The organism is Pseudomonas sp. AC463, from assembly GCF_979253585.1.
The window spans coordinates 1-111,794 of record NZ_CEEDDZ010000020.1 but is presented as its reverse complement, the minus strand read 5'-3'; the positions used below and the strand labels follow the sequence as shown (position 1 = coordinate 111,794).

At 60.4% G+C, this 111,794-nt stretch carries 102 protein-coding genes, 2 tRNA genes, 2 pseudogenes and 1 riboswitch; of the genes and pseudogenes, 59 read left to right on the top strand and 47 right to left on the bottom strand.

Translation table 11 applies throughout. The annotated features are described in order from the left end of the window. Positions 1-181: 181 nt before the first annotated feature. The 3 genes from AC0IYH_RS23260 (at position 182) to AC0IYH_RS23250 (ending at position 4,580) form a co-directional block, all read left to right on the top strand. Positions 182-688 carry a sigma-70 family RNA polymerase sigma factor gene (locus AC0IYH_RS23260; RefSeq protein ID WP_471836430.1) on the top strand — a complete coding sequence of 169 codons (507 nt, stop codon included), beginning with the start codon at positions 182-184 and terminating at the stop codon, positions 686-688. Then, positions 685-1,650, top strand: coding sequence for a FecR domain-containing protein (locus AC0IYH_RS23255; RefSeq protein ID WP_471836428.1), 966 nt, complete (start codon positions 685-687; stop codon positions 1,648-1,650). The genes AC0IYH_RS23260 and AC0IYH_RS23255 overlap by 4 nt, the downstream gene beginning before the upstream one ends. Positions 1,651-1,745: 95 nt before the next feature. Continuing rightward, complete coding sequence (locus AC0IYH_RS23250) at positions 1,746-4,580, top strand: TonB-dependent receptor (protein WP_471836426.1); 2,835 nt, start codon at positions 1,746-1,748, stop codon at positions 4,578-4,580. A 60-nt stretch (positions 4,581-4,640) separates the two neighbouring features. Here the strand turns inward: AC0IYH_RS23250 and AC0IYH_RS23245 are convergent. Continuing rightward, positions 4,641-6,502 (bottom strand): annotated as a pseudogene (locus tag AC0IYH_RS23245) (DUF3857 domain-containing transglutaminase family protein). Between the two features lie 442 nt (positions 6,503-6,944). On the opposite strand from AC0IYH_RS23245, the gene AC0IYH_RS23240 reads away from it, so the two are divergent. The 4 genes from AC0IYH_RS23240 to AC0IYH_RS23225 all read left to right on the top strand — a co-directional run bounded on the left by AC0IYH_RS23240 (position 6,945) and on the right by AC0IYH_RS23225 (position 11,851). Continuing rightward, positions 6,945-7,466 carry a fimbrial protein gene (locus AC0IYH_RS23240; protein ID WP_471836425.1) on the top strand — a complete coding sequence of 174 codons (522 nt, stop codon included), beginning with the start codon at positions 6,945-6,947 and terminating at the stop codon, positions 7,464-7,466. Between the two features lie 67 nt (positions 7,467-7,533). Next, positions 7,534-8,214 (top strand): fimbrial biogenesis chaperone, encoded by a 681-nt coding sequence (locus AC0IYH_RS23235; protein ID WP_471836423.1) that lies wholly within the window; start codon positions 7,534-7,536, stop codon positions 8,212-8,214. Positions 8,215-8,323: 109 nt separating this feature from the next. Then, complete coding sequence (locus AC0IYH_RS23230) at positions 8,324-10,879, top strand: fimbria/pilus outer membrane usher protein (protein WP_471836421.1); 2,556 nt, start codon at positions 8,324-8,326, stop codon at positions 10,877-10,879. A 9-nt stretch (positions 10,880-10,888) separates the two neighbouring features. Continuing rightward, the gene (locus AC0IYH_RS23225) at positions 10,889-11,851 is read left to right on the top strand and encodes a fimbrial protein (protein ID WP_471836419.1); all 963 of its coding nucleotides are present in this window, start codon (positions 10,889-10,891) and stop codon (positions 11,849-11,851) included. A 32-nt stretch (positions 11,852-11,883) separates the two neighbouring features. Here AC0IYH_RS23225 and AC0IYH_RS23220 read toward each other — a convergent pair whose 3' ends face one another. Together AC0IYH_RS23220 and AC0IYH_RS23215 are read right to left on the bottom strand one after the other, a co-directional pair. Further along, on the bottom strand, positions 11,884-12,525 hold the full coding sequence (locus AC0IYH_RS23220; RefSeq protein WP_116626317.1) for a 4-carboxy-4-hydroxy-2-oxoadipate aldolase/oxaloacetate decarboxylase: 642 nt from the start codon (positions 12,523-12,525) through the stop codon (positions 11,884-11,886). Positions 12,526-12,554: 29 nt separating this feature from the next. Further along, the gene (locus AC0IYH_RS23215) at positions 12,555-13,424 is read right to left on the bottom strand and encodes an NAD(P)-dependent oxidoreductase (RefSeq protein ID WP_471836417.1); all 870 of its coding nucleotides are present in this window, start codon (positions 13,422-13,424) and stop codon (positions 12,555-12,557) included. Between the two features lie 172 nt (positions 13,425-13,596). Here AC0IYH_RS23215 and AC0IYH_RS23210 point away from each other — a divergent pair, with 172 nt between their 5' ends. From AC0IYH_RS23210 to AC0IYH_RS23185, 6 genes are all read left to right on the top strand, one after another. Continuing rightward, positions 13,597-14,250, top strand: a complete 654-nt coding sequence (locus AC0IYH_RS23210) for a GntR family transcriptional regulator (protein WP_116626319.1) — start codon at positions 13,597-13,599, stop codon at positions 14,248-14,250. A gap of 187 nt (positions 14,251-14,437) precedes the next feature. Next, complete coding sequence (locus AC0IYH_RS23205; protein WP_116626320.1) at positions 14,438-15,763, top strand: MFS transporter; 1,326 nt, start codon at positions 14,438-14,440, stop codon at positions 15,761-15,763. A gap of 99 nt (positions 15,764-15,862) precedes the next feature. Next, positions 15,863-16,915: a hypothetical protein gene (locus tag AC0IYH_RS23200; protein ID WP_471836415.1), complete on the top strand. Its 1,053-nt coding sequence runs from the start codon at positions 15,863-15,865 to the stop codon at positions 16,913-16,915. 46 nt (positions 16,916-16,961) lie between these two features. Next, a complete protein-coding gene (locus AC0IYH_RS23195) occupies positions 16,962-19,997 on the top strand; it encodes a porin (RefSeq protein WP_471836413.1) in 3,036 nt (1,011 codons plus the stop codon). A gap of 10 nt (positions 19,998-20,007) precedes the next feature. Then, the gene (locus AC0IYH_RS23190) at positions 20,008-22,896 is read left to right on the top strand and encodes a two-partner secretion domain-containing protein (protein WP_471836412.1); all 2,889 of its coding nucleotides are present in this window, start codon (positions 20,008-20,010) and stop codon (positions 22,894-22,896) included. Next, on the top strand, positions 22,893-24,743 hold the full coding sequence (locus AC0IYH_RS23185) for a peptide transporter (RefSeq protein WP_471836410.1): 1,851 nt from the start codon (positions 22,893-22,895) through the stop codon (positions 24,741-24,743). Before AC0IYH_RS23190 ends, AC0IYH_RS23185 begins: the two co-directional genes overlap by 4 nt. On the opposite strand, the gene AC0IYH_RS23180 is transcribed toward AC0IYH_RS23185, so the two are convergent. The 3 genes from AC0IYH_RS23180 to AC0IYH_RS23170 all read right to left on the bottom strand — a co-directional run bounded on the left by AC0IYH_RS23180 (position 24,718) and on the right by AC0IYH_RS23170 (position 28,668). Next, a complete protein-coding gene (locus AC0IYH_RS23180; RefSeq protein ID WP_471836409.1) occupies positions 24,718-27,123 on the bottom strand; it encodes a TonB-dependent siderophore receptor in 2,406 nt (801 codons plus the stop codon). The genes AC0IYH_RS23185 and AC0IYH_RS23180 overlap by 26 nt on opposite strands. 76 nt (positions 27,124-27,199) lie before the next feature. Further along, positions 27,200-28,150 (bottom strand): FecR family protein, encoded by a 951-nt coding sequence (locus AC0IYH_RS23175; protein WP_471836407.1) that lies wholly within the window; start codon positions 28,148-28,150, stop codon positions 27,200-27,202. Then, positions 28,147-28,668: a sigma-70 family RNA polymerase sigma factor gene (locus tag AC0IYH_RS23170; protein WP_471836405.1), complete on the bottom strand. Its 522-nt coding sequence runs from the start codon at positions 28,666-28,668 to the stop codon at positions 28,147-28,149. Before AC0IYH_RS23170 ends, AC0IYH_RS23175 begins: the two co-directional genes overlap by 4 nt. A gap of 154 nt (positions 28,669-28,822) precedes the next feature. Here AC0IYH_RS23170 and AC0IYH_RS23165 point away from each other — a divergent pair. Further along, positions 28,823-28,933: pseudogene (locus AC0IYH_RS23165) on the top strand (LysR family transcriptional regulator); the annotation flags it as partial. Positions 28,934-29,099: 166 nt separating this feature from the next. Here the strand turns inward: AC0IYH_RS23165 and phnX are convergent. The 5 genes from phnX to AC0IYH_RS23140 all read right to left on the bottom strand — a co-directional run bounded on the left by phnX (position 29,100) and on the right by AC0IYH_RS23140 (position 34,142). Continuing rightward, on the bottom strand, positions 29,100-29,927 hold the full coding sequence (gene phnX / locus AC0IYH_RS23160) for a phosphonoacetaldehyde hydrolase (protein ID WP_116626330.1): 828 nt from the start codon (positions 29,925-29,927) through the stop codon (positions 29,100-29,102). Between the two features lie 76 nt (positions 29,928-30,003). Then, positions 30,004-30,876 carry a LysR substrate-binding domain-containing protein gene (locus AC0IYH_RS23155; protein ID WP_116626331.1) on the bottom strand — a complete coding sequence of 291 codons (873 nt, stop codon included), beginning with the start codon at positions 30,874-30,876 and terminating at the stop codon, positions 30,004-30,006. A 20-nt stretch (positions 30,877-30,896) separates the two neighbouring features. Then, complete coding sequence (locus AC0IYH_RS23150; protein ID WP_116626332.1) at positions 30,897-32,192, bottom strand: MFS transporter; 1,296 nt, start codon at positions 32,190-32,192, stop codon at positions 30,897-30,899. Positions 32,193-32,293: 101 nt separating this feature from the next. Continuing rightward, positions 32,294-33,385: an iron-containing alcohol dehydrogenase PsrA gene (gene psrA / locus AC0IYH_RS23145; RefSeq protein ID WP_122773481.1), complete on the bottom strand. Its 1,092-nt coding sequence runs from the start codon at positions 33,383-33,385 to the stop codon at positions 32,294-32,296. 112 nt (positions 33,386-33,497) lie between these two features. Beyond that, positions 33,498-34,142 carry a TetR/AcrR family transcriptional regulator gene (locus AC0IYH_RS23140; protein WP_471836403.1) on the bottom strand — a complete coding sequence of 215 codons (645 nt, stop codon included), beginning with the start codon at positions 34,140-34,142 and terminating at the stop codon, positions 33,498-33,500. Positions 34,143-34,262: 120 nt separating this feature from the next. Here AC0IYH_RS23140 and AC0IYH_RS23135 point away from each other — a divergent pair, with 120 nt between their 5' ends. Then, on the top strand, positions 34,263-35,480 hold the full coding sequence (locus AC0IYH_RS23135) for an MFS transporter (protein ID WP_471836401.1): 1,218 nt from the start codon (positions 34,263-34,265) through the stop codon (positions 35,478-35,480). A gap of 32 nt (positions 35,481-35,512) precedes the next feature. Here AC0IYH_RS23135 and AC0IYH_RS23130 read toward each other — a convergent pair whose 3' ends face one another. Continuing rightward, positions 35,513-36,574 (bottom strand): SDR family oxidoreductase, encoded by a 1,062-nt coding sequence (locus AC0IYH_RS23130; RefSeq protein WP_122773427.1) that lies wholly within the window; start codon positions 36,572-36,574, stop codon positions 35,513-35,515. 156 nt (positions 36,575-36,730) lie between these two features. Between AC0IYH_RS23130 and AC0IYH_RS23125 the strand changes: the two genes are divergently transcribed. The 4 genes from AC0IYH_RS23125 (at position 36,731) to AC0IYH_RS23110 (ending at position 40,469) form a co-directional block, all read left to right on the top strand. Then, on the top strand, positions 36,731-37,528 hold the full coding sequence (locus AC0IYH_RS23125; protein WP_471836399.1) for a DNA/RNA non-specific endonuclease: 798 nt from the start codon (positions 36,731-36,733) through the stop codon (positions 37,526-37,528). A gap of 89 nt (positions 37,529-37,617) precedes the next feature. Continuing rightward, the gene (locus AC0IYH_RS23120) at positions 37,618-38,829 is read left to right on the top strand and encodes a YeeE/YedE family protein (protein ID WP_471836397.1); all 1,212 of its coding nucleotides are present in this window, start codon (positions 37,618-37,620) and stop codon (positions 38,827-38,829) included. A 109-nt stretch (positions 38,830-38,938) separates the two neighbouring features. After that, a complete protein-coding gene (locus AC0IYH_RS23115; protein WP_471836395.1) occupies positions 38,939-39,481 on the top strand; it encodes an isochorismatase family protein in 543 nt (180 codons plus the stop codon). 4 nt (positions 39,482-39,485) lie between these two features. Then, the gene (locus AC0IYH_RS23110) at positions 39,486-40,469 is read left to right on the top strand and encodes a GlxA family transcriptional regulator (RefSeq protein WP_471836393.1); all 984 of its coding nucleotides are present in this window, start codon (positions 39,486-39,488) and stop codon (positions 40,467-40,469) included. Here AC0IYH_RS23110 and AC0IYH_RS23105 read toward each other — a convergent pair. The 3 genes from AC0IYH_RS23105 to cynR all read right to left on the bottom strand — a co-directional run bounded on the left by AC0IYH_RS23105 (position 40,440) and on the right by cynR (position 42,909). After that, positions 40,440-40,607: a DUF2986 domain-containing protein gene (locus tag AC0IYH_RS23105; RefSeq protein WP_116626340.1), complete on the bottom strand. Its 168-nt coding sequence runs from the start codon at positions 40,605-40,607 to the stop codon at positions 40,440-40,442. The two genes, AC0IYH_RS23110 and AC0IYH_RS23105, sit on opposite strands and share 30 nt — an antisense overlap. A gap of 58 nt (positions 40,608-40,665) precedes the next feature. Continuing rightward, on the bottom strand, positions 40,666-41,892 hold the full coding sequence (locus tag AC0IYH_RS23100) for an MFS transporter (RefSeq protein WP_471836391.1): 1,227 nt from the start codon (positions 41,890-41,892) through the stop codon (positions 40,666-40,668). Positions 41,893-42,012: 120 nt separating this feature from the next. Then, the gene (gene cynR / locus AC0IYH_RS23095; protein ID WP_471836389.1) at positions 42,013-42,909 is read right to left on the bottom strand and encodes a transcriptional regulator CynR; all 897 of its coding nucleotides are present in this window, start codon (positions 42,907-42,909) and stop codon (positions 42,013-42,015) included. 112 nt (positions 42,910-43,021) lie between these two features. On the opposite strand from cynR, the gene AC0IYH_RS23090 reads away from it, so the two are divergent. Further along, the gene (locus AC0IYH_RS23090) at positions 43,022-43,663 is read left to right on the top strand and encodes a carbonic anhydrase (RefSeq protein ID WP_471836387.1); all 642 of its coding nucleotides are present in this window, start codon (positions 43,022-43,024) and stop codon (positions 43,661-43,663) included. A 31-nt stretch (positions 43,664-43,694) separates the two neighbouring features. Beyond that, a complete protein-coding gene (cynS, locus tag AC0IYH_RS23085) occupies positions 43,695-44,165 on the top strand; it encodes a cyanase (protein ID WP_471836385.1) in 471 nt (156 codons plus the stop codon). A gap of 70 nt (positions 44,166-44,235) precedes the next feature. On the opposite strand, the gene AC0IYH_RS23080 is transcribed toward cynS, so the two are convergent. Both AC0IYH_RS23080 and AC0IYH_RS23075 read right to left on the bottom strand, forming a co-directional pair. After that, a complete protein-coding gene (locus AC0IYH_RS23080) occupies positions 44,236-44,562 on the bottom strand; it encodes an arsenate reductase/protein-tyrosine-phosphatase family protein (RefSeq protein ID WP_116626344.1) in 327 nt (108 codons plus the stop codon). A gap of 84 nt (positions 44,563-44,646) precedes the next feature. Next, the gene (locus tag AC0IYH_RS23075) at positions 44,647-45,687 is read right to left on the bottom strand and encodes an alpha/beta hydrolase family protein (protein WP_471836383.1); all 1,041 of its coding nucleotides are present in this window, start codon (positions 45,685-45,687) and stop codon (positions 44,647-44,649) included. Between the two features lie 122 nt (positions 45,688-45,809). Here AC0IYH_RS23075 and AC0IYH_RS23070 point away from each other — a divergent pair, with 122 nt between their 5' ends. The 3 genes from AC0IYH_RS23070 to AC0IYH_RS23060 all read left to right on the top strand — a co-directional run bounded on the left by AC0IYH_RS23070 (position 45,810) and on the right by AC0IYH_RS23060 (position 48,786). Beyond that, positions 45,810-46,718, top strand: coding sequence for an alpha/beta fold hydrolase (locus tag AC0IYH_RS23070; RefSeq protein WP_471836381.1), 909 nt, complete (start codon positions 45,810-45,812; stop codon positions 46,716-46,718). Positions 46,719-47,006: 288 nt separating this feature from the next. Next, a complete protein-coding gene (locus AC0IYH_RS23065; protein ID WP_471836379.1) occupies positions 47,007-47,396 on the top strand; it encodes a hypothetical protein in 390 nt (129 codons plus the stop codon). 493 nt (positions 47,397-47,889) lie between these two features. Further along, the gene (locus AC0IYH_RS23060) at positions 47,890-48,786 is read left to right on the top strand and encodes an HNH endonuclease (RefSeq protein ID WP_471836378.1); all 897 of its coding nucleotides are present in this window, start codon (positions 47,890-47,892) and stop codon (positions 48,784-48,786) included. A gap of 689 nt (positions 48,787-49,475) precedes the next feature. Here the strand turns inward: AC0IYH_RS23060 and AC0IYH_RS23055 are convergent. The 4 genes from AC0IYH_RS23055 to AC0IYH_RS23040 all read right to left on the bottom strand — a co-directional run bounded on the left by AC0IYH_RS23055 (position 49,476) and on the right by AC0IYH_RS23040 (position 56,317). Continuing rightward, positions 49,476-49,850, bottom strand: coding sequence for a hypothetical protein (locus AC0IYH_RS23055; RefSeq protein WP_471836376.1), 375 nt, complete (start codon positions 49,848-49,850; stop codon positions 49,476-49,478). A gap of 678 nt (positions 49,851-50,528) precedes the next feature. Next, positions 50,529-51,077: a hypothetical protein gene (locus AC0IYH_RS23050; RefSeq protein ID WP_471836374.1), complete on the bottom strand. Its 549-nt coding sequence runs from the start codon at positions 51,075-51,077 to the stop codon at positions 50,529-50,531. Positions 51,078-51,509: 432 nt separating this feature from the next. Beyond that, entirely contained in the window at positions 51,510-53,957 is a 2,448-nt protein-coding gene (locus AC0IYH_RS23045; protein WP_471836372.1) for an SIR2 family protein, read from the bottom strand. Positions 53,958-55,360: 1,403 nt separating this feature from the next. Next, positions 55,361-56,317, bottom strand: a complete 957-nt coding sequence (locus tag AC0IYH_RS23040; protein ID WP_471836370.1) for a LysR family transcriptional regulator — start codon at positions 56,315-56,317, stop codon at positions 55,361-55,363. A gap of 138 nt (positions 56,318-56,455) precedes the next feature. On the opposite strand from AC0IYH_RS23040, the gene AC0IYH_RS23035 reads away from it, so the two are divergent. Continuing rightward, positions 56,456-57,514 (top strand): SDR family oxidoreductase, encoded by a 1,059-nt coding sequence (locus AC0IYH_RS23035; protein WP_471836369.1) that lies wholly within the window; start codon positions 56,456-56,458, stop codon positions 57,512-57,514. A gap of 210 nt (positions 57,515-57,724) precedes the next feature. Here AC0IYH_RS23035 and AC0IYH_RS23030 read toward each other — a convergent pair whose 3' ends face one another. The 4 genes from AC0IYH_RS23030 to AC0IYH_RS23015 form a co-directional block, all read right to left on the bottom strand. Next, on the bottom strand, positions 57,725-58,087 hold the full coding sequence (locus AC0IYH_RS23030; RefSeq protein WP_074848336.1) for a CPCC family cysteine-rich protein: 363 nt from the start codon (positions 58,085-58,087) through the stop codon (positions 57,725-57,727). A gap of 186 nt (positions 58,088-58,273) precedes the next feature. Further along, positions 58,274-58,534 (bottom strand): hypothetical protein, encoded by a 261-nt coding sequence (locus AC0IYH_RS23025; RefSeq protein ID WP_024649507.1) that lies wholly within the window; start codon positions 58,532-58,534, stop codon positions 58,274-58,276. 218 nt (positions 58,535-58,752) lie between these two features. Beyond that, positions 58,753-59,073, bottom strand: coding sequence for a DUF6124 family protein (locus AC0IYH_RS23020; protein WP_471836367.1), 321 nt, complete (start codon positions 59,071-59,073; stop codon positions 58,753-58,755). A 345-nt stretch (positions 59,074-59,418) separates the two neighbouring features. Next, positions 59,419-59,916 carry a hypothetical protein gene (locus AC0IYH_RS23015; RefSeq protein WP_122773412.1) on the bottom strand — a complete coding sequence of 166 codons (498 nt, stop codon included), beginning with the start codon at positions 59,914-59,916 and terminating at the stop codon, positions 59,419-59,421. A 155-nt stretch (positions 59,917-60,071) separates the two neighbouring features. Here AC0IYH_RS23015 and msrA point away from each other — a divergent pair, with 155 nt between their 5' ends. Further along, positions 60,072-60,578: a peptide-methionine (S)-S-oxide reductase MsrA gene (gene msrA, locus AC0IYH_RS23010; RefSeq protein WP_471836365.1), complete on the top strand. Its 507-nt coding sequence runs from the start codon at positions 60,072-60,074 to the stop codon at positions 60,576-60,578. Between the two features lie 48 nt (positions 60,579-60,626). Here the strand turns inward: msrA and AC0IYH_RS23005 are convergent, their stop codons facing one another. The 3 genes from AC0IYH_RS23005 to AC0IYH_RS22995 all read right to left on the bottom strand — a co-directional run bounded on the left by AC0IYH_RS23005 (position 60,627) and on the right by AC0IYH_RS22995 (position 63,864). Continuing rightward, positions 60,627-62,648 (bottom strand): FIST N-terminal domain-containing protein, encoded by a 2,022-nt coding sequence (locus tag AC0IYH_RS23005; protein ID WP_471836363.1) that lies wholly within the window; start codon positions 62,646-62,648, stop codon positions 60,627-60,629. Between the two features lie 156 nt (positions 62,649-62,804). After that, positions 62,805-63,215, bottom strand: coding sequence for a fosfomycin resistance glutathione transferase (gene fos / locus AC0IYH_RS23000; protein ID WP_471836362.1), 411 nt, complete (start codon positions 63,213-63,215; stop codon positions 62,805-62,807). A 130-nt stretch (positions 63,216-63,345) separates the two neighbouring features. Then, positions 63,346-63,864: a hypothetical protein gene (locus AC0IYH_RS22995; RefSeq protein WP_122773408.1), complete on the bottom strand. Its 519-nt coding sequence runs from the start codon at positions 63,862-63,864 to the stop codon at positions 63,346-63,348. 363 nt (positions 63,865-64,227) lie between these two features. Here AC0IYH_RS22995 and AC0IYH_RS22990 point away from each other — a divergent pair, with 363 nt between their 5' ends. Then, a complete protein-coding gene (locus AC0IYH_RS22990; RefSeq protein WP_471836360.1) occupies positions 64,228-64,470 on the top strand; it encodes a hypothetical protein in 243 nt (80 codons plus the stop codon). A 14-nt stretch (positions 64,471-64,484) separates the two neighbouring features. Here AC0IYH_RS22990 and AC0IYH_RS22985 read toward each other — a convergent pair whose 3' ends face one another. The 5 genes from AC0IYH_RS22985 to AC0IYH_RS22965 all read right to left on the bottom strand — a co-directional run bounded on the left by AC0IYH_RS22985 (position 64,485) and on the right by AC0IYH_RS22965 (position 68,146). After that, the gene (locus tag AC0IYH_RS22985) at positions 64,485-64,961 is read right to left on the bottom strand and encodes a hypothetical protein (protein WP_471836358.1); all 477 of its coding nucleotides are present in this window, start codon (positions 64,959-64,961) and stop codon (positions 64,485-64,487) included. 65 nt (positions 64,962-65,026) lie between these two features. Beyond that, a complete protein-coding gene (locus AC0IYH_RS22980) occupies positions 65,027-66,277 on the bottom strand; it encodes a flavin-containing monooxygenase (RefSeq protein ID WP_471836356.1) in 1,251 nt (416 codons plus the stop codon). A 20-nt stretch (positions 66,278-66,297) separates the two neighbouring features. Next, the gene (locus AC0IYH_RS22975) at positions 66,298-66,744 is read right to left on the bottom strand and encodes a type II 3-dehydroquinate dehydratase (protein WP_471836354.1); all 447 of its coding nucleotides are present in this window, start codon (positions 66,742-66,744) and stop codon (positions 66,298-66,300) included. Further along, entirely contained in the window at positions 66,741-67,727 is a 987-nt protein-coding gene (locus AC0IYH_RS22970) for an NAD(P)H-quinone oxidoreductase (protein ID WP_471836352.1), read from the bottom strand. The genes AC0IYH_RS22975 and AC0IYH_RS22970 overlap by 4 nt, the downstream gene beginning before the upstream one ends. Then, complete coding sequence (locus tag AC0IYH_RS22965) at positions 67,724-68,146, bottom strand: RidA family protein (protein ID WP_024076555.1); 423 nt, start codon at positions 68,144-68,146, stop codon at positions 67,724-67,726. Before AC0IYH_RS22965 ends, AC0IYH_RS22970 begins: the two co-directional genes overlap by 4 nt. A 183-nt stretch (positions 68,147-68,329) precedes the next feature. On the opposite strand from AC0IYH_RS22965, the gene AC0IYH_RS22960 reads away from it, so the two are divergent. The 7 genes from AC0IYH_RS22960 to argE all read left to right on the top strand — a co-directional run bounded on the left by AC0IYH_RS22960 (position 68,330) and on the right by argE (position 75,498). Beyond that, positions 68,330-69,304: a LysR family transcriptional regulator gene (locus AC0IYH_RS22960; RefSeq protein WP_116626360.1), complete on the top strand. Its 975-nt coding sequence runs from the start codon at positions 68,330-68,332 to the stop codon at positions 69,302-69,304. A gap of 300 nt (positions 69,305-69,604) precedes the next feature. Further along, on the top strand, positions 69,605-71,122 hold the full coding sequence (locus AC0IYH_RS22955; protein WP_471836349.1) for an amino acid ABC transporter permease/ATP-binding protein: 1,518 nt from the start codon (positions 69,605-69,607) through the stop codon (positions 71,120-71,122). Between the two features lie 27 nt (positions 71,123-71,149). Next, positions 71,150-72,022 carry a phytanoyl-CoA dioxygenase family protein gene (locus tag AC0IYH_RS22950; RefSeq protein WP_471836347.1) on the top strand — a complete coding sequence of 291 codons (873 nt, stop codon included), beginning with the start codon at positions 71,150-71,152 and terminating at the stop codon, positions 72,020-72,022. Positions 72,023-72,050: 28 nt separating this feature from the next. Beyond that, entirely contained in the window at positions 72,051-72,881 is an 831-nt protein-coding gene (locus AC0IYH_RS22945; protein WP_122773479.1) for an ABC transporter substrate-binding protein, read from the top strand. A 52-nt stretch (positions 72,882-72,933) separates the two neighbouring features. Next, complete coding sequence (locus AC0IYH_RS22940) at positions 72,934-73,665, top strand: class II aldolase and adducin N-terminal domain-containing protein (RefSeq protein ID WP_116626363.1); 732 nt, start codon at positions 72,934-72,936, stop codon at positions 73,663-73,665. A 10-nt stretch (positions 73,666-73,675) separates the two neighbouring features. Then, a complete protein-coding gene (locus AC0IYH_RS22935; RefSeq protein ID WP_471836346.1) occupies positions 73,676-74,350 on the top strand; it encodes a DUF1028 domain-containing protein in 675 nt (224 codons plus the stop codon). Continuing rightward, entirely contained in the window at positions 74,347-75,498 is a 1,152-nt protein-coding gene (argE, locus tag AC0IYH_RS22930; protein ID WP_471836345.1) for an acetylornithine deacetylase, read from the top strand. Before AC0IYH_RS22935 ends, argE begins: the two co-directional genes overlap by 4 nt. 66 nt (positions 75,499-75,564) lie before the next feature. Here the strand turns inward: argE and AC0IYH_RS22925 are convergent, their stop codons facing one another. Next, positions 75,565-76,806: an acyl-CoA dehydrogenase family protein gene (locus AC0IYH_RS22925; protein ID WP_116626366.1), complete on the bottom strand. Its 1,242-nt coding sequence runs from the start codon at positions 76,804-76,806 to the stop codon at positions 75,565-75,567. A 241-nt stretch (positions 76,807-77,047) separates the two neighbouring features. Between AC0IYH_RS22925 and AC0IYH_RS22920 the strand changes: the two genes are divergently transcribed. The 3 genes from AC0IYH_RS22920 to AC0IYH_RS22910 all read left to right on the top strand — a co-directional run bounded on the left by AC0IYH_RS22920 (position 77,048) and on the right by AC0IYH_RS22910 (position 78,783). After that, positions 77,048-77,962 carry an ABC transporter substrate-binding protein gene (locus tag AC0IYH_RS22920; RefSeq protein ID WP_116626367.1) on the top strand — a complete coding sequence of 305 codons (915 nt, stop codon included), beginning with the start codon at positions 77,048-77,050 and terminating at the stop codon, positions 77,960-77,962. 139 nt (positions 77,963-78,101) lie between these two features. Then, on the top strand, positions 78,102-78,404 hold the full coding sequence (locus AC0IYH_RS22915; RefSeq protein WP_116626368.1) for a type II toxin-antitoxin system RelE/ParE family toxin: 303 nt from the start codon (positions 78,102-78,104) through the stop codon (positions 78,402-78,404). A 1-nt stretch (position 78,405) separates the two neighbouring features. Beyond that, the gene (locus AC0IYH_RS22910) at positions 78,406-78,783 is read left to right on the top strand and encodes an addiction module antidote protein (RefSeq protein ID WP_116626369.1); all 378 of its coding nucleotides are present in this window, start codon (positions 78,406-78,408) and stop codon (positions 78,781-78,783) included. A 58-nt stretch (positions 78,784-78,841) separates the two neighbouring features. Here the strand turns inward: AC0IYH_RS22910 and gudD are convergent, their stop codons facing one another. Together gudD and AC0IYH_RS22900 are read right to left on the bottom strand one after the other, a co-directional pair. Then, positions 78,842-80,167, bottom strand: coding sequence for a glucarate dehydratase (gene gudD, locus AC0IYH_RS22905; RefSeq protein ID WP_471836343.1), 1,326 nt, complete (start codon positions 80,165-80,167; stop codon positions 78,842-78,844). A gap of 19 nt (positions 80,168-80,186) precedes the next feature. Next, positions 80,187-81,548 carry an MFS transporter gene (locus tag AC0IYH_RS22900; protein WP_122773397.1) on the bottom strand — a complete coding sequence of 454 codons (1,362 nt, stop codon included), beginning with the start codon at positions 81,546-81,548 and terminating at the stop codon, positions 80,187-80,189. A gap of 349 nt (positions 81,549-81,897) precedes the next feature. Between AC0IYH_RS22900 and AC0IYH_RS22895 the strand changes: the two genes are divergently transcribed. The 4 genes from AC0IYH_RS22895 (at position 81,898) to AC0IYH_RS22880 (ending at position 85,919) form a co-directional block, all read left to right on the top strand. Further along, positions 81,898-82,608: a FadR/GntR family transcriptional regulator gene (locus tag AC0IYH_RS22895; protein WP_122773396.1), complete on the top strand. Its 711-nt coding sequence runs from the start codon at positions 81,898-81,900 to the stop codon at positions 82,606-82,608. A 4-nt stretch (positions 82,609-82,612) separates the two neighbouring features. Beyond that, positions 82,613-83,308: a tRNA (adenine(22)-N(1))-methyltransferase gene (locus AC0IYH_RS22890; RefSeq protein ID WP_471836341.1), complete on the top strand. Its 696-nt coding sequence runs from the start codon at positions 82,613-82,615 to the stop codon at positions 83,306-83,308. A 39-nt stretch (positions 83,309-83,347) separates the two neighbouring features. Then, the gene (locus AC0IYH_RS22885) at positions 83,348-83,638 is read left to right on the top strand and encodes a DUF3144 domain-containing protein (protein ID WP_116626374.1); all 291 of its coding nucleotides are present in this window, start codon (positions 83,348-83,350) and stop codon (positions 83,636-83,638) included. A 223-nt stretch (positions 83,639-83,861) separates the two neighbouring features. Then, positions 83,862-85,919 (top strand): methyl-accepting chemotaxis protein, encoded by a 2,058-nt coding sequence (locus AC0IYH_RS22880; protein WP_471836340.1) that lies wholly within the window; start codon positions 83,862-83,864, stop codon positions 85,917-85,919. Positions 85,920-86,007: 88 nt separating this feature from the next. Here AC0IYH_RS22880 and AC0IYH_RS22875 read toward each other — a convergent pair whose 3' ends face one another. From AC0IYH_RS22875 to AC0IYH_RS22860, 4 genes are all read right to left on the bottom strand, one after another. Next, entirely contained in the window at positions 86,008-87,129 is a 1,122-nt protein-coding gene (locus AC0IYH_RS22875; RefSeq protein WP_471836338.1) for a lactonase family protein, read from the bottom strand. 129 nt (positions 87,130-87,258) lie between these two features. Next, positions 87,259-87,885 (bottom strand): glutathione S-transferase family protein, encoded by a 627-nt coding sequence (locus AC0IYH_RS22870; RefSeq protein ID WP_471836336.1) that lies wholly within the window; start codon positions 87,883-87,885, stop codon positions 87,259-87,261. A 64-nt stretch (positions 87,886-87,949) separates the two neighbouring features. Continuing rightward, entirely contained in the window at positions 87,950-89,212 is a 1,263-nt protein-coding gene (locus AC0IYH_RS22865; RefSeq protein WP_116626378.1) for a hypothetical protein, read from the bottom strand. Between the two features lie 86 nt (positions 89,213-89,298). Beyond that, positions 89,299-89,907 carry a LysE family translocator gene (locus AC0IYH_RS22860; protein ID WP_471836335.1) on the bottom strand — a complete coding sequence of 203 codons (609 nt, stop codon included), beginning with the start codon at positions 89,905-89,907 and terminating at the stop codon, positions 89,299-89,301. Between the two features lie 113 nt (positions 89,908-90,020). Between AC0IYH_RS22860 and AC0IYH_RS22855 the strand changes: the two genes are divergently transcribed. The 4 genes from AC0IYH_RS22855 (at position 90,021) to AC0IYH_RS22840 (ending at position 94,414) form a co-directional block, all read left to right on the top strand. Continuing rightward, the gene (locus tag AC0IYH_RS22855; RefSeq protein WP_471836334.1) at positions 90,021-90,884 is read left to right on the top strand and encodes a LysR family transcriptional regulator; all 864 of its coding nucleotides are present in this window, start codon (positions 90,021-90,023) and stop codon (positions 90,882-90,884) included. Positions 90,885-91,022: 138 nt separating this feature from the next. Continuing rightward, entirely contained in the window at positions 91,023-92,870 is a 1,848-nt protein-coding gene (locus AC0IYH_RS22850; protein ID WP_471836332.1) for an ATP-binding protein, read from the top strand. A 250-nt stretch (positions 92,871-93,120) separates the two neighbouring features. Beyond that, a complete protein-coding gene (locus AC0IYH_RS22845) occupies positions 93,121-94,023 on the top strand; it encodes an endonuclease/exonuclease/phosphatase family protein (protein ID WP_471836331.1) in 903 nt (300 codons plus the stop codon). After that, a complete protein-coding gene (locus AC0IYH_RS22840; RefSeq protein ID WP_471836329.1) occupies positions 94,016-94,414 on the top strand; it encodes a hypothetical protein in 399 nt (132 codons plus the stop codon). The genes AC0IYH_RS22845 and AC0IYH_RS22840 overlap by 8 nt, the downstream gene beginning before the upstream one ends. A 385-nt stretch (positions 94,415-94,799) precedes the next feature. Here the strand turns inward: AC0IYH_RS22840 and AC0IYH_RS22835 are convergent, their stop codons facing one another. Then, positions 94,800-95,042 (bottom strand): DUF6124 family protein, encoded by a 243-nt coding sequence (locus AC0IYH_RS22835; RefSeq protein ID WP_471836328.1) that lies wholly within the window; start codon positions 95,040-95,042, stop codon positions 94,800-94,802. 504 nt (positions 95,043-95,546) lie between these two features. On the opposite strand from AC0IYH_RS22835, the gene AC0IYH_RS22830 reads away from it, so the two are divergent. The 8 genes from AC0IYH_RS22830 (at position 95,547) to AC0IYH_RS22795 (ending at position 99,694) form a co-directional block, all read left to right on the top strand. After that, a complete protein-coding gene (locus AC0IYH_RS22830; RefSeq protein ID WP_078738169.1) occupies positions 95,547-95,780 on the top strand; it encodes a hypothetical protein in 234 nt (77 codons plus the stop codon). A gap of 73 nt (positions 95,781-95,853) precedes the next feature. Continuing rightward, positions 95,854-96,153 (top strand): 7(1) septoil knot domain-containing protein, encoded by a 300-nt coding sequence (locus tag AC0IYH_RS22825; RefSeq protein WP_471836326.1) that lies wholly within the window; start codon positions 95,854-95,856, stop codon positions 96,151-96,153. Between the two features lie 22 nt (positions 96,154-96,175). Further along, on the top strand, positions 96,176-96,739 hold the full coding sequence (locus tag AC0IYH_RS22820) for a nucleotidyltransferase family protein (protein ID WP_471836324.1): 564 nt from the start codon (positions 96,176-96,178) through the stop codon (positions 96,737-96,739). A gap of 67 nt (positions 96,740-96,806) precedes the next feature. After that, on the top strand, positions 96,807-97,247 hold the full coding sequence (gene tspO / locus AC0IYH_RS22815; RefSeq protein WP_471836322.1) for a tryptophan-rich sensory protein TspO: 441 nt from the start codon (positions 96,807-96,809) through the stop codon (positions 97,245-97,247). Continuing rightward, entirely contained in the window at positions 97,247-98,191 is a 945-nt protein-coding gene (locus AC0IYH_RS22810; protein ID WP_471836320.1) for an alpha/beta hydrolase, read from the top strand. The genes tspO and AC0IYH_RS22810 overlap by 1 nt, the downstream gene beginning before the upstream one ends. Positions 98,192-98,223: 32 nt before the next feature. Beyond that, positions 98,224-98,763, top strand: a complete 540-nt coding sequence (locus tag AC0IYH_RS22805) for a hypothetical protein (RefSeq protein ID WP_471836318.1) — start codon at positions 98,224-98,226, stop codon at positions 98,761-98,763. Then, positions 98,760-99,209, top strand: coding sequence for a GNAT family N-acetyltransferase (locus AC0IYH_RS22800; RefSeq protein ID WP_122773387.1), 450 nt, complete (start codon positions 98,760-98,762; stop codon positions 99,207-99,209). The genes AC0IYH_RS22805 and AC0IYH_RS22800 overlap by 4 nt, the downstream gene beginning before the upstream one ends. Continuing rightward, positions 99,206-99,694, top strand: a complete 489-nt coding sequence (locus tag AC0IYH_RS22795) for a GNAT family N-acetyltransferase (protein ID WP_471836317.1) — start codon at positions 99,206-99,208, stop codon at positions 99,692-99,694. The genes AC0IYH_RS22800 and AC0IYH_RS22795 overlap by 4 nt, the downstream gene beginning before the upstream one ends. Positions 99,695-99,745: 51 nt before the next feature. Here AC0IYH_RS22795 and AC0IYH_RS22790 read toward each other — a convergent pair whose 3' ends face one another. The 3 genes from AC0IYH_RS22790 to AC0IYH_RS22780 are packed head-to-tail and all read right to left on the bottom strand — an operon-like array spanning position 99,746 to position 102,518. Further along, positions 99,746-100,510, bottom strand: a complete 765-nt coding sequence (locus AC0IYH_RS22790) for an ABC transporter ATP-binding protein (RefSeq protein ID WP_471836316.1) — start codon at positions 100,508-100,510, stop codon at positions 99,746-99,748. Next, a complete protein-coding gene (locus AC0IYH_RS22785; protein ID WP_471836315.1) occupies positions 100,507-101,511 on the bottom strand; it encodes a FecCD family ABC transporter permease in 1,005 nt (334 codons plus the stop codon). The genes AC0IYH_RS22790 and AC0IYH_RS22785 overlap by 4 nt, the downstream gene beginning before the upstream one ends. Next, positions 101,508-102,518, bottom strand: coding sequence for an ABC transporter substrate-binding protein (locus tag AC0IYH_RS22780; protein WP_471836313.1), 1,011 nt, complete (start codon positions 102,516-102,518; stop codon positions 101,508-101,510). Before AC0IYH_RS22780 ends, AC0IYH_RS22785 begins: the two co-directional genes overlap by 4 nt. Before the next feature lie 115 nt (positions 102,519-102,633). Beyond that, positions 102,634-102,827, bottom strand: a riboswitch (cobalamin riboswitch). Positions 102,828-102,931: 104 nt separating this feature from the next. Between AC0IYH_RS22780 and AC0IYH_RS22775 the strand changes: the two genes are divergently transcribed. Further along, positions 102,932-103,375 carry a hypothetical protein gene (locus AC0IYH_RS22775; protein WP_116626391.1) on the top strand — a complete coding sequence of 148 codons (444 nt, stop codon included), beginning with the start codon at positions 102,932-102,934 and terminating at the stop codon, positions 103,373-103,375. 80 nt (positions 103,376-103,455) lie between these two features. Here AC0IYH_RS22775 and AC0IYH_RS22770 read toward each other — a convergent pair whose 3' ends face one another. Continuing rightward, a complete protein-coding gene (locus AC0IYH_RS22770) occupies positions 103,456-104,847 on the bottom strand; it encodes an aldehyde dehydrogenase family protein (protein WP_471836311.1) in 1,392 nt (463 codons plus the stop codon). Between the two features lie 103 nt (positions 104,848-104,950). Between AC0IYH_RS22770 and ptrR the strand changes: the two genes are divergently transcribed. After that, positions 104,951-105,823, top strand: a complete 873-nt coding sequence (ptrR, locus tag AC0IYH_RS22765; protein WP_116626393.1) for a putrescine utilization regulator PtrR — start codon at positions 104,951-104,953, stop codon at positions 105,821-105,823. Here the strand turns inward: ptrR and AC0IYH_RS22760 are convergent. Together AC0IYH_RS22760 and AC0IYH_RS22755 are read right to left on the bottom strand one after the other, a co-directional pair. Beyond that, positions 105,820-106,029 carry a hypothetical protein gene (locus tag AC0IYH_RS22760; protein WP_116626394.1) on the bottom strand — a complete coding sequence of 70 codons (210 nt, stop codon included), beginning with the start codon at positions 106,027-106,029 and terminating at the stop codon, positions 105,820-105,822. The two genes, ptrR and AC0IYH_RS22760, sit on opposite strands and share 4 nt — an antisense overlap. Positions 106,030-106,180: 151 nt before the next feature. Next, the gene (locus AC0IYH_RS22755; RefSeq protein WP_116626395.1) at positions 106,181-107,377 is read right to left on the bottom strand and encodes an amino acid aminotransferase; all 1,197 of its coding nucleotides are present in this window, start codon (positions 107,375-107,377) and stop codon (positions 106,181-106,183) included. Positions 107,378-107,721: 344 nt separating this feature from the next. Between AC0IYH_RS22755 and uvrB the strand changes: the two genes are divergently transcribed. The 4 genes from uvrB to AC0IYH_RS22735 all read left to right on the top strand — a co-directional run bounded on the left by uvrB (position 107,722) and on the right by AC0IYH_RS22735 (position 111,794). After that, entirely contained in the window at positions 107,722-109,737 is a 2,016-nt protein-coding gene (gene uvrB / locus AC0IYH_RS22750) for an excinuclease ABC subunit UvrB (RefSeq protein WP_116626396.1), read from the top strand. 198 nt (positions 109,738-109,935) lie between these two features. Beyond that, positions 109,936-111,417 carry a glutamate--tRNA ligase gene (gltX, locus tag AC0IYH_RS22745; protein ID WP_471836309.1) on the top strand — a complete coding sequence of 494 codons (1,482 nt, stop codon included), beginning with the start codon at positions 109,936-109,938 and terminating at the stop codon, positions 111,415-111,417. A gap of 147 nt (positions 111,418-111,564) precedes the next feature. Then, positions 111,565-111,640 (top strand) — tRNA-Ala (locus AC0IYH_RS22740). A 78-nt stretch (positions 111,641-111,718) separates the two neighbouring features. After that, positions 111,719-111,794, top strand: a tRNA-Glu gene (locus tag AC0IYH_RS22735).

Here is a 111,794-nt window from a genome sequence, read left to right as displayed (position 1 = left end):
GAAATACAAAACGCCCGATGCGGTGCATCGGGCGTTTTGAGACTGAAACAGGTGTAAACCTATTTCAGGACTAGACACTTGGATTTGGTTGGCGCTGAAACAATGTTCCCGAGTCAGCCCCTGTACAACGCGTATTCCTCACCCCTAAGATGAGAAGCATTATCATTAACGCGGATCTCTTATGCACGACCACAGCATCGCATCGCCCGTGGCCAGGTTGTATGCCAATCACCATGGCTGGCTTCGCAACTGGTTGCATCGGCGATTGGGGCACAGTGCCGATGCCGAAGACCTGGCCCATGACACCTTTATCCGCGTGTTGCGCACCAAGGAAAACGTGTGCGAACTGCGCCAGCCCATGGCATTCCTTGCCACTATTGCCAATGGTTTGCTGATCAATCGCTGGCGTCGCCAGGTGATCGAGCGGGCTTATCTGGAGGCGCTGGCGGCGCGGCCGATGGCCGAGGAGCCTTCGCCGGAAGAGCGGTACTTGATGGTCGAGACGCTGTTGCAGCTGGATTTGCTGCTGGTGGGGTTGTCGCCGCGGGTGCGGCAGATTTTCTTTTTATCCCAGCTTGATGGGCTGACCTACCCACAGATCGCCGCACGCTTTAGCCTGACGGTGGCTCAGGTGCAGCGTGCGATGGGCAAGGCGTTCAGTGTCTGCTACGCGAGCCGGTTTGAATGAGTGGCGCCGCTATCGACCCCCAGGTGCGTGACAGTGCTATCGAGTGGCTGGTGCGTTCGCAGTCTGGGCTGATGAACGCGGTGGACCTTGAGGCTTTGGCGCTTTGGCGCCAGGCCAGCGAGGCGCATGAGCACGCGTGGCAGCGTGTCAGCAGCTTGCCGTTGATGCTTCAGCCGGGCGCCAATCTGTTAGCCGATGTTACTGCACGCCGGGCGTTGCAGTCGGCCGGCGTCGACCCGGAGCGTCGTCGACACTTACTCAAGTGCCTGCTTGCGCTGGGGTTGCTGGGCGGTATTGGCTGGCAGGGTGCGGACTCCACGCTGGTACGCTCGGCGTTGGCGAGTTATCGCACCCGCGTCGGCGAGCGACGGCACTGGGGCCTGGCGGACGGTAGTTCGTTGTGGTTGAACACCGCGAGTGCGGTCAATCTCGACATTGATGCAGGGCAACGCAGCCTGCAGTTGGTCGAGGGCGAGCTGGCCCTGGATACCCCGCCTGGTTCCGCAGCGTTGCAACTGCTGACCCCCTACGCAACGCTGTACAGCCAAGGCGCCAACCTGCTGGTGCGCCATGATCGCCACGCCACCCGTGTCACGGTCCTGCGCGGGCTGGTGCAGGTGAGTGCGCGGCGTCAGCCTGCACCGATACCCTTGCAGGCCGGTTGGCAAATGATGATCGGCGCGCGTGGAGCAGAGCGTTCGAGCCCTGTGGATCTTGTGCTGGCCCAGGCCTGGATACGCGGCATCCTGCCCGCAGAGCGCATGCGCCTGGATCAATTGCTGGCTGAACTCTCACGCTATCGCCCGGGCTTTCTGCGCTGCAGTGAAGCGGTGGCGGGCTTGCGGGTGACCGGCAGTTTTCAGCTGGATGACACCAATGCGGCGTTGGCCTTGATCGCCAGGACGCTGCCGGTGCGTATCGAACGCCGGACCCCTTACTGGGTGACGGTGGTGCCCGCGTGAAGTTTTTTTTCACCGACGCGAGAGTTTTTTCGTTCTGGCTTGGCTTTTAGGTATTGCCCGTCTGTACAGGTGGGTTTGATCCCCAGGAGCCTTGCATGATTTACCCCGCTCGTGTCTTGCGTACCCACACCTTCAGTCTGCTGTTCCTCAGTTTCCAGGCGCTTTGGGGCGAGGTGGTTTTTGCCGCCGACGAGCGCCCCTATAGCATCGACGCCGGCCCACTGGATCAAGTGTTATCGCGCTTTGGTGCACAGGCCGGAATCAGCATGGCGGGCAGTTCGCTGCTGACCGCCGGCAAGAGCAGTCAGGGCCTGCAGGGCGATTTTAATACCGAGTCAGGCCTGACCCGGTTGCTCTCGGGAACAGGCCTGGACTATCGGCGCCAGGCAGACGGCGGCTATGTGTTGCACCTGCGTAACGAGGCCGTCCTTTTGCCGACGCAACAGGTGACGGGCGAAGACGTTAATGCGGCACAGGTGTATCGTGCGCCGCGTTCCTCGGTGTATATCTCCGGCGAAGAGATGCAGCGTTTTGGCGTGATCTCGGTGGGCGATGTGCTGAAAGGGCAGCCCGGCGTGCAGGTCGGTGACAGTCGCAATGGCGGCGGCCTGGACGTGAACATCCGCGGCATCCAGGGCCAGAGCCGGGTGGCGGTCACGGTGGACGGCTCGCAGCAGGCACTCGACGTCTATCGCGGTTACGCCGGCACCCAGCAGCGCAGTTATGTCGACCCGGACCTGATCAGCGACATCAGCATCGACAAGGGCCCCAGCCTGACCTCCAGTGCGATCGGCGGTACGGTGAAGATGCGTACCCTTAACGTCGACGACATCCTCAAGGACGGCCAGAACCTGGGGCTACGCCTCAAGGGTGACCTGTGGAACAACGGCGTTGCACCTGCCTCCCGAGACCCTCAGTCCGAAACGCAAAGCCTGTACTCGCAGCCGCACCAGAGCCGAGGCGGATTGTTGGGTTCGCAGGCCGAGTCCGGCAGTGCCGCGTTCGCCTATTCCCATGAATTTTTCGACGTGGTTGCGGCCTATGCCAAGCGCAACCAGGGCAACTATTTCGCCGGCAAAAAGGGCCAGGATCGCTACCGTATCTACGACAGTGAGGGCGATGAGCAGAACAGCGTGGCGACGACCTACAACGCCGGGGAAGAGGTGCTTAATTCCTCGTCCAGGACCGAGTCATTTCTGCTCAAGACCACCCTGCGCCCGGCGGACGGCCATACGTTCGACCTGGGTTATCGCCGCTATGACGGGCATATCGGTGAGGTCATGCCGTCGGATATTTTCCGCACCGGCACTGGCGGGATTTACCAGTACCCCTTGGGCCGCACCACAATCGACACCTATACCGTGCGTTACAACTACCTGCCTGCGGGCAACCCGCTGGTGGACCTGACCGCCGACCTGTGGATGACCGATGCACAAACCAGTCAGATCACCTCGGTCAGAGCGCCGGCGTCCCAGGCGTATCGCTCGGACCGTGCCTGGAGTCGCCAGGCGGACCAACGCATTGGCGGGGGCCTGGCCAACACCTCGCGCTGGCGTACCGGCTACGGCGACTTGAAGCTGGACCTGGGCAGCGCGTTCCAGCTCGAAGAGTTGCGCCCGCAAAAAGGTGTGGTCACCAACCAGCACGATATCAATGCAAACCGTATGTTGCGCGAAGGCTCGCGGCAGGAGTTCAGCTTCAATGGCAAGTTGGAATACATGCCGGTGGAGACCCTCACCTTATGGGGTGGCGGCCGCTACACCTACTATCGCAGCCAGGATCACATCGCCAGGGCGACAGCCCGTTGGGAGGAGCGCGACCTGCGCTACCTGCGGGTCTACAACGCGAATAAATCCGGCAACATGCTGTGGTTCCCGGACCAGAATGGCGAGTACACAAACACCACTGATCCGCGGCTGAACAACGGCATCGTTTTCCAGGACACCAACTATCCCTTTGAGGGCGTCAACTTCAACGACTTCGGCGCGGTGTCTTCAACCGTCTATGCGCCCCAGGTGGGGGAGGTGGTCACCGGTTACGACTATTCCGGCAAACAGAGTGACAGCGGTGGCGCCTTTTCCCCGGCCTTTGGCATCAATATCGAAGTGCTTCCAGACACCTTCGTGTATGCCTCCTATACCCAGGGTGTGCGCATGCCTTCGCTGTTTGAAACCAGCCAGGGGGTATTGCAAACCCGGCCCGGCAAGGGCCTGAAACCCGAACGGTCGAGCAACTGGGAGGTCGGCGCCAGCACGTTGGGCAAGGGGTTGCTGGTGGATAACGACTCGGCGGCGATCAAGCTCGCCTACTTCAACAACACTATCAAGAACTACGTCACCCGCTACTACGACCCGAGCCCGGACCTGATGGGCCTGATGCGCTTCAGCAACACCGACAGCTACAAGACCAGCGGCCTGGAGCTGCAGGCCCACTACGATGCCGGTCGGGTGTTCGCCGACCTGTCGTCCACCTATTACTTGAAAACCGAAACCTGCGATGCGGCATTTGCTGCCAAGCTGCGGGCGGCGAGTAACCCGTACCAGGATCTGAGCGGGACCCCAAACTGCACACCCGGCAGCTTCATGGGTTCCTACACCAATACACAAAACCCGCCACGGTTCGCAGGTAACTTGACCACTGGCCTGCGTTTCTTCGACCAGAGCCTGACACTGGGTACGCGTGTTACCTACACCTCCGGTCCGACTGTCACGATTGACAAGCCCTGGCAGATCGGCGCCACCACACCGCAATTGAATTACCGCGAAGTGGCGCTGGTTGATCTGTTCCTGAACTACAAGTTGCAGGAACACGCCAGCCTCAATGTATCGCTGCAGAACCTGACCGACCGCTATTTCCTGGACCCGCTGGCGCAGAGTTTCATGCCGGCACCCGGGCGCACGCTGCGGGTGGGCATGCAGGCGAAGTTCTAAGCGAGCTTGTTCAGCAAGGGTCCTCGCGCGTGTTGCGCGTGTCGCGCGAGGACCGAAGGCTTACCGCGTTTGTACGATGATCTGGCTTTTCAGGTCGTTCACCATGGCTTCAATCGCCGGCTTCATGGCCTCGAAGTCCTGCGGGCGGCACAGGATGTCTGCTTTGGCAAAACCATAGTGGCGGGTGATCAGCACTGTATTGGCTTTCTTCATATAGGTCGCCCGATAGTCAAAGCCGGCTTCTTTGAGGGTCACGGCCTTGGGCAGCGACAGGATTTTTATCTTCGCGGGGAATTCCACGCGCGCGCTCTCTGAAATCTCACCCGACATGCAGGTAAAGGCTTGAGTGCGTTCCTTTTCGCTCATGAAGGTAAACACGTTCTGCGCGATGCCGCCGGCCAGGCTGGTGAAGGTGGGCATACCAGTGGGGCCGGGCAGGTTTACCAGGTTATCGGTATGGCCTTTGATCGTGGATTTGAAGGTATTGGCGGTGCCTTCCAGTGAATCGGTTTCGAGCGTGCCGCTGCCGGATTGCCCGTACATGCTGAGAATTTTCTCGGTAAGCTGATCACGGTCTGCCGGCTGCATGGCCTTGAACACGAAGCGGTTGAATTCCGCCCCCCAACCTTCCACGGTGGAGTCGTGGGTAAAGTCGGCGCCACCTTTGGCGTTGACCTTGAACAACATTGTGGTGTCGACCTTGCCCTGTTGATGTGCGGGGATATGGCCCAGTTCTCCGGTCTGGGTCAGCACGGTCGGTTTGTTCAGCTCCGGAATCGGCAGGTAGCCCGCAGCGATGGGGGTGGCGGTCGAGTCCAGGTACAGGTTCAGGCTGGGCACGTAGGTGATCGCGTGGTTGAGCACCCCCAATGTCGGTACCTTCGGCAACACGTAGGCGTCACCGAGGTTGATCAGGGCGGGGGAGCTTTCGATGCTCACCGCCTTCAGCAGCGCTTCGAGCAGCGCGACATGGTCCTTGCAGTCGCCATAACGGTTGTCCAGCACTGACTGGGCTGCGTGCGGCACCACGCCGCCCGCGCCGACATACACCGCGACGTAGCGAATGTTCCTGCGCACCCAGTCACTCAGCACCAGGGCTTTGCTGTGCGGGGTATCAAGGTTGGCCGTGAGTTCCTTGGCCAGTTTGGCAATCGCGGGCGTCACTTCAACCTGGGCACGGTTGGCGTAGGCTTTGGCAAATTGCTTGTAGTCGGTGAAGGTCGACACGGCCAGCAATTGCCCGTAATCCGTGTAGGCGACGGAGCCGTTTTCCACGCGGTTTTTCTCCGCTGGCTCCAGGTCCCAACGATAGAGCGTACGCCCGTTGGCGGTGGTGGGGGCAGATGCCTTGAAGCCCCGGAGGTCGGCATTCAGCCGCATGCTGGCGGGCATGTCGTAGGTGAGGCGGACCTGTTCATGCTGGTAGAAATCCGGCGAGAACAGGTCTTCGAACTGCCCGGGAAACAGGGCGGTATTGCGATGGCGCTGTAGTGCAAGACCATGCGGTCGCCTACTTCCAGCTCCGGAAATATCACCACCTTGACCCGCGAGTCCTGGAACATCGGTGCTTCGACGGACGCCATTTCCTGCTGTTCCTTGATCTGGGCCGCAGCTACTGCCACCTTGCGTCCATCGGGTTTCAGGGTGTACGCATCGACGATATCCAGGTTTTCCAGGGTGCGGTTAAAGCTGACTGAGCGCTGGGCATTGGGTTTGATTGCGCGTTCTTCATTGACCCGCAACACCTGTTGGACATCCAGCACGAAGCTGCCGTCGGTATTCACTACGTAGGCCTGGATGTGTTTTTCGTGGGTCAGGGAGAGGTCGGTGTAATCGGCTTTGGCCTGCTCGGTAAACAACCCGCAGAGGATGGCAGCCAGCGCGCCGAACCGGCGTACCAGGGAGGGGGTAAAACCTTGCATAAAGATCCTTATGTGCGAGGGCGCGCGTCGCGAGGGGCTGGGCGCGCTTTCTGGAGAGATCGCTTAATGCGAAGCATTACTATATAGCGCAGCTCGGTGCGCCTGCTGACTTATCCAGTCGACACTATCTGTTGGACGATTCCGTGTTACTCACTGGGCGCCTGGCAGGCGTGTTGGCCTGATCAAATCAAACTATTCAGGATTGAAGGAAAAGACCTACGGAAACATACGACGTTTCGACGTTGGTATTTTTTGAAAAAGACTCGAATATCCTCCCCGCTCTCACTACCCATCAGGGCAAGCCTGAAGAACAAACAACATTGACTGAAACAACGCCGCCCTTAGTTGCGCGAGTTATACACATTCGCCTGCGCCAACAGTAGCGCTGCTTAAACGGTTACCTATAAGCCTGCTTAATTTGACTTACTTAAGGATCATGCGTGTGAACAAGAACGCAATGCTATTCATGTTATTGGCGTGCTCGGCATTTACCGCTGTCAGCCATGCGGCAGATGGGACCATCAATTTTACCGGCACTATTACTGATGTCGCGTGCATCGTTACTCCCGCTACCGCCAACCAGACCGTCACGATGGGCACTGTCAGTGCGTGCGCCCTGGCCAATGTGGGCGATACGGCTGCGCCGAGCAGATTCGATATCGTGCTGACCCATTGCCCGGCGACTGCTACCCGCGCGATGGTGAAGTTCGATGGCCCGGCAGATGCCAATAACAGCAGCTTGCTCGCGCTGACCAATTCTGCCGGCAAAGCGAACGGTGTCGCGGTAGGTATTTATGAGGGAGATGCAAATACGTTGATCGCGGTGGGGTCCCCGTCCGCGAGTAGAACGCTTTCGGCTACCGCAGATACCACGTTCAACTTCTTTGCCAAGTATGTGGCTACTGGCCCGGTGGTCCCCGGCTCGGCCAATGCTGTCAGTGACTTCACCGTTATCTATAACTAACCGCCGAATGGGGGGGCATTGAGAGGCTTCAATGCCCTGCCTGTTTAATGTGGGGGAGAGCAATGGCATGCGTTGGCTGAACTACGTTTTAACCACCAGCCTGCTGGCGGGCTCGGTGCACATGGCGGTGGCGGGCGTGATTGTGGGAGGCACGCGGGTGGTCTATGACGGTTCAAGGAAAGAGGCCGCCATCTCGGTAAAAAATAGCGAGAAGACCAGGCCGTACCTTATTCAGTCCTGGGTGGAGGACGCAGCACAACCGTTGGCCGGCAAAGCCCCGTTCATCATGACGCCACCGTTGTTCCGGTTGGATGCGGAGCAGGAGAATGTGTTGCGCATCATCAGAACCGGCGGTGAGTTTGCACAGGACAGGGAATCGGTGTTCTGGGTGAACATAAAATCGATTCCTGCCTCCGAACAAACCGAAGACAACCAGTTGCTGATTTCCGTGAAAAGCCGAATAAAACTTTTTTATCGGCCTGCCGGTATATCGGGAGACGTCGCCGATGCTTATCGCGCTTTAGTGTTTAAACGTCAGGGTAATCAGTTGCACGTCAACAATCCCACGGCGTATCACATTTCATTCTTTCGCGTGAGTGTTGGAAATAAGGATATTGATGATGCCGGTATGGTCGCACCCAAGAGCAACCTTGCCTGGGCCCTGCCCGAGGGTGCAAATGGGCCGGTCAGTTGGCAGGCCATCAATGACTATGGCGGTATTACTGCCGCTGCCCACGCGGATCTCTGATTAAGGCTGTGCGTCCGCCTTGAATAACACGTGTTGCGTTAGACCTTAGGCCCACTACCGATGCGTTCAGGTGGAGGCGTTGTGTCGCCTGAGTGTCGGGATATTCTTGATGAGCCCTATTAAAAGAACCGCCGTGCGCCTGGGTGTAATGCCTGGGTGTGGTCATATTAAAGTTCTGATGGTCATGATGGGCGTCAGCCTATTGTCGACTAACGCGATGGCGCGGGAGTACTTCAATGCCAACGCGTTGGAAATAAACACTGACGATCAGGCCTTGGTCAATCTTGATGTTTTTTCCAGTTCGGGAGGGCAATTGCCTGGCCGTTATACAGTGGATATCTATTTAAACGACAGTTTGTTTTCCCGCCGCGATATTGATTTTGTAAGGGTGGATAGCCAACTACAGCCCGAACTCGACTTGCCATTGTTGGAGGAAATGGGCGTCAGGCTTGAGGCGTTCCCGGCCTTGCAGCAACTGCCGCAGCCAGCTGCCATCACTGATCTGCAGACCTATATCACGGATGCCGCCAGCCGTTTCCATTTTAACCGGCGACGCCTGGATATCAGCATTCCCCAAGCGGCACTTACCCAGGAAGCCCGTGGGAATATCGACCCGGGCTTGTGGGACCAAGGCCTTCCCGCCGCCTTGCTCGACTACAGTTTCAGCGGCGCGAACACCGCTCGGGATGACCGCTCGGGTAGCGCTGACAACTACTACCTGAACCTGCGCAGCGGGTTGAATCTGGGGGCATGGCGCCTGCGTAACTACTCGACCTATACCCAGGGCGATGGCAACCCGAAATGGGCCAGCATCAACACCTACCTCCAGCGCGATGTGCAGGCGTTGAAGAGCCAGTTGGTCGTGGGAGATAGCTTCACGCCAGGCGATGTCTTCGCCAGCGTGCCGTTCAAAGGTGTGCAACTGGCCTCTGATGACACTATGTACCCTGACAGCCTGCGCGGGTTTGCGCCTGTGGTGAGAGGCATCGCCCGCAGCAGTGCGCAGGTGACGGTGCGACAGAACGGTTACATCATCTATCAGACGTATGTGCCGGCGGGTGCATTCGAGATTACCGACCTGTACCCCACCTCATCCAGCGGGGATATGGACGTCACCATCACCGAGGCGGATGGCAGCGAGCGCCGTTTCATCCAGCCGTTCTCTGCAGTGCCGGTAATGGTGCGAGAAGGGCGGGTGAAATACGCCCTTGTGGCGGGGCAATACCGTTCAACGGCCAGCCATAGCAATACCCCGGCGTTTACCCAGGGCACGCTGATCTATGGTTTGCCCCGGGACACCACACTGTATGGCGGTGTGCTGGCCTCTGCGGATTACTCGGCAGCGTCCCTGGGGCTTGGCCATGGGTTTGGCGAATGGGGCTCGCTGTCCATGGACGTCAGCCAGGCGCGTACCGAGTTGCGCGATGGGGCGCGGTACAGCGGCCAGTCGGTGCGGATCCAGTACGCCAAGGACATCGCCGCCACCCAAACCACCTTTACGTTGGCGGGCTACCGTTATTCGACCCAGGGCTATTACGATTTTCAGGAGGCCAACGAAATCGCCCCAGGCAACTTCAATGACTGGCGGCGCCTGTACAACCGACGCAGTCGGGCACAGCTCAATATCAATCAGGCATTGGGCGGGTACGGCAACTTCTATATCAATGGCTATCAGCAGGATTACTGGCAGCAAGCGGGTTATGAGCGCAGTTTGGCGACGGGTTATAACCTGAGCCATAACGGCGTTACTTATGGCCTGAGTTACGTCTACACGCAGACGCCTGCCGATAACGCGCGTCATCGCACTGACCAGCAACTGGCCGTCACTGTTCAAATCGCCTTGGGCGGTTCGATGCGCAATAGCTGGGCCCACTACAACGTGACGGCTGACGCACAGGGCAAGGCTTCGCAGGATGTGGGGTTCAGTGGTACGGCACTGGCCGACGATAACCTGGTCTACAGCGTCAGCCAGGGATACGCCAACCTAGGGCGCGGCCACAGCGGTAATGCACAGGCCACCTATAAGGGCACCTACGGGGAAACGTCGCTGGGCTACAACTATGGCGAGAAATCCCGGCAACTGAACTATGGCGCGCAGGGCGGGATTGTCGCGCACCCCTTTGGCGTCACGTTTTCCCAGACTCAGGGTGAAACCATGGCGTTGGTGCGGGCCCCTGGCGCCGAGGGGGTGAAGGTGCGCAACCACAGTGGGGTCAATACCGACTGGCGCGGTTATGCGGTGGTGCCGTTTATCAGTACCTATCGACGAAACAGCGTCGCGCTGGAGAGCGAAACCCTGGCCGATGACATCGACATTGAAACCAATACCAAAACCGTCATTCCGACACGGGGCGCCCTGGTGCTGGCTGACTTCCAGACGCGATTCGGCAGCCGGGTGTTGATGACACTTGAGTACCAGGGCCGGCCCGTAGCCTTTGGCGCAACCGCGACGCTGATGCAGGACGCGAGCACGTTTACCAGCAGCGGCCTGGTCGGGCTGGAAGGCGAGGTCTACCTGAGTGGGATGCCCGAGCAGGGCGACGTAAAGGTTCAGTGGGGTGAGCGGGCTGATCAGCAGTGCATGGCCCGCTTCATCGTGCCTGCCGCGATTGAGGCGACGGATGCTTTTTCAACGATTCGTACGTTATCGGCTACGTGCCGATAAGGAGTGTTTATGGAATGCATCGCTACGAGGGTGAGGCTGTTCAGCTTTTCCTGTGCGGTAGGGGTTCTGGCGGTGCTGTCGGACAATGCCCTGGCCAATTGTTATTTCACCAATGGCCCGACGTCGGCGCTGACGCGTACGGTGAGTTTCGGAACGGTGAGTGTTCAACGAGACGCCCCGGTCGGGACGGTACTGGCATCGGCCAACACCGGCGCCTATAACGGCGGGGTTGCTCATTATGGCTGCAGTGTCCCCTTCACCCATCGTTATCACATGGAGATGTTCAGCACGGTCAGCAGTTATGGCAATGGCGTGTATAACACCAACATAGCCGGGGTCGGCGTACGGGTGCGTAACTACGCGAACAGGAACTTGCCGTTTGATACCCCGTATGGAGGAAATATCATTGTCTTGATCCCCGATATTCGCGTGCAGCTGATAAAAACCAGGCCCGGTGCGGTCGGGGCCGGTGTTCTGACCAACGGGCGCTTGATCTCTGGCAGCATCGTTAATCAGTTTTACGGTGCCTACGCCAGCCTGGCTGGTGTCAACACCATCGTCCCCGTGGCGTGCTCCGTCACCAATGCCGCTATCCCCGTGTCCATGGGCAATGTGCCGCGCAGCCTGTTCAACGGCCCCGGCAGCATGGGGGCCGCGGTCAACTTTTCCATCCCGCTCAACTGCGATGCCAACACCCGGGTCGGCCTCACCCTGGAGGGTACGGCGCACCGTTCTGGCATCGGCGGAGTGCTGGCACTGAATACCTCTTCCTCCGCAGTTGCCACCGGCCTGGGTGTACGGCTTTTTTACAACAATGCGCCGGTCGCTCTCAGAACACGCATCAACGTGGGCACCGTGGCCAGTAACGGCCCGTACGCTATCCCGTTGATGGCGCGTTACTACCAGACCGATTCTGCGGTCACTGCGGGTGAGGCCAACAGCACCGCGACGTTTACCCTGACCTACAACTGACGCAGGCCCATGCAGCCGCTACCGGGGTGGCTTCAACGCATCCCGAACTTCTCCAGCGTCGGCGCCAACCCCAGCAAATCAACCGTACTTTTACCCGCCTCGAGCCCCGCACGAATCCCGTCTTCCTTATCCTCGCGGCTGCGACTCAGGCGAATCACTTCCTCGACGCGCGCCTGCTCCACCACCACCAGGCCGTCGCGGTCGCCGACGATGATATCGCCCGGGTTGATGTGCACGCCGCCAATCACGATGGGCACGTTAACCTTGCCCGGCTGGCACTTGTTGGTGCCCTTGATGCTCAGGCCGCGAGAGAAGGTCGGGAAGCCCATGTCGATGATCGCATTGGCGTCGCGCACGGCACCGTTCATCACCAGGCCGACGATCCCGAGTTTCTGCGAAGCCAGGGTCAGCAGGTCGCCCCACGGGCCGGCTTCCATAAAGCCCTTGGCGTCGACTACCAGCACATCACCAGGCTTGGCTTTGGTCAAGGCGTAGTGGATGGCAAGGTTGTCGTCGGGGCGGCAGTCCACGGTCAGGGCCGGGCCGGCCAGGCGCAGGCTCGGGTCGACCGGGCGCAGGCCGCTGTCCAGTGCGCCGGTCTGGCCCTGGGCTTCGTGGATGGTGGCGGTGCCCAGTTGTTTGAGGGTGTCGAGTTGGTCTTGGGTGATAGGCATGGTCGTGTCCGTTTTTATTGGCGTGGGGTTCAAGCGCTGGGGGTGTGGCGGCCAAGCCAGTCCAGTGCCTGGGCGAGGCTTGGTTTTTCTTCGGTGATCGGTTCCAGGGCGAGGCCTGCGCTGCTGTGGCTGAAGCGCTGGCGCACGCCGCCGAGCACACTGCTGGCAATGCCCAGCGAGGCCAGCTGGCGCTCGGCTTCTTCGACTTCATGCAAGCGCCGCGTGGCATGCACCACGTGGGTCGATACGAGCATTTCGAGGAAGGCGGGCAGGGGCGCCTCGTCGATATCCGCGAGCACTTCATAGAGCGCCGGGCGCAGTTGCTGGCGCTCGGCACCCAGCAGTACTTCCACGGCCAGCGCTTCCACGCCTTTGGTGAATACGCTGCGCAGGATTTTCAGCGTGATGGCATCGCCGGGTTGGCTGTCGGGCAGGGCGCGTGCACGGGCGCCGGCGGTGTTCAGCAATGCCACCAAGGCACTCGCCTTGGCGCCGGCGCACAGCAGCGGGGTAAGTTCGCGCAGGTAGGCAATGGCGCCCATGATTGCGACGTCCACGTAATCCACCTGTTGCTGCGCGGCCTCGCTTCCGGCGATACGTTTGCGCTCGGGCGCAGCAGTGGTGAGGTCGGCGAATAGCACGCCGGGCCTGAGGTGCGCCAGGCATTCGCGGGTCACGTCCAGGGACTGGGTGCCCACCACGCAACTCAGCACACAATCCGACTCGGCCAGCCACGGGCCAATGGAGGTGTGAATCTGCACGCCCAGCTCGTCCGCCAGGCGTTGCGCCGCCGGGGCAATGCGCTGCTCGCAGAACAGCAGTTGCACCGTGGTGGTGTTGGCCAGGGTCTGGGCATAGCAACGGCCCACTTCGCCGAGCCCTACGATTGTTATTTTCATGTCGCCTCCGGTTTCAGGTGGCAATACAATTAAAATACAATTTGAGTGATTGCAAACGATTTCTGTACAAAGTGCCTGAGTGGCACGCTGTCATTGGCGCGTCGCAGGCCTCAGAATCCAGCGCGAGTACCCCGGGGCAGCGTCCTGACAACCATCGACACAGAAGGCAAGCATGGCCAACGATCTCATCTACGAAACCTTGCGCAACCGCATCATCGCCGGCCAGTACGAGCCCGGCACACAGCTCAAGGAAGAACCGCTGGGCAAGGAGTTCGGCCTGAGCCGCACGCCGGTCAGGGCGTCGCTGAAGAAGCTGGTGGATGACGGGCTGGCGGTGATCGAGGCGAACCGTGGGGTGTTCGTGGCCGGCTGGACCCAATGGGACCTGGAAGAAATGTTCAGCTTTCGCGAGCTGCTCGAACCGCATGCCGCCATGCTCGCGGCCCAGCGCGCGACCCCGCAGGACGTGGTCGAGCTGCACAGCATCAACGCGCAGATGGCCGCCGCCATTGCCGGCAAAGGCCCCGACGTGACCCTGCGCGTGCAAGAGGCCAACCGTGCGTTCCATGCCCAGGTGCTGGAGACCGCCCGCTCGCAGCGGCTCAAGTCGATGCTCGCCACCTTGATCGACATGCCGGTGATCACCCGTTCGTTTTTCCTCTACCGCCCGGCCGACCTCGAACGCAGCCTGCAGCAGCACCTGGACATCACCTACGCCATCGAGCAGAACGACGGCGAGTTGGCCCGCCACGCCATGCAAACCCATATCCGCATGGCCTACCTGCGCTTTATGGCGCGGCGCAGTGAATCGCCCGTCCGTCGATAAAAAAATACAAAACTAAAACAATATGCGTTAGAGTCGGCGCCACGATACCGGGCAATGACTCCTGCCTGACCTTCGCAAGGACCCGTCGCAACACCTGACGTGAGGCTTTCACAAAAGCCTCAGCGGGAGCCTGCCCCCCGGATTCGGCACACACGGCACATTCCAATAATAAAATCAGGTATCCCGTATGAGTACTCAGGGCTCCACCACTGAAAAACCGTCGCGTTTTCGCTGGGTCGTCGCAGGGTTGTTCTTCCTTGTGTACACCGTGGCGTCGGCCGACCGCGCCAACCTGGGCGTGGCCTTGCCGTTTATCCGCGAGGAATACCCGATGACCAACGCCGAAGCTGGCGCGTTATTGAGCGTGTTCCTGCTGGCCTACGCCTTGGCGCAGATTCCCTCGGGCTTTGCCTCCAGCCGTTTCGGGGTGCGCAAGATTTTCTCGTTTTCGATGATTGCCACCTCGGTGTTCACCGCGCTGATGGGCACCGTCAATTCGGTGCTGGCCTTGAAGATCTATCGTTTTGCCCTCGGTGTTGCCGAAGGCCCGTTGCCGATTGGCATCGCCTCGACGATCAACCAATGGTTCCCGGCGAAAGAGAAGGGCACCGCCACCGGGATTTTCCTGGCAGCGGTCAAGTTCGGCCCGGTGATCGTGCCGCCGCTGTGTGTGGCGATTGTGGCGATGTGGGGCTGGCGCGAAATTTTCTACATCTTCGCCGTGCCAGGGATTCTGCTGTCCATCGCCTGGTACTTCCTGGTGGCCAACCAGCCGGCGCAAAGCCGCTTTGTAAACGCGGGTGAGCTGGCGCATATCACCGATGAAACCAACAACGTCATCACTCAGAAAACCGAAGGCGCCCAACGCCACTTCAAGCGCCTGGACCGCTTTATCCGCGTGCGGCAGGTAGCGCCCATCGCCACCAGCCGTGGCCTGTTCAAGTCCTGGAACGTGGTGGGTTGCGCCCTAAGCTACAGCTTCCAGGTGGGCATCACCATGGTGCTGTTGTCGTGGATCCCCACCTACCTGATGACGGTCAAGCAGTTCTCGATCATGAACATGGGCTTTGTCTCCGCGGCGCCCTGGGTGGGCGCGATCTGCGGCAACCTGCTTGGCGGGATCCTGTCCGACCGCGTGCTGGGCAAGCGCCGCAAGCCGGGGATGATGCTCTCGGCGCTGGCCACGGTGGGCACCATGTACGCGCTGATCAACTCGCCGAATGACCCGACCCTGTATGCCGCGTTGTTGTTTCTGACCGGCACGCTGATCAGCATCGGTTACTCGTCCTACATGGTTTACCCGATGGGCCTGGCCACCAAGAAGACCTTTCCGATTGCCAGTTCCATCGTCAACATGGGCGGGCAGTTGGGCGGCGCGGCGGCGCCGTTCCTGGTGGGTTTGCTGCTCGACAGTTACGGTTGGTCCCAAGTGTTCCTGTTTATGGCCATTGGTTCGTTCGCCAGTTTCCTGGTGTTGCTGACCATTGCCGAGCCGGTGCCGGTCAGCCAATGACCTGCATATTTTTAAAGTATCCAAACCCCGTTATTTAGATATTTTTCATAGGTGGACAGCACTGGTAGGCTCGTAAAAAAACAAGAGAAGTGCCCGGTCATGTTCATAAGCCTGTCCACCAAACCCTTCACCACACTCCTGGCCACGTTGGCGCTGATGGGCACCATGACCAGTTGCGCCAAGGTCGACGTACACAGCGAAGGCGTGGGCAAGCCCGACGTCGACGCACGCCAGGTGCTGCGCCTGGGCCACGACGGGAATGCCTACCCGTTCCTGGTCTACGCCAACGCCGATCTGTACAACCCGCCCAGTTCCATCGAACGCGCCGTGGTGATCCTGCATGGCGTGCAGCGTGACGGCGACCAGTACTTCAACACCGGCCGCACGTTGCTCGGCAATGCGCAGCTGCAAAATACCCTGTTGCTGGCGCCGAACTTCCTCACCCCCACCGACTCGGGCATCAGCGACGACATGCCGCTATGGCCGCGTGACAAATGGATGCACGGCATCGAATCGCAATACGGCCACAAGGGCATCCCGGCCTTCCAGGTGCTGGATGACCTGGTTGCCTACCTGTCCGACCGCCAGCGCTACCCGGCGCTCAAGGAGATCGTGATGGTCAGCCACTCGGCCGGCGCGCAATTGATGCAGCGCTACGCCGTGGTGAATGACCTCGACGGCGGCCTCAAGGCCCACGGCCTGAGCATTCGTTATGTGGTCGCGAGCCCGTCCAGCTATGTGTACTTCGAGGAAAGCCGCTTGCAAGACGGCGTGTTCAAGCCGGTGGTGACCGTCATGTGCCCCAGCTACAGCCGCTACCGCTACGGCCTCGACGGCGCCCCCGCGTACCTGTTGAAGCAGCACCTCACCAGCCGCCAGGTGTTTGCCCGCTATGCCGCGCGGGATATCACCTACCTGGTCGGCGCCCAGGACAACAACCCCACCAGTCGCGTGCTCGACAGCTCCTGCGGCGCCGGTTACCAGGGCGCCACGCGGCTCGAACGCCAGTTGAACTACGTGAGCTACGAGCAGTTCCTGTCCGGCCAATGGCAGATTCCGCTGCGTCACCCCCAGCACACCATCCCGGGGATCGGCCACAACGCCGCGCGCCTGCTGGGTGATAAAGCGGTGGCGCGCATGCTCTTTCCCTAAGCCAACACCCTGCGCTGCGTCTCGATAAAAACAATAAGAGAACTGTATGAGCCCAAACCTCCCCACCACCCGGGCGCCCCGCGCCTGGGGGCCTGGCGCGTTGTCGCTGCTGGCCGTTGCCTTGCTTGCTGCCCACGCCCAGGCCCAGGCCGACACGCTGCCGTCGTCCGGCACGCTGTTCGACAACAGCCGCTCGGTGCTGCGCCCCACGGATAACGTGCAACCGGCAGCGCCCGGCAGTGTGCGTATCGAAAGCCAGAGCGACGAGCCCGCGCGCCAGGCCAGCACCTCGACCCTGCAATTGCAGGTGAAGCGTTTTGTGCTCACGGGCAACCGCAAACTCACCGACGCCCAGCTGCAAGCTGTGCTGCAACCCTATGTGGGCAAGACCCTCGGCCTCGACGGCCTGCGCGATGCGGCGGCGCAGGTCACGGCGTTGTACCGGGCGCGCGGTTACCTGGTGGCGCGTGCGTACCTGCCGGCCCAGGACATCCAGAACGGCCAGGTCAGCGTGGGCATTTCCGAAGGCATCATCGGCCAGGTCAGCACCTTGCCGGACGCCAATGTGCGCCTGCGCCCCGGCGTGCAGCAGCAGTTCGTCAACGCGCTGGCGGCGGGCACCATCATTCGCGAGCAAGACCTGGAGCGCGTGCTGCTGCGCCTGTCTGACATCACCGGGGTGTCTGTGCACGCCATCCTGCGCCCGTCGCAGCAACCCGGCGCCGCCGACATTGTGCTCAAGCTCAGCGAAATGACCGCCTGGACCGCCCGCGCCGCCATCGACAACTACGGCAACTACTACACTGGCGCCAACCGCCTCACCTCCAGCGTCAGCCTCAACGATGCATTGGGCCTTGGCGACAGCTTTACCGTCACCTCGCAGAACACCTTCGAAGGCCTGGACATCAAGGGTGTCGGCTATCAGCAGCCGTTGGGCGCCAGCGGTATTTCGGTGGGCGCCAACTACGCCGAGCTGGAATACAGCATCGGCAAGAACCTCAAGGGCCTGAATGCCGGCGGCACCGCCGAGGTCTCCTCGGTTTTTATCAACAGCGCCTTGCTGCGTTCGCGTGACAGCAATATCAGCTTCAACCTGGCCGAAGACCACCGGCGTTTCGAGGATTCGGCGGGCGGTTTTACCGTGAACAAATCCGCGGTGTTGCGCAGCGCCACGCTGTACGGCAACTGGCGCGATGACTGGCAGGGCAACAACGCCTGGAGCCTGGCGTACGGCATCGGCGACCTGGACAAAAACACCCCCGCCGATGCCGCGCTGGATGCACTCACCGCCAATGCCGCCGGGCGCTACAAAAAGGCCAATGTGAATTTCAGCCGCTTGCAGTACCTGGGCAACGGCTATTCATTGTTCGGTTCTTTGACCGGCCAGTGGGCCGACAAGAACCTCGACGCCTCAGAAAAACTCAGCCTCGGCGGCCCCAATGGCGTGCGCGCCTACCCGGTCGGAGAAGTGGCCGGCGACGAAGGCCTGCTGGGCCGTCTGGAGCTGCGCAAATACCTGGGCCGCGTCCACGGCGCGATTGCCGAGGGTACGCTGTTTGCCGATGCGGGCAAGGTCAAGGTCAACAAGCAGCCGTGGGACGCCAGTGAAAACACCCTCACGCGCTACGGCTACGGCGTGGGCCTGAATCTCTATCACCGCGACCTGGTGATGAACACCAGCCTGGCCTTTTCGCCGGGCGCCGACCCCACCAGCGACGACCGCGCGGCCAAGCGCCTGTGGTTCTCGATCTCCGGTTCGCCCCAGGCGTTTGCCGGGCTGGCCAGCGATATCGGCTCCAAGGGCGAAGACTTCGAAGTGGCCGAAACCGATACGGTGTTCTACGGCAATATCGGCATCGTCCCCGAATACGTCGACCGGCGCGGCGCCACGCCCAACGGGCCCAACGACCAGAGCCGCCTGGGCAACCCCAACGGGCGCAACATGGCGAGCTTCTGGCGCGCCCGCGACAACGTCTCGGCCATCGGCGTGCACGGCGGCTACGGCCTGACCGAGGACTGGAAACTGCTGTGGCAACTCGAATACGGCATCTCGATGAACTACACCGAGAGCAGCGATGAGTCGGTGGTCAAATCCGCCTCCCCGAGCACCAAGTTGCGCAACACCGGCGCGGCGTTCAACAACACCGATTACGGCACGCTGCTGTATGGCGTGTGGGACATGCCGATGAAAGAGGCGACCACCAGCCTCGACCCGTTCAATGGCAAGACCAGCGCTGCGTACTTCAACATCATCGGCTCGCCGGGCTTCAGCGCCGGCTTATCGACCAACGTCAACGGCCCGCAAAGCTACAACGACACGTCGGTGAATGGCGATGCCGCCTTCAACCGCCGCCAGGCCGGGGTGGTGCAGTACTGGACGCCGGAATGGAACGGCCTGCAACTCAAACTGGCCTATTCGAACAACGGCCTGAGCGCCGCCAGCGATGTGGACAAGGGCTACATCTACGGCAGTAGCCTGGTCTGGAACTACCGCGGCTTCACCGCCGTGGTGGCCGCCGAGCGGCATATCAACTACTTCGGCATCACCAACCTGAGCCGCAACGCACGGGGGGTGGGCAGTACCACCCATGTCACCGATGGCACCACGTCGGATGATTTCAGCTTCCGTTATGGCCTGGCCTACACCTTCGGCAACACCACGCTGTCGGCGATTGCCGATGACCTGTCGTACTCCGAAGACGGCGTGATCAATAACAGCACCACCTCCAGTGACCTCTCCGAATACCGCCGCCGCGCCTACCTGCTCGGCGTATCCCACAAGATCGGCGCGTGGCGCTTGAAGGCCAGCTACGGCAAGGCCCTCAAGGGCTCGTGCGAGATGATCCGCGCCACCCCGATCGACTGCGACACCCACGGCATGGGCGCGACGCAATACGCCATCGGCGCCAACTACAAGCTGACCAAGAACATCGACGTGTTCAGCCAGTACGTACTGCTGAAAAACAATTCCCTGGCCAACTACAACTTCGCCCTCACCGGCGTGTATGCGGCCACGGGCTACTCGCCGGGCGTGGGCACCACCATCAGCGCCATCGGCACTGGCATCAACTATTCATTCTGAGGAGCAGGCCATGAGCACATCATCGATTCACACCGCGCTGCCTGTACTCAAACCCCTGAGTTTTGCCGTGCTCTGCGCCCTCTACGGCCTGGTGCCGCTGCCCGCCATGGCGCTGGACAACAACGCCTTGCCCACCAACGGCCAGGTGGTCGCCGGCAGCGGCAGCATCAGCAGCAACGGCAACGTGCTCACCGTAAACCAGGGCAGCGACCGCCTGATCGCCACCTGGGACACGTTCAATATCGGCAAGAATGCCCAGGTCAATTTCCTCCAGCCCGGCGCCTCTTCGGTGGCGCTCAACCGCGTGACCGGCAGCGACGGCTCGCAGATCCTCGGGCACCTGAATGCCAACGGCCAGGTGTTCTTGATCAACCCGCAGGGCGTGCTGTTTGGTGCCGGCTCCATGGTGGATGTGGGCGGGCTGGTCGCCAGTTCGTTGAACATCTCCAACAGCGATTTCATGGCCGGCAAACACGTATTCGCCGGGCAGGGCGGCGGTGCGGTGGTCAACCAGGGCACGATCAGCACGCGGGACGGCGGCAGCGTGGCGCTGCTCGGCAGCCAGGTGCGCAACGAGGGCACGGTGGTCGCGCGGCTCGGCTCGGTGGTGCTCGGCGGTGGTGAAAAAATCACCCTGGATTTCACCGGCGACGGCCTGATCAATGTCGAGGTGAATGACCCGGCCATCGGCGCCAGTGTGATCAACCGTGGGCTGCTCAGCGCCAATGGCGGCGCGGTGACCATGACCGCCCGCGACTCCCAGGCCATGCTCGGCAACGTGGTCAACAACGAGGGCGTGATCGAGGCGCGCAGCCTGCAGCAGCGCAACGGCCGCATCATCCTCGATGGCGGCGACAGTGGCGTGGTGGTCAACAGCGGCGTGCTCGACGTGTCGGGCAAGCAGACCGGTGAGCGCGGCGGCAACGTGACCATGACCGGGCAGTACGTGGGCCTGTTCGACAGCGGGCGCATCGACGCCGACGGTGACCTCGGCGGCGGCACGGTATTGATGGGCGGCGACTACCAAGGCAGCGGCAACCTGCACCAGGCCGACAGCACCTTCATGGGCAGCGATGCTCGCATCAGCGCGAATGCCTTGAGCAGCGGTGACGGCGGCAAAGTGATCCTGTGGTCCAAAGACAACACCCAGTTCTATGGCGATATCAGCGTGCGCGGCGCCGGCAGGCAGGGGCGCGGCGGGCTGGTGGAAACCTCCGGGCATGCGCTGGATATCGCCGGCATCGTCGACCTCCGCGCGGTGTCGGGGCAGGGCGGCACGTGGCTGATCGACCCGTTCAACATCAATATCACCAACGGCGCCAGCACCGGCACGTCCAGCAGTTCGCCATTCACGCCGAATGCCGGGGCCAGTTCCAACTTGAGTTCGGCGACCCTCAACGCGTCGCTGTCCGAGGGCGCGAATATTCTGGTGACCACCTCCAACGGCGCCGGCACCTCGGGAGACATCAACGTGCTGTCCAACGTCAAGGGCGTGGGCAACGCGACCCTGACCTTGCAGGCCCACCGCAATATCGTGATGACCAACACCAGCATCAGCAATGGCACCGGCAAGACGCTGAACGTGTCGCTGGTGTCCAACTTCAACAACAGCGGCAATGGCTCGGTGGCCCTGAGCAACGCGAGCATCAGCACCAACGGCGGCAACCTCACCCTCAGCGGCGCGGTGGACCCGGCAACGTCCTGGGCCAGCACCAACGTCAGCAATGGCGTGGGCATTTCGTTGACCAATGGCACGCGCCTGAGCACCAGCGGTGGCGATATCACCTTGCGTGGCGCCACTTCCTCAAGCCTGGCCGCAGGCTCCACCGCTACCGCCATCAATATCAGCCGCAGCACCCTGGACGCCGGTGGCGGCAACATCAGCATCACCGCCGTGCAGGCCAGCAGCACTGGCAGCGGCGACGCCTTTGTGCTCACCGGCGCCAGCAACATTATCACCTCGGGCGCGGGCTCCATCACGGTGGACAGCACCAACCTGGGCAGCGGCAATGGCACACGAATCTTCAGCACCAGCAACACCATCGCGGCCACCGGCAGCGGAAATGTCACCGTGCGCGGCCGTGCGGTTTCCGGCAGCGGCGTGCTGGTGTGTTCGACGGCGGCGACCTCCACCCAAACCCTTAGCGTGGGCAGCGGCACCTTGACCCTCCAGGGCTCGGCCGACTCGGGCCGCGGCGTGTTCCTCGCGGCGTCCACCACGGGGGTGGTGACCCTCAGCGCGGGCGCCGGCGGCGATATTTTCATCGATGGCCGCAGCGCCGGCGACTCGGGTACGGTGGTCAACTCCACCGGCACCGGCTCGGTGATCAACCTCACCACCCAGGACGGTGACCTGACCTTGAGCGGCACGTCTGGCCCAGCCTCCGGCGCGCCGGGCCTGAGCCTGCGCAGCGGCGCATCGGGGGCGGGCAATGGGGTGAATATTCTCTCCAACAGCGGCGATATCCGCCTGGCGGGCACCGCGCAGGGCTCGGGGGCCGGCGTGTCGTTCAACGCCACCAATGCGCGCGGTTTCAACAACGTGATGACCGGCGGCAGCGGCAACCTCACCGTCACCGCACGCAGTGCCGGCGGCGCCGCGTTGAGCTTCGACAACGGCACCAACACCCTGCAAGTGGTGGACGGCACCTTGCGCCTGGACCTCGATACGCCGACCGGCAATTACCTCAACGGCGCAGCGTCGATCACCGCCGCCGGCAATGGCGCGGTGTTGATCAGTCGCGGTGGGTTGATCCACAACAGCTTGCTTGAAACCAGCACCGAACCCACCCGCCAATACCAGCAAAGCCAGGCGGTCGGCGGCGCCTGGAGCCAGCCGCTCAAAGTGCGCAGCACCGACGCCAACGCGGTGCAGATCGACGTGGAGCGGCCGCTATGAGCGAGCCACGCTTTTCCCTCGAGGCCTTCGAATACCTGTGCTACACCCGCGACCACGAAGGTGGCGCCCGTGAACTGGTGCGCCTACTGCAATTGATCGACCGCAACTACGGCAAATTGTCCGAGCAGTTCTCCCTGAGTGTGTCGCCAGCGATTACCCCGGGCGAGCTGGAAAGCCATGTGCTCACGCGCCTGACCTGCGCGATCACCGCGCTGTTTTCCGATCCTGGTTTCAGCCTCAGCCCCGGTGGTTTTGGCCAGTTGATCAACCTGCAACGCTGGCTGTCGTCGCTGTTCGCCGCCAGTGCGTTTATCAACTGCGACCACATCCTGCGCGCGCTGAACCTGCTCGGCCCGGACGGCAGTGACTACCGCCTCAGTGAGCAGAACCTGGTGAAATTCTGCCTGCTCTACTCGCCCGAATCCCAGTTGCCGCTGGATGTGGATGTGCTGTGGGCGCAGAACCCCAGCATGGCGGCGGCGTTGTTCATGGCGCTGATGTCGCCGCGTTTTCTCGGCACCCCGGCCGCGCACTCCAAGCGCGAGGCCTTGCTGGCCTGGCTGCCGGGGCGCCTGGAGCAACTGGACAGCCTGGACGCGCTGCCGCTGAACGTGCTGCATGACGTGTACATGCATTGCAGTTACGCCGACCTGCCCGAGCGTCACCGCATCAAGGCGTCGATCAATGTGCTGATCGAACGCAAACTGGCCAGCGTCAACCTCCACAGCGTGCCCGCAGGCGTTGCGCCGCCGCGCAGCAAGCCGCTGATGCTGGTGTTGCTGGAATGGTTCTCCGGCGGGCATTCGATCTACCGCACCCACTCGCTGACGCTGCAGGCGGCACGCCGGGATTTTCACGTGGTGGCCATGGGGTACGCGGCCAACGTGGATGCCCTTGGGCGCGAGGTGTTCGATGAGTTTATCGAGTTGTCCGAGCCCGATGACCTGTTCGCCTGCTTGCGCCAGATCGGCGCGCTGGCCACCTCACGTCAGCCCGAGGTGTTCTACATGCCCAGCGTCGGCATGTTCCAGATCACGATGTTTGCCAGCAACCTGCGTTTTGCGCCGTTGCAGGTGGCGGCGTTGGGGCACCCGGCGACCACGGCGTCGCGGCATATCGACCTGATCAGTGTGGAAGAGGATTTTGTTGGCGACCCGGCTTGCTTCACCGAGTGCCTGTTGAAACTGCCCGCCAATGGGCAGCCGTATCGGCCGTCGGCAATTGCCGTGGACCTGCCCCGCGTCACGCGTGAGGACGCGGGCTGGGTCAATATCGCCGTGGCCGCGACCACGATGAAACTCAACCCCACCTTCCTGCGCGCCTGCCAGGCGATTGCCGTGCGCACCTTGCACAGCCACGGCAAGCGCGTGCGCTTTCACTTTTTGGTGGGGCAGGCCCAAGGGTTGCTGTTCCCGCAACTGGTGCGTTTGATCGAGCGCTACGTGGGCGACGCCACCGTATACCCGCACCAGCCCTACGCCGATTACATGGCCACGCTGAACCGCTGCGACCTGTTCCTCAGCCCGTTCCCGTTCGGCAACACCAACGGCATTATCGACGCGCTCACCGTGGGCCTGCCGGGCGTGTGCAAGACCGGCCCGCAGGTGTTCGAGCATATTGACGAAGGGCTGTTCCGCCGCGTGGGGCTGCCGGAGTGGAGCATTGCGCAAACCCATGAGCAGTATGTGCAAGCCGCCACGCGCATGGCCGGGGATTTTGCCGAGCGCAGCCGGTGGTATCGGCACCTGGAAAGCAGTGCGCCGTTGGAGGTGTTGTTCCGGGGTGAGCCTCACTCATTGAGTGAGGCGTTGTTGGCCAGCCTTACCAGCGATAGGTCAACGAACTGACCAACTGACGCTCATCGCCATAACGGCAAATCGCGAATTCGCAGTAGGTGTAGCGTTTGTTGGTGACGTTATTGGCGTTGAGCGCGACTTCCCAGTGCGGGTCGATCTCGTAGCTGGCGCGGGCGTCGTACAGGGTGTAGGCGGGCATTGACGACGGTACGCCCGAGGCCTGGGTGGTGCCCTTGTAGCGGGCGCCGCCGCCGATGCGCAGTTGCGGAATGCCCAATGCGGCCAGGCGGTAATCAGCCCAGAGGGCGGCCTGGTGGTAGGGGGTGTCTTCGCTGCGTTGGCCGATTTCGCTGGCCGTGTTGCTTTTGGTGATGCGCGCATCGATGTAGGCGTAGGACGCAATCAGGCTGAGGTTGGGCGTGACTTCGGTCTTGGCTTCCAGCTCGAAACCACGGGAGCGTACCTCGCCGGTTTGCACGAATTCGGTGCTGTCGGTCGGGTCCGGGGTGAGCACGTTTTTCTGCTCAAGCTGGTACACCGCCGCGCTCAACAGCGTGGCGCTGCCTTCGGGCTGGTAGCGGATGCCGACCTCATACTGTTTGCCCTGAGTGGGGACAAAGGCTTGCCCATCTTTGGTGGCGCCGGCGGCGGGGAAGAAGGACTCGCTATAGCTTACGTAGGGCGCCAGGCCGTTGTCGGCCTTGTACACCAGGCCCGCGCGCCAGGTGGTGGCCGAGTCGTTCTGGCCGGTGGTCTTGCCGTCGCGGAAGGTTTGGGTGTCCAGGTTGGCCCAGTCATGGCGGCCGCCTAACAATACGATCCAGTGTTCATCGAACTTGATCTGGTCCTGGAAATAGATGCCCTTTTGCAGGGTATCGACCTGCGAGCCACGGTCGGTGGCGGGGTTTGTATTGACCACCACCGGCTGGCCATATTGGTAGGTCGCCAGGTTCAGCGACGGCGCATTGCCGCGAAAGTTATGCGAGTCGTAGCTGGTGTCATAGCCATCGAAGCCCAGCAGGAAGGTGTGCTGCCAGTCGCCGAACTGCCATTTGCTTTCGATATTGGTGTCGCTGGCCAGGCCCCGCGAGCGCTCTTCGCGGTCGCTGTATTGGCGGCGCAGGATGCCGCCGCTGAGCGCCGTGCCGATGCCGGCGGTGTTCACTTGCAGGTAGCGCCACGTCACGTTCGACTGGTAGTAACGCAGCTTATTGCTGATGCGCGTGTGCTCATCGAAGCGGTGCTCGAACTCATAGCCCAGCGCCGACATCTCGCCGTTCATTTCGTCGTAGTCCGGCTCGCCGATAAAGTCGTGGCGGCCGATCTGGAACCGGCCGCTGCCCACGCCCTTGGTCAGTTGGTAGGGCAGCGGTGCGGAGAAGCCGGTTTCGGTCTTCTGGTAGAACGACAGCAGGGTCAGCGAGGTGTCGTCGTCGGGCCGCCAGGTAAGGGCCGGGGCCACGTAGACCTTGTCGTTGTTGATATGGTCGGCGGCGGTGTCGCTCTTGCGGTCGAGCAGGGTCAGGCGGTAGCTCAAGGTGTCGCTGTCGCCCACCGGGCCGGTGAAGTCGGCGGACAGCTGCTTGCGGTTGTTCTGCCCGGCTTGCAGGTTGACCTCATGGTAAGGCGTCTGGCTCGGGCGTTTGCTCACGGTGTTGATCAAGCCGCCCGGCGAGAGTTGGCCATACAGCACCGACGCCGCGCCGCGAATCACCTCGGCGCGTTCCAGGCCATAGGGTTCCTGCACACCGTCATACGAGTTGTTCTGCAGGCGCAGGCCGTCGCGCAACGAGCCGCCGGTGGCGGATTCCACATCGAAACCACGAATGCGGAAGCGGTCCGAGGTGCGGTTGAAACTGGTGGGCTGGCTGGTGAAACCCGGGGTCAGGTCGAGGGTCTGCGAGAGGGTTTCCGATTGGCGATCGCGGATCTCGTCGCTGGTGACCACCGACAGCGATTGCGGGGTTTCGATGATCGGTGTGTCGGTCTTGGTCGCGCTGAGGTTGCGCGTGGCCACGTAGCCCTTGACGTGCTCGGTGCTGCTTTCTTCGAGCCGGCCGGTGATGGCGGTGGGGCCCAGTTCCAGCGAGCCGCTGGTGTTGGCCGGCAACAGCACGTAGCCATTGGCACCTTGCACCGCCTGCAAGCCGCTGCCGCTGAGCAATTGGGCGAAGCCCTGGGCCACCGCGAAGTCACCTTGCAGGCCGGCGGTATTCAGGCCGGCGACGGTCTTGCTGTCGAACAGCAGCGCCACGTGGGCCTGCTGGGCGAACAGGTTGAGTGCCGGGCCCAGTGGGCCGGCGGCGATTGCGTAGCGCGCCGCCTCTTGCGCCGCCACCGGGCTGCTGAAAGCCAGGCTCAGCGCAGCCAGGCTGGCCAGGTTGATCGCCAGGGCGAGGGGTAAGGGAGAACGCTTGAAGTGGCGCGGCATGGAAGAATTTCCTGTTATTTGAGGTGCTTTCTTCCTTGACGGGGCAGTGGCAAAAAGCGGAACCCGGGCCGCGAAACTATTTTTCCTGGCGTTCGATCTGCAACCACAACGGGCTGTACGCGCGGATACGCACCGGCAGGCCGTCGGCGATCAATTGCAGGGCGCGACGCGGGTTATCCAGCGGCAACACGGCAGACACACGCAGGTCGGCCAACTGTTGGCGGTCGAACTGCACATGGCCGCCGTATTGGCGCGCGAGTTCGTCGAGCACTTCCGGCAGGGGGCGGTCCTGCACCACCAATTGATGGTGTTTCCAGGCGTCGTTGGTGGCGCGTGGGTCGATCCTGCCTAGCAGCTTTACCGCGCTCGGGGTGATGCGCGCCTGCTGCCCGGCGCTGACCTGCACGTCATCATGTTGGCTGGCGTCGGTGGCGGCGACGCTGGATTCGAGCATGCTCAGCAGCGTGCCCGGCGCCTCGCGCTTGACCGTAAAGCGCGTGCCGAGGGCGCGCATCTGGCCGTCGTCGGTGACCACCGTAAACGGCCGCGTCGCGTCGTGGGCCACTTGCACCAGGATCTCGCCGCGCAGCAAACGCACCTGGCGCTGCTGGCCGTTGAAGTTCAGGTCCACGGCGCTGTTGCCGCTGAGGGTCAGTTGCGAGCCGTCTTCCAGCTTGAGCTGCTGCCACTGCGCCGGGGCGGTGCGCTGGTCGGCCAGCCAGTAGTTCGGTGGGTAGGCCCGCAATGCCAGGGCCACCGGCAACGCCACCAGCAAACCCAGCAGCACGCGGCCAGCCGGGTTGCGCCGGCGTACCCGCGCGGCTTCCAGTGCAGCCTGCACCGGGGCCTGCTGCGGGCGCAGGGCCTGCAAGCGCCCGACAAACCCCTGCAAGCGCTCAAAGGCCGCGCCATGCTGCGGGTCGGCGGCCTTCCAGCGCTCGAATTGCTGCTGCTCGCGCTCGCTGAGGTTGCCTTCATTGAGGCGGATCACCCAGTTGGCGGCCTGCTGGTCGAGGTCGTTGCTCATACGTCCAGCGCGTGGTTGCAGTGCATCAGCGCATTCATCAGGTGCTTGCGCACCATGCGCTCGGAAATCCCCAGGCGGCTGGCGATCTCGCTTTGGCGCAGGCCTTCGAGGAAGTACAGCAGGAACGCCTGCCGCGCATTCAGGGCCAGGCCGTCGAGCACGAAGGCGATCTGTTCGAGTGCTTCAAGGGTGACGAGGATCTGTTCCGGCGACTGCTGGTATTGCTCCATCATCTCGATGGTCAGCGCCAGCTCTCGCAGGTAGGCGTCTTCCAGCTGGCGGCGGCGCGCGCGGTCGATGATCAGGTGGCGCGCGGTGGTGGTGAGGAAGGCCCGGGGCTCACGCATGCCGCCGAGGGCATCGCGGGAGGTGAGAATTCGCATGAACGTATCGTGGGAAAGGTCCGCCGCATTCTGTGGGCAGCCAAGCTTTTTGCGCAGCCAGCCGAACAGCCAGCCATGGTGCTCGGTGTAGAGCGCCTGGACAGCCTGGTTCAAGGGGAGGTTGCTGGCCGACATGCTGGGATACGTCTGCGGATAAGAATTATTCGCAAGATTAGCGGTGTGCCATCAGCGAAAGCAAGCGCGGCCAGCAGCGGCGGCTGTATTTATGTGATCAGGGCTGATAAACAGGTGGTGTAACCCTTCAAATCGCCATTCGGTGTAATCAATCATGAAGCGCCATTTCGAAGATTTGCAGCTGGGCAGCATCGAGCTGTTCTGCCGGGCTGCCGAATCCAGCAGCTTCACCGCCGCCGCGCAGGTGGCCGGTGTGACCTCGGCCAAGCATGGCGCAGGTGTTGCTGCCGTTTGGCGGGAGCTCGCGGCCGTTTACCTTGCTGTATCTCCATGGGTGCTACGTGCCGCATCGGGTGCGGGCGTTTGTGGATTTTTTGCTGGCGAGTCGGGACGAATGGGGCACGCCCTCGCGATAGGCGTGCCCCCTGCGGTCAGACGCCCTGGGGTGTTTCCCCACGTAGCAGGCGGGCATTGATGTCTTCGATCACCGCGGGCAGATCAACGATCGTATCGATCAGGTAATGCGGGCGTGCACCTTCGAACAGTTGGCCGATGCGCGTGCGCTCCTGTGCGAGCTGTTGCGCCGGCATTGCCTTGAACTGCTCATAGGTCAGGCCCAGTGCGTTGCCCGAGCAGGTCAGTGCGACTGTCCACATGCCGGCGCTGCGGCCTTCGAGAATACCGGGCCAGGTGTCGTCCACCTTGACGCAGGCTGCGACATCGCTGATGCCCAACGCGATCACGTTGGCCAACGCCTGTGCTGGGTACGGGCGGCCGTTGGGCACTTCATCGGTCGCCACTACGTGGTCGGCGACGTAGCCGTTTTGGCGCGCCAGCTCCACGACTTTGGCCATTACCACGGCCGGGTAGCCGGAGCACGAACCGATTTTCAGGCCCTGGTTGCGCAAGGCTGCAATCGCGTCCAGGGCGCCTGGGATCACTGCCGAATGCAGCGCAATCTTTTCGATTTGCAGCGGCATGAAGCGTTCATACAGTGCGGTGACGTCTTCGTCGGTGGGCAGGCGAGCAAACACGGCGCGGTAGCGTTCGGCAATTTGCGGCTGGTTGCACAGGGTGCGGATATGGTCCCACTTGCCCATGCCCATGGGGCCGCGCGCTTCTTCCAGCGACACCGCCACGCCGAACTCGGCAAAGGCCTCAACAAAAATCTGGGTGGGGGCAAATGAGCCGAAATCCACAACGGTGCCGGCCCAGTCCAGGACGACGGCTTGCAGTTGAGTCGGTTGTTGGTAGTTCATGGTCAATCTCCAATGGCGGGTACAGGGAGGCCGTCCCTTTCGGCGGCGAAAGGTAGGCGTGAAAAACAGCAGTGGGTCAGGCGCTTGGAGCAGGGCTTGAATCAAACAACTCAGCGATCATCGGACGGTTGCGCCGTATGCCCAGGCAACACAGGTGGTAGTCGATGGAAAACGGGTGGTTCACAAAGGTGATGGGTGTGGTGCCCGGGGTTTCGGCATATTCCACGGCCGAGACAAAGCCGATGCCGATGCCCTTGGCGATGGCGTGCACGATGGCTTCACGGCTGTTGAGTTGCATCACGCAATTGAGTGTTATACCCAGGTGTTTGCAGCGCTCTTCCACCAGTTGGCGAGTGCGTGAGCTTTTCTCGCGCATGACCCATTTCTCCTGGTTGATCTGCTCCACATGCACCTCTTTCTGGCTGGCCCAGGGATGGTCATCGCGCACTACGGCAATGATCGGGTAACGGTGGTACAGCTGCGTGTCGAAGCGCTGGTCGAATTCGGACAGCGCCAGGATCGCCACATCGATATCAAAATTGAACAGCCGGTCCAGGGTTTCCTTTTCGGGGGAAAACGAAGTCTCCAGCTCGATATCCGGATGGCGCTGCATCAGTTCGTACGTCAGGTTCATCGCAATCGGCGGCGACACCGCGCCCAGGCGCAGCATCCCCAACTTGCGTTGCTTGAAACTCTGCAACAGTTGCACGGCTTCATCCTCTTGCCCGAACAGGCCTTGGGTAATCGCATACAGCTGGTGGCCGGCCGCGCTTATTTCGATAAAGCGCCCGCGGCGGTGAAACAGCTCCACCGAGAACTGCTTTTCCAGCGCATTCACCTGTTCGCTGATCGTCGGCTGGCCAACACTCAGGAACTCGGCGGCGAGGGTGAAACTGCCGGTTTTCGCCACCGCATGAAACGAACGCAGCCACTTGTGGTACTGGTACATGCAAAGGTCCTGTGCCGGGTTCAGCGTCTGATGAACAGGGCGACCGCCGCACTGCTCAGGCAGGCAGTCGTCACCACGATAAAGATCAGTGACGTGTTGCCGGTACTGTCGAGCATACTGCCGATCAGCGGTTCCGCCAGCCCGGCAAACAGGTAGGACGAGAAATTCATCACGCCGGTCGCGGTGCCGGCACGCTTGGCGCCGACCAGGTCCGGGCACAGGGCCCAGAAACTCGACGCCGGCCCATAAACAAAGAAACCGCACAGGAACAACGCCACCAGGCCGATCGCACTGTGGGGCGGCAGGCTCCACATCCACAGGCTGGTGGCGGCGCCGAGGACCATGTACAGCATGATCGCCAGGTAACGTTTGGAACCGAACAGTTTGTCTGAGACCCAGCCGTTGCTCAGGGCTCCTACGGCCATGCCGACGGGGAGGGCCACGGTGATCCATTTGGGGTCGACCAGGCTGTCGCCGCTTTTCCAGTTGGCGCCCAGAAAGTGCACCGGCACCCAGACAATCAAGCCGTAGCGGGCCGCGTTCTGGAAACCGAGCGAGACTGCGGCAATGATCAGCCGTGCATTCTTCAGCACCGCTTTGTAGCGCTGCATTGAAGTTTCGACTTCGCCGTGCGCCACTTCATGGTTCTTGTCTTCGGCATTTGCCACGCCGGTATCGGCCAGGGCTTCGAAGCCCATGTCCTGTGGGCGCTCGCGGGCTACCAGGTAAAAGATAATCCCGCCGGCGAGCATCAGCAGCACGGGCAAGCGGAAGATCCAGCGCCACTCCAGGTGCATCACCTCAAGGACCACGATCGAGGTCACGTACGAAAGGACGGAAGCGCACCCTGCGGCGAACACATACAAACCGTAGACCTTGCCGCGTTCGCCGGCGCTCCACCAGTTGGAAATCAGCCGGCTGCCCGGCGCCCATCCCAGTGCCTGGAAATACCCGTTGATGCCCCACGGCAGGATCAGCGCCGCGAAGTTACCGGCAAAACTGGTCACCCAATTGGCCGCGCAGGACAGCACCGCCCCAGCAGTCATGATGCGCCGACCGCCGAATTTATCCGCCAGGTTGCCGTTGATGGCTTGGCCAATGGCGTAGGCCCACAGCATGGCCGCCGATGCCCAGCCAAGGTGTTCCTTGGTAAAGCCGAACTCGGCCTGGATGCCGGGGATGGCGAAGCCGAAGGTTTGTCGGCCGGTGTAGAAAAACAGGTAGCAGAACATCGCCGCCAGCAGCATGCGCCACTGGGCGACGCGAAAGGATGCGGTTTGCACGGTAAGGCCAGGCAAGGCTTGGGCACGGTTCATGATCTTTTCCTTTTTATTGTTCGGTCCCGTCGATGGGCATCGGCGGGTGCACTCTTGCGAGGGTGCGGCAGGAAATCGTCGCGGTGGCACAGCGGCATGTTTCAGGGCGCGTGGGCACCGATGAAGTTTTTGCCGCGCGCACCCTGCAGGGCGAAGGTGATCATGGCTTCGGCCTTGGTGGCCGTTACACCGTAGTCGGCAAACTCAGTTTTCACCTCCAGGCTGTGCAGGAAGTCACGCAGCCTGGCTTGGGCCTGCTGCAGGTCGCTGCCGAAAATGCGCTGCAAGGTGCGGTCGCGTGCAGGATGGCGGCCCCAGGCCAGGCCCAGTACCAGCGGCAACGTGAACGAGCAGGCGATGCCATGGGGCAGGCCGTAGTGCAGGGTCATTTCGTAGGAGATGGAGTGGGCTAGGGCGGTCTTGGTGTTGGAGAACGCCAATCCGGCTTTAAGCGCCGCCAACGCCATACGCGAGCGCAGCTCTGGGTTGGACAGGTCGCGACGCAGCGGCGGCAGGCATTCGAGGATGTCTTCGATGGCCGAGATCGCGAAGGTGTCCGAGATCGGGTTGGCGTTGATGTTCCACACCGATTCCAGCGCATGAGACAAGGCGTCCAGCCCGGTGGAAACGGTAACGCCGCCGGGCACGGTCAGCATCAACTGCGGGTCGATGATCGCCACCGACGGCCAGGTGCATTCCAGGTGCAGCGAGTATTTCTTCAGGTTCGCCGAATCCCAGAGGGTGGCCCATGGCGTGACTTCACTGCCGGTGCCAGCCGTGGTGGGGGCGGCAATCAGCACCTTGCTGCGTGCCGGAATAAAAGGTTTGCCTGTGGCCAGCAAGGCCAGCAACTCATCGAAACGGCCCGACTCGGTGCCGACGATCAGCGCCTTGGCGGTGTCGATTGCGCTGCCCCCGCCCACTGCAATCACCGCGTCGCAGTCGCCGGCGGCCTGCCAGAACCGCTCATAGGTGTCGCGCAGTTGCGCCACGTCCGGGTTGGGTTGCACGTCTTCAATCACGTACACCAGGCGGTCGCCGAGCAGGTCCTGGATGCGTTCCACCAGCCCCAGGCCCCGGGCTTCGGGAAACGTCACCAGAGCCACGGTCTGGCCTTGGGTGATGTCGGCCAGCTCGAGCAGGCTACCCCAGCCGAAACGTGTGTCTACGGGGTTGTGAAATCGGGCAGTCATGGCGAGTCCTTTGTTTTTGTTGTTGGAAGTGGCCCCATAGTCGGCGCGCTTCAACAAAGGCTCAAATCGATAATTCGCAGGCATGCATTGGCTGAGCCGATAACAGCCCGGCTCAAATGTGCCGGGTGTGGGCGCCGGGGGCGACGGTCGAAGCGCTGATGTCCCAGACCAGCAGCAACTGGCTGATCGCCGCATCGAGGGTGGCCTGGGGCACGCCATCGCGGGCGAGTAGCGAAACCCCCTGCAAAAAGCTGTCGAACACGCTCGCCATCACCGCCGGCTGCGTCTGCGGCGGCAACTGGCCCAGCCGCACTGCGCGCTCCACACACGCGACGATCCCGGCTCGCGTACGCAGCCGCGATTGCGTCAAGCCGTCCGCCACCCGCGCATTCTCCGGGCTTGGCGCGCTCATCACGCCCAGCGCGACCATGCAGCCCTTGGGGTGCCCGTCTTCACACTGCATGCGGGTCGACTGGCGCAACGCGGTTTCGATGGCCTGACGCGGTGGCAGGCTGTCGTCCCACAGGCATTCGGTGACTTGGGCGTAGGTCGCCAGGTAGCGCTGCACACATTCATCGAACAGCGCCTCCTTGGAGCCGAATGCCGCGTAGAAACTCGGCGCGGAGATGCCGCCGCCCAAGCCGGCCTTGAGCTGGGCCAGGGACGTGGCGTCGTAGCCGTGCTGCCAGAACAGGTGCAAGGCCTGGTCTACCGCTTGGTCGCGGTCGAAATTACGGGGGCGGCCCATTTGTGCCATGGCTGATCTCCTGTGAAAACGAGATAGATACTAGTCGATACATAAGTCGTTGACAACGCGTGCTGCTTGCCTGCAACATTTGTATCGATCAGTACTTAAGTCTTGCCCAAGGAGTTTCCCGTGACCCCCTCACTCACTTTATCGGCCTCATCCGAGCGCCTGCCCATCGGCGCCTTGCTGGCGCTGGCCATGACCGGTTTTATCTGCATCGTTACCGAAACCCTGCCCGCCGGCCTGTTGCCGCTGATCAGCGACGGCCTGGCGATTTCGCCGTCGATGGCCGGGCAGATGGTCACCGCTTACGCGCTGGGCTCGGTGCTGGCGGTGATCCCCATGACGATCGCCACCCGTGGCTGGCGCCGGCGCAATGTGTTGCTGCTGACCATCGTTGGCTTTCTGCTGTTCAACTCGATCACGGCGTTGTCGTCGCACTATGGCGTAACCCTGGTGGCGCGGTTTTTTGCCGGTGTGGCTGCGGGGTTGGCCTGGAGCCTGCTGGCCGGTTACGCGCGGCGCATGGTTGCACCGCATCAACAGGGCAAGGCGCTGGCGTTGGCGATGGTCGGCACGCCGATTGCGCTGTCGTTGGGCGTGCCGCTGGGCACCTGGCTCGGCGGGCTGGTCGGTTGGCGCACCACCTTTGGCTTGATGTCGGCCGTGAGTCTGGTGCTGATTGCCTGGGTGCTGGTGAAAGTCCCGGACTACGCGCCGCAGCCCGCGCATCAACGCTTGTCACTGCGCAGCGTGTTGACCACCCCCGGGGTGCGCCCGGTGCTGGCGGTGGTGGTCAGCTGGATGCTGGCCCACAACATTCTCTATACCTACATCGCCCCGTTCGTGGCGCCGGCCGGCCTGGCCGAGCGTGTGGACCTGGTGTTGCTGGTGTTCGGGGTTGCGGCGTTGGCAGGCATCTGGATGACGGCCAAGCTGGTCGAGCCGTTGTTGCGTAACACCGTGCTGGTCAGCCTGGTGGCGTTTGCCGCCGTGAGCGTGGTGTTTGGCGTGCTCGGCAAGGTGCCGCAGGTGATCTACCTCGGCGTGGCGGTCTGGGGCCTGACCTTCGGCGGCGCCGCGACCCTGCTGCAAACCGCCCTGGCCGACGCGGCGGGCGAGGGCGCGGATGTGGCGTTGTCGCTGAACGTGGTGGCGTGGAACTGCGCAATCGCCGGCAGCGGCGTGGTGGGCGGGGTGTTGCTGGATAGTTGGGGGGTGGCGGCGTTTCCCTGGGCGATGCTCGGGTTGGTGGGTGTGGCGTTAGTGATTGCCTGGAGTGCGCGTGCCCATGCCTTCAAACCCGGCCCGCGAGGGTCTGAAAAACCCGCCGCGAGCGGCCATTAAACCGGCTTTTGTGGCGAGGGCGGCCAGCAGCATCAAGGGATCAGGCGTGTAGCCCGCAACTGATCGAACACATCGAAAAATGCCTGGTCGCTAGCCTGGTAGGCGGTGAAACCCAGCGCCCGGCTCTTGGACATGTCGGTGACTACCTCGATGGGCCGCCCCAGGTCGGCGTCCGTGTGCCAGGGCGAAACCAGTCGTTTTATGTCGGCTTCTTTCAGCGCGTGCTGCGCGGTGAGCTGGCTCCATGCGGCCTGATCGTCGGCCATCTGGGTTTCAAGCGGCGCAGGCGTGGCCGGGAAGTCCGCCGGCGTGAGGTCGAAGTACGCGGCGATCCGGCCCCACATCCAGTTCCAGCGGAACACGTCGCCATTGGTGATATTGAACGCCTGGTTGGCCGCAGCCGGTGTGGTGGCGGCCCACAATTGTTGCTTGGCCAGTTGCCGCGCATCGGTCATGTCAGTGAGGCTGTCCCACTGCACACGCGAGCCCGGGAACACAAACGGGCGGCCGGTGTGCTTGCAGATACTGGCGTAGACGGCCAGGGTGGTCGCCATGTTCATCGCATTGCCCACGGCCACGCCGGTGACGGTATGCGGGCGGTGCACGCTCCAGGTGAAGCCATCCTTTTGCGCGGCGGCGAACACTTCGTCTTCCTGGGCGTAGTAGAAGTTTTCCACATCCAGGCGACCTTGATCTTCGCGGAACGGCGTTTTCGGCAGGCTGCCCTTGCCGTAGTTTTCGAACGGGCCGAGGTAGTGCTTCAAACCGGTGACCAGCGCTACGTGCTGCACGCTGCCGGCCGGGCGCACGGCGTCGAGTACATTGCGCACCATCGCGGCGTTCACGCGGATATTTTCGGCTTCGGTGGCCTGGCGCGACCAGGTGGTGATGAACACGTGGGTGGGTTTCAGCTCGGCCAAAGCCTGTTTCAAGGACGCGGGGTCCTGGAGGTCGGCGGCCACCGGGATCACCCCCGGCACCTGCGACGGTTGACGGGAAAGCGCGGCGACCTGCCAGCTGTTGTCGAGCAGTAACTGGGTGATGGCGCTGCCAACGATGCCGCTGGCGCCGACGACTAATGCGGTTTGGGTCATAAAGTTCTCCCGAGGATGTAGGTTTCTGAGACCTCAGATGTAGGAGAGTTCAACCTTATCCCTGCGCGTCGCGGCACCAAACAGGCTTATCAGGGTCCATACGCCCCGCACGATCATTCGCGCTTGTCTGTTTACCCTCACCATAAGATCTAAAGCATGTACCTACGCACTATTGCAGTCGGGCTGTCCGCCCTTGTTTTGCTTCCCACCGCCGTCGACGCCCGCAGCCTGGCAAACCCTTATACCCCCACGCAGCAACGCGCCTCGTTTGACGGCTGCGCTGAACTCTTCCCCGCCAGAACCCCGATCAACATCGCCACCGTGCCGGCCAACATGAAACCCCTGGCCCTGTGTTCCGACACCTTTGCGGTGCTGTACTCGCAAGCCAGCAAGACCCCGCTGGTGGTGGTCGAGCGTCTGAACGCCGCGCAATTGCGGGATGCCAAAGGCGAGGAGCGCACCAACCAGTTCTACCCCGACCCACGCATTCCCAAGGCGGGGCGCGCCGAGTTGAACGACTACCGCAGCCAGCACCCGGCCGTGGACCGTGGCCACCAGGCCCCGGCTGCTGACGCGCCGAACGCCCACGCCATGGCGCAGTCTTTTGCGCTGTCGAACATGGTGCCGCAAGACCCCACCAACAACCGCAAGATCTGGAGCAAGGTCGAGGCCGATGTGCGCAAATTCGCCGTACGCGCCGGCGGCGATGTGTACGTGTTTACCGGCCCGCTGTTTGATGCGGGCCACGCCACCATCGGCGACAATCAGGTGTGGGTGCCGACGCGCCTGTTCAAGCTGGTATACGACGCCTCGTCGCAGCGCGCCTGGGCCTACGTGCTGCCCAACGCCGAAACCCGTATCCAGAAACCGATGGACTACGACACCTTTGTGAAAACCACCGGGCTCAAGTTGCTGGGCAAACTTCCGGTGTCGGGGTCGGTGGGGCGCAGCTGATCTTGCGGTGGGCGGGCCCGATCGTTGCCCTCTGGGTTTATACTCGCGGCCCTCGCAATCAACCTTCTTCAAACGAACCGGGATACCCCATGAGCACCTCTTTGCCTATCGCCCCCGCGCGCAAGCCCGTCGCGCCGCTGGTGGCTTTTATTATCCTGGTGCTTGGCGCCCTGTTCCTGCACAACAGCGTCGGTTCGCGCCAAGTGCTGTTGCTGATAGTCGGCGCCGCGCTGGGCTTGACCCTCTACCACGCCGCCTTCGGTTTCACCTCGGCCTGGCGGGTGTTTATCAAGGATCGGCGCGGCGCCGGCCTGCGTGCGCAGATGGTCATGCTGGCGGTGGCGGTGCTGCTGTTTTTCCCGGCGCTGGGGGCGGGCACGCTGTTCGGGCAGCCGGTGGTCGGGCTGGTCGCGCCAGCCGGGGTGTCGGTGGTGTTTGGGGCGTTTATTTTCGGCATCGGCATGCAGTTGGGCGGCGGGTGTGCGTCGGGCACGCTGTTCACCGTGGGCGGCGGCAATGCGCGCATGCTGGTGACGCTGTTGTTCTTTATCTGCGGTTCGCTGATCGCCACGCACCACGTTGACTGGTGGTTTGCACTGCCGGCATTCCCGGCGGTGTCCATCGTCAAGAGCTTCGGCGTGGTGCCGGCGTTGCTCCTGAGCCTGGCGGTGTTCGGCCTGATCGCCGCCGTCACCGTGCGTTTGGAGAAGGGCCGTCACGGCCAGCTCGAAGCCGGCGTGACCAGCGAGCACCAAGGCCTGCGCCGTTTCCTGCGCGGCCCGTGGCCGTTGGTATGGGGCGCGATTGGCCTGGCGCTGCTCAACTACGCCACCCTGGCGCTGGCCGGGCGCCCGTGGGGCATCACCTCGGCGTTCGCCTTGTGGGGCGCCAAAGTCGCCAGCGGCCTGGGTGTGGATGTGGCCAGCTGGGCATTCTGGCAGATGCCCGGCAATGCCAAGGCGCTGGCTGCGCCGGTGTGGGAAGACATCACCAGCGTCATGGACATCGGCATCGTCCTCGGTGCGCTGCTGGCCGCCGGCCTGGCCGGGCGTTTTGCGCCGAGCCTTAACATACCCGCGCGCTCGCTGGTGGCGGCGGTGATCGGTGGCCTGTTGCTGGGTTATGGCTCGCGCCTGGCCTACGGCTGCAATATCGGCGCGTACTTCAGCGGCATCGCCTCGGGCAGCCTGCATGGCTGGGTGTGGCTGGTGGCGGCGTTTATCGGCAACAGCGTGGGCGTGCGTTTGCGGCCGTTTTTCTTTGCCGGCGAGCGGCCGCAGGTGGCGTTGAGCGGTTGCTGAACCTGTCCGAATCCGTCCTCAAGTGGTCCGGGGTGAGCCTGTTGCTCAACTGCCTGGCGGCCTAGCATGGCTTGCATCGACCCTTTAGATGCAAGCCACAGGAGCTGTCATGAGCCGCAAAGCCCTTATCGTCATCGATGCCCAACAGTCATTCCGTCATTCCACCTACTGGTCCGAAACTGACCTGCCGGCGTACCTGGAAAAACAACAGGCGCTGATCGATGGGTGTGTTCAGCAGGGCATCCCGGTGATACAAGTCTTCCACGTTGAAGACCAGGGGCACTTCTCGTTGGCCTCGGGCAACGTCAGCACCTTGAGCGAATTGTCGATTAACCCCGAGCTGATCATTCACAAGCGCTTCCACAGCGCCTTCGCCGGCACGCCCCTGGCCGCCCGGCTCACGGAGATGGGCGTGACCCAACTGATCGTCAGCGGCATCCGCACCGAGCAGTGCTGCGAAACCACCACGCGGCAGGCGGCAGACAGCGGTTTCAGCGTGGATTTCGTCAGCGAGGCCACGCTGACCTTTGCCATGACCCTCGGGCGCACGGGTAGAGTCTTCACCGCGGCCGAGATTCGCGAGCGTACCGAACTGGTGCTGGATGAGCGCTTTGCGCGCATCGTTACGGTCGCCCAGGCGTTGGCGGCGTGAACCCGTGAGCCTGCCGGTATTGTTCGTGCTGCTGCCCAACGCGCTGATGCTGGACCTGGCCGGCCCCGCCGAAGTGTTGCGCCTTGCGGCCCAAGTCGACGACCCGGCGGCTATCGCGTTTGACTTGCAGTACGTCAGCCCGGTGGCGGCGCTGCAAACGTCCATCGGCTTGCCGCTGAACGGGTTGGCGCCACTGCCCGAAATCCTCAAGCCCGGCAGCCTGGTGGTGTTGGTGGGCTCCACGTCGAAGGCGACAAAGGCCCAGCGCCAGGCCTTCCAATCGGCCAGCGACAGGCTCACCGAGTGGCTGCAAAACGTATTCGCGCCCTCCGGCGAACGGCTGGTGTGCGTGTGTGCGGGGGCTTTGAGTGCGGCCAGGGCCGGCCTGTTGGATGGGCGTCAGTGCACCACTCACCATGCGTTGTGCGCGACCTTGCAAGCCATTGCGCCCAAGGCCCGAGTGTTGGAAAACCGCCTGTACGTCACCGACGGCCCGGTCAGTTGCAGCGCAGGCGTCACGGCGGGCATCGACCTGATGCTGCAGCTGGTCGCCGAACTGGCCGGGCCACGGCTGGCCTGCGCCGTGGCGCGGGATATGGTGGTGTACATGCGCCGCAGCGGCGCCGACCCGCAGCTGTCGCCCTGGATCACTGGGCGCAATCACCTGCATCCGGCGGTGCATCGGGTGCAGGATGCAATCGCTGCCGCCCCCTGCGAAGCCTGGAGCGTGACCCGCATGGCGAGCCTGGCGTGCACCAGTAGCCGCCACTTGGCGCGCTTGTTCCATGAACACGTGGGGATCAGCCCGCTCGATTACCTGCACCAACTGCGGTTGACCGTAGCCCGTGAGTTACTCGGTGAGTCGACGTTGGATATGGAAACCGTGGCTGAACGCGCAGGCTTCGGCTCGGCGCGGCACCTGCGGCGGATCTGGGGCAAGTACGAGGCGGGGACGCCTTCAGCCAGCCGTGTCGGCGTCGTGGGTTGAGGCCTGGTCCGCCTCGGCGTCGAGCTTGGCGCGGTCGGCTTTGCTGATGTATTTGTCTTTGCTTTTCGGCGCCAATTTGGCGCTGGCTTTCTTGGCTTTGGCCTTGAAGAGCTGTTGAAGTTTTTTCTGGCGGTTCATGGTTGCTTACCTGGGGAGTGCAGGCGCGAATCATACCAGCTCGCGCCCGCTCAGAGCTCTAGCCCGGCTGCGCCGCCAAGCTGTTACTCACGTTGCGCCCCAGCACCAGCACCGTCACAAACCCGCAGCCGACCAGGGCTGTGGCCAGGCTCAGCAGCACTGCGCTGCCCATCTGGTCGACGATCTGCCCGCCGAAGAACGAGCCCAGCGCAATAATCACCTGGAACAGCGCGACAAACAGCGGCATGCCGCGCTCGACATCCTTGGGCGCCACCACAAACATCCAGATGCTCGCGCAGGCCGGGAACGCGCCGAAGGCAAAGCCCCAAAGTGCGATCAGCATCGCCGCGCCGGTCATGCCGGTGGCGAAGTGCGGGAACAGCGCGGTGCTGGTGCCGATCATCAAGGCCACCAGCAGCAGGGTGTGACGCACGCTGCGGTTGGCGGCGAAACCGGCGAACACGTTGCCCATCACCCCGGCCACGCCATACAGCAACAGCAGCGAGCCAATGGTCGGGCCATCGAAACCGGAGCTGTTTTTGAAGAACGGCGCCACATAGGTGTACGCCGCAAAGTGCGCGAGGCCGATCAACAACACCGCGATCAAGCCGACCCGCGCCTGTGGGTTGATAAACAACGCCGGCAGGTCACTGACGCGAATCGCTTTTTCCGGCTTGAGCTGCGGCAGCAAAAACACCTGGGCCAGCAGCACCGGCACGCCCACCAGCGCAGTGACCAGGAAGGTCATGCGCCAGCCCATCAAACCACTGAGCCAGGTGCCGACGGGCACGCCGAGTACGGTGGCCAGGGTCACGCCCATCATGATGATCGAGGTGGCCTTCGCGACGCCCACCCCCTTTGGCGCAAGGCGCCCGCTGAGGGCAATGGCCGTGGCCCAGAAACCGCCGATGCTGATGCCGAGCAATACGCGCCCGAACAACAACAGGTTGAAGTCGCTGGCGTAGGCCACCACGGCGTTGGCGATGATCATGATCAGCGTCAGGCCGATCAGCAGGTAACGACGGTCCATGGCACCAATGAACACCGACAGCAACGGGGCGGCGAGGGCGGCCATGATGCCCGGCAGGGTCACCATCAGGCCGGCGTGGCCGGCGCTGATGCCGAGGTCGCTGGCGACGTCGTTGAGCACCCCCACCGGCAGGAATTCGCTGGTTACCAGGGCGAAGGCACCCACGGCCACCGAAAGGATCGCCAACCACTGCTGTTTGACGCTTTGTTGATTATGTTCAGGGCGGCCGCTGGAGGCCTGGCTGACACTTGGCATGTGTTGGATTCCACGAGGAATGCCGCCGCAACAACAGGCAGCAAGGAAGAAAGGGGAGGCGATTATAGGAAGCGGGTTGGCAGACGCTATAGGCCGGCGGTTCGATAGTAATCATCAGTGCTATCGATGTGACGGGCCCAACGTTGCGCCGACTTCCCTCGCCACCTCAATAAACACCCGCGCCGCCGCCGACCGGTAAGCCCCTTGGCGCTGCATCAACACCGCCGTGCGCTGCAAGCGCTGCGGCCCCAGCTCAATCGCCACTAATTCCGGGTGCGCCTGGGCAATGGCGGCGGGCAGCAGCGTCGACAAGGTGGTCCTGCGCACCACCTCCAGCAGCGCGCCGATCACATTGGCCTCCATCACCACGTGCGGGCGGATGCCGTGCTGGTTGCAGTAGCGATCAATCTGCTCGCGGGTGGCGAACTCGCGGCTCAGCAGAATCAGCGACTCGGCGTTCAGCGCCTGCAGCCCAATGGCTGGCTCCGCAGCCAGTGGATGCTGTCGTCCGACCACCAGCGCCAGGGTTTCCACCAGCAGCGGCGTGGCGTCGATGTCCTGGGCGTGGGCCTGGTCAAACGCGATGCCCACGTCCAGTTCGTCGGCCAGCAACTGCTGCTCCATGTGTTCCTGGGCGAGTTCGCGCACGTTCAGCGTGATGTTCGGATAACGATGATGAAAGGCTTCAACCAGCGGCCCGACCAGGTAGGTGGTGAAGGTCGGCGTGACGGCGATGCGTAAGGCGCCGCGGCTCAAATCCGCCACGTCATGAATCGCACGTTGACCTTCCTGCAATGCCTGCGCAGCCCGCAGTGCATAACGTAGGTAAACCTCACCGGCATCGGTCAGGCAGGTCTTGCGCCCGGAGCGATCGAACAACTGCGCGCCCAGGCTCTCCTCCAACTGCCGCACTTGCTGCGACAGCGCCGGCTGCGACACATGCAGAGCCGCCGCCGCCTTGGTGAAACCCTGGTGTTGCGCCACGGCGAGAAAGTACTGGATATGTCGTGCAAGCATGTCGGCAGCCATAAGGTTATCTGATGGGGTTGATCATATATCAGACTTTTACCTTATCAAGCGGGCTGCGTAACCTTGGCTCCATCGCATCGCGATTCAAAGGAGCCACCCCATGCAAGACATCATCGACGGTTTTCTCAAGTTCCAGCGCAACGCCTTTCCCGAGCGTGCCGGCCTGTTCAAAGACCTGGCCAACCAGCAGAGCCCAAGGGCGCTGTTCATCTCCTGCTCCGACAGCCGCCTGGTGCCGGAACTGGTGACGCAGCGCGAGCCCGGCGACCTGTTCGTGATCCGCAACGCCGGCAACATTGTGCCGTCCTACGGGCCGGAGCCGGGCGGGGTGTCGGCCTCGGTGGAGTATGCGGTGGCGGCCTTGCAGGTGAGTGACATCGTGATCTGCGGCCATTCCGATTGCGGCGCCATGACCGCCATCGCCAGCTGCACATGCCTGGACCACATGCCCGCCGTGGCCGGCTGGCTGCGCTACGCCGACTCCGGCCGCGTGGTCAACGAGGCCCGCCAGCATGCGAGCCCGCAGGCCAAGGTCGCCTCAATGGTGCGCGAAAACGTGATTGCGCAATTGGCCAACATCCAGACCCACCCCTCGGTGCGCCTGGCCCTCGAAGAAAAACGCGTGGCGCTGCACGGCTGGGTGTACGACATCGAAAGTGGTTGCATCGAAGCCTTCGATGGCCGCACCGGAAAATTCGTAGCCCTGGCCAGTCACCCTAGCGTACGCGCCGTTTCGCACTAACCCCGGTACTTTTACCCACGGAGATAACCCCATGATCCAGTCCCAAATCAGCCAAACCTCACGCCTGGCCCTGACCGACATCATCCTGTTGGCCAAGGCCCGCAAAGACCTGTCCTTCGCCCAGATCACCGAAGGCACCGGCCTGTCCGAAGCCTTCGTCACCGCCGCCTTGCTCGGCCAACACCCACTGCCGGCCAACGCCGCCCAAGCCGTCGCCGACACCCTGGGCCTCGACGCCGACGCCGTGGCCTTGCTGCAAACCATCCCCCTGCGCGGCAGCCTCGGCAACGGCGTGCCGACCGACCCGACCATTTACAGGTTCTACGAAATGCTGCAGGTGTACGGCACCACCCTCAAAGCACTGGTGCACGAAAAGTTTGGCGACGGCATCATCAGCGCGATCAACTTCAAACTGGATATCAAAAAGGTGGAAGACTCGGAAGGCGGCTCGCGTGCGGTAATCACCCTGGATGGCAAGTATTTGCCGACCAAGCCGTTTTGATTGAGCGGTAAAAAGGCCCGGCGCTGTGAGGCGGCCGGGCCTTGTAGATAGACGCGTCAGTGTTTGACGCCTACGGGTTCAGGTAGGGCGCAACGCTGTCTTCGAGCACCATCACCAGTTCAGGGTCCATGTAGCGATAGTCATCCGGAATATCCAGACAGTGCAGCGGCTTGTGCTCAAGCAACCGCGCGAACTCTCCCTTCAGGCGGTGGAGGTGTTTATGTTCCATGACGAAAATGACATCCGCCCAGCGAATATCCGCAGCTCCAATGGTTCTACGCGCATTCGGGCTGGTGCCTGCTGAGCGCGCATTGAAGCCAGGGCGACGGCGCCAAATGGCTTCTGCGGTAGGGCTGCGCCATTGGTTGCGGCTGCAGATAAAGAGAAGGTTCGTCACGTTCTAACTGCATCCTATACGGTGCATTTTTGGGATATTCATCATTTATGCATCGTATTCGATACGTTTTGGCGTGGCGTTTTTTTAATCACGAGCTGTCCTTCCCAGAAACCCGGTGATCAATCCAATCACCTGCTGCTGAATCTCCCCCCGTTGCCGTGCACCCTCGCCATCCCGGCAAATCATGCCATCGCCCGGCGAACTCTCTTCAATCAACGCCACCGCCCCCGGTTTGCAGATCGACATAAAGCTGAAGTGGGTCGCGTCAGGGATTTCCACATACTGCGTCGAGGCCTTGGGCAGGCGCTTGACCATATGGGCCGACTCCAACTGCGGGTCCATGTCCTGCGTGTACACACCCCCTGCAATCACCAGCGCCGGCACCGGCAGCGCGGCCAGGCTGGCGTCGGTGAAGCCGCGCGACAGGCCCAGGTCCAAGGCCACGATGGCGGTTACGCGTTTGTCGCTCAAGTCCGTTGCCAGCTTGGCCTTGCCTTCGGGCGTGGCGGCCGGGTTCATCTCGTTGTAGCCGATGCAACCGCCGAGCTTGGGGTGCACGCTGCAGTCCTGGGCGAAGTGGTCCGGGTCGAAGCGCGCACCGCCGATTTCCAGCACGGTCCAGCCGCCGAGGGAATGGCCAATCGCAGCAATCCGCTGGCTCGCCACCGCGCCAAACAGCTTGGGCTGCGCGAGCACCGCGTCGATGGCGCGGCTCAAGTCGGCCGGCCGCTGCCATAACTGCGCGGCGGCTTGCGGGTTGCGGTCCTTGGTCGTAGTGCCCGGATGGTTGACCGCCGCCACGATAAAACCCTGATGCGCCAACGCACTCGCCAGCCACGCCTGCTTGCCCCAATTGCCGCCGTAACCGTGAGACACCACCACCAGCGGATGCTCGCCACTGGCCGCCGGCGCATTGCGCACGGCGAGCGCGCCGACGAACACCGCGTTGTCGGCGATCAGCTCAGGCTTGGCGCTGGTGGCGGTGGGGTACCAGACGGTCAGCTCCAGCGGGCGGCTATTTTTCGCGTCAGGCAGGGTGCTGCTCTGGAAGCCGATGGGGCTTTCGGCGGCGAAGGCGGGGGTGGTCAGGCACAGCAGAAACAGGGCGCGGAGAGCGGTTTTCATTGTTGTTATCGTCCTTGATTTTGGTCGCGCATGATTACCTGAAATCCGGTGGCTGAACATCCCCCGCCGAATCCATAAAACCGGTCTACGCTCCACCCACCAAACTCCCTGGAGACGCCGCGATGATCCGAGCCCTGCTGCTTGCTGCCCTGCTTGCCACCGCGAGCGTCCCGGCCCACGCCGACGTAACGCCATTCCCCGCGTCGTTCCAAACCAAAGACATCGCGGTAGACGGCGCCACCCTCCACGTGCGCGTCGGCGGCAAAGGCCCCGCCGTGGTGTTGCTGCACGGCTTCGGCGACACCGGCGACATGTGGGCACCCCTGGCTGCCGACCTGGCCAAGGACCACACCGTCGTCGTACCCGACCTGCGCGGCCTCGGCCTGTCGTCCATTCCCCAAGGCGGCTACGACAAGAAAACCCAGGCCGGCGACGTACGCGGCGTACTGGCCGCGCTGGGCATCGAACACGCCGTGGTCGTCGGCCACGACATCGGCACCATGGTCGCCTTTGCCTACGCCTCCCGCTACCCGCAACTGACCGACCGACTCATCGTAATGGACGCCCCCATACCCGGCATCCCACCCTGGAACGACATCGTTCGCTCACCCATGCTCTGGCACTTCGACTTCGGCGGCCCCGACGCCGAACGCCTGGTAGCCGGCCGCGAACGCATCTACCTCGACCGCTTCTGGAACGAATTCGCCGGCGACCCCAGCAAAGTCGACGAAGGCACCCGCCAGCACTACGCCAAACTGTATGCCCGGCCAGGCAGCATGCGGGCGGCGTTTGCGCAGTTCAGGAGTATTCGCCAGGACGCGGTGGACAATGAGGCGTCGATGAAAACCAAGCTGACCATGCCGGTGCTGGCGATTGGGGGGGAGAAGTCGTTTGGGGGGAATGAGGCGATTGTGATGCGGAATGCGGCGGATGATGTGACGGAGTTGGTGGTGCCGGGGGCGGGGCATTGGTTGATGGAGGAGGCGCCGGGGGAGGTGATTGGGGCGGTTAGGGGGTTTGTTGTGCGGTGAGGGGGATGGTTAATTGCCGGTCTGCTTTCGGCCAGAAGCAGTCACTGGACAGGCATGTTGTCAGTCGCTAATACTTTGCGGCTTGGATGAAGCCAACAAATATTTTGCCTGCATGAATCCCTCACATGTGGTAGGCAATGGTAACGGTGTACGTGTACGGAATTTAGAAGACGGTAGGCGAGCTCTTATTCGCCCCAATAGCAGCAACGGTCGGCCAACCATAGAAATACAACGACCTGACGGAAAAATAGCCGGTTATAAGTTACACTAAGACAAAAGGATGCTGACATGAATATACAAATATTCCATCCATGGAGTGCATTAGGCGTGCCTGCTTTAGGTAGAGTAATCTTCGAACGAATCACCTATGACAGCGGCATGCGCGTTCATCTTAAAGAGTCAGGAAGTTCAGGTAGAAGACTTTATTTAGACTTCATTCAACTTCCCACCTCAATACGCATAGCAAACGAGAGCATGAGGCTGGTTTCGTTGCAGCTGATTCCCAGTGAAATCGAAACCTCATTCTTTTTAGTCGAGAATTCAGATTTTTTAGCGTGGCTGCATAATGATTCACTTGATATCTATAAAGATGATCCGATTTTTCATTTGGCAATTGTCACAGATGAGTGGATAGACATTATTTGCAATGAAAAACCAGTGCTTGTGATTGAGGGCTGATAAGTTTTAGAGGCCCAGGCTGAATGAGATTGACGGGGCGACCTGCATTCTTGATGCAGAAGCTGGCAGGGTGGCACAATGGCCGAGATCGACAGAGTGATAATGTCTGACAGACTACCGGCCTACCGCCTTGGGAGTCAGTCATGCGTGCCTCGTGCCGTAAAGGCAGAAAACGGCCAATAGAAGACGTTCATAAAGATGGATCTACTACTCCTTCCATACGGTAAATTTCACCTATGGGGACCAACCCGGTTGTTTCAGCTCCCGGCTTCACGCTAATCTCAACGTTTGGTTAATCCACCACGCAAAAGAGACTTGCCGCTATGGCACATAACTGCCGTAACTTCGCATGCAGCGCCCCCCTATACATCGAGCGCCACAAAAAAAGTCAATGACTGCCTGAACGGTGATTAAAATCGTTATTCTGGCTAGCAGCACGTTTCACGCACCACAGTCTGCTTATTAGCAATAAACTTAAATACCAAGGACATTTATGCCGATACTATTTTGCAATATTGGTTGGATGGAGCGCTACGACGGCATTGATGGTGACTCGATCCAGCGCGGCGGCTCGTACAATAATGATTCGATTGGGCATGAGGTCTGTAACTTCACCAATGCAAATGGAAAAATCTATGGGTACGTCCAGCCTACCGGCCGCATTAATATCGAAAAATTGGGTGCCAAAAAGGGCGAAGAATTTGTAGATGGCGTTACTGTTATATGGACTGCCGGCCCCGAAAGTGGTGGCACAGCAGTGGTGGGCTGGTACACCAACGCCACTGTTTATCGCGAACTTCAGCGGATTAGCAAGCCACCAAAAATCCACAAAAAAAATGGAATAAAAGTCTATCGAATTTCAGCATCTGCGAGTGATGTCAGGCTACTGCCTACTTACGAACGCGAGTTCATGATCCCACGCGCGGTGAAAGGAGGCATTGGTCAAAGCAATATCTGGTACGCAGACAAACCGGAAAGCGCAGAGTTAGTCGATAAGGTCCTTCTCCTAGTTGAGCGTGACTCTCGGCCCGATAGATTGCCAGACGTGGATGCGGAAGCATTTGGATCAGAGGGGAACCCTCGATTAGTTTCACATTTCCGCCGTGAGAGAAACAGCACTATCGTCAAAAAGAAGAGAGCTACGGTTTTTGCCGAAACTGGCGCACTTTGCTGTGAGGTTTGTGGTTTCAACTTTGAGGAGGTATACGGAAAACATGGTGAAAAATTCTGCGAAGTCCACCACCTCACCCCTCTACACAAGGCAGATCGTAATACTGAAACAAAGCTTTTCGATCTGGCAGTAGTTTGCTCTAACTGCCACCGAATCATTCACAGAATGACCCCCATGCCAACTATAAGCGAATTAAAGAAGCTGGTTTTTCATAACTGAACAAATAAGAATGCGCATGACGGCTCATCAACAGCACGAACATTCCGTGCATTAGGCGTGAAACGACAACCAAAATGACTAAATATACACAGCCAGAAAAGAACAGAGATCCATAAAAAACCTGCAGAAATATTTCGTGATCATTGGGAAGAAAGCAAGGTTGGAAGCTATAGAGAGCACATTGTTCCATGTGTCCTCATCCATGACCAAAGCATAAAAATGTATCAAGAAGGCAAGATGATCTAAGATGTGGAAATATGATTGAGAGGCATCTTGCTATTGTTCTGATTTCAGAAGAAGAAAGAAATCGGCTGGATAAACAGCGCAGCTGGAAAATGTTTTACCCAGGGGCGCGGAAAGTCTCGAATATATTTTAGTGCCGCCAGCTTTGCACTTCCTCAATTTTCGACCGCATGAGAGAAACTATAACTCTCGCCTCAAGGCTTAGAGTTACGCTAAGCGTGTCAAAGGTGTTCGAGGGCGACACCGATATATTTATCTATGATGAGAAAAATTTGAGCACGATAGACGTGGAACAGGAGGCCAAAAATGCATAAAAAAGTAAACTTTAAACATATTTATGTGTGTATCGGATAGACAGTTGCAATTAATTAAAGTTGAAAAAAAAGCCCGTCACAGGGCTTTTTAGTGCTGCGCAGCAACTTATCAAGTCATTTAGAGTGTATTTCTCAAGCGTAAAAGTATCCAACTGTAAATACAAAGATCAATAGCGCGCGAAATATAGCTATTGCCGCTTTGATTTTAGTACGTACAATTTTTACTTCTGCCTTATCATCCGGGAGGCTGTTAAACATTTCGCCATAGATTGTAAGGCTTACTGTGAAAGCAGCAATGGACACGGCGTAAAGCGCCTTACCATCCGGGCCTCCATTTTTAAAGGCACCAATACCGCAAACAAGAGCACCAGCCCAGAAAACCGTAGTTGCGAGTATCGGTATCATCTCTGAGGCTGCGGGCTTGTGTTTATCAATAAACCAGAACACGTACCCTACGAATGCAGGAAGGAACAAGTACAGAAAAACAGTGAAAGCAGCAAAGTTCATTTATTTGTCCTTAACCAAAATTAATCCATTCGGATTTTATTAACTTGACCGAGTTAATTTGCTCGACATATTTTCCCATACGCCCATAGAAAGCACAACACACTAAAAGATCAAACAAAAAAATTACCGTTCAGGAGCGTCATGATTTGTAAGATTACGATGCAATTGTGGTTTGTCTTTTTTGAGTCATGCATGACTTAGGGCAACCAATGATCATGAGCTCTGAAATTTGGACAGTTATTGCGCTGAAACTCTGTCAAGACCCTCCTAGGCGACATCCCAACGGTAAGACCAAGTATTTCTGTGCCCATTATTCCGACTTTATTGATTGTTTGAGTCGGGGGGCTTGGTGTGCGCGCTGAGGGTTGTATCGCGCACTCAACCGACAGAGCTACTAGTAAAGCAGAAACAGCCTTGGCTGGCTGTTTGCGTCAGAAATGATCTGAATTAGGGCATCATTGTTAAAGGCTTGGTCATTTATTTTTCGCTCGACCGCTTGGTGACCGGCAGCTTCTGGCCGTTAGCTGTCAGTCGCGAGGCGCAAGCAAGCGCAGCGACAAAGGGTTTACGCGAGATAGTCGCGGATAGAGAGTTCAAGCTGTTCTAGTGGCCGCGCCCATTATTCTTTCAACTTTTCTCTTACATAGAATGAGCTGTTGAAGTTTTAAATGGAGCCCATTACTCGGGCACTACGTAACCTCTGCCCCCGATTTCCCAGCGAAGCCAAAGCCCTTGCCTACCTTCATCTCCGTCTCTGTCGAGATAATGTATTTGGAAGTCTAGTGTCTCCCAGTGATCATGCGGACTTAAGTCGACCCTGAAATCTCTATTGCGCTGTCTCAATATGTCGCCGAGATAGATTTTTTTTGGCAGACACTCCCCAGAGACTTCGACATTGTAAGCACTGCCTCCTTGATTAGTTATTTTGAATTGGGCAAACTGCGAAACGCCGCGTGTACCACCATAAGATGTGCATTCAATTTTTATTATAGGTTTGGTTAACTTGTTTTTTGTTGGTGCAGATACATGTGGCGGTGACGGCTCGTTCGGTTGTGTGTGTTTTTTCCTCATGTTGCTTATGAGTCTTACGATAGTGTTTTTCTTTATCCAAGCAAAAACGCCGGCAATTACCAGAAACAATAGCTTAATGACTTCCGTTCCCGCACCACTGAATAAGGTTTCAAAGTTTTCCCTCAGGATTTCTATTAGCTGGTTTAGATTTTCCATTGCTTATTCTTGGCTTAGGTGATCTTTGGATGATGGCTTTGGGAGCTTTGTCGCGCTTTATATTCATGTGAGTCACGGGGTAACATGCATCGATTTAATCATGTTAACGTTCTGGCTTTTTCAAGTTTTACTTGTTCCTTTTCTGCGTTAAAGCGAAGTGTACTGCCCCCCGACAAGCTTGTTCAAGTGGCGCTAAGCGCGGAGCTACTGAAAGCTTTTTTCTCGCCAATTTCTGCCTTTCGTGAAGGGCAGCTTTGGGTCGGCAGCGGCCTGTCGCGAATGGCTGCCACAATCTGTTGGGGCCGATACCGAATTGATCCACGTGCCTACACAAGACTGCACCATAAACCCTGCCCAGGTAATGTTTTCGAGGAATAAGGCTGGGTCAGTGACATCTCAGCATCTGGGTTAATTCGGCGTCAGAGCCAACACTCACTCGTCTACTGCTGGTAATTCCTCGGACTCCCCGGCGGGGCTATAATCGTATCCAGATATCTTTCTTTGGTATTGAATGATAATACTGGTTATATCTGGATCACCAACACGCTCTTCCGCAAGCTTCAACCTATCCATCGCGTCGTCGAATGCAGACATATCTTTACCTCGTCTAAAAATTTCAACACCAACATCACAATATGTGCGCAAAAAATCTTTGTTATCTTTATACCTATCTATAGCATTAGCTGCATAGGCCCTGGCTTTTTCAAGGATTGCAATTCTATCCTCATCTAAAATGCCAGGGGTTCGCTCTGCGCGAGCTAACAAAAGCATGATTTTAAAGCGGTGAACTGGGCCATCTGCTTTAAAATCATTTTCAAAAAGACGTATTTCTGTATCTGCCTTTTCAATCTCATTTATATCGATAAGGTTTCGAATCAACCTATGGCGCGGTACTCTTTCACCCGGCGCTTTTGAGATCATTTTTCTTAGAAGTTTATTCCTCACATGCTTGTCTGCAATTCTACCAATTCCTTTTTCATAACCACATAACTGGCGGATGGTACGAATTTCAACATCGTAGGTCGGAACGATGCCATCTATGACACGCTCAAACAGACTTATATACTCTTTAACATCAGGCATTTTATATTGAGCTATAATGTCAGTAATTACTGGATGCCGTCCTTTCCACCCGTAAGTTCCGTCTTTACTGCTTATAGTGAACTCATGAATAATGTCAACCAAGTTCTCTAAAGATGCAGTGACTTGGCCGGCGGGAATTCCTAGTAGTCGCATAACTAGCTGGCGATGAACTATGATGCCTGAACTTTCCATTGCAGCGACTAAACGGTATATTTCTTGATGGTTTTCGTTTAGTGATGCGAACTCTCTCAGCACAATGTCGTCGAATTTATCCGAAGCAAAAATATTTTTCAAACATACGAATGTATCTGACTCACAACGAACGGTTAATCTACGCTTTCTTTCCGACCTTGAAAATCCAGAAAAGCTGTTCTCTACGAGAGGTTTAAGGTCTGAGTTTGTATCTACTAAAGTTAGTAAGTCCTCTACTTCTGTCGGGTCGAGTCCTTTTAGAATATTCTGGGAAGCATATTTAAAAAAATTAGGGGTTTTGACTCTCGGATTCCATAGGTTTCTAGATGAAATCAGTAATATTTTCAGGTTCTGTATGTTGTCAGCCACCAACAGATCAATCAGAGAGCTGATATCGCCTAGATGCTTATGAGCATCATCAACTAACAACACCCCAGTCTTGTTTTTTCCTTTAAGATAATTAGCGACCGCCCTCCAAGCGGAGGGGAGCAACGTATGCTCGGCTTTATGTTCCCACGCATAGATGGAAAGCTGGGACTTCATGTATAAAACTTGCTTGGCCAGTGTGGACTTACCTGTCCCACTAGCGCCCAGGACGATTGTTATAAACTTTTCATTACTTTCCAGTTGAGGCATAAGAAGATCGGTAAGAGTTCGTCGGAAAGTTAAATTTGCCGCAATGTCCGCATACGAAGCTGGCCAACCATTAAACATGGAGCTAGCATCTTTAATGCTACTGGTAATATCATGCGCAACATCCCTGGTTACGGGGCGCAGCATCGAGAATACATCAAGCGGGTCATCATTGATCTTGTTTGTTATAGCTTCACTTTTGGTGTTCCTCTGGAGTTCGACAAAAAAATCGTCAAGACTACCAAATGAAACCCTAACACCGCGCCGCTCATGCAGTAGGGCACGGTTTTCGTCTGGAGTATACAAGATTAAATTGATTGTAGCTGGCATATGGCTTTTTGCATTAATGTCTAATGACTTAGATATCAAATCTTTAATATGAGCATCTGCCAATGAGTACCCTATAATGACTAAGTCAGTCCCCGCCAAATCCATTTTCAGCGAGTCATACAGGTACTCCCTATACTCCATGGTTAGATCGTAGTCATTTTCAGAAATAATGATGCGGCTATGAACGCCATCGACCTCGTCTTTCTCTATGCTTCCATGCAACTTAAATAACTTAGTAGCTTCAGGAATACGTTGAGTTGTGAAGTCAAAATTTGAAGAAATTACTGATAGTGGCTGGTCGCGCCTAGCATAAGACTGCTCGATCAATGAGTCATAGTTTGTGGTGTAGATGTTTCGCCAGCCGTAAAGTGGTAGATTTAATAAACTACCTGTTGGAACAAGCTTCTCAAAAGATTTTCTCAACGTCTTAATCATTTCACGACGACAATCTTTCTGCTCAGCCAAGCTCGCAACTTCGCTCAGTGAATATCCATGGGAATTTATGTCGAACCGTTCGGAGATGCGATCGATTAACAGCTTTACAGATGGTGCGCCGGAAGGAAGCGATGAGCCAGCTCCGAAAAAAAGGACTGTGTTTTCTGGTTTTATTCTTCTGGCCAATTCGGCTAACGGGATACTCATCACAAATCCTTATGCGTATGTAATGGCAATTTAATACCGCTTGCCGTAGCTTTTGTCTACCCGGTTGAGGAACGAAAGGAAGAAAATCTAGAAGTGACAGTGAAGTCGGGGTCAGGCCGCCGTTGTTTAAATGTTTTCTGGCCTCGATTTTTCTTTCCTTTGATTATCGAGAGAACTGATTCATCTGCTGCAAAACGTTGAGTCTGAATCGTTCCTACGCCCTTGACGCCTCCAGCCGTCAAGGAAAAGCTGCTAACCCTGCGTAACTGTCCGCTTTTGGCCGATCTCTGCCTGTCGCGAGGGCCGAAATCGACTCAGAGCGGATGCTCAGACATTCAAACCAAACGAGTAGATAATCGACTGCTATTCCAGCCATTTCAAGTGCGTATGAACAACGAACTTTCCCAGGGCGAATCTACCGGCAGCAGTACAGCATATAACCTTGCGCAGGCCCACGGTGCCCGCCCCCTGTCCGTTTATGGCTATCATCAAACGGTAGAACTGTGCGGTCGCGTGGCCTGCGGCTGGCTGTTCCGCTACAGGATCATTTGCAGCTTGGACATCCCAGCGCATGACCAAGAGTCATTCGCTGGCGCTGTAGGTTGCTTGGTTGCTGACGACGGAGAGATAGGTGATCTCTCAGGTCCGATGTACATGGACATGCTTCCTATGCTGGCATAGCTCTCGGGACCACCTTGACCGAACTCTGCCGTTCACTATGGGCGGGAGTCGGCCAAGAGCGGGCGTTAAATCACGACAATCGGCAAGAACGACCTTCCCTATAGAAAAGAGGCGATCCGCGAATTGTCAGACACCGCATAGGCTTGAGATTGGAGCTGGTGGCATAGCCTGGAAAGCGACGCTAAAAACTCACCGTAGGCTGATTCACACCAGGCACTGCCATATCTGAGAGTCAGGTGTATGGAAGTGACTGGGTCTCCGCTCAGAACTGACTCAAAGACGTAATAATCACCCATGGCAAATGCACCTTGAGCACATCCCGGGAATACTAAATCCAGAGAAGTGCTGACAGAGGCGGTAAGCCCAATATCCTCCACACTCTCTACGTCAGCCAAGTCGTTTATGCCCAGGTCTGTAGGTCTCAAAATGATAATGTCGAAACTCATGCGACGCTCTATTTCTCTAATGTCCGAAAGGCACTTTATCATTGATTTTGCACCAAATATTTAACCTTCAGGTACTTATCCATCCATCTAACCGTCAGAAAAAGGTAAGTGTAGGTAATACTGCCGACCGTCCACTTTGGGTCGATAGCAGCGCTTCATTACAGGCTACTACCGACCCATTGCAGCCAGTCGTGACGGGAAAAAACGACCCATTGCGGACTAAGCGGCGCTCCAGTGAGCATATGTGGCCAGGTGGGCATTTACGAAACACCTGTTTTACCAAGCATCGTCCATCCGCTTTTCATCAGGCTCCTGACTATGTTCCAGCCTTTTGAGTTGTACGTTCGCGACCAAATAATCGAGAAAAACACGAACCCGTAACGGCATCTGCGTGCCTTGGCCGAGAAATACCGCATGGACGGGATCAATGTCTCCAGGGTTGAAGGCTTGCAGTATCGGCAAAAGTTTTCCTGATTCAATGTCGTCAACCACTTGGAATTCATCGAGACGAGCCAAACCTACTCCTGCCAGCGCTAACTGGCGAAGAGCCTCACCGTCACTCGCCGTCACGTTACCCACTGGCGAGACAATCCATTGCGAGCCATTCACGATGAAAGGCCAGCCTTTCAGTGTGCGTGTGTATCCGAAGTCCAAGCGGTTATGGCGGGTCAAGTCTTCTGGCACGGTCGGCAGGCCATGGCGCTCAAGATACTGGGGAGCTGCGACGACGACCATCCGTGTTTCGCCGAGCTTTCTCGCCACCAGGCGCGAACTTTCCAGCGGGCCGTGACGGATCGCAACGTCGGTGCGCTCCTCAATCAGATTCACCACTTGATCCGTCAGTACGATATCCAGCTCTATACCTGTGTAGCGCGAGAGGAATTCGGGGATCAGGGGTAATAAAACTCCTCGGGCAAAAGGCACACTGGCACTTACCCTGAGACGCCCCCGTGGATCGCCCTGTCCGGAGGTGCTGCGTTCAGCATCCTCCACATCCGCAAGAATTCTGACGCATTGTTCATAGAACGAATGGCCTTCCGGCGTGGGCGTCAGTCGCCGCGTCGTTCGGTTCAGCAAGCGTGCCTGAAGGCGAGTCTCCAGGCGGGATAACAACTTGCTGACCGCCGAGGGTGTCATGCGGAAGTCCCGCGCCGCCAACGAAAAATTGCCGAGTTCTATCACTCGGACGAACACTTCCATCTCTGCCAGACGGTTGATATCCCAGCGCGCCATTGTGAATTTATGTCATATAAGCCATTCGTGATGGCAGTCTATATCACAGATCAGCCCGTGGGCATCATCTCTCTCAACCCCGTGCACAAGGTACGGAAGGAGAAATGAAATGATCAGAATTCGAAATGGGGATGCAGCATGAACCCTACTCCAGCAAATCCAAAAGTCGCGCTTGTTGTCGGCGCGAACGGCATCATCGGCCATGCCGTGGCAGAGGAACTCAAGCGCGAAGGCTGGCGGGTCAGGGCGCTGGATCGCCGAACTGTCGTGGGCACCGAGACGATACTGGCGGATCTCACGGATGCCGATGCCGTGGCCATCGCGGTGAACGCTGCCCGAGACACGACTCATGTTTTTTACGCGGCCTTCAGTCCTGATCCGGATCTGGCGATGGAAGCAAGTCGCAATGCCAGCATGCTGGCCAACGTGCTGGATGGACTTGAGCAGGCGAATTCCGCTCTTCAGCGCGTGGTCATCTATCAGGGTTTCAAAATTTACGGCTCTCACCTCGGCGCGAAGGTTCGCACGCCCGCACTGGAGAGCGATGCGGGGCATATGCCACCGAACCTGTACCTTGCACAGGAAGCCCAGCTTAGAAAGCGTGCCGAACACAGCCGCTGGGATTACGTGGCGCTGCGTCCCGATCTGGTGGTCGGGGATATCTACGGCAACACGATGAATATTGCGCTGGTCATCGGCGTTTTCACTGAGCTGTCCCGTGCGCTGGATATCCCGTTGCGATTTCCCGGCACCGATAAAGCCTACGGTCAGCTGCTGCAATTCACCGATGCCGGGTTACTGGCACGGGCCAGTGTCTGGGCTGCACTCTGCGAGTCAGCTGGTGGAGAGGCTTTCAACGTCGCCAACGGCGATATTTTCCGCTGGGAGCGTATGTGGCAAGACACGGCCAAATATTTCGGGATGGAAACGGCGTCTCCGGTTCCGTTGACGCTTGCACGCCACATGCCTGACAAGGCCACGCTGTGGCGGGAAATCGCCGAACGCCACAATTTGATCCAGCCTGATCTGAGCAAGTTGGTCGGCTGGGGATTCGGTGATTTCATCTTTCACACCGAGACGGACATCATCTCGGATACGAACAAAATCTACCGGTACGGATTTACTGAAAGGGTCGACTCGAAAGCTTCGCTATTCGATGCGCTGGATAGCCTCAAGAAGCAGCGAGTGCTTCCGTAGAGAGATCAGTAGTCGTTTGGATTGCCGCTGGTTTACGCAATCTCGCCAGCGGCAATGCTGCGCTTGAGAAACGCAGCAAAGACAAAGTCTCTACTGACCGCTATTGGCCGAAAGCTGACTTTTGCGAAGGGCAGCTTTCGGCCAAAAGCGGACCTTCGGATTAGACCCGCTTCCGGCCACAAGCGGAAAATTCTGTTGGGTCTCGTAAATTCAGACCTTAACGTCGTTCGTTCCATTCACTAACCAATAGGCTTCTGACTCAAAGCGAACGGCGATGGTGTGCCAGTGCTTGACGGTCTTAAGTACGTTAGCAGCCTCAAGATCATTGGCGTCTAACGGTCGCCATCCGAGCCCTCGTCGAAATCCCCCCGCAAGCCGAACAGTTATTGGGTATTCGTTTAAGAGGCTCATCTGAGCGTCAGCGAGGGAAATGGAATTTGCGCCTCCCTCTGACGTTGGATTGGCTAACTGGACGGCGTCATCTTCCCAGCCACAAAGGGGGCAGATATCGTACGAGCCGTACTCGCATTCCAAGGTTACGAAACCGCAGCAAGGGCATGGTAGATCACGCATACGACATCACCTGATTTAATGGTCTACCGGTATCGGTCAAGTGCCGTTTTACTCGGGTCGAAAATTGTAAGACCTACTTGCCGATGGTCAAGGTCCGCGTTGGGTCGATAGCAGCGCTTCATTACAGGCTACTACCGACCCTATGCTGACTGTGGCGACAGGTGGAAGTCGGCCCCGAACAGACATTCAAGAGGGGACATCATTGGGATAGCTACGAAGCACCTCATAGGTCAATCCAGCCTCAAAATATGAGGCTCTCCATTCGAGAGATCCTGCATGTGACTCGCACAGCAAGCGAGCGATACATCCAGCTTCACCCATTGAAATCTCTTCCACTTCCGCGATATCTCCAGGAGCCGCCTCCCGGGAGTTCAACCAATCAGAGAGCACTACCTTTGCTTGGTCAACATCGATCAGCTTTATGATGTCGCCTTTGGAAAGTGTCATGACGTCTCGCCTAAACTTGTGCCGGTATCTGGTTTGTAAACGCGCTTGGAGATTTGCGAAAGGGCTGCTTTTGGCCGAAAGCAGCCTTTCAGAATATTTCATATTGGCCATTAGTCGTCTGGCCCTGCTCCAACGCTAGTCGCCGAGTCGTCAGAAAAAAACTGTGACGACTCGGCGATTTTTTCCTTGGTAGTAAGGGTTGAAAACTCAACCGCAAGCTAAATTTCCTCCCGCTCCATCAACCGATCCATCAACAAAACCCCCAACTCACTCAACTGGTGAATTGCCAACACCACATCCCGCTGTTTCCCCGTCAAATCCTCCGAAAGGTCGAGCAGCAGCGCGGTAACCGAGGAAAAGGTTTCGTATCCGTTGGTAATCAAGGTTTCGTTACTGGCATCAGCGGCAACGCTGAACAGCACCGGTGGTGGCAGCGGTGGGGAGGTTTCTGGGTTGAGGTAGTGATCGATTGCGCGATGCGCGGCCTGGGTGAGTTTCAGGTCTGGTTCGTTTGGAGGGTTTGGCGTGACTTTGAACATGATGTAATTCCCGAATAGGGCCGACACCTTTTCGCTACTACACAAAATGGGTGGCAGCTGTACGCAGGTTAGTAGACCGGGGAATTACACAAAGCCGGCGCACCCGAAGGCGCCCTACGCACAGCCACCATCAGGCACAGACAAGAACGTCTGATAGATGAAGCTTATGCACTAAATGTAATTGACCCTCAGGCTACTAAACCCGATCACTGAACTGTCAGCGACCGAACAACCTTAGAGACCCCCACTCAAGCGCACAAGCCGGCGGATTCTGACGCAACTTTAGGCAACTGGGCAAGGCGCTGAAGCCTGCTGTAGGACATGTCCCCGGTCCCTGTAAGCCAATCACCCTGGTGTGTGCGCAGCCTCGGTAAGCTGCAACGCCGCCAGTGCTTTGAGCTTGTTATGCGGCCCTTTAAACAGCACGCCGTCATTCACTGTCGTCAGCGTGATCCGCTCCGAGTCGCAGCGGTGAAACGGGGTGAACATGCGTTTTTTCGGGTAGTACACGCCAGGCTGTGCCTCGGCGTACTTCACCGCAGCCATTGCGCTGCGCAATGCCTCAGGGCTGAGGTGACCGGCCACGCGCCACTCGGCCAGCGCAGCTTCACGGTACATGCTGAAGGCCATGCCGATGGACGCACCCAGGGTGCCGCTGCACAGCAGATTGGTCTTGAAGGTATCGGTGATGCCAAGGGCGTACCCAACAAACAGCACGACGCTCATCACCACAATGAAGGTGAGCAGGGTTTCCAGCAGCCCCAAGGCCTTGTAAGGGTCAACGGCAAGTTGCTGCTTGAGCGTCAGTCGGGTGATATCAGCGTGGGTGTTAAGCGGGTTCAAGCGTTACCCCTCCTGGGTGATGGTGTCCTGGTCGAGCGCGGGTGGCATTTTACTCATGCGGTGATGGCCACGCCCGGTTTTTTCCTCGCTGTAACTTGGTATTGGCCAACAGGGCCCCATAACTACCCTGTACCCATTGCGCGGAAACACACACCATGACCAACCAAACCGAAACCGCGATCCTCGCCGGCGGCTGCTTCTGGGGCATGCAGGACCTGTTGCGGCGCTACCCCGGCGTGCTGGGCACGCGCGTCGGCTACACCGGCGGTGATGTGCCGAATGCCACGTATCGCAACCATGGCAACCATGCCGAAGCGATTGAGATCGTGTTTGACCCTGCGGTGATTTCCTACCGGCAGATTCTTGAATTCTTTTTCCAGATCCATGACCCGAGTACGCCGAATCGGCAGGGCAATGATTTGGGGCCCAGCTATCGTTCGGCGATTTATTACTTGAGCGAGCAGCAGCGCGACGTTGCCGAAGACACGGCGGCGGATGTGGATGCGTCCAAGTTGTGGCCGGGCAGGGTGGTTACGGAGATTGAGCCGGCCCGTGAGTTTTGGGAGGCGGAGCCGGAGCATCAGGATTACCTGGAGCGGATTCCGAATGGGTATACCTGCCACTTCATTCGGCCGAACTGGAAGCTGCCGAAGCGGGCTTGAGGCTGACGGCGCGCCAACGCAAGGGTTGGGCGCCGTTCGCCGTGTTGCCTACGCGTGGGTCAGCCCGGTCAAGGTGTCGGCAATCGTCTTGGTGCGCTGCGCCGTGCCCTCGGTCTCACGGCTGGAGGCCTCCAGCGCATCGAGCATTTCGCGCAGCGCGCCGACGCCGGTGGACTGGTCCTCGATCTGCTGCGCCACGCGCTGAATTTCGCTGGAGAGCAGGTCGATATCCACACCGATTTCTGCGGCGTTCTTGCGGGTGATCTCGGCCAGTTTGCGCACCTCATCCGCCACCACCGCAAAGCCCCGGCCCAGGTCGCCGGCTCGCGCTGCTTCAATGGCGGCGTTGAGTGCCAGCAGGTTGGTTTGCCCGGCGATCTGCTGGATCACTTGCACAATCGACTGGATACGCAAACTCGAACCGGCCAGCGTGCGCGCGCCCTCCACCGCGTCGCCGGCCTGGCTCGACAGCCCTTCCACCGTGGCCCCGGCCTGGGCAGACACGCTGTTCTGCCGGTCGATGGTGCCCACCAGGTCATCCATCGAGGCATGCAACTCACCGGAGTAGTGCTTGAGTTGCGCCGCGATTGCTTCCTGTTGATGCTCGGCCTGGGCCAGCACCTGGCCCAGGTCTGCCAGGCCCTCGAACACCGGCAGGATGTTGCGGTCCAGCCCGCGGGTATTGAGGGTGGTGCTGAAGTCGTTGTTTTTGAACGCGGCAATTTGCTTGACCACCACGTGGTTCAACCCCGCCAGTTTCTTTACCTGGCGTCGTAGGAAAAATGCCTTGAATTCGCCGTAGTGGGCGATGAAATTGTCCACGTATTCGTCGCTGAAATTCGCGCCCTTGGCCACCCGAAAAAAGAAAATCGCCGTGAGTGTCTGGTTGAGGTTCAAGCCCAGAATCTCCCCGAAGGTCGAAAAGCCTGCCAGCGGCACGTCGCCAAACGTGCCGGCCATGCTGCCCAGCTCGGCGCCGTTGTTCAGCCGCCGCAAAATGCAGTCGTTCAGAATGCCCGCCACCGGCTGGCCGCCCTTGCCCCGCAAGAACTGCTGGTAGTCCAGGCGCGTGGCCTCACGCAACGGCGTGCGCCGCACCATCACCAGCTCCTCGCCGGGCGCCACGTCGCAAAACAACTGCACAATCTGTTGCTCATAGTCGATACGCGCGATGGAACGCACAAACAACTCACTGCCCACCCGAATGGCAAACGAGTAATCGGCGAGCTTCGCCTCCAAGGCCTGGGGCGTGCAATTGAACGCATCACACAGCGCTTGCACCATGCTCTTGATATTGCCGGCGCTGTCGATCACCTGGTCAATCGTGCGGTCTTCCACCGAGGCGGTCAGCACGCTGAAGGTCAAATCCGCCGGCTTGAAGTTCTGGCTTTTGAACACCCCGAACCGCACCTGCGCTGCGGTTTTCAAGAACACAATTTGCGCATGGTTCTGATAGCTGCGCTGGCCGTCATGAATCAAGGTCTTCTGGAAATCCGCCTTGCCCCCGGCCGACCCGCCTACAAACAAACACGGAAACCGCCCGGACTCATACAGCGCCTCCATGAAAAACGACTCCGACGCCGACAACCCGTCGAACACCACGTACGCCAAGGTATCGCGGTGATCAATGGAGGTGTGCACCTGCACCCGCTTGATATTGCTCACCAACTTGGCGATCCGCTCCTGCATCCCCAGGCGTTTGCCGCCACTGCGAATGTCCTCACACTCCAGCGGCACCATCACCACCTCGGCGCTGGCGATCACGCTGTCGTCGAACAGCTGCAACACGATCCGATCCCAGCGCTCGCCCGTGGCGCAATACAGGGCGTTGGGCGCGTTGCACAGCTCGCCGGAGGTGGTGCAGAGGCTGATGGTGGACTGGGGAAAGCGGCGCTTGAGCTTGGCGGCGATGGCGTCGATGTCGAGGTGGGGCGAGATGAAACCGGTGATCAGGGTAGGGGTGATGCGCAGGCCGGTCAGGCACGCGTCCAGCTCGTTGGCGGTGCAGGTGAGCGTGGCAGTGCCCTGGCCAGCGGGCCGGGCTTTTTTGAGGAGGGAGAGTGGGTTCATTGGGGGCAAGCTCAATCAGAGGGGCACGCGGGGAGGCGTGTCGATAGTCAGGGTATCGGCGGCTGGGGTGGGCGCTGGAGGGTGTGGCGGGGGGATGCGACGGATGGCCGCGGCACAGAAGAGCTTCAATGGAGGGGTTGAGCCAGGCGAAAGCCCTCAGTCAAAGAACTCCATGCCGGCATAGGGCTGGCGTCGGCATTGTTCAAGCCGTGAAGCCAGGCTGCCTGCGTGCAGTTCCAGGCGGTGGCCATCCGGGTCCGAGAAATAAAACGAGTCGCCTTCGCTCGAATTGGCTTTCCACTCGATCACGTTACGGCGCCGTAAACAGGCAGTCACTGCGTCAAAATCGTCCTGGTTCACCGAAAACGCATAGTGGGTGTAATCAGGCTGTTTTTGCGCCGCGTGGCTCTCGTCCAGAGACAGGCACAACCAAAGATCGCCGAGGCAAAGATAAGCCCCCGTGTCCCAGCGGGCAGTTAATTTGAAGCCGGGCAGGGCGACATAAAACTCGATACTGCGAGGGAGGTTCACAACCGCCAGCGTCAAATGATTCAAGCCAGTCAACATGCGCATTCCTCCAGAATGAGGTTATCAATATCGAATTTTCCAATTCCATCGGCCATAAGGCGCCTTAAGGAATGATGAAAGGCAGCACTAAATGGCGCCATCCACTCGCGGCCAACGCCGTGCGCCCTCTCTACTTAACAAACCTCAAACACGCAAACCCGGTCTTGATTCGCAGCGGTTGAATGGGTTCGATGCTCTCCTGGTCGCCGACTTTCTTGATCACGCCCACACCGCAGAACTGTTCGTTGTGGTTGAAGATCGGAAGAATGCCTTCCTTGGGTTTGCTCCAGGAGCCTTGGATCAAGGTATAGGTGGCGCCGTTCTGTGGCGTGAAGGAGAACGGTATCTTGCACGCGTTGCTGCCTGCGAATTGCCAATAGGTCAGGATCAGCGCTTTATTCACGCCGACCCGAGATTCAATGTAGTCGCCGTTGGAGGGCAGCACGGTGTAACCCGCATAACATCCATCGTCGCTGAACGTCATGGCGTCCAGTCTGCCGCCATATCCAGCCGGGAGGCGGACCGTTGCCGAGGGTTCATCGGGGCCGGGGACGACATATTGCTTGCCCTGCAAAAGCGAGGTGCAACCGCTGATGGCCAACGCGCCGGCCAGCAAGATGCAGCGGCGGGACTTTTGATTGAGGTACATCCTTGTCTCCCTGATTCCATGAGGTGCCCAGACCCTTCCGGGGCTTGGGACTGCCGAATAGCGGGCGGATGATAATGTAATCGGTGATGTATCAACCAGTGTTCAGCGTATAGGCCTGGGCAACGATGCGCTGCTTGTAGCCTGCGCCTTCTTTTCAGTTCCAGGCTGAAAGGGTTTGAATCCACCGCCCGCCTTGTAGAGAATCCCCGCCTTTGGCTCGAAAGGATGCGTGCGATGAAGTTCGAAGGGCCCACTTATCATGCCGGCGACGTGCTGGTCAGCATCGAGGCGCAGGTCAGCGGCGGTATTGGCCCGCAGCGCACAGCTACGACACTGATCATCAAGACCTGAAGGGAGAAGCCCATGTCTGAAATTACCCAGCTGGTCATTGCCCTGGTGCTGTTTTTTCTGCTCGACCGTTTTCTCAAACCCTACCGGCTGCGCAAGTGGGTAGGGGTGTTGCTGGTGGCGGCGGGGGCGGTCGGCTGTGTGGCGGCAAGCCAGGTCTACGTGTTAGGCGTTGACCTGGGGTTGCTGTCGATCTTCGCGGTTGCGCTGGGGGTGGGGTTGTTCCTGAAGCGGCGGCGGTTCGAGCCGGTTGGCTGAACGGGGAGGGCCGCTTATAGGCCCTCACAGCTCTGCTTGTTGACTTCGATCCTGGCGACCTCGTTTACGGTTTTACTGCCATAAATGAAAATGATGGTGCCACCCAGGGAAATGATTGACTGCTCCCTTGGCATTTGTTTGGCACACACAGCCTGGGTGGTGCTTGATTTCATCTCGGCGAAGTCAACGTCTTCGGGGTGGGTGTCGTAATTGTCCAATGTGTAAATGAACTTGAGTGTGTGACTGTCAGCCGCTTGCGCACGCACGAAAGTTACACCCTCGTCGATTTTTCGATTCCCGGGCGTGGTTCGCGCGGTCACGATAATCAGGTCGCTGAGGAAGCTGGGTTTGCTCGGCTCGGGTGTGTCTTGGAAGGCCTGGATGACCAGCACCGCCACCAGGCTCAAAGGCACTAGCACCCATGCCGAATACACGAGCGCCTTGCGGGTTTTTTCTGTTGCCACCGGCTTCATTCCTTTGAGGTAGTTCAAGGGGGCGCATTCTACGGCAACCCTCCTTGTTCTACAGCCCTTCAGATTTCAAAATTGCTGGGCGGTCAGGGCTTTTCGTAGGCCTTGTACTCGTTCTGCAGCACGATATGGTCCGCGACGTATTTGGCGTCGTGCCACACCCCATAGATAAACGACGACGCGCGGTTTACCAGGTTTGGCAGGCCCAAAAAGTAGATGCCGCTTTCCGCCGAAATCCCGCGCTTGTGGAACGGCTCGCCTTTCTCGTCAAACGCATCCACTTTCAACCAGCTGAAGTCGAACTTGAAACCGGTAGCCCAGAGGATGGTGGTCACGCCGGCTTCGGCCAGGTCCAGGCTGAGGATCGGGTTAACCAGGCACTCTGGATCGGGTAGCAATTCCCAGGCTTCCGGCTCCAGCGGAAACGGCAAGCCGTTGGCTTCGATATAGGCGTCTGCATCGCGCAGTACATCGAAGTAGGCGCGGTCACCTTCGGCCACGTTTTCGGCCAAACCCGTTTGGAAGGTCATGACGCCTTCATTCCAGTCCTGGGTCACGCCCACCAGGTGGATGCCTTGGTGCGCGAGGCGGCGGAAGTCCACGGTCTTGCCGCCTTCATAGCCACTCACGGCAAAGGCTACGTGCTTTTTCTTCGGCTGGATTTTGACTTCGTCCCACAGGCCCAGCGCGCCCAGCCACCAGCAGTAGTCGCGGCCGCGGTAGGCGCGGGGCGGGCGGTAGTGTTCGCCCACGGAGAGGTACACGGTTTTGCCGGCTTTTTGCAGCTCTTCGGCGATTTGCGAGCCGGAGGCGCCGGCGCCTACCACCAGTACCGCGCCTTCGGGCAACTGGGAGGGGTTTTTGTAGGCCGAGGAATGCAGTTGATGAATCGGCGCCGTGGCCGGCACGATGCTGGGGATCGACGGGCGCTGGAACGGGCCGGTGGCGGCGACCACGTTGGTGGCTTCGATCACGCCTTCGGAGGTGGTGACCTTGAAGCCCTGGCGGCCCACATGGCGTTCCACGTGTTGTACTTCGACGCCGGTGCGCACGGGGGCTTCGAGCTTCTGCACATAGGCTTCGAAGTAGTCGGCCATGCGTTCTTTGGGCGGGAAGGCTTCGGGGGAAATGCCCTCGAATTTGAGGCCGGGGAAGCGGTCGTGCCAGGCCGGGCCGTTGGCGACCAGCGAGTCCCAGCGCTCGGAGCGCCAGCGTTCGGCGATGCGGTGGCGTTCGAGCACGATGTGGGGCACGCCCATCAGGGACAGGTGCTCGCTCATGGCGACGCCGGCCTGGCCTGCGCCGACGACCAGGGTGTTGATGGTTTCTACTGACATGGGCGATTCCTAAAAAGTAATTAATCGTTGGGGCCGAGCAACGCGGCCACCGCCGTGAGTGCCAGTTCATAACCCAGGGCCCCGAGCCCGGCGATTACGCCGGTGGCGGCCTTGGACACGTAGGAGTGGTGCCGGAAACTCTCGCGCTTCCAGATATTGCTCATGTGCGCTTCGATGATCGGGCCGTCGAACGCCAGCAGCGCGTCGAGGATCGGCACCGAGCTGTAGCTGAGGCCCGCGGCGTTGATCACGATGGCGTCGCTGTGCAACCGCGCCTCTTGAATCCAGTCGACCAGCACGCCTTCGTGGTTGCTCTGGCGAAACTCCAGGGCCAGGCCCAGCTCGGCGGCGTGGCGTTGGCAGCGCGCTTGGATGCTGGCGAAGCTCTCGCTGCCGTAGGTGCCGGTGTTGTCCAGCCCGTAGAGGTTGGCGTTGGGCCCATTGAGGAAGTACACGCGGCGGGTCATAAGGGGCTCCGGACAGTCAGCAGGACTTTGCCGACGTTGGCATTGGCTTCCAGCAGGCGATGGGCCTCGGCGGCCTCGGCCAGCGGCAGTTGGGTGTGGATCTGCGGGCGCACCAGGCCGCAGGCCAGCCACGGCAAAAACCGTGAGCGGATGCACACCGCCAAACGGGCTTTTTCGGCGTGGCTTTTCGGGCGCAGGGTGGACGAGGTGAGGATGAGGTTTTTGCGCATCAGCACCTGCAAATCCAGTTCGATGCTCGCGCCTTGCAGGAACGACAAACTCACATGCCGCCCGCCCATGGCCATGGCCGCGAGGTTGCGTGCCACGTAAGCGCCGCCGACGTTATCGAGCACCACGTCGACGCCGCGCCCTTCGGTGCAGTCGTGCACCACGTCCACGAAGTCTTCGAGATGGCGATCCACCGCGCGCCAGACGCCGAGGCTTTGCAGCATCGCGATTTTCTGCGCGCCGCCGGCGGTGGCGATCACCCGCGCCCCGGCGGCGTGGGCGCACTGCACGGCGAAGCTGCCGACGCCACTGGCGGCGCCGTGGATCAGCACGGTATCGCCACTGCGCAGGCGGCCCAGTTCAAACAGGTTGTGCCACACGGTGAAGGCCGCTTCCGGCACGCCGGCGGCATCCTGCAGCGCCAGGCCCGCCGGCACCGGCACGCAGTGCGCCGCCTGGGCCACGCAATAGTCGGCGTAGCCACCGCCGTTGAGCAGGGCCATCACCCGGTCGCCGATGGCAAATTCATCAACACCCTTGCCCACGGCCGTCACCACGCCGGCCGCTTCCAACCCGAGTACATCGGTGCTGCCGGGCGGCGTCGGTGCGCCGTTGCGTTGCATCAGGTCGGGGCGATTGACCCCGGCGGCGGCCACGCGAATCAGCACCTCGCCGGCTTGCGGCTCGGGCACCGGGCGCTCGACCACCTGCAGCACCTCGGGGCCGCCGGGCTCGCGGGCGATTACGGCTTTCATACGGTCCAGTCATCCGGCACAACGGCGATCACGTCGATCTCCATCAGCCATTCCGGCTGGCCCAGGCCGGAAATCACCAGCCCGGTGGATATCGGGAACACGCCCTTGAGCCACTTGCCGACCTCCTGGTACACCGGCTCGCGGTAGCGCGGGTCGATCAGGTAGGTGGTGGTTTTGACGATATGGCTCAGGTCGGAACCGGCCTCTTCAAGCAGTTGCTTGACGTTTTTCATCGCCTGCTCGGCCTGGGCGCGCGGGTCACCGAGGCCGACCAGGTTGCCGTCGAAATCGGTGCCGATCTGGCCGCGCACATAAATGGTGTTGCCGGCGCGCACGGCCTGGCACAGGTCGTTGTCCAGGGCCTGGTTGGGGTAGGTCTCTTTGGTGTTGAACATGCGGATGCGGGTGTGGGTAGGCATGGTGGGCGACTCATGGGAAGCGGGATGAGTTCAGCTTCACATCGCTCGGAATCTGGCGAAACCAGCATTTGTGCAGGGTAGTGCTTAGGAAAAACCGAAGCCCGTGCAGGCGGTCGGTTTGCCCATGACCCGGCACGAACCCTGCAACGCTCCCCGCACAGTCATTGTTGAGGGGCAGGCGTAATGCTCAGTCGTATTACTCAGCGTCAACTGGAGTATTTCGTGGCGTCGGGAGAGGCGGGCAGCATCAGTGCGGCCGCTGAGCGCATTCATGTGTCGTCGCCATCGATCTCGGCGGCGATCACCCATATGGAGGCCGAGCTGGGCATCCAGCTGTTTGTGCGTCACCACGCCCAGGGCATTTCCCTCACGGCCGTGGGGCGCCAGGTGATGCAGGAGGCCAAGCAGATCCTGGAGCAGATGAGCAATCTCTACACCATCGCCTCGGAGTCGTTGAACACCGTGCGCGGGCCGTTGCGCGTGGGGTGTCTGGCGTCGCTGGCGCCGATGATCACGCCGGAATTGGTGTTTGGGTTTGGCCGCGCGTTTCCCGGCGTGCGCCTGACCCAGGCCGAAGGCAACCACGAGGAATTACTGGAAAAACTGCGCAGCGGCGAGCTGGATATCGCCCTGACCTACGACCTGGTGACCAGCCCGGACATCGACTTCCAACCCCTGGCGCACCTGCCGCCGTATGTGATGGTCGGCGAGTATCACCCGCTGGCGAGCCTGCCGGCGGTGAGCATGCAGGACCTCGAGGCCTACCCGGTGGTGCTGCTCGACACGCCGTGGAGCCGCGACTATTTCCTCAGCCTGTTTATCCAGGCGGGCACCACGCCGAACATCATCATGCGCTCCACCAACCTCGAAACGGTGCGCGCCATGGTCGGCAATGGGATTGGCTATTCCTTCGCGAATGCGCGGCCCAAATCGAACATGTCCCAGGACGGCAAACGCGTGATCCGCCTGCGCCTGGCCGGCGCGCACCGGCCGATGCGACTGGGGTACGCCACGGCGAGCAACACCCAGCTGTCGCGCGTGGTGTCGGCGTTTGCCGAGCGCTGCCGGCTGTTTGTGTCCGACCAGTACATCCCCGGCATGGCGCCGCCAAGCTTCTTTGACCCGCATGCGGTGCGGGTGCTGGAGGGGGTTAGCTGAGGTTGCTCCAGTATGTGGCGTGCGCGGCGCCGTGAATTCAAACGCGCACCAAATGTGGGAGGGGGCTTGCCCCCGATGAGGGTGGGTCAGCTACAGAGGTATGCACTGACCCACCCTCATCGGGGGCAAGCCCCCTCCCACATTTGATCTCCAGTGTTCTTTGGAAAGGGGAAAAAAGGCTGCATAGGTTCTACCTACCCAGTGCCCCGGTTTTAACGAATTGACCCCAAGCACCTCCCCCCACGACTCTGAATCCATCGATGCAGATCAACCTCTTTTTTTGTGCAGGGCACCACGACGATGACATTCGACTGGAATTACATGTTTGGTTTGCTCGGCGATGCCGAGTTCTGGCGCGCGACGTGGACGGTGATCAAACTCAGTACCCTGACCTGGCTCTTGAGCATTGCCCTGGGCTTTCTGCTGGCGCTGGCCAAGCAATCCAAACACCCACTGCTCAGCGTGCCGGCGCGTGGCTATATCTGGCTGTTCCGCAGCCTGCCGCTGCTGGTGCTGCTGATCTTTATCTACAACCTGCCCCAGGCGCTGCCGGGCACTTCGGCGGTGCTGGCCGATCCGTTCTGGTCCGGCCTGCTGGCGTTGGTCATATGCGAAACCGCCTACGTCGCCGAGATCCATCGCGGCGGCTTGCTCTCGATCCCCAAGGGCCAGGGCGAAGCGGCGCGAGCGCTGGGGCTGCGGTTTTTCGGCACCCAGTGGCGCGTGGTGATCCCCCAGGCATTGCGCGTGGCGCTGCCGTCGCTGGCCAACGAATACATCTCCATCGTCAAGCTCACCTCGCTGGTGTCGGTGATCTCGCTCACCGAAATCCTGATGGTCGGCCAGCGCCTGTATTCGCAGAATTTCCTGGTGATCGAAACCATGGCGGCGGTGGCGTTCTTCTACGTGTTTATCGTCACGGTGTTCGACTTTTTGCTCAAACGCCTGGAGCGTTTTCTCGATGTGAACCAGCGCAACGTCTCCCGCGTGCCGGACGCGGCGGTGCTGGCCCTGGCCACCCAACAACGTCCGGCCATCGAGCGCCCGGCCAGCACCGGCGTGGCCGCCTTGCAAGCCTCGCGGTTGCACAAGGCCTATAACGACATCGAGGTGCTCGGCTCGGTCAACCTGCAGGTGCAGCCCGGTGAAGTGGTGTCGGTGATCGGGCCGTCGGGTTCCGGTAAAACCACGCTGATCCGCCTGCTCAACGGCCTGGAGCAACTGGACAACGGCGAGATCCACATCAATGGCCTGCCGTTCATTCACCTGAACAAAGTCGACCCCCAAAAGCCGCGCTACATCGAACACGCCGAGCACCGTCTGAACATTGGCATGGTGTTCCAGAGCTTCAACCTGTTCCCGCATTTGAGCGTGCTCGACAACCTGCTGATGGCGCCCAAATACCACCGCCTGGGCACCACCGCCGAGCTCAAGCAACAGGCCTACGCGCTGCTGCACAAGGTCGGCATGCTCGATCACGCCTGGAAGTACCCGCACCAGCTGTCGGGCGGCCAGCAGCAACGCGTGGCCATCGCCCGCGCCTTGATGATGCGCCCGCAAATCATGCTGTTCGACGAGCCCACCTCGGCGCTCGACCCGGAGAAAGTCAACGAAGTGCTGCAAGTGATCGAAGCGCTGGCCGAGGAGGGCATCACCATGGTGATCGTCACCCACGAAATGAACTTCGCCTTCAAGGTTTCCGACCGCATCGTCTTTATGGAGAAAGGCCGCGTGGTCTGCGATGACACCCCGAGCGCCTTGCGCAGCGGCCACAACCCACGCGTGGAGGCGTTCCTCAAGGACGTCTCGCTGGCGTGATCTCTTAACCGTTCAGAGCACAACAAAATGATCGAGCAATCGCAAATCGAACAATTCCAGCGTGACGGCTTCCTGGTGGTCGAAGGCGTGCTGTCGGTGGACGACGTGGCCGCGCTGCAACACGACTTCGACCAGTGGGTAGAAGAGAGCCGCAGCCACGACCAGGGCTGGGGCGCCACCGTGGATGGCCGCGCGCGCTTCGACCTGGAAGGCGACCACCGCGCCGATCACCCGTCGTTGCGCCGGGTCAGTTCGCCCACCGAGATTTCCCCGGTGTATGAGCGTGTGGCGCTGCAGTCGCGCATGGCGGCAATTGCTGCGCAGTTGATTGGCGGCGCTGGCGCGCGTTTCCACCACAGCAAGATCAACTCGAAACTGCCGCACACCGCGACCCAGGTGAAGTGGCACCAGGATTTTCTGTTCACACCCCACAGCAACGACGACATCGTCACCGCGTTGCTGATGGTCAGCGAAGTCACCCCGGAAAACGGCCCGCTGAATGTGATCCCCGGCAGCCATAAAGGCCCGCTGTGGTCGCACTGGCAGAACCAGCGTTTCACCGGTTCGGTGGACGACGCCGTGGTCGAGGAGCACTGCCAGCAACCGGTGGCCTGCTACGGCCCGGCCGGTTCCGTGTGCTTTATGCACACGCGCCTTTTGCACGCTTCCAGCCCTAACGAGACCGAACTCCCGCGCACTCTGTTCATCGGTGTTTACGCCGCTGAAGACGCGCTGCCATTCGGCGAAAACCCTTTGCCCAGTGCACACGCCGGCCTGCTGGTGGCCGGTGAAGAAAGCGGCCTGGTGCGCTCCACGGACAACCACATGCGCTTGCCGCAGAAACCCCGTGGTGCGTCCTTCTTCGTGCAACAGGCCGGACAAGATTCTGCCACTGCCTAACCTCCTTTAAACCTTGCGGGTAATGACCATGACAGCATTTCGTAACAGTGTTCGCCCCCTTGCCGTGTGCCTGTTGGGCGCAGCGGTGGCCATGACTTCGTTGGCGGCTGCGGCCTTCCAGAAAGACGGCAAGATCGTGGCCGGGTCGGACGTGACGTTCTTCCCCTACGAGTACATGGATAACAACAAGCCGGCCGGCTTTGATATCGAATTCATGGACGGCCTGGGCAAGGTCATGGGGCGCCAGGTCGAGACCCTCGACACGCGCTTTCCCAACCTGATCACCGGCCTGCAAGCCGGGCGTTTTGACGTGACCAACTCGTCGATGTACATCACGGCGGAGCGGGTCAAGGTCATCGACATGATCCCCTACCTGAAAAGCGGCGAGTCGATCCTGACCCTCAAGGACAGCAAGTTCCAGCCCAAGACCCCGGAAGAATTCTGCGGCCACAAGATCGGCTCCATGGGTGCTACCTCATGGCTGGCGCAGATGAACAAGCTGTCCACCGAGTACTGCGTGGCCAAGGGCCTGAAACCGATCCAGATCAGCGAATACAGCACCGACCCGCAAACCACCCAGGCCCTGTTGGCCCACGCGGTGGAAGCGCAGATCACCGACGCCGCCGTGGCCCGTGGCGTCATCGACAAGCTTGGCAATCGCGTGGTGATTTCGTCCGACACGTTGATCTACCCGGTGCTTAACGGCTTCGGCGTGAAGAAGGGCAATGACACGGTGAAACAAGCCCTGCTCGATGGCCTGGAAAAATACCGCGCCACCCCGGAATACGCCGCGTTGCTCAAGAAGTACAACTTCGAGGCGCCAACCGAGGCCGACCTTGCGGCGCTGATGCCCAAGTAATTGATTGCGTGCGCCGCAGCCCGCTGCGGCCACGCCTTGCGGAGTAAGCTTCATGGCGTTATCCCACGAAGAACAGACGCGCATCGACCTGGCGGCGACCTTTCGCATCATCGCCCACCTGGGCATGCACGAAGCGGTGGCCAACCACTTCAGCGCGGCGGTGTCGGCCGATGGCAAACAGTTTTTGCTCAACCCGAAGTGGAAGCACTTCTCGCGGATCCGCGCCAGTGACTTGCTGTTGTTGAACGCCGACGATCCCGGCGCGGCCGACCATCCCGATGTGGATTCGACCGCCTGGTCGATCCACGGGCAGATCCACCGGTTGCTGCCGCAAACCCGCGCGGTGCTGCACCTGCACCCGGTCTACACCACCGCCGTGGCGTGCCTGGCCACGCCGCATATCCCGCCGATTGACCAGAACACCGCGCGCTACTTCAACCGCGTGGCGGTGGACGAACTCTACGGCGGCATGGCCGACACCGAGGCCGAAGGCGCGCGCCTGGCCGGGCTGCTTGATGGCAAGAGCCGCTTGCTGATGGGCAACCACGGCGTGATGGTCACGGCGCCGTCGATTGGCGAAGCCTTTGATGACATCTGGACCCTGGAACGCTCCTGCCAGATCCTCGTCACGGCGTGGTCCACCGGGCAGCCGCTGCGGGTGTTGTCCGATGAAGTGGCGGAGAAAACCGCGCGGGGCTGGGAAGGCATCGTGGATTTCTCGCTCCGGCATTTTGAAGAAATGAAGCAGTTGATGATCGACGCCGACCCTTCGGTACTCGATTGAGGAGCGCCCTATGACTTTTTCCGTTGTGGCCCGTTGCGCCGAAACCGGCCAGCTGGGAATTGCGATCAGCTCGTCGAGCATTGCCGTCGGCGCGCGCTGCCCATGGCTGCGTGCCGGGGTGGGCGCGGTGGCGTCGCAGAACATCACCTTGCCAAGCCTGGGGCCGCAGGTGCTGGATCTGCTCGAGCAGGGCATGGCGCCGAATGAGGCACTGGCGACCTTGGTTGCGCAGGATCACAGCCAGTATCGCCAAGTGACCGTGATTGATAGTCAGGGCCGCACTGCGCATTTCAGCGGCGCGCAAACCTTGGGCATTCACAATGCCGTGAGTGGCGAGCAGTGCGTGGCGGCGGGGAATATGCTCGCCAACCCCGGTGTGATCGAGGCCATGGTGCACGCGTTTGAGCACGCCTCGGGGCACCTTGCCGAGCGCCTGCTGGCGGCGATGCAGGCCGGCGTGGCCGGCGGTGGTGAGGCGGGCCCGGTGCATTCGGCGGCGTTGGTGGTGGTGGATGCGCTGCCGTGGCCCATCGTCAATCTGCGCGTGGATTGGGCCGACGAAGACCCGATTGGCGCCCTCGACCGACTCTGGCAGGCCTATCGCCCGCAGTTGCAGGACTACATCGACCGCGCGCTCAACCCGCAGATCGCCCCTGGCTATGCGGTGCCGGGAGATGACCGATGAGCAGCAGCCGCGAGTTGCTCGCGCAACTGGTGCGCTTTGACACCACCAGCCGCGAATCCAACCTGGCCTTGATCGACTTTGTGCGCACCTATTTGCAAGACCACGGCGTGGCCTGCGAGCTGGTGTACAACGAACACAAGAGCAAGGCCAACCTGCTGGCGACCATCGGCCCGGCCGACGTGCCGGGCATCGTGCTGTCCGGGCATACCGACGTGGTGCCGGTGGACGGCCAGCGCTGGAGCGTGGCGCCGTTTGAACTGACGCAGAAGGGCGGCAACCTGTACGGGCGTGGCACGGCGGACATGAAGGGTTATATCGCCTGCGTGCTGGCCTGTGTGCCGGCACTGGTGCAGGCGCCGTTGCGCATGCCGGTGCATATCGGGCTGTCGTATGACGAAGAGGTCGGCTGCCTGGGCGTGCGTTCGCTGATCGAGCGCTTCCACGGGCAAGCGGTCAAGCCGTTGCTGTGTGTGATCGGCGAGCCCACCGAACTCAAACCGGTGCTCGGTCACAAAGGCAAGTTGGCGATGCGCTGTGAAGTGCATGGGGCGGCCTGCCATTCGGCCTATGCGCCTGCGGGCGTCAACGCGATTGAATACGCCGCGCGCTTGATCAGCCAGCTGGTGCGCATCGGCGACGGGCTCAAAGCGCCGCAGCATCTGGACGAGCGCTTCGACCCACCGTTTTCCACGGTGCAAACCGGCTTGGTCACCGGCGGCAAGGCACTCAACATCGTGCCGCAGAATTGCACCTTTGATTTTGAAGTGCGCGCACTGCCGGCCCAAGACCCTTGGCAGGTGGCGCAGCAATTGCGCGACTACGCCGAGCAGACCTTGCTGCCGGCGATGCAGGCGGTGAGTGACCAGTCGGCGATCAGCATCAGCGAGTTGTCCAGTTACCCGGGTTTGGCTACTTCATTGGAGAGCCAGGCGGCGCAGTGGGTGGCGCAGTTTTGTGGCTCGCAGGAGTTTGGCACCGTGGCGTTTGGCACCGAGGGCGGACTGTTTGACCAGGCGGGAATCCCCACGGTGGTGTGCGGGCCGGGGAGCATGGAGCAGGGGCACAAGCCGGATGAATTTATCAGCGTGGAGCAGTTGGAGGCGTGTGACCGGATGCTGGAGCGGGTGGTGGCGTTTGTCAGCCAGTAAAACGCTCTCAAATCCTACACAGGGCAACTGTGGGAGGGGCTTGCCCTGTGTTGTGTCATTGAGATTTCAGCTTTTGGCGACGCCTACTCGCCACTGCGCCGGTGGCAACAGCCCATTGACCAGGTAATTGCCCACAATCCGCGACTTGTACACCCGCGGGTTGTGGTTCGCCAACGTCCGCGCATTGCGCCACAGGCGATCCAGCGCCTTGTCGCTGGCCGTGGCACTGGCGCCCAGTGCATCGAACAGTGCGGTGGTCGCCGCGAGGGTGGCGTCCACCACTGGATTCACCGCCAGGCACACTTCCAGTTCCGCCAGGGCCACGTGCGGGTCGTCATCCTGCAGCGGCTGCTCATGGCCGATCACATACTGCGCCGTCTGCTCCAGGCGCCGGGCCGCTTGTTGGGCGATGGCCTGGGCGGCGTAGGCCTGGCTGGCGACTTCGCCGATAACCTGCAGCAGTTGCACGTCCTGGCCTGCGGTGTCGGCGTTGCCGGTGGTGAAGGTGCGCGCGCGTTGCTTGAGTTCTTCGGCGCCACTCAAGGCCGCGCGACGGGCGATGCCGGCGAGGGTGCTGAGGTGGTAGAGCTGGAAGAACGATTGGCCATGGCCGAAACGCTGCTGGGTGGGGCGAACGTCGTTGTCCATCACCGGCGCATTCTCGAACACGCAGGTGCCGCTGGCGGTGAGGCGTTGGCCGAAGCCATTCCAGTCGTCGACGATCTGCACGCCGGGCGCCTTGAGGTCGACCACCACGCTGTACACCGTGCCGTCTTCACCGGTGGCGATGGTGTTGATCAAGTCGCTGTAGAGCGCGCCGGTGGTGTAGAACTTTTTGCCGCTGATGCGCAAGCTTCCGGCTGCGTCGCGGTGCAGGCGGGTGCCGAAATCGCCACGGGCCTGGGTGCCGACTTCGGTGCTGCCGGGGGAGAGCAGGGCGCCCTGGCCGAGGCGGTCGAGCCACTTGGCGCGCCAGTCGAGGTCCTTGGCGCTGAGCACGTCTTCGCAAAAGCCGAAGTGCCCGCGCAGGGCCTGGGTAATGTTGGAGTCGGCGGCCGACAATTCGGTGAGCAAGCTCAGCAGTTCCACCAAAGTGGCGTCGTGGCCGCCGTAACTGGCCGGCAAACGCCAGCGCGGTAAGCCCAGTGCGTTCAGTTGTTGTATGGCCTCGGCCAGGCTGGCGCGGGTTTGATCCGCCTCGGCGGCCTGCGCGAGGATCTGCGCAAACAGCGGGCGAAACGGCGCGGCCAGGTGTTCATAGCGCTCGGACGGCGGTGCGCCCCAGATGTTCAAAGCGGGAGTCGACATGCAATGGACCTTGCAGAAAGTGGTTCAGGTGCTGGGGTCCAGTGGTCTGGTGACGCCACCCTAACCCAGGGGCGGCGAAGTTTTTAATACGAAAAATAGCTATCGAGCTGCACGGCGGTTCTATCCATAGTGCCGAACAGTATTAAACCCGGGCGTTTTATTGCGATAGCTTCTACGCCAAACGACCAGACTGCACGCCCACGGATGGTTGAGTCAGCCATTAACTCTGTGGATCTTCCCCATGATCAATCGCCGTAATCTGCTCGCCGTGCTCGCGCTCACTGCCTTCATCCCTTCCGCTTGGGCAGCAGAGCCCTTGACCCTCACGGTGGGCGACCAGTTCTTCTCCAATCGCATCGTGCTGGAGCTGTCCGGCGAGTTGAAAGACTTGCCCTACAAGATCGACTTCAAGCGCTTCAACACCGGCTCGCCGGTGGCCTCGGCCGTCGCCAGCGGCGCGCTGGACGTGGGCATCGTTGGCGACACGCCGGTGATCAGCCTGGCCGCCAACGGCGCGCCGGTGAAGGTGGTCGCCAGTACCCAGACCAGCCTCGACGGCGTCGGCATTGTGGCGCGCAAGGGCATTCATTCGGTGGCCGACCTCAAAGGCAAAACCGTGGCGATCTGGAACGGTTCCTGGAGCCAGCAACTCGCGTACAAGGCCCTGGATGAAGCCGGCGTGCCGCGCAGCAGCGTAACCTTCAAATACCTGCTGCCCGCCGAGGCCAGCCTGGCGCTGACCCAGGGCGACATCGACGCCTTCGGCACTTGGGAACCCTACGTGTCGCTACAGGAAAAAGAAGGCAGCACGCTGATCCGCAATGCCAAGGGCCTGATGAGCGCGCCCACCTACATCGTCGCGTATGAACCGGCGCTGGCGCAGAAAAGCGCGATCATCAAAGACTTTATCGCCCGCCTGACCCGCGCCCGCGTGTGGAGCAACAGCCACGTGGATGAATACGCCGAGGCCTGGTCGAAGGCCAACCAGTCTGCGCCGGAAATCGCCAAGGTGTGGTTCAAGCGCGATGCGATCAAGGTGCTGCCGATCTCACCGACGATTGTGAGCGAGGCCCAGGCCACCGCGGATTTTCTGGTGGATGCGCAGATGTTGAAGCAGCGGTATGACGTGACGCCGTTGTTTGATCGGGTGCTTTAAACGCGAGGGAAACAAGCGCTAATAGTATCGATAGGCTGCTTCTGTGGGTGCTGGGCTAGGGTTTTTTCTACTGGATCTTTCCAGAGCTGAAAATTCACTGGTATCTATAAGGAGTAGCCAGTAGGCTACAAGTGACTCTGTGACCAATACGATCGGCAGGACGCCGGAGTTTGATACATGGCTCGACGGTATGAAGGACATTTGGGGGAAAACCGCTGTTCTGACTCGGCTGGACCGAGCCGAGGAAAACAACTTTGGAGACTGTGAGCCCGTAGGCGACGGGGTGAGTGAAATGCGTGTTTTTGTCGGGCCTGGCTACAGGATCTATTTTGTACGCGCGGGCCTCACTGCTTACCTGATGCTGTGGGGCAGTGATAAAACCGATCAGAACAGAGGAATCAAACGGGCAAAAGAGATTCTCGATGCCCTGAGAGGTCAGTGAAATGAGTGAATCGAAATTCAAACCCGAGGACATGCCGATCCTCGATCTTGATACATCCGGTACCCAGGTCTACGAAGCTTCGCGCTTTCTGGACAGTCCGGAAACCATCAGCGCTTACCTGGCGCAAAGCATGAAGTCCCAGGACCCTCAAATACTGATGAAGGCGCTTGCGGAGGTTGCCAAGGCCCAGGGTGTGAACAAGGTGGCCGAGGCGGCGGGGGTTAATCGGGAGAGTTTGTACAAAACCCTTAAAGGCGGCTCCAAAACACGCTATGAAACCATCCAGAAGCTGATGCTGGCGTTAGGTGTGGAGCTGACCGTGCAACCGATTGCTGCCACGGCGCTGAAAAAACCTGCCCGCGTAAAAAGCGGGCAGTAGCCGGTAAACCCTGATATTCAAGGCGCCCCTGCGGGGGCGCGGTCCGTCAGTGCCTGGGTCACCGTACCAAACAGGGTTGCTTGTTATTGAAGCGCCAGCCCGGCATCAGAAACTGCATCGCCACGCTGTCGTCCCGTGCGCCGAGGCCCATGCCTTTGTAGAGTTCGTGGGCCTGGGCTACGGCGTCCATGTCGATGTCCACGCCCAGGCCGGGCTTGGCCGGTACCTTCACGTAGCCGCCTTCGATTTTCAGCGGTTCGCGGGTCAGGCGCTGGCCGTCCTGCCAGATCCAGTGGGTGTCGATGGCGGTGATGTCGCCGGGCGCGGCGGCGGCTACCTGGGTGAACATCGCCAGGGAAATATCGAAGTGGTTGTTGGAGTGTGAGCCCCAGGTGAGGCCCCACTCATTGCACATCTGCGCCACGCGTACCGAGCCTTGCATGGTCCAGAAGTGGGGGTCGGCCAGCGGGATGTCCACCGATTGCAGCTGGATCGCGTGGCCCATTTCGCGCCAGTCGGTGGCGATCATGTTGGTGGCGGTTTTAAGGCCTGTGGCGCGGCGGAACTCGGCCATGACTTCGCGGCCCGAGTAGCCGTTCTCGGCGCCGCACGGGTCTTCGGCGTAGGCCAGCACATGGTGCTGATCACGGCACAGGCGGATGGCTTCTTTCAGCGACCAGGCGCCGTTCGGGTCGAGGGTGATGCGTGCATCGGGGAAGCGTTCGGCCAGGGCGGTGACGGCTTCGATTTCGGCATCGCCGCTCAACACGCCGCCCTTGAGCTTGAAGTCGTTGAAGCCATATTTGGCTTTGGCGGCTTCGGCCAGACGCACCACGGCTTCTGGAGTCAGGGCCGTTTCATGGCGCAGGCGGAACCAGTCGTCGTCGGCGTCGGCTTCGTTGCGGTAAGCCAGGTCGGTGGCGCTGCGGTCGCCGACATAGAACAGGTAGCCGAGCATTTTCACCGCGTCGCGCTGCTGGCCTTCACCGAGCAAGGCGGCCACCGGTACTTCTAGGAACTGCCCCAGCAGGTCGAGCAGCGCGGCTTCCATGGCGGTGACGGCATGGATGGTGATGCGCAGGTCAAAGGTTTGCAGGCCACGACCGGCAGAATCCCGCGAGGCGAAGGTGCTGCGCATCTGGTTGAGGATGCGCTGGTATTGGCCGATCGGTTGGCCGATCACCAGGCTGCGCGCGTCTTCCAGGGTTTCGCGGATGCGTTCGCCGCCGGGCACTTCACCGACGCCGGTGTTGCCGCTGCTGTCCTTGAGAATCACGATGTTGCGCGTGAAGTACGGCCCATGGGCGCCGCTCAGGTTGAGCAGCATGCTGTCGTGGCCGGCCACCGGGATGACCTGGAAGTGCGTAACGATTGGAGTAGTCATGGCAGGTTCCTGAATAAGCTCAAAGAGGTTTGCTGAGGGCGGCGCCCGTTGGCTGTGGGCTCGGCGCGGCCAGCGCTGCCGACGGCGCGGTCTTGGCGAAGAACACCAGGATCGCCGCCAGCACCGAGGTGCCAGCCAGGCCGTAAAGGCCGCCCTGGATCGAACCGGTGGTCTGTTCCAGAAAGCCGAAGGTGGTCGGCGCGACGAAGCCGCCCAGGTTGCCGATGGAGTTGATCAATGCGATCACCGCCGCGGCGATGCGTACATCCAGGTAGCCCTGGGGGATCGGCCAGAACAGCGACGACGCCGACTTGAACCCGATGGCCGCGAAGCAGATCGCCACAAAGGCAAAGATCGGCCCGCCAGTGGTGGACATGAACATGCCCGCCGCCGCAATCAACAGTGCCGCCGCTACCCAGGCCTGCTGGAACTTGAACTTGCCCGACAGCGAGGCGAAGGCGTACATGGCGATGATCGAGATCAGCCAGGGGATCGAGTTAAAGAAGCCGACTTGCACATCGCTCAAGTCGCCCATTTTCTTGATGATGCTCGGCAGCCAGAACGTTGCCGCGTAGATCGTCAGTTGGATGCAAAAGTACAGGGCGCAAAACAGCATGATCTGGCGGTCTTTGAGCAGCTTGCCGATGGTCGGTTTTACCGTGGTCAGCGCTTCGCGCTCGCGTTGTTCCTGGTCGATGGCGTCGACCAGGGCGTCCTGTTCCTCGCGGGTCATCCATTTGGCGTCGTGGGGTTTGGAGTCGAGCCAGAACCACACAAAGAAGCCGATGGCCACCGAGGCCAGGCCTTCAATGGCGAACATCCACTGCCAGCCGTGGAAGCCAAATCCTTCGATCTGCAACAGCACACCCGACAGTGGGCCGGAGATCAGCGAGGCCACCGCCGAGCCGCTGAGGAAAATCGCGATGGCCTTACCGCGTTCCACACCTGGCAGCCAGCGGGTGAAGTAGTAGATCACCCCGGGGAAGAAGCCGGCTTCGGCCACGCCCAGCAGAAAACGCAGGATGTAGAAGTGGGTTTCGTTCTGGATGAACGCCATCAGCGTGGCGACGATGCCCCAGGTGAACATGATGCGGGTCAGCCAGATACGCGCGCCGACCTTTTGCAGCAGCATGTTGGAGGGCACTTCGAAGAGGGCGTAGCCGATGAAGAACAGCCCGGCGCCAAAGCCATAGGCCGCAGCGCCAATGCCCAGGTCATGCTCCATGTGCGTGCGCACAAAGCCGATATTGACCCGGTCGATGTAGTTGAGGATGAACATGATCACGAACAGCGGGAGCACGTGGCTCTTCACTTTGCGCACGGCGCGCGCCAGAACCGGATCACTGTTTGAAGCAGCAGATGCATGGCTTGAATTGTTCACAATTCAAAACTCCCCCTGATTATTTTTATGCGGGTTTGCGTGTTTTGTTGATAGACATCATACAAGTGGTTTTCTTTTGTTAGCAATCGGGGTTGAGTGTTTTTGTGATTATAAGGCGATGTGCGAGTCTGATGATTTGGTTATTTGCTTAGTATTTATTGGGTTTGTAGCAGGTATTTTACAGCCGCCAATGAGCGCAAATCTCTGGAGGGAGCGCCAGGGCGATATTTGGGACAAGACCGCTTAAGGTTGGTTGTCATACAAGCTGAGGGTTTTTTTAATCCACACAAACGAAGCCGTCTGGCGCGGTGTTAAGCTCCCACCAGCTCAGCCCCGTGGACCCGTCGCAATGCCGATTGATAGTGGACCCCCCGTCCGTAAACGCTCCAACAACCTCGCCCAGGGTGTGGTTGAAGACCTGACCCAGCGCATCCTGCTCGGGCACTTGAAGCCCGGTGAAAAACTGCCGTCCGAATCCACCATCGTGCTGGAGCATGGCGTCAGTCGTACGGTGGTGCGCGAGGCGCTGTCCAAATTGCAGGCTTCGGGGTTGGTGGAGACGCGTCACGGCATCGGCACCTTTGTGCTGGAGCAGCACGCCCAGCAGGGCCTGCGCCTGCACGTGGACACGGTGGCCAGCGTGCGCAACATGCTCGAGCTGCGCCTGGGCCTGGAGGTGCAGGCGGTGGCGCTGGCCGCGTTGCGCCGCAGCGACGCGCAATTGGCGCACATGCGCGCCGCCCTGGACGACTACCAGGCCTCCCTGGCCAACAACGACAGCTGCGTGGAAGAGGACAAACGCTTTCACCAGTTGATCGCCGAAGCCACCGGCAATACCTTCTTCAGTGAAATCATGCAGCACCTGGGCAACGCGATGATCCCGCGCACCCAGGTCAAGGGGGCCGAGCGCGGCGGTGCCGACTTTGCCAAGCTCGGGCAGGTGGCGAACCTGGAGCATGAAGCGATCTTCAATGCGATCAAGCGCCAGGACCCGGACGCCGCGCGCGCCGCGATGGTGTTGCATTTGACCAACAGTCGCGACCGGTTTTCGGGGGAGTAGGGCGTTGAACCAGCACACTTTATCCGCGCGCCTGGAGCGCGTGGCGGCGAACATCCCCGTGGGTGCGCGCCTGGCCGATATCGGCTCGGACCACGCCTACCTGCCGGTGGCCTTGCTGCGCCGTGGCCTGATTGCCGCGGCGGTGGCGGGCGAGGTGGCGACCACGCCATTTCTGGCAGCCCAGCGCACCGTGCGTGACAACGGCCTGGAGCAGCACGTCACGGTGCGCCTGGCCGATGGTTTGGCGGCTGTCGCGCCGGGCGACGGCATCACGGCGATCAGCCTGTGCGGCATGGGCGGCGAAACCATTCGCGACATTCTCGAGCGCGGCAAGGCCCACCTTGGCGGCCATGAGCGCCTGATCCTGCAACCCAATGGCGGCGAGCAACCGTTGCGGCTTTGGTTGATGCAGAACGGTTACGCGATCCTCAGTGAAGAGCTGCTGCGGGAGAACCGTTTCTACTACGAGATCATCGTCGCCGAGCGTGCCGACGCGGTGGCGTATAGCGCCGAAGAGTTGTACTTCGGCCCGCTGCAATTGCAGGCACGCAGTCCGGTGTTCATCGCCAAGTGGCAGCGTATGTTGCGCGAGAAGCGCAAGACCCTGGCCAGCCTTGAGCGCGCGCGCCAGGCGGTGCCGGAAGATAAGATCCGCGAGATTGCCCGGCAGGCCGAGTGGATTGCCGCGCTGTTGGCCTGAGAGCCTTTCATTCAATTGTGATTACCAGGGAAACACACCATGGCAGACGCCACTGACCAAGCGTTCTATGACCGCGCCGACGCGCATATCGAGCTGTCGAACGAGCAGCTCAAGACCTTCGAAAACCTCGGCCAGGTCAGCGCCTCGATGATGTTCGGCACCACGCGCTTCAATGCCTGGGCCTGTGCGCGCAACTTCAAGTCCGGCGCGCATATGGCCGAGGAGCGCGAGGCGATGCTCAAGTATTTCTGTGATCAGTACCGGATGATGCTTGAGGACAACCTTGATGATCACATCAAAAATTTCGAGCAGTACATGCAGCCCAAATAACCCAACGGTTACAGGTGTGCCCGCGGCCCTGAGTGCTTTTGCCCCATTTTGGCGCGTGCTACGCGGTGCATGGGTCTGCCAACCGCCCTATTTCAGGGCTGTGTGCTGGCGGCCCGTATCTTGCTAGAGCCAAGCTAATCAATGACATGGCGTTTTGCCGTTAGTCATTTCAAGGCTTCGCCCACCGTTGTATCGCGTGGGTGGTTTTAGGGAGTAGTCGGACATGCACAGTTTGTTATCACCCGGTATCCGCCTGCTTGGACGTTTTGGTTTCGCGCGCAAATTCCAGATCCTGTTTTTCCTGTTCATGCTTCCCCTGGCGGGTAGCCTGTGGATGATCGGCCAGGACTATCGCGACAAATTAGGCGTGATTTCCAGCGAGCAGTCCGGCGTTCGCCAACTATTGGCCCTCGACTCACTGGATGGCCAACTGACCGCGCAGCGCAACCTGGCCGCACGCTGGAAAGCCGCCGACATCCTGCACGCGCCGACGCCGGCGGCCAAGGCGGCGATGGACAAGGTCGATGCCAATTTCCCGCTGATCCAGCAAAGCCTGCAAGCCCTGGGCGATGAGTTGAAAACCCAGAATGCCAGCGCCGACATCCTGGCGCGCTTCGAGGCGTTGCAGGCCACGGTCAAGGGCATGGACTCGCCGTCGCTGCGCACCGTTGGCTGGTGGCCGGACGGCTACGACCGTTTCACCTCGGCCTTAAGCGCGATGCAAACCCTGCGCGAGCAGATCACCCTGGACGCCGGGCTGATCCTCGATCCGTGGCTGGAAACCTATATGCTCATGCAGATGGGCACCCAGCACACGCCCGACCTGATCGAGCGCATCGGCCGTATGGCCAGCGTTGGGCAGTCGTCGATCGCCTCCGGGCAGTTCACCTTGCAAAGCCGCTTGCAGATGCGCGACCTGCGCAGCCGCATTGGCGACGCACGCGACCAGCTCGCCAAGGCCGCTGCTTCGCTCAAAGCCAAGCAATACGCCGGCATGGAACCGTGGACCGCGCAGTACGACACCACCCTGCAACTGCTCGATAACGAACTCAAGGTACTCGACGACGGCGTGTTCGGCGGCACCATCAAGCTCGACACCGCCGGCTTCGAACGCAGCGTCGACGCCACCCTCGGCGCGCTGGGCGCGCTGCGCATTCAGTCGCTGAACTCCCTCGATGCGCGCCTGAGCTATTACCACCGCCACGCGAACGCGCGGTTTATCCCGCTGGCGGCAACCTTTGGCCTGTTGGCACTGGCGGCGCTGTACCTGTTCATGTGCCTGCAAGCTTCCATCCGCCGCAGTGCCAGCGGTATTACCACGCTGGCCGAGTCCCTGCGTGACGGCAACCTGTGCGTGGAAGTGGCGGTGGAAGGGCGCGACGAACTCGCGGCCATCAGCACGGCGCTGAACGTGGCGGTGGTGCAGTTGCGCACCAGTTTGCTTGGGGTCAATCATGAGACCCAGCAACTCGGCTCAGCGGTACTCACCCTCAATTCGCAATCGGGCAGCACCCTCAACGAGGTAGAGGACCAGCAGCATCAAATCAGCCAGATTGCCGCCGCCGCCACGCAGTTGGCCGCTACGTCCATGGGCGTGGCCAGGAGCTGTGAGCAGGCGTCGGGCAGCGCCCAGCAGACTCGGCGGATTGCCGAAGACAGCAGCCGCGACAGCCAGCGCACCACGGCGAGCATCCAGCAACTCAACCAGCGCCTCACCGATACCGCCGATGCGCTGCAGCAAGTGAGCCAGCAGGGGCAGCAGATTCAATCGGTGGTCGACACCATTCGTGGCATCGCCGAGCAAACCAACCTGCTGGCACTGAACGCGGCCATCGAAGCGGCGCGCGCCGGCGAGCAGGGCCGTGGTTTTGCGGTGGTGGCCGATGAAGTGCGCAGCCTGTCGCAACGCACCCAGGCCTCGACAGCGCAGATCGCCGGCACCGTCGACAGCCTGCGCGCCACCGTGAGCCAGGCGGTCAACCTGATGGGCGCCGCGTGCGAACAGGCGCTCACCGATGCCGAGTCCGTCACCGGGCTGGGCCTGCGCTTGGGCGAGATTGCCGGTGCGGTGCAAAACGTCACCGACACCCTGGCGCAAATCGCCACGGCGGTGGAAGAACAGGCCGCGACGGCGGATGAAGTGAGCGGCAATATCCAGCAAGTCGACCAGGCCGCAGGCCGCCTGCTGGACGGCGCGCGAGCGGTCAACCGCGCGGCGGACACCCTGAGCAAAGGCAGCCAGGCGTTGAGCGACAACACCGCACGGTTCCGCTTGAGTTAAGCGCCGAAACTTCCGATGTGGGTGTGTCAGTGAGTACAGCTGCAGCTGATACACCACCATCGGTGGCAAGCCCTCAGCCCTACGCGAATTACTTGGCTGTGGTGCGCAGCACCTCAATCCACAACGCACCCTTGCCCGACGCCGCTTCCCCCACACGCTTCAACGCCCCCTTGGCACTGATCGCATAAGTACCCACCGTGTCGCTTTTCTCCCCAGTCACCAGCAACCACTGTCCGTTGGGCGAAAACGCAATATTGCGCGGCTGCTTCTCAACCACCGGGTAGTTGTCGATAAAGCGCAGGCCGCCGGTGCCCGCGTCCACCGCAAACGCCGACACCGAGCTGCTGGTGCGTTCGCTCATCAACAGCAGCTTGCCGTCCGGCGACAGGCGCAGGTCGGCCGCCCAGATGCGTGGGGTGGGGTCGTCCTTCAAATCATTGTTGCGCGAGTCACGCACTTCGCCGTGGGCCAGTTTCAAGCGCTCGGGAATGCCATTGGCCACGCCGATCTGGGTCAACGCGCCGCTGTTGCCATCAATGGAAAATGCCGTGACGGTGCCGCTCATTTCGCCGACTACATACAGGTATTTGCCGTTGGCCGAAAACGCCAAATGGCGCGGCCCGGTGCCGGTCGGCACGCTCACGTAGCCACTGCCGATCGGCGAGAGCGCGCCGGTGTTGGCGTCGAAACGGTATTGCAGCACATGGTCACTGCCCAGGTTGCCGGCGTAGGCAAAGCGATTGCTCGGGTCGGTGCGCAGCGAGTGGGCGTGCGGGCCGGTTTTATAGGTGAGGATCGGCTCGGGCTTGGCGATGGGTTGCACGCTGAGGGTGTCGGCACCGTACGAAGCAGCGAGCAGATAACGCCCGGCGCGGTCGGTGGCCAGGTACGCCATGCTTTCGGCCAGTGGCGCCTTGGACTGCGGCGTCAAATGCCCGCTCACCGGGTCAACGCTGAACGCCTGGACCTGAAACGGCTTGACCCGCAACGCCGCAAACAAGGTTTTACCGTCAGGGCTCAGGGCCATCGGGTTGACCTGATCGCCGGCCGTCACCTGCTCGACCAGGCTCAGCGCACCGTTACTCTCGTCAAGGCGGTACTGGGAAATCAACCCATCACCGGGGCTGGAGATGTACGCAAAGGTAGCGGCGTTGGCTTGCATGCTGAGGCCACAGACAACGGCAGCGGCCATGAGAAGGGGTTTACTCACGAGAGATCCTTTATTTTTATGATTGTGGTCAGTCATCGTATGACTGTATCCGGATCTGAGCAATAGCGTTTTGCAGAGAGGGCGAGGGTCTTTCAAACGAAGCCGATCAACTGCGGTGTTTTCAGCGACTCACTTGGCAAACGCATACTCGCCGCCCTGTTCCACCGCCTTGCCATACGCCGGCCGTGCCTGGAAGCGCTGAACCCACGCCGCCAAATGCGGGTACGCCTGCAACTTGCCCTGGGCCTTGGCGATTTCGCCAATAAAACTCATCTGGATATCCGCGCCACTCAACTCATCACCCAGCAGATACGCCTTATCCGCCAGCGCATCATTCAGGTAGCCGAGGTAATTGGCCACCTCGGATTCGATACGCGGATGCAACGGCGCGCCAGCATCGCCCAGGCGGCCGACATAGAGGTTAAGCATCAGCGGCAACATGGCCGAGCCTTCGGCGAAGTGCAGCCATTGCACATAGGTGTCGTACTCGGCCGTCGCAGGATCCGGTTGCAGACGCCCTGCGCCATGGCGGCGGATCAGGTAGTCGATGATCGCAGCAGACTCGATCACCACGCGGCCTGCATCTTCAATCACCGGGGACTTGCCCAGTGCATTGATCGCCTTGAGCTCCGGCGGCGCGAGGTTGGTTTTCGGGTCGCGCTGGTAGCGCTTGATTTCGTACGGCAGGCCAAGCTCTTCCAGCAGCCACAGGATGCGCTGCGAGCGCGAGTTGTTGAGGTGGTGAACAGTGATCATGGGAACTCCGCGGGGCTTGGGGGGTGTAGGAACAGACTGCGGCGGCGCCGCAGAGTGCCGTCAATCAGCGTGTCACTTCCAGCGCCGTGTATTCATACACCGAGTTCAGCTTGCTCGACGTCGTCCCCAGCGTCAGGGCCACACCCAGGTCTTCGATAAACGCGCGCGAGGTCTTGTAGTCGCCCTGTTCGCACTCAAGCTTGATCGCGTCGCCGGTCAGCGCGGCAAACACCTGTTTGGCCGGGAAGCGCTGGCCAATCTTGCAGGTCATGGTGGTTTCCACCGGCGTGTCGGTGGGCTTGCCTGGCACATTGGCCATGCGCAGGCGCGCGCTCAAGGTCTGGCCCGGCGTCCAACCGGTTGGCACGTTCAGCTCGATGTCGCGGGTTTGCAGGACCTGGCCGTCGCCGATGCCGTTCATCTTCGACTTCAGCTGGATCAGGTCGGCCTGCACCAGGCGTTCGACGTGGAAGTTTTCGCTGTAGATCTCGTCCTTGTTCAACAAGCCCCCGGCGGCGGCTGCGAAGGTCACCGAGGTTGGCGTGTCCTTGCTGCCATCGCTCTTGGTCGCCACGTAGGTGTAGTTGAGGGTCTTGAACTTGGGCTGCAGCAGCGGCGAGTTCAGGCTCTGCAGCACATTGGCCGGCACGGCGACATCGTTGATGCTCGGCTCAACCACGGTGCGTGGGTAATCCACCGGCGCGATGTCCGGGCGCAACCACACCAGCAACGCCGCGTCGACGCCACCCTGCACCGAGCAGCTGACGCGCGATTGCGTGCCTTGCTTGCCTTCCGGCTCCACCAGCAGCACGCGCTCTACGTTGCGGGTGCCCGGTGCGGTGCCGGGGCGCGGCTTGATCGCCTGCCAGCGATCGCCGACCTTGAGCTCGCTGCGAATATAGTCCCCGTTACCTTTTTGCAGGCGCGCCGGTTGGTCCAGCAGCGGCGCGAGGCGCTTGGCGACCTCATCGACATTGCCCTCGACCACGAAGCCCCAGTAATAGTAGAGGCCCAGCGAGCCGAGGTCGGTGGCCTCGTCGTTGTACGACAGCAGCTTCAAGCCCGCGATGGGTGGCGCGCTGACCGGCACCGAGTTGGCGTTGCGGTCGGCACGGTTTTTAACCGCGATCCAGGTGAAGTCCTTGTCCTGCTTGAGGGGCGCATAGGCCTGCCAGGCATCGCGGTGGGTGTTCAGGCTGCTGAAGAAGGTGGCGTCGCAACGGGCGAAGGCCTTGAGGGTGTCGGTCAGCGCGGCGTCGTCGGCTTGGGCGACGGCGGGCGCGAGCAGGGCAGAGGCGAGGAGCAGGGCGGACGCGGGCAACTTCATAAAGCAGGACTTCCGTTTCGGGGCGTTGGGGGTGGGGCAGTATCGCGCAAATGCCGGGTCGCCTCTAGCGGCGTGTTGCGGGGGGGTCAGGCATGCAGGGGCAGCGCCAGCCCAAACAACACAAAAAAACCGCCACACACCTTGTTGAAACGCCGCCCGGTCCTTGCCAGCCACGGCCTGACGCGATGCGCTGCGCTGGCCACCGCGTATTCAACGGCAAACTCCACCACGGCGTAGGTCAGCGCAATGGCGGCGGTCTGCGCGATCAGGTTTCTGTGCGGGTCGAGGAAGGGCGGTAGAAACGCGGTAAACAGCAACAACGCCTTGGGGTTTGAGAGAGCCGATACCAGCCCTTGACGAAACAGCGACCCTCCCCGAAAGCTCACAGTGCCCGTTGGCTCCAGGCTGATGGGAGGCGATCGCCATAGTCCCCATCCCAACCAGATAAGGTACAGCCCACCGCCAACCTTCAAGAGCGTGAACACCGTGGACGACGCCTGGATCAGTGCCCCCAGGCCCAATGCGCACAGTGACAACACCACGGCAAAACCCAGCACCCCGCCGGAGATCGTGAACAGCGTTTTGCGCCGCCCGTGCAAGGCGCCGTGGGTCAGCGCCAACAGTGCATTGGGCCCTGGCACCACCGCGATGCCGATGCAGGTGAACAGATAAAGCAACCAGGTTTCGAAGGGCATGTTCAGCTTCCGCGCGGGATCAGTCAGAGGAGGCATTTTGGCGGGCGCGCCGCTATCATTAAAAGCGCATAAATCACATCTTAGCCATTCGATTAACGAATAGAGGAAACCGCATGCCTGCCAGCGATTTGCAGATGGATTGGCTCAAATGCTTTGTGGCGGTGGTGGATGCGGGTTCGCTCTCGGGCGCTGCCCATGAGGTCAACCGCTCGCAGTCTGCAGTGAGCATGCAGATGAAAAAACTCGAGGCCGCGCTCGGGCGGCAATTGTTGAACCGTGGCCCGCGCCACCTGCAATTGACCGCCGATGGCCAGACGCTGCTCAGCTATGCGCGGCGCATGCTCGACCTGCACGCCGAGACCCAGGCGGCTTTTCACGGCGAAGAACTGACCGGCCGCATCCGCCTGGGTGTCGCCGAAGACTACGCGGCCAAGTACCTCACACCGCTGCTCAAGCGTTTTGCGCCGCGCTACGCCGGTGTGGACATAGAACTGACCTGTGAACAATCGACCACCCTGATTCCGCAATTGCGCGCTGGCGACCTGGACCTGGCGCTGGTATCCAGGGACTCGCCGCAAAGCGGTACGTTTCTGTTCAAGGAACCTATGGTGTGGGTGGGCTCACCGCAGTTCGAACTGTGGCGACGCGACCCGCTGCCCATTGCCGTGTATGAAAGTGCCAGCCTGGCTCGGCGCTATGCGGTGAACTCGCTGACCCATCAGGGCCGCCAATTCAAGGTGGTGTACAACAGCTCCAGCCTGGCCGGCCAGGTGGCGGCCGTGGAGGGCGGCCTGGCGATTGCGGCGATTACCCAGTGCACGGTGCAACCATCGTTGCAGGTGTTGGGCAGCGAGCACGGGCTGGGGCCCATTGATCCGATGGACGTTTCGATCCTGCGCAGCCGAGCCTCGCGCGGCGCCAAGGCGGTGGATAGCCTTCACGCGTTTATCATCCGCGCGTTGAGGCATCAGGCATAGGTGCGCCGCGGGCATCGGTGCACCCAGCGAGTGGGCGCAGAATTTATCGCCCACACACCGAACGTCTGCCCGCATCCCAGGGTCCGAGCATTACTGATAGGCTATTAATAGCCCAATGCCATCCCTCCAGGTGTCACCATGAAAACCCTGCGCACCGCCTTCCCGGCCGCCTTCCCGCGTGGCACCGCCAGCGAATCTGAAACCGCGCTGTCGGACATCGAGTTCCTGCACCGCATCAGCCTCGACCTGATCGCCGAGCAAGACCTGGAAGCGCTCTACGGCAAGATCGTCGACGCGGCCGTGGCCATCACCGGTTCGCAGTTTGGCACCATGCAGTTGCTGTGCCCCCAGGGGCACCCGTCGGGACATGGTGGTGAGTTGCAGTTGCTTTGCTCACGCGGCCTGCCGCCCGAGGCTGTAGGTTTCTGGCAATGGGTAAGCCCGTTGGCCTACAGCAGTTGCACCCAGGCGCTCAAGGTGGGCCAGCGCGCAATCATCCCCGACTTCGAGCAATGGCCCGACATCGCCGGCACCGAAGACCTGCTCGCGTTTCGTCGCACCGGCATCCGTTCGGCCCAGACCACCCCGTTGCTGTCCCGCGATGGCCGCTTACTGGGCATGATCTCCACCCACTGGAGCACGCCGCACCAGCCCTCCGAACGCGACCTGCGCCTGCTCGACATTCTTGCGCGCCAGGCCGCCGACCTGCTGGAACGCACCATCGCCGACGAGGCCCTGCGCGAAGCCCAGGCCCAACTGCGTGCGCTGAACGAAACCCTCGAACAACGTGTGGCCGAGCGCACCGCCATGCTCATGCAGGCCGAAGAAAAACTGCGCCAATCGCAGAAGATGGAAGCCGTGGGGCAACTCACCGGCGGCCTGGCCCATGACTTCAACAACCTGCTGGCCGGCATCTCCGGCGCGCTGGAACTGATGAGCCGGCGCCTCACCCAGGGCCGCCTCAGCGAAGTCGACAAATACATGATCGCCGCCCAAGGCTCGGCCAAGCGCGCTGCCGTGCTCACCCAGCGCCTGCTGGCGTTCTCGCGTCGGCAAACCCTGGAACCGCGCGCCACCAACGTCAACAGCCTGATGTACAGCATGGCCGAACTGATCCAGCGCACCGCCGGCCCCGCCATCCAGATCGAAACCCTCGGCGACCCCGACGCCTGGGCCACCTTCGTCGACGTCAGCCAACTGGAAAACGCACTGCTCAACCTGTGCATCAACGCCCGCGACGCCATGCCCGAAGGCGGGCGCATCACCCTGCAAACCAGCAACCGCTGGCTCGATCGCAACACCGCCCGCGCCCACGACCTCACCGAAGGCGCCTACCTGTGCCTGAGCGTCACCGACACCGGCACCGGCATGGCCCCCGACGTGATGGCCCACGCCTTCGAACCCTTCTACACCACCAAACCCATCGGCCAGGGCACCGGCCTGGGCCTGTCGATGATCTACGGCTTCGCCCAACAATCCGGCGGCCAGGTGCACCTGCACTCCACCGTCGGCGAAGGCACCCGCGTAACCCTCTACCTGCCACGCCACCACGGCGCGGCCGCCCTGGACGAGCTCGCCCAAGGCCAAGAGGCCATTGAAACCGCCCAACCCGGCGAAACCATCTTGCTGGTGGACGACGAATCCACCGTGCGCATGCTGCTCGCCGACGTGCTGGGAGAGCTGGGTTACACCGTGATCGAAGCGGCCGACAGTGCGGCGGGGCTGAAGCTGCTGCGCTCGGATGTGCACATTGACCTGCTGGTGACCGATGTGGGGTTGCCGGGCGGGATGAATGGGCGGCAGATGGCCGAGGCCGGGCGCGAACTGCGGCCGGGGTTGAAGACGTTGTTTATTACCGGGTATGCAGAGAATGCGGTGATGGGGTATGAGCAGCTGGAGGCGGGGATGGGGGTGTTGACCAAGCCGTTTGCGGTGGAGGTGTTGGGGGGTAGGGTTAGGGAGTTGTTGGGGGCAGGAGGGCGCTGAGTTGGGAAATATTTCTGGCCGGAAAGTTGCTGGGTGCTTCGTGCTGCTAATTTTTAAATTGGTCGCTTGATTTGGATTTGGTCTTTTCATTTGCCGGCTTTCTTTTCTTGATGATGGCAATGTAAGATTGTTTTCGAGGGGCTAGGTTTGGCTTCCTGTTCTGCTTTAGCAATTTTCAGGGTGTTTGCTTCATTATTTTAATAGTTCTGTAGCACTCGATTGATGTCTAGGGTGCAAAAAAGGGAAGCAAATGGATGTGACTTTCGCTTGGTGGAATGTAGGGTTGAAGCCGCCCGTCGCTTCGGCCAAAGAGCCTGTGTTGGCTTCAGCGCTTCGTCCTTGGTTTGGCTTTTGTCATCTAAACGAGCTAATGAATCTTGACCTTATTGCATTTGGGGAGGTTTCGAACTCTTTTATTCTTGCAGTAGGGAGATCATTTCTTAGAGCTGGCTTTGAAACTCTAAATGTTACATCCAGAGAGGGGCGTCTAATTTTCGATATTGCTATTTTTTATCGAAGTGACAAGCTGATGTTCGTTAGAAGTAAGAATATTGTGCATCCTCATTACTCTGGCAATCTGCGAGTGGCGGTGAGGGCTGAGTTTTTGATAGTTGATACTAGAGAGACTTTTTACTTTTATATATCTCACTGGCCTAGCCAAATGTCACGTCCTGAATTAGGCCGAGATGAATTGGGGAGCGCGTTACGAGCAGATGTTGATTCGATTTTCAAGGAAGATGGTTATAGTGCGAAAATAATACTCATGGGGGATTATAATAACGAGCCATTTGATAAGCCGATTTACGATAAGTTGATAGCTACTCGTGATCGACGTGTTGTTGTAGATAAGCCTTATATTATGTATAACCCATTCTGGCGTAGTCTAGGAGGACTGCAGCCATATAGCCGTGGTGGGAAGATGTCACCATGTCATGGTACCTACTACTATAAGTCGAGCTCTCACGTTACGAAGTGGTTCACCTTTGATCAGATTATTGTTTCTTCAGCTTTCATGGGGCATAGCTTGTGGCACCTAGATGAAGAGCGTACTAGTGTATTCAGTTATGACGAAGATAATTACTTAAGTGAGAGTTTCTTCTCGGGTTTTGATCATTTACCAATTTTTGGCAGGGTAACTAAATATTATGGCTGACTTCAAAAGTGCGCTTGCTGCAGGGCTAGGTATGGCTCAAAAGGTTGATCTTAATAAAAAAGAAATCAGGGAAAAAATTGAGTATATTTCGCAGCTATTGTTTGAAGGGACTGATGGGTGTGTTGGTTTGGTTCTTAACGAATATGGCGGGCACAGAGAGGCGTTAATAGGAAATTTTGTACAGGCTGTTTACGCGGTCTCCCAGAAAGACGCTCAGAGGGGAACAAAAATCGCTATCATAATTGAGGATGGTAGTAATGGTTATCCTGTGGTAGTTGAATCTGACGTGTCAAAATTTGTCTGTATGACAGCAGAGGAAATCGAACTTGCGTTCTCTGAATTGGTTCAACTTACCTCTGTGGCTAATGCTATATTTAGTCTTGCTAATTAGGTTTTAATATGTAATTTTTTTACTTTTGTGTCTGTGGGAGGAGAGAGGGTTTATTTCATTTTGGCGAGTGTTGGAGGCTTTTAGTTGTGTGGTTTTTTGGTTTAAGTTATGAGTTGTTATGGATAAGGTTATTTGTGTTTTGGTTAGGTTTTAAATTTGCTTTATGATTTTCAAACTGTGTTTTTAGGTGGTCTGCAATACGTGCTCAAGTCTTACTTTTAACGCTTGATTAATGCGTGCTCTTGATCTGCGCGTTGGCGGCTAATGTAAAGTATTTAAATTTGCTTTAGCTCTCACAGGACTGATAAGAACAGCCACGTCGGCGCGGCGTATTTGGTGTGCGGCGACGCGGCGATTAATTGGGCGAATGAGTTGAAAAGAGTAGTTATCGGTCGGGGCAAGGCGCCTCACGGTCGAGAAGTTTGGCGGTGAGCAGCACGCCCAACTCACTCAGTTGGTGGATCGCCAGAGCGATGTCGCGGTGTTTGCCACTCAGGTCTTCGGACAGGTCGAGCAGCAGGGTGCTTACGGACGTGAAGGTTTCGAAGCTGTTGGTGAGCAGGGTTTCGCTGCTGGCGTCGGGTACGACGGTGAACAGGGTGGTTGAATCAGTTTTAGCTTGAGACATAACGATATCCAGTTTTGGGCCGTCACCTTTTCGCTACTAAACAAAAAGGTGGCAGCTGTGCGCAGGTTAGTAGACCGGTGGATATCAAAGCCGGCGCACCCGAAGGTGCCCTACGCACAGCCGCCATCAAGCGCAGACGCAATGTCTGATTGATGAAGCTCGTGCACTCTTCAATACCCAACTCAGGCTACTAAACCCGATCCCCGAGAAGTCGGCGACCGAGCAACCTTAGAGACGGCCACCCCAGCACACAAGCCGGCGGATTCTGACGTAAGCGTAGGCAATGGAGCAAGGTGGTGTGGCTTTGGTGTTTGCCTGGGGGGATTTGGGGCTTATGGATGGGGCTGCTGCGCAGCCCAACGGGAGCAAGCTCCCTCGCCACAAGGCGGGGGGCAAGGTCTTGGCGGCCAGAAAACGGCCCTTTGATGTGGATATCGGTCTACCATGCCAGCCCCCGGCAGTGGTTTTACGCGCTACCGATCTCATTCTTTCAAGGTATCGCCCATGTCCATCGACCAAATCTCCCTGCCAAAAGGCGTCGGCCCTCACGCCACCAAGCTGCTGGATGCCATCACTGGCGCTTCCACCCACGAAGAACTCAACCGGGCCGGCGGTAAAGCCGAAGGTTTCGTGCTCGGGTTGGAAGCCAGCAAGGCGATCAAAAGCCAGATCGCCGAGTCGCTGTATGTGGCGTACGACGACGCGGCGAGCAATCGCGCGGGTGAGTTGAAGGGCTGATCTTCAGTAGATGCAGGACATTTCGCGCGCAGGTTGTCAGCTTGGGCGCCTTATATTTCAGGATGAAAAATTCATGTTCAAGGTTGTTGTTGCGTCGCTGTTGTTGATCTCGCCCTTCTGCGCGTCGGCGGCTTCATCGGTGGATTTGTCGAAGATCTACGGCAAGATCCAGTTCGTGGATAGCTACCCCGACTACAAGGTCAAGGTGGTAGGCCAGTTTCCCGACCTGAAAGTACAGAAAGTCGATGCCTGGCCTGACTCGGTTGGTAAATGGCAGACGGTCGATTCCTACCCGGACTACAAGATCCAGATTGTCGACTCCTATCCCGACTTCACCATTCAATACGTGGACAGCTACCCTGGGGTTAACTGAGGCTGATCACTAAGGGATCCCCATGGCATTGACCGTCGACCGCCTGCTCACCCTGGCCATGGCCAACCCCATCAACGCCGAAATCACCGCGCGCCTGCCCGACCTCGGGGTGGAGCAGTGCATGCTCACGGCGGGCTGTCTGTTCCAGGCGGTGTGGAATCACCAGTCGAACCTGCCTGCGGACCAGGGCGTAAAGGACTACGATGTTTTTTACTTCGACACCGACCTGTCCTACGAGGCGGAGGACGCGGTGATTCGCCGGGCTGAGCGGTTGTTCGAGGACCTGGGGGTTAATGTCGAAGTGAAGAACCAGGCGCGGGTGCACCTCTGGTATGGGCAGCGGTTTGGCCGGCCGTATCCGCAGCTGCACACGGCTAAACAAGGGGTGGACCGTTACCTAGTGGCGGGCACGTGCATCGGTTTGGAGATCGCCTCGGGCGAGGTGTATGCGCCGTATGGGTTGGCGGATGTGGAGCAGGGCATCTTGCGCATCAACCCCGTGCATGCGGAGCCGGAACTGTTTGCCAAGAAGGCCAGGAGTTATCAGGCGCGCTGGCCGTGGCTGAGGATTGTGGAACCTGGCTGAAGGTTTTTGCTGAACTTTTACCCGGGTGCGACACGTCCAAGTGGAAACGTTCAGCCAAGGACCGACCATGACCTTCTTTATCTTCCTGCTCGCCTGCGCCGCCGCTGCCAGCACCGGCATTATCTTCAAGCCTGGGGCCTGGTACGACTCCCTCGTAAAACCGAGCTTTACCCCGCCCAATTGGTTGTTCCCGGTGGCGTGGACCCTCATTTACCTGCTGCTGGCCTGGGCCGGCTACCGCTTGAGTTTGATCCCCGGCAGCGAAGTGGTGTTGGCGCTGTGGGCGGCGCAGATCGCCTTGAACACGCTGTGGACGCCGGTGTTTTTCGGCGCGCATCGCATCCTCGCGGGGATGGTGATTCTGGCGCTGCTGTGGCTGACCGTGGCGGCAATGGTAGTGCTGGCGGTGCGCCTGGACCTGATCACTGGCTTGATCCTGTTCCCGTACCTGGCGTGGCTGTGTGTGGCGGCGGCGCTGAATTTCTCGATTCTGCGAAATAATCGCTGATGGCTTACACATTATGGCCAGTCAGTGAGCCCGAGCTGGCGCAGATGCGTCGCTTCAACCAGAAGCTTGCGTGGATGCCGCGCTTTAAAATCCGCAATCGCGTTACGCCGCGTCTGATTCAGGCGTTGTTGCGCGTCAGCCAAACCCTCAAGAAGGCGCCGGATGCCGAACGCCGGGTTGTAGGCAACGTGCCGGTGCGCATCCTGCGGCCCGGCGGCAAGCCCAAGGGCGTGGTGTTGGATATCCACGGCGGCGGCTGGGTGATCGGCAATGCGCAGATGGATGACGACCTCAACCTGGGCATGGTCAACGCCTGCGACGTGGCCGTGGTGTCGGTGGATTATCGGCTGGCGGTGAACACACCGGTGCAAGGGCTGCTGGACGACTGCCTGGCGGCGGCGCGCTGGTTGCTCAGTGAGGAGGAGTTTGCGGGCTTGCCGGTGATTGTCGTGGGCGAGTCGGCCGGCGGGCATCTGGCGGCGGCGACTTTGCTGGCGCTCAAGCAATGGCCAGAATTGCTCAAACGCGTGAGCGGCACAGTGTTGTACTACGGCGTTTACGATTTGACCGGCACGCCGAGCGTGCGCACGGCCGGGCCGGACACCTTGTTGCTGGATGGGCCGGGGATGGTCGAGGCGTTGCGCATGCTCACGCCGGGGTTGAGTGATGACGAACGCCGGCAGCCGCCGCTGTCGCCATTGTATGGCGACTTTATCGGCATGCCGCCAGCGCTGATGTTTGTAGGGGAGTTGGACCCGCTCAAGGACGACACGTTGTTGATTGCTGAAAGGTGGCCTGAGGCAGAGGTTCATCTGCTGCCCGAATCGGCCCATGGGTTTATTCATTTTCCGGTGGCGATGGCCAGCGACGTGTTGGTCTACAGCCGAGGATGGATAACCCAGCGCGTCAACGCGGCAGTACTCAAACTGCAACCGGCCGAGTAACCTCTCGCCTCCCTCCAAGCAAAGGACTGCACGTGAAGCGTCTTCAATGCACCATCGGGCTCTCAGCCCTGTTTCTGCTGACCGCCTGCGGCCAGGCCACCGAACAGAAACTCACCTTCGACGTGCCCTACGGCCAGTACCAGACTGTGCTGCGCCAGAACGTGGGCGGCAAAGGCCAGTTGACCTGCAAGGTGGTGACCGACAATCAGGACCGTGGCGAAAAATGGGTGCCGTCGGTGATCCTCGCGGCCGCCGAAGACGCGGCCGAGGATGACACGCTGTTCCTGTCCAGCTACTCGCCGCCCGGCACCGACCAGCGCCTGTTCAACCTGCGCACCTTCAACAAGGCCAAGCCGATCATCGACACCCAGTTCAAGCAAGCGCCGGATTATAACGGCGTGTATATCCTGCGCCTGAGCTGGCAGGCGGATGGGAGCATCGGTTATCAGGTGGCCAGTGGGGATATCTGGGATGAGAAAAAGATTGTGCAGAAACCCGGCTTCAGCGTGCGCCATGTGAGCGTGCATGCGTCGGGGATGAAGGGCAGTGCTACGTGCGAGTTGCGTGAGTGAGCGCGTTGACGCTGCGGCCTGCCACCGTGACCGACCTGCCGGCGATCTACCGGGGTGAGCTGGGTTATATCCAGCAATGGGAGCCGGCTCACGAAGCGGCATGGCAGCGTCAGTTGGAGCGGCACCTTACACGGTGGGTCGACAACTTCGAGCGCCTGAGCGTGGCGATGCTGGGCGCGCAGTTCGCCGGTTATTCGCTGTGGATGCCAGAGGACAGTTTCGCCGAGCTGTGTACCATTAATGTCGGCGAAGCTTACCGGCGCAACGGGATCGGTCGCGCGCTGCTGGATGCGTTTACGGTGTCGGCGGGGCAGGCGGGGTTCAGGCATTTGAGTTTGAGCGTGCGCCCGGATAACCCGGCGCGGCTTATGTACGAGGCGGCTGGCTTTGCCCAGGTCGGGACTGGCGCCAATGGTTACTTTCGCTATGAGCGTAAAAGCGCATGATTGATATCCAGCCGGTCACGGCCGCTGACATCCCGGATGTACTTACCTTTGTCCTTGAAGCCCGCGCGCAGTTATTCCCCAAGCTGAGTGCCGCCGGTATGCCTGCGGATCTGGCGGACTTCGAAGCTGTTTACCTGCAAGGCGACGGGCAGTTTCTGCTAGCGCACGAGGGTGATCGGATCGTTGCGGCCATCGGCTATCTGCCCTACGACGGGCGTTTTTCCCAGTTGGATTACTCGGGCCGCAAGACGGTGGAAGTGGTGCGGTTATTTGTGCTGCCGGCGTTTCGTCGTTTTGGGTTGGCGGGTAGGTTGTATCTTGCGCTGGAAGCGCTGGCGCGGGCGGATGGGGTAGAGGTGGTGTACCTGCATACCCACCCGTTTTTGCCGGGGGCGATTGATTTCTGGGTGCGGCAGGGTTTTGAGATTGTCGATATCGAAGCCGACCCGGTGTGGCAGACCACCCACATGCACAAGCCGATTTAGATCCGAAGGTGGGAGGGGGCTTGCCCTCTCCCACATTTGAATTTTGGTGGGTCAGTTGGAGCGCAAGCGCAGGATTTGCGCGCCGTCGAACGGGTCCGTCAGGTAGTGCGCCTGCACGCCGAACGTGTCCTGCAGCCGCTGCGGTGTCAACACTTCCAATGGCTTGCCCAACGCCACCAACCGCCCACGATCCAGCACGGCCAGGCGGTCGCAGGTCAGGGCCTGGTTAAGGTCGTGCAGGGCAATCAAGGTGGTCACCGGCAGGGCTTGCACACCTTTTAATATCGCCAGTTGATGCTGGATATCCAGGTGATTGGTCGGCTCGTCCAGCAACAGAATCTGCGGCCGTTGCGCCAGCGCGCGGGCGATGTGTACACGTTGGCGTTCGCCGCCGGAAAGGCTGCGCCAGGCCCGTGCGCTCAGGTGAGTGGCGTCTACGTCGTGCAGGGCCTGGCGCACGATGGCGTCGTCTTCGCCGGACCATGGGCTCAGCGCCGACAGCCATGGCGTGCGGCCCAGCGCCACGGCGTCGAACACGCGGATGGCGTCGTCGGTGTCGGCTTGTTGCTCCACCACGGCCAACTGTTGCGCGATGGCGCGGCGTGACAGCGTGCCCAAACGCTTCCCCCCAAGCCGCACTTCACCCGATGCCGGCGCACGCAGGCCGGCGAGCAGCTTGAGCAAGGTGGATTTACCGGAGCCGTTCGGCCCGACAATCCCCAGGGTTTCCCCCAACTGAACCTCAAGGTGAATATCGCAAAGCAACTCGGCCTCACGCACCTTGAAGCCCAGGCCGGCGCAACTGAGTACGCTCATCGGGCATTCCTCCGGCCGATCAGAATCAAGGCAAACACCGGCGCGCCGACCAGGGCAGTGACCACCCCCACCGGAATCACCTGGCCCTTGATCAGCGTGCGCGACAGCACATCCGCCGCAATCAGGAACAACGCACCGCCCAACGCGCTGGCCGGCAGCAGGCGTGAGTGCCCGGTGCCGAGCAGCAGGCGCACGGCGTGGGGGATCACCAGGCCGACAAAGCCGATGGAGCCGACAATCGACACCATCACCGCCGTGACCAGCGCCGCGCAGCCCACCAGCACAAACTGCACGCGGCGCACCGGGATGCCCAGCGACGCCGCCGAGTCGCTGCCGAAGGTGAACGCGTCGAGCGCCCGCCGGTGCCACAGGCACACCGCCAAGCCCACCACCGCCACCGGCACCGCCAGCCACACCGAGGGCCAGCGCACGCCGCTGAGGTTGCCGAGCAGCCAGAACATGATGCCGCGTGCCTGTTCGGAACTGGCCGATTTGGTGATCAGGAATGCGGTGAGTGCATTGAACAGCTGCGAGCCGGCGATGCCCGCGAGGATGATCTGGCCGGTGCCGCTCACGGAACCGCTGGCCCGCGCGAGCAGGATCACCAGGGCAAACGCCGCCATGGCGCCGACAAACGCGCCCGCCGACAACGAGATCAAACCGCCACCCACGCCCATCAGCGCCACCAACACCGCGCCGGTCGAGGCGCCGGCGCTGATGCCCAGCAGGTAGGGGTCGGCCAACGGGTTGCGCAGCAACGACTGCAAAATTACTCCGCACGTCGCCAAGCCAGCGCCACACGCGGCGGCGACCAGGGCGCGGGTCAGGCGGTAATTCCACACTACGCCTTCGTCGATGGGGTCGAGCACGTAGCCGGCGCCCCACAGTTTGTTGGCGAGCACCTGCACCACCACCTGCGGCGAGATCGACGTTTCGCCGATGGCCACGCCGGCAAGCACGGCGGTGAGCAGCAGGGCCAGGGCAAGAAGAGGGCGCATCATTTCGGCAGGTCGTAGCCGTCGATGGCCGTGGCCAGTTGTTCAAGGCCGTCGAACATGCGGATGCTGGCCTGCAGCGCCAGGGCGTCGAGGATGATGATGCGGTTGTTTTTCACCGCGTCCATGTTGCGGGTCACCGGGTCGCTGCGCAGGAAGGCGAGTTTCTTTTCATGGTCGTCGGCGGGGTAGCGGCGGCGGTCCATGCGCGCGATCACCAAAAAGGTCGGGTTGGCTTTGGCGATGGTTTCCCAGCCCACGGCGGGCCACTCTTCGTCGGACTGCACCACGTTGGTCAGGCCGAGGGTTTGCAGCATGAATTCGGGAATACCTTTGTGGCCGGCCACGTACGGGTCGCTGGCCATCTCGGAACTGGAGAACCACACCAGCGCACTCGCCTGCTTGAGGCCTTTGCTTTGCACGGTGGCGACGGACTTGGCCAGGCGTGCCTTGAGTTCGTCGTTCAGCTGTTGGCCACGGTCCTGCACGTCGAAAATCTGCGCCAGTTGGCTGATGCTTTTATAAATGGTCTCGATGCGGAACGGTTCCAGCCGCGTGCCGTCGGCGCCCACCAGGTTGTCCTTACCTTCGCAGTCGGAGGGCAGCAGGTAGGTGGGAATTTTCAACTCGTGGAATTGCTCGCGCGTGCCCACCACGCCCTGCGGGCCGACCACCCATTCCAGCTCGGCGGCCACCAGTTGCGGGCGCTTGGCGATCACGGCTTCGAAGCTCGGCTCGTTATTGGCCAGGCGTTCGATGCCGTCATTCAGGGCCTTGTATTGCGGCAAGACGTTGTTGAACCACAGCGAGGTGCCGACCACTTTGTCGCCCACGCCCAAGGCGTAAAGCATCTCGGTGGCGGCCTGGCCGATGGTCACGCTGCGCGCAGGGGCTTGCTGGAAGGTTACGTTACTGCCGCAGTTTTCCACGGTCAGCGGGTAATGAGTCGGTGCCGCGTGGGCCAGGGCACAGAAACCCAGGCCGGTGAGCAGGGCGGTAACGCGTGGCAGCATGGGGCAATCTCCGTAAAGCCGTAGGTGAAGCAGGGGCGGTACGGCTTGGAAACACACCTATGAGCGCTGCCAACCGGGCAGGGTAAAGGCGTCCTTCCCGGACACCCCGCCGGTTGGTTATCGTGCTGGGCCGGCAGGTCTCCTGACTGATGCGTCGTCGCCACGCTCCGGCCTTCCCGGGCAAGGCCCAGTGGCGTTATGGAGCAGGCTCAGCACCTACAGTTGCGGGGGCAGTTTCGATTGGCGCCGCGTGCGGCGTTTCGAATTCCCTATTAGTCCCGTTTGGGAACCGGCGCGGTATGGTAGTCGATCACGGGGTTGAACGGGAGGGGCGTGACGACAGTGGTAGCCCTGGCGGGGTGGGTCTCCTATGATGCACGCCCCATGGACAGCTTTCTCACAAGGAATACATAGTGAAATCTTTAGTCACCCTCGCCTTTATCGCCCTGCTAGCCGGTTGCGCTACCCACGGTAAATCTGAAAAGCAGATCCTGGACGAGGCCTCCACTGCGTACGTCGCGTCACTTCCACCTGGGCCGGCCAAACTGCGTTTGCGCGCAACGAAAATCCCCAGCCATGGCTTTATCGCCGACAACCTTGCGATTGCTGTGGGAGGGGGCGCGAATGCCACGCTTCTTCGGGAGGAGCTGCAGGATGCGAAAAAACTGGGTGACAACTTCTTCTTGATTATGGGCTCCAGTACCGGCGTTGACGTGGCGGTTATCGGCAACGCCGTCGAAGGGCTGGATTTGAAGGGGATGCAGATTTACTACTCGGGCACGCAGGCGCAAAAAGACAAAGTGCAGGCGGCGGTTGAGAAGACCCAGGCGCAGTTCAACTACATCAGCGCCCAATAACTTCCAGAAACACCGAGATTCAAATGTGGGAGGGGGCTTGCCCCCTCCCACATAAGCTCATTCCAGGCTAGTTGCTGGGGTTACTTACGATCCAGCCACACCGTCTGCGCATTGCAGAATTCCCGCACGCCGAAGTGCGACAGCTCACGCCCAAACCCACTCCTTTTCACCCCGCCAAACGCCACCCGAGGGTCGGACACGCTGAACGCGTTGACGAAGATCCCGCCGGTTTCCAGCTGGTTGGCGATGTCCCGTGCCTTGGCCGCGTCGGTGGTGAAGATGCTCGCGGTGAGGCCGAACTCGCTGTCGTTCGCCAGGGCCACGGCGTGGTCGGCGTCGCGGGCGGTGATGATCGAGGCCACGGGGCCGAACAGTTCCTGTTTGAACGAGGTCATCTGGTCGGTGACGTTGGCCAACACGGTCGGCGCGTAGTAGTTGCCGGCGCCTTCGACTTTATTGCCGCCCAGCAGCAGGGTCGCGCCTTCCTCCAGGGTGGCCTGGACCTGGCCGTGCAGCTCGTCACGCAGGTCGAAACGCGCCATCGGGCCGACGTAGGTGCTGGTCGACGTCGGGTCGCCCATCACCAGGGCGCGGCTGGCGTCCAGGAATTTGGCGGTAAATGCTTCCACCACACCTGCTTCGATGATCAGGCGCTTGGCGGCGGCGCAGACTTGGCCGCTGTTCTGGAAGCGACCGATCACGGCGGCCTGCACGGCGGCGTCGAGGTCGGCGTCGTTGAGCACGATAAACGGGTCGGAGCCGCCCAGTTCCAGCACGCATTTTTTCAGCGCGGCACCGGCCTGGGAGCCGATGGCGATGCCGGCGCGCACGCTGCCGGTGAGGGTCACGGCGGCGATGCGTGGGTCGGCGATGGCTTTGGACACACCGTCCTGGGTCACGTTGATCACTTCGAACAGGCCGTCAGCGAAACCGGCTTTGTGGAACGCGGCTTTCATCAGGTAGGCGCTGCCCATCACGTTCGGCGCGTGTTTGAGCACGTAAGTGTTGCCGGCGAGCATCGTCGGCACGGCGCCGCGCAGCACTTGCCACACCGGGAAGTTCCACGGCATTACGGCGAGGATCGGGCCCAGCGGGCGGTATTCGATCTGCGCGCTGCCGTTGTCCACCAGGGTCGGTTCCGGGGCGAGCATGGCCGGGCCTTGGGCGGCGTACCACTCGGCGAGCAGTGCGCATTTTTCGATTTCGGCGCGGGCCTGGGCGATGGGTTTGCCCATTTCCAGGGTGATCATCTGCGCCATCTCTTCGGCTTGCTCACGCAGGGCGGCGGCCAGGGCCAGCAGCAGTTCGGCGCGCTGGCTCACCGGCTGGCGGCGCCAGCTGCGGAACGCACCCGTGGCGCGGTCGAGGGCGGCGTCGAGTTGCGCCGTGGTTTCATAGGGGTAGCTGGCGACCGTTTCGCCCGTGGCGGGGTTGATCGACAAGGCGTGGGTCTGGTGAGAAATAGCGTTCATGGCACCGTCCGGCTGAATGAGTGGATTGGGTTCAGCCTACGGGCTTGGATGTTTTCTGGAAACTGAATAATATTAAGCAATACATTCACGATTGGAGAATGATTTGGATCTGGTCCAGCTGGAAATCTTCAAGGCCGTTGCCGAGCAAGGCAGCATCAGCGCCGCCGCACAACTGATTCATCGGGTACCGTCGAACCTGACCACGCGCATCAAGCAGCTGGAGCAGGACCTGGGCGTGGAGCTGTTTATCCGCGAGAAAAGTCGCCTGCGCCTGTCGCCGGCCGGGTGGAATTTCCTCGGCTATGCGCGGCGCATTCTCGACCTGGTGCAAGAGGCTCGCGCGACGGTGGCGGGGGAGGAGCCCCAGGGCGCGTTTGCCCTCGGCTCGCTGGAGAGCACGGCGGCGGTGCGCATTCCAGGGTTGCTGGCGGCGTATAACCAGAAGCACGCCAAGGTCGAATTGGACCTGAGCACCGGGCCCTCGGGCACCATGATCGAAGGCGTACTGTCGGGGCGCCTGACGGCTGCGTTTGTCGATGGGCCGGTGTTGCACTCGACCCTGGAAGGCGTGGCAGTGTTTGAAGAGGAAATGGTGGTAATCGCGCCGCTGCACCACGCGCCGATCAACCGCGGGCAGGATGTGAATGGCGAGAACATCTATACGTTTCGCTCGAACTGCTCGTATCGCCACCACTTCGAGCGCTGGTTCACCCAGGATGGCGCGATGCCGGGCAAGATCTTCGAGATCGAGAGTTACCACGGAATGCTCGCTTGCGTCAGCGCCGGTGCCGGCCTGGCGCTGATGCCGCGCAGCATGCTGGAAAACATGCCGGGGTTTGCGGCGGTGAGTGTGTGGCCTTTGAGCGATACGTTTCGCATCCTCAATACCTGGCTGATCTGGCGCCGGGGCACGGTGTCGCAGAGTTTGAACAGTTTTGTGAAATTGTTGGAAGAGAAGGGGTTGGCGCTGGGTTAGCCGCCAAATTGCAGGGTACCCATGGCCAGCTTGGCCATCAGTGCCGTTGCACCCAACTGCACCAGCCACAGGGCCAAACCGCCGAGGAATACACCGAGCGCGACTTGCAGCACCAAACTTTTCTGGCGTTTGGCGGGCGGTGTGCGCGGGGTGTAGTCATGCAGTTCGTCGCGGTCGGCGCGCAGGTCCAGGTCGTCGTTTCTCATAGGGCTCTCACAGCAAAGGGGCAGTCGAGGTTCAGTTTAGGCGCGAAGTGCTGCGGCGAGCGAGTTTGTTGTGGCGAGCCACAGGTTCAGCGGTCGCCCATAAAAAAGGGGGAAGCCATTTGGCTTCCCCCTTCGTGCAGCGTGTTAAGGCTTACAGCACCTGAACAATCGCCTTCGTCACCGCGCCAATGTTCGCCTGGTTCAGCGCCGCGACACAGATACGCCCGGTATCCAGCGCGTAGATGCCAAACTCGCTGCGCAAACGGGTGACTTGTTCAACGGTCAGGCCGGAGTAGGAGAACATCCCACGCTGGCGGCCGACAAAGCTGAAGTCCTTGCCCGGTGCAGCCTTGGCCAGCTCGGCGACCATCTGCTCGCGCATGCCACGGATGCGCAGGCGCATTTCGGCGAGTTCCGCTTCCCACTGGGCGCGCAGCTCAGGGTTGTTCAGTACCGCAGCCACGATCGCCGCGCCATGAGTCGGCGGGTTGGAGTAGTTGGTGCGGATCACGCGCTTGACCTGGGACAGGATGCGCGCGCTTTCTTCCTTGGATTCGCTGACGATCGACAGCGCGCCTACACGTTCGCCGTACAGCGAGAACGACTTGGAGAACGAGCTGGACACAAAGAAGGTCAGGCCCGATTCGGCGAACAGGCGCACGGCGGCGGCGTCTTCATGGATGCCGTCGCCAAAGCCCTGGTAGGCCATGTCGAGGAACGGCACTAGGTTCCTGGCCTTGACCACGTCCAGCACGTTCTGCCAGTCGGCCGGGCTCAGGTCGACGCCGGTCGGGTTGTGGCAGCAGGCGTGCAGCACCACGATGGACTGCGGCGGCAGGGCGTTGAGGTCTTCAAGCAGGCCGGCGCGGTTCACGTCGTGGGTGGCGGCGTCGTAGTAGCGGTAGTTCTGCACCGGGAAACCGGCAGTTTCAAACAGCGCGCGGTGGTTTTCCCAGCTCGGGTCGCTGATGGCGACGACGGCGTCAGGCAGCAGTTGCTTGAGGAAGTCGGCGCCGATCTTGAGTGCGCCAGTGCCGCCGACCGCTTGGGCGGTGATCACGCGGCCAGCGCTCAGCAGTGGCGACTCAGCGCCGAACAGCAGCTTTTGCACAGCCTGGTCGTAGGCGACGATGCCGTCGATCGGCAGGTAGCCACGGGCGGCGTGTTGCGCCACGCGAATGGCTTCCGCTTCGGCAACGGCACGCAAGAGTGGAATCTTCCCCTCCTCGTTGCAGTAAACGCCCACGCCAAGGTTGACCTTGGTGGTTCGTGTATCGGCGTTGAATGCTTCGTTGAGGCCCAGGATTGGATCGCGTGGTGCCATTTCGACAGCGGAGAACAGGCTCATTTTTGCGGCAGCTCTATGGGGGAATGGAGGGACGTGTCGCGCTCCAGCCGAATGCACTAGAGCGGTGCACAAACGGGGAGCTAGTATAGAGGCCCTCACCGCTGAGGGCGACAACCGAAACGGCTTTTCAGCCAAGTTTTTCGGTTTATTTGCTGACCGTTAGTCTTATTGCAACCTTGATTCTGGACGGCATGTCAGACGATTGCCTTGAAACCCGTCACATTCGCCACCACTTCTACAGCTATCATGGTTTTTTCCTGCAACCTGCGATGAATTTTCGCGGGTTGCTGAGCTATTTTCGTCCTAGGCGGCTGTAGGCTTGGGGTGACTGAAAGAGGTACGTTATGTCGGATTTCCAGCTCGTCACCCGCTTCGAACCCGCCGGCGATCAACCCGAAGCCATTCGCCTGCTGGTCGAGGGCATCGACGCCGGCCTGGCGCATCAGACGCTGCTCGGGGTGACCGGTTCGGGCAAGACCTTCAGCATCGCCAACGTGATCGCGCAGACCAACCGCCCGACGCTGGTGCTGGCGCCGAACAAAACCCTGGCCGCGCAGCTGTATGGCGAGTTCAAGGCGTTCTTCCCGAACAACGCGGTGGAGTACTTCGTTTCCTACTACGACTACTACCAGCCCGAAGCCTATGTGCCGTCCTCCGATACTTTTATCGAGAAGGATGCGTCGATCAACGACCACATTGAGCAGATGCGCCTGTCGGCGACCAAGGCGCTGCTGGAGCGCAAGGACGCGATCATTGTCACCACGGTGTCGTGCATCTACGGCCTGGGTAGCCCGGAAACCTATTTGAAGATGGTGCTGCACGTCGACCGTGGCGACAAACTCGACCAGCGCGAACTGCTGCGCCGCCTGACCAGCCTGCAATACACCCGCAACGACATGGATTTTGCCCGCGCCACCTTCCGCGTGCGCGGCGATGTGATCGACATCTACCCGGCCGAATCCGACCTGGAAGCGATCCGCATCGAGCTGTTTGACGATGAAGTCGAGAGCCTGTCGGCCTTCGATCCGTTGACTGGCGAGGTGATCCGCAAGCTGCCGCGCTTTACCTTCTACCCGAAAAGCCACTACGTGACCCCGCGCGAAACCTTGATGGGCGCCATCGAGGGGATCAAAACTGAATTGGCCGAGCGCCTGGACTACCTGCGCGCCAACAACAAGCTGGTGGAAGCCCAGCGCCTGGAGCAGCGCACGCGTTTTGACCTGGAGATGATTCTTGAGCTGGGATACTGCAACGGCATCGAAAACTACTCGCGCTATCTGTCGGGCCGTGACTCCGGGCAGGCGCCACCGACGTTGTTTGATTATTTGCCGGACGATGCGCTGCTGGTGATCGACGAATCCCACGTCAGCGTGCCGCAGGTCGGCGCGATGTACAAAGGTGACCGCTCGCGTAAAGAGACCTTGGTGGAATACGGTTTCCGCCTGCCGTCGGCGCTGGATAACCGGCCGATGCGCTTCGACGAGTTCGAAGGGATCAGCCCGCAGACGATTTTTGTCTCGGCCACCCCGGGTAACTATGAAGCCGAACATGCGGGGCGTGTGGTTGAGCAGTTGGTACGCCCGACCGGCCTGGTGGACCCGCAAATCGAAATCCGCCCGGCGCTGACCCAGGTGGACGACTTGCTCTCGGAAATCACCAAGCGTGTGGCCCTGGAAGAGCGGGTGCTGGTCACCACGCTGACCAAGCGCATGTCCGAAGACTTGACCGATTACCTGGCCGACCACGGCGTGCGCGTGCGCTATCTTCACTCGGACATCGACACCGTGGAGCGCGTGGAGATTATCCGCGACCTGCGCCTGGGCACCTTTGACGTGTTGGTGGGCATCAACCTGCTGCGCGAAGGCCTGGACATGCCGGAGGTGTCTCTGGTGGCGATTCTCGATGCGGACAAGGAGGGCTTCCTGCGCTCCGAGCGCTCGCTGATCCAGACCATCGGCCGCGCGGCGCGTAACCTCAATGGCCGCGCGATTCTCTACGCCGACCGCATCACCGGCTCCATGGAGCGCGCGATCGGCGAGACCGAACGCCGTCGCGACAAGCAGATTGCCTTTAACCTGGCCAACGGCATTACGCCCAAGGGCGTGTTCAAGGACGTCGCCGACATCATGGAAGGCGCCACCGTGCCCGGCTCGCGCAGCAAGAAGCGCAAGGGCATGGCCAAGGCCGCGGAGGAAAGCGCCAAGTACGAGAACGAATTGCGCTCGCCGAGTGAGATCAACAAGCGGATTCGCCAGTTGGAGGAGAAGATGTACCAGTTGGCGCGCGATCTGGAGTTTGAGGCCGCGGCACAGACGCGGGATGAGATTGGCAAGTTGCGCGAGCGGTTGCTGGCTGTTTGATTTGTAGTGGCTGTGCCGGCCTCATCGGGGGCAAGTCCAATCGTCGCACCGCCCCTCCCACATTTGACCGTGTTCACAAATCGAGGTGGGAGGGGCTTGCCCCCGATAGCCGCGCCTCGGTTTTCCAGAAATCCCCCAGGCTGTTACCATTCGCCCCTTGCTTCAATTTTCAGTTTTATCGCCCATTCGAGACCAGCCATGACCACCGTCCGCACGCGCATTGCGCCATCGCCTACTGGGGATCCCCACGTCGGCACTGCCTACATCGCCTTGTTCAACTACTGCTTTGCCAAGCAGCACGGCGGTGAATTCATCCTGCGGATCGAAGACACCGACCAGGTGCGTTCCACCCGTGAGTCGGAACAGCAGATTTTCGATGCGCTGCGCTGGTTGGGCATCACCTGGTCGGAAGGCCCGGACGTTGGCGGCCCGCACGGCCCGTATCGCCAGAGCGAGCGCAGCGACATCTACAAGCAGTACACCCAGCAACTGGTCGACATGGGGCACGCGTTCCCGTGCTTCTGCACCGCCGAAGAACTCGACCAGATGCGCGCCGAGCAACAGGCACGTGGCGAAACTCCGCGCTATGACGGTCGCGCGCTGCTGCTGTCGAAGGAAGAGGTGGCCCAGCGCCTGGCTGCCGGCGAACCGCACGTGATTCGCATGAAAGTGCCGAGCGAAGGCGTGTGCGTGGTGCCGGACATGCTGCGCGGCGACGTCGAGATCCCGTGGGACCGCATGGACATGCAAGTGCTGATGAAGACCGACGGCCTGCCGACGTACTTCCTGGCCAACGTGGTCGACGACCACCTGATGGGCATCACCCACGTGCTGCGCGGCGAAGAATGGCTGCCGTCGGCGCCCAAGCTGATCCTGCTGTACGAATACTTCGGCTGGGAACAGCCGCAGTTGTGCTACATGCCGCTGCTGCGTAACCCGGACAAGAGCAAGCTGTCCAAGCGCAAGAACCCGACCTCGGTGACCTTCTACGAGCGCATGGGCTTCATGCCCGAAGCGATGCTCAACTACCTGGGCCGCATGGGCTGGTCGATGCCGGACGAGCGCGAGAAGTTCTCGCTGCAGGAAATGGTCGATAACTTCGACTTGTCCCGCGTGTCCCTCGGCGGGCCGATTTTCGATATCGAGAAGCTGTCGTGGCTCAATGGCCAGTGGCTGCGTGACCTGCCGGTGGCAGAGTTCGCCAGCCGCGTGCAGCAGTGGGCGTTGAACCCCGAGTACATGATGAAGATCGCGCCGCTGGTGCAGGGCAGGGTGGAGACGTTCAGCCAGGTCGCACCGTTGGCCAGCTTCTTTTTTGCCGGCGGCGTGAACCCGGACGCCAAGCTGTTTGAGTCCAAGAAGCTCTCCGGCGACCAGGTGCGCCAGTTGATGCAGTTGATTCTGTGGAAGCTCGAAAGCCTGCGCCAGTGGGAGAAGGATGCGATTACCGCGACGATCCAGGCGGTGGTCGAGTCCCTTGAGCTGAAACTGCGCGATGCCATGCCGCTGATGTTTGCCGCGATCACCGGGCAGGCCAGTTCGGTGTCGGTGCTGGATGCGATGGAAATTCTCGGGCCTGACCTCACGCGTTTCCGTCTGCGCCAAGCCCTTGATTTGCTTGGTGGTGTGTCGAAGAAAGAAAACAAAGAGTGGGAAAAGCTGCTGGGCGCGATCGCTTAGGCAGGCTGTTGCAGCGACGAAACCCCGGTTTTCCGGGGTTTCGTCGGTAAGTGATTGTTATCCCGGCAAAAAATTTTGGAAATTGTTGAAAATAAATTTGACACACTTCCAAAGCGCCATTAAGATTCGCCCCGTCCTCACCGATGAGGGGCTATAGCTCAGCTGGGAGAGCGCTTGCATGGCATGCAAGAGGTCAACGGTTCGATCCCGTTTAGCTCCACCAATTTACAGGTTCAAGGTCTGGCCACACCGTCCTTGAATTGATCAGAACTCAGCTCTGATCGGTTGTACAGAAGGTTTTGTCCCCTTCGTCTAGTGGCCTAGGACACCGCCCTTTCACGGCGGTAACAGGGGTTCGAGTCCCCTAGGGGACGCCA

Excerpts from the sequence above, each read along its gene's own strand:
- AC0IYH_RS23260 (WP_471836430.1), top strand. The coding sequence starts at position 182 with ATGCACGACCACAGCATCGCATCGCCCGTGGCCAGGTTGTATGCCAAT.
- AC0IYH_RS23255 (WP_471836428.1), top strand. The coding sequence starts at position 685 with ATGAGTGGCGCCGCTATCGACCCCCAGGTGCGTGACAGTGCTATCGAG.
- AC0IYH_RS23250 (WP_471836426.1), top strand. The coding sequence starts at position 1,746 with ATGATTTACCCCGCTCGTGTCTTGCGTACCCACACCTTCAGTCTGCTG.
- AC0IYH_RS23235 (WP_471836423.1), top strand. The coding sequence starts at position 7,534 with ATGCGTTGGCTGAACTACGTTTTAACCACCAGCCTGCTGGCGGGCTCG.
- AC0IYH_RS23230 (WP_471836421.1), top strand. The coding sequence starts at position 8,324 with ATGAGCCCTATTAAAAGAACCGCCGTGCGCCTGGGTGTAATGCCTGGG.
- AC0IYH_RS23225 (WP_471836419.1), top strand. The coding sequence starts at position 10,889 with ATGGAATGCATCGCTACGAGGGTGAGGCTGTTCAGCTTTTCCTGTGCG.
- AC0IYH_RS23220 (WP_116626317.1), bottom strand. The coding sequence starts at position 12,525 with ATGCCTATCACCCAAGACCAACTCGACACCCTCAAACAACTGGGCACC.
- AC0IYH_RS23215 (WP_471836417.1), bottom strand. The coding sequence starts at position 13,424 with ATGAAAATAACAATCGTAGGGCTCGGCGAAGTGGGCCGTTGCTATGCC.
- AC0IYH_RS23210 (WP_116626319.1), top strand. The coding sequence starts at position 13,597 with ATGGCCAACGATCTCATCTACGAAACCTTGCGCAACCGCATCATCGCC.
- AC0IYH_RS23205 (WP_116626320.1), top strand. The coding sequence starts at position 14,438 with ATGAGTACTCAGGGCTCCACCACTGAAAAACCGTCGCGTTTTCGCTGG.
- AC0IYH_RS23200 (WP_471836415.1), top strand. The coding sequence starts at position 15,863 with ATGTTCATAAGCCTGTCCACCAAACCCTTCACCACACTCCTGGCCACG.
- AC0IYH_RS23195 (WP_471836413.1), top strand. The coding sequence starts at position 16,962 with ATGAGCCCAAACCTCCCCACCACCCGGGCGCCCCGCGCCTGGGGGCCT.
- AC0IYH_RS23190 (WP_471836412.1), top strand. The coding sequence starts at position 20,008 with ATGAGCACATCATCGATTCACACCGCGCTGCCTGTACTCAAACCCCTG.
- AC0IYH_RS23185 (WP_471836410.1), top strand. The coding sequence starts at position 22,893 with ATGAGCGAGCCACGCTTTTCCCTCGAGGCCTTCGAATACCTGTGCTAC.
- AC0IYH_RS23180 (WP_471836409.1), bottom strand. The coding sequence starts at position 27,123 with ATGCCGCGCCACTTCAAGCGTTCTCCCTTACCCCTCGCCCTGGCGATC.
- AC0IYH_RS23175 (WP_471836407.1), bottom strand. The coding sequence starts at position 28,150 with ATGAGCAACGACCTCGACCAGCAGGCCGCCAACTGGGTGATCCGCCTC.
- AC0IYH_RS23170 (WP_471836405.1), bottom strand. The coding sequence starts at position 28,668 with ATGTCGGCCAGCAACCTCCCCTTGAACCAGGCTGTCCAGGCGCTCTAC.
- phnX (WP_116626330.1), bottom strand. The coding sequence starts at position 29,927 with ATGAACTACCAACAACCGACTCAACTGCAAGCCGTCGTCCTGGACTGG.
- AC0IYH_RS23155 (WP_116626331.1), bottom strand. The coding sequence starts at position 30,876 with ATGTACCAGTACCACAAGTGGCTGCGTTCGTTTCATGCGGTGGCGAAA.
- AC0IYH_RS23150 (WP_116626332.1), bottom strand. The coding sequence starts at position 32,192 with ATGAACCGTGCCCAAGCCTTGCCTGGCCTTACCGTGCAAACCGCATCC.
- psrA (WP_122773481.1), bottom strand. The coding sequence starts at position 33,385 with ATGACTGCCCGATTTCACAACCCCGTAGACACACGTTTCGGCTGGGGT.
- AC0IYH_RS23140 (WP_471836403.1), bottom strand. The coding sequence starts at position 34,142 with ATGGCACAAATGGGCCGCCCCCGTAATTTCGACCGCGACCAAGCGGTA.
- AC0IYH_RS23130 (WP_122773427.1), bottom strand. The coding sequence starts at position 36,574 with ATGACCCAAACCGCATTAGTCGTCGGCGCCAGCGGCATCGTTGGCAGC.
- AC0IYH_RS23125 (WP_471836399.1), top strand. The coding sequence starts at position 36,731 with ATGTACCTACGCACTATTGCAGTCGGGCTGTCCGCCCTTGTTTTGCTT.
- AC0IYH_RS23120 (WP_471836397.1), top strand. The coding sequence starts at position 37,618 with ATGAGCACCTCTTTGCCTATCGCCCCCGCGCGCAAGCCCGTCGCGCCG.
- AC0IYH_RS23115 (WP_471836395.1), top strand. The coding sequence starts at position 38,939 with ATGAGCCGCAAAGCCCTTATCGTCATCGATGCCCAACAGTCATTCCGT.
- AC0IYH_RS23105 (WP_116626340.1), bottom strand. The coding sequence starts at position 40,607 with ATGAACCGCCAGAAAAAACTTCAACAGCTCTTCAAGGCCAAAGCCAAG.
- AC0IYH_RS23100 (WP_471836391.1), bottom strand. The coding sequence starts at position 41,892 with ATGCCAAGTGTCAGCCAGGCCTCCAGCGGCCGCCCTGAACATAATCAA.
- cynR (WP_471836389.1), bottom strand. The coding sequence starts at position 42,909 with ATGCTTGCACGACATATCCAGTACTTTCTCGCCGTGGCGCAACACCAG.
- AC0IYH_RS23090 (WP_471836387.1), top strand. The coding sequence starts at position 43,022 with ATGCAAGACATCATCGACGGTTTTCTCAAGTTCCAGCGCAACGCCTTT.
- cynS (WP_471836385.1), top strand. The coding sequence starts at position 43,695 with ATGATCCAGTCCCAAATCAGCCAAACCTCACGCCTGGCCCTGACCGAC.
- AC0IYH_RS23075 (WP_471836383.1), bottom strand. The coding sequence starts at position 45,687 with ATGAAAACCGCTCTCCGCGCCCTGTTTCTGCTGTGCCTGACCACCCCC.
- AC0IYH_RS23070 (WP_471836381.1), top strand. The coding sequence starts at position 45,810 with ATGATCCGAGCCCTGCTGCTTGCTGCCCTGCTTGCCACCGCGAGCGTC.
- AC0IYH_RS23065 (WP_471836379.1), top strand. The coding sequence starts at position 47,007 with ATGAATATACAAATATTCCATCCATGGAGTGCATTAGGCGTGCCTGCT.
- AC0IYH_RS23060 (WP_471836378.1), top strand. The coding sequence starts at position 47,890 with ATGCCGATACTATTTTGCAATATTGGTTGGATGGAGCGCTACGACGGC.
- AC0IYH_RS23055 (WP_471836376.1), bottom strand. The coding sequence starts at position 49,850 with ATGAACTTTGCTGCTTTCACTGTTTTTCTGTACTTGTTCCTTCCTGCA.
- AC0IYH_RS23050 (WP_471836374.1), bottom strand. The coding sequence starts at position 51,077 with ATGGAAAATCTAAACCAGCTAATAGAAATCCTGAGGGAAAACTTTGAA.
- AC0IYH_RS23045 (WP_471836372.1), bottom strand. The coding sequence starts at position 53,957 with ATGAGTATCCCGTTAGCCGAATTGGCCAGAAGAATAAAACCAGAAAAC.
- AC0IYH_RS23040 (WP_471836370.1), bottom strand. The coding sequence starts at position 56,317 with ATGGCGCGCTGGGATATCAACCGTCTGGCAGAGATGGAAGTGTTCGTC.
- AC0IYH_RS23035 (WP_471836369.1), top strand. The coding sequence starts at position 56,456 with ATGAACCCTACTCCAGCAAATCCAAAAGTCGCGCTTGTTGTCGGCGCG.
- AC0IYH_RS23030 (WP_074848336.1), bottom strand. The coding sequence starts at position 58,087 with ATGCGTGATCTACCATGCCCTTGCTGCGGTTTCGTAACCTTGGAATGC.
- AC0IYH_RS23025 (WP_024649507.1), bottom strand. The coding sequence starts at position 58,534 with ATGACACTTTCCAAAGGCGACATCATAAAGCTGATCGATGTTGACCAA.
- AC0IYH_RS23020 (WP_471836367.1), bottom strand. The coding sequence starts at position 59,073 with ATGTTCAAAGTCACGCCAAACCCTCCAAACGAACCAGACCTGAAACTC.
- msrA (WP_471836365.1), top strand. The coding sequence starts at position 60,072 with ATGACCAACCAAACCGAAACCGCGATCCTCGCCGGCGGCTGCTTCTGG.
- AC0IYH_RS23005 (WP_471836363.1), bottom strand. The coding sequence starts at position 62,648 with ATGAACCCACTCTCCCTCCTCAAAAAAGCCCGGCCCGCTGGCCAGGGC.
- fos (WP_471836362.1), bottom strand. The coding sequence starts at position 63,215 with ATGTTGACTGGCTTGAATCATTTGACGCTGGCGGTTGTGAACCTCCCT.
- AC0IYH_RS22995 (WP_122773408.1), bottom strand. The coding sequence starts at position 63,864 with ATGTACCTCAATCAAAAGTCCCGCCGCTGCATCTTGCTGGCCGGCGCG.
- AC0IYH_RS22990 (WP_471836360.1), top strand. The coding sequence starts at position 64,228 with ATGTCTGAAATTACCCAGCTGGTCATTGCCCTGGTGCTGTTTTTTCTG.
- AC0IYH_RS22980 (WP_471836356.1), bottom strand. The coding sequence starts at position 66,277 with ATGTCAGTAGAAACCATCAACACCCTGGTCGTCGGCGCAGGCCAGGCC.
- AC0IYH_RS22975 (WP_471836354.1), bottom strand. The coding sequence starts at position 66,744 with ATGACCCGCCGCGTGTACTTCCTCAATGGGCCCAACGCCAACCTCTAC.
- AC0IYH_RS22970 (WP_471836352.1), bottom strand. The coding sequence starts at position 67,727 with ATGAAAGCCGTAATCGCCCGCGAGCCCGGCGGCCCCGAGGTGCTGCAG.
- AC0IYH_RS22965 (WP_024076555.1), bottom strand. The coding sequence starts at position 68,146 with ATGCCTACCCACACCCGCATCCGCATGTTCAACACCAAAGAGACCTAC.
- AC0IYH_RS22960 (WP_116626360.1), top strand. The coding sequence starts at position 68,330 with ATGCTCAGTCGTATTACTCAGCGTCAACTGGAGTATTTCGTGGCGTCG.
- AC0IYH_RS22955 (WP_471836349.1), top strand. The coding sequence starts at position 69,605 with ATGACATTCGACTGGAATTACATGTTTGGTTTGCTCGGCGATGCCGAG.
- AC0IYH_RS22950 (WP_471836347.1), top strand. The coding sequence starts at position 71,150 with ATGATCGAGCAATCGCAAATCGAACAATTCCAGCGTGACGGCTTCCTG.
- AC0IYH_RS22945 (WP_122773479.1), top strand. The coding sequence starts at position 72,051 with ATGACAGCATTTCGTAACAGTGTTCGCCCCCTTGCCGTGTGCCTGTTG.
- AC0IYH_RS22940 (WP_116626363.1), top strand. The coding sequence starts at position 72,934 with ATGGCGTTATCCCACGAAGAACAGACGCGCATCGACCTGGCGGCGACC.
- AC0IYH_RS22935 (WP_471836346.1), top strand. The coding sequence starts at position 73,676 with ATGACTTTTTCCGTTGTGGCCCGTTGCGCCGAAACCGGCCAGCTGGGA.
- argE (WP_471836345.1), top strand. The coding sequence starts at position 74,347 with ATGAGCAGCAGCCGCGAGTTGCTCGCGCAACTGGTGCGCTTTGACACC.
- AC0IYH_RS22925 (WP_116626366.1), bottom strand. The coding sequence starts at position 76,806 with ATGTCGACTCCCGCTTTGAACATCTGGGGCGCACCGCCGTCCGAGCGC.
- AC0IYH_RS22920 (WP_116626367.1), top strand. The coding sequence starts at position 77,048 with ATGATCAATCGCCGTAATCTGCTCGCCGTGCTCGCGCTCACTGCCTTC.
- AC0IYH_RS22910 (WP_116626369.1), top strand. The coding sequence starts at position 78,406 with ATGAGTGAATCGAAATTCAAACCCGAGGACATGCCGATCCTCGATCTT.
- gudD (WP_471836343.1), bottom strand. The coding sequence starts at position 80,167 with ATGACTACTCCAATCGTTACGCACTTCCAGGTCATCCCGGTGGCCGGC.
- AC0IYH_RS22895 (WP_122773396.1), top strand. The coding sequence starts at position 81,898 with ATGCCGATTGATAGTGGACCCCCCGTCCGTAAACGCTCCAACAACCTC.
- AC0IYH_RS22885 (WP_116626374.1), top strand. The coding sequence starts at position 83,348 with ATGGCAGACGCCACTGACCAAGCGTTCTATGACCGCGCCGACGCGCAT.
- AC0IYH_RS22880 (WP_471836340.1), top strand. The coding sequence starts at position 83,862 with ATGCACAGTTTGTTATCACCCGGTATCCGCCTGCTTGGACGTTTTGGT.
- AC0IYH_RS22870 (WP_471836336.1), bottom strand. The coding sequence starts at position 87,885 with ATGATCACTGTTCACCACCTCAACAACTCGCGCTCGCAGCGCATCCTG.
- AC0IYH_RS22865 (WP_116626378.1), bottom strand. The coding sequence starts at position 89,212 with ATGAAGTTGCCCGCGTCCGCCCTGCTCCTCGCCTCTGCCCTGCTCGCG.
- AC0IYH_RS22860 (WP_471836335.1), bottom strand. The coding sequence starts at position 89,907 with ATGCCCTTCGAAACCTGGTTGCTTTATCTGTTCACCTGCATCGGCATC.
- AC0IYH_RS22855 (WP_471836334.1), top strand. The coding sequence starts at position 90,021 with ATGCCTGCCAGCGATTTGCAGATGGATTGGCTCAAATGCTTTGTGGCG.
- AC0IYH_RS22850 (WP_471836332.1), top strand. The coding sequence starts at position 91,023 with ATGAAAACCCTGCGCACCGCCTTCCCGGCCGCCTTCCCGCGTGGCACC.
- AC0IYH_RS22845 (WP_471836331.1), top strand. The coding sequence starts at position 93,121 with ATGGATGTGACTTTCGCTTGGTGGAATGTAGGGTTGAAGCCGCCCGTC.
- AC0IYH_RS22840 (WP_471836329.1), top strand. The coding sequence starts at position 94,016 with ATGGCTGACTTCAAAAGTGCGCTTGCTGCAGGGCTAGGTATGGCTCAA.
- AC0IYH_RS22835 (WP_471836328.1), bottom strand. The coding sequence starts at position 95,042 with ATGTCTCAAGCTAAAACTGATTCAACCACCCTGTTCACCGTCGTACCC.
- AC0IYH_RS22830 (WP_078738169.1), top strand. The coding sequence starts at position 95,547 with ATGTCCATCGACCAAATCTCCCTGCCAAAAGGCGTCGGCCCTCACGCC.
- AC0IYH_RS22825 (WP_471836326.1), top strand. The coding sequence starts at position 95,854 with ATGTTCAAGGTTGTTGTTGCGTCGCTGTTGTTGATCTCGCCCTTCTGC.
- AC0IYH_RS22820 (WP_471836324.1), top strand. The coding sequence starts at position 96,176 with ATGGCATTGACCGTCGACCGCCTGCTCACCCTGGCCATGGCCAACCCC.
- tspO (WP_471836322.1), top strand. The coding sequence starts at position 96,807 with ATGACCTTCTTTATCTTCCTGCTCGCCTGCGCCGCCGCTGCCAGCACC.
- AC0IYH_RS22810 (WP_471836320.1), top strand. The coding sequence starts at position 97,247 with ATGGCTTACACATTATGGCCAGTCAGTGAGCCCGAGCTGGCGCAGATG.
- AC0IYH_RS22795 (WP_471836317.1), top strand. The coding sequence starts at position 99,206 with ATGATTGATATCCAGCCGGTCACGGCCGCTGACATCCCGGATGTACTT.
- AC0IYH_RS22790 (WP_471836316.1), bottom strand. The coding sequence starts at position 100,510 with ATGAGCGTACTCAGTTGCGCCGGCCTGGGCTTCAAGGTGCGTGAGGCC.
- AC0IYH_RS22785 (WP_471836315.1), bottom strand. The coding sequence starts at position 101,511 with ATGATGCGCCCTCTTCTTGCCCTGGCCCTGCTGCTCACCGCCGTGCTT.
- AC0IYH_RS22780 (WP_471836313.1), bottom strand. The coding sequence starts at position 102,518 with ATGCTGCCACGCGTTACCGCCCTGCTCACCGGCCTGGGTTTCTGTGCC.
- AC0IYH_RS22770 (WP_471836311.1), bottom strand. The coding sequence starts at position 104,847 with ATGAACGCTATTTCTCACCAGACCCACGCCTTGTCGATCAACCCCGCC.
- AC0IYH_RS22760 (WP_116626394.1), bottom strand. The coding sequence starts at position 106,029 with ATGAGAAACGACGACCTGGACCTGCGCGCCGACCGCGACGAACTGCAT.
- AC0IYH_RS22755 (WP_116626395.1), bottom strand. The coding sequence starts at position 107,377 with ATGAGCCTGTTCTCCGCTGTCGAAATGGCACCACGCGATCCAATCCTG.
- uvrB (WP_116626396.1), top strand. The coding sequence starts at position 107,722 with ATGTCGGATTTCCAGCTCGTCACCCGCTTCGAACCCGCCGGCGATCAA.
- gltX (WP_471836309.1), top strand. The coding sequence starts at position 109,936 with ATGACCACCGTCCGCACGCGCATTGCGCCATCGCCTACTGGGGATCCC.